This window comes from Mesobacillus subterraneus (assembly GCF_020524355.2).
GTDB lineage: Bacteria > Bacillota > Bacilli > Bacillales > Cytobacillaceae > Mesobacillus > Mesobacillus subterraneus_C.
Genome location: NZ_CP129019.1, coordinates 3,456,387 through 3,571,729, shown reverse-complemented (window position 1 = coordinate 3,571,729; position 115,343 = coordinate 3,456,387). Strand labels below are relative to the sequence as shown.

General features: G+C 43.0%; 114 protein-coding genes, 10 pseudogenes and 1 riboswitch (2 of these 125 cut by a window edge). Of the genes and pseudogenes, 85 read left to right on the top strand and 39 right to left on the bottom strand.

Annotation, left to right across the window (positions count from 1 at the left end):
* Both LC048_RS18630 and LC048_RS18625 read left to right on the top strand, forming a co-directional pair.
* A protein-coding gene (locus LC048_RS18630; protein ID WP_306048422.1) for an AbgT family transporter crosses the window boundary here: on the top strand, window positions 1–1,140 show its 3' portion. 390 nt of this gene lie to the left of the window's left edge; 1,140 of the gene's 1,530 nt are visible here — the last part of the coding sequence; its start codon lies beyond the left edge, outside the window; its stop codon occupies window positions 1,138–1,140.
* A 110-nt stretch (window positions 1,141–1,250) separates the two neighbouring features.
* Window positions 1,251–2,228: a bifunctional NUDIX hydrolase family protein/GNAT family N-acetyltransferase gene (locus LC048_RS18625; RefSeq protein WP_226607939.1), complete on the top strand. Its 978-nt coding sequence runs from the start codon at window positions 1,251–1,253 to the stop codon at window positions 2,226–2,228.
* 58 nt (window positions 2,229–2,286) lie between these two features.
* Here LC048_RS18625 and LC048_RS18620 read toward each other — a convergent pair whose 3' ends face one another.
* Window positions 2,287–3,243, bottom strand: a complete 957-nt coding sequence (locus tag LC048_RS18620; protein ID WP_226607942.1) for a calcium/sodium antiporter — start codon at window positions 3,241–3,243, stop codon at window positions 2,287–2,289.
* A 130-nt stretch (window positions 3,244–3,373) separates the two neighbouring features.
* Window positions 3,374–4,867 (bottom strand): peptide MFS transporter, encoded by a 1,494-nt coding sequence (locus tag LC048_RS18615; protein ID WP_226607945.1) that lies wholly within the window; start codon window positions 4,865–4,867, stop codon window positions 3,374–3,376.
* Between the two features lie 321 nt (window positions 4,868–5,188).
* Here LC048_RS18615 and LC048_RS18610 point away from each other — a divergent pair, with 321 nt between their 5' ends.
* Window positions 5,189–5,647 carry a DUF305 domain-containing protein gene (locus LC048_RS18610; RefSeq protein ID WP_306048418.1) on the top strand — a complete coding sequence of 153 codons (459 nt, stop codon included), beginning with the start codon at window positions 5,189–5,191 and terminating at the stop codon, window positions 5,645–5,647.
* Window positions 5,648–5,900: 253 nt separating this feature from the next.
* Here LC048_RS18610 and LC048_RS18605 read toward each other — a convergent pair whose 3' ends face one another.
* The 4 genes and pseudogenes from LC048_RS18605 to LC048_RS18590 all read right to left on the bottom strand — a co-directional run bounded on the left by LC048_RS18605 (window position 5,901) and on the right by LC048_RS18590 (window position 7,006).
* A complete protein-coding gene (locus LC048_RS18605; protein ID WP_226607949.1) occupies window positions 5,901–6,098 on the bottom strand; it encodes a hypothetical protein in 198 nt (65 codons plus the stop codon).
* A 2-nt stretch (window positions 6,099–6,100) separates the two neighbouring features.
* Window positions 6,101–6,241, bottom strand: a complete 141-nt coding sequence (locus tag LC048_RS18600; protein WP_306048416.1) for a hypothetical protein — start codon at window positions 6,239–6,241, stop codon at window positions 6,101–6,103.
* Between the two features lie 15 nt (window positions 6,242–6,256).
* Entirely contained in the window at window positions 6,257–6,463 is a 207-nt protein-coding gene (locus LC048_RS18595) for a hypothetical protein (protein ID WP_306048414.1), read from the bottom strand.
* 51 nt (window positions 6,464–6,514) lie between these two features.
* A pseudogene (locus tag LC048_RS18590) lies at window positions 6,515–7,006 on the bottom strand (hypothetical protein).
* Window positions 7,007–7,121: 115 nt separating this feature from the next.
* On the opposite strand from LC048_RS18590, the gene LC048_RS18585 reads away from it, so the two are divergent.
* Window positions 7,122–7,568 carry a DUF4385 domain-containing protein gene (locus LC048_RS18585; RefSeq protein WP_226602385.1) on the top strand — a complete coding sequence of 149 codons (447 nt, stop codon included), beginning with the start codon at window positions 7,122–7,124 and terminating at the stop codon, window positions 7,566–7,568.
* 36 nt (window positions 7,569–7,604) lie between these two features.
* Here the strand turns inward: LC048_RS18585 and LC048_RS18580 are convergent, their stop codons facing one another.
* Both LC048_RS18580 and LC048_RS18575 read right to left on the bottom strand, forming a co-directional pair.
* Window positions 7,605–9,260, bottom strand: coding sequence for a glycerol-3-phosphate dehydrogenase/oxidase (locus tag LC048_RS18580; RefSeq protein WP_226602386.1), 1,656 nt, complete (start codon window positions 9,258–9,260; stop codon window positions 7,605–7,607).
* A 142-nt stretch (window positions 9,261–9,402) separates the two neighbouring features.
* Entirely contained in the window at window positions 9,403–9,972 is a 570-nt protein-coding gene (locus tag LC048_RS18575) for a glycerol-3-phosphate responsive antiterminator (RefSeq protein WP_306050544.1), read from the bottom strand.
* A 167-nt stretch (window positions 9,973–10,139) separates the two neighbouring features.
* Here LC048_RS18575 and LC048_RS18570 point away from each other — a divergent pair, with 167 nt between their 5' ends.
* Both LC048_RS18570 and rnjA read left to right on the top strand, forming a co-directional pair.
* A complete protein-coding gene (locus LC048_RS18570) occupies window positions 10,140–11,060 on the top strand; it encodes a methyl-accepting chemotaxis protein (RefSeq protein ID WP_306048411.1) in 921 nt (306 codons plus the stop codon).
* 427 nt (window positions 11,061–11,487) lie between these two features.
* A complete protein-coding gene (gene rnjA, locus LC048_RS18565) occupies window positions 11,488–13,152 on the top strand; it encodes a ribonuclease J1 (protein ID WP_306048408.1) in 1,665 nt (554 codons plus the stop codon).
* Between the two features lie 1,022 nt (window positions 13,153–14,174).
* Here rnjA and LC048_RS18560 read toward each other — a convergent pair.
* Window positions 14,175–16,031 (bottom strand): LTA synthase family protein, encoded by a 1,857-nt coding sequence (locus tag LC048_RS18560; RefSeq protein WP_306048406.1) that lies wholly within the window; start codon window positions 16,029–16,031, stop codon window positions 14,175–14,177.
* A gap of 477 nt (window positions 16,032–16,508) precedes the next feature.
* Here LC048_RS18560 and LC048_RS18555 point away from each other — a divergent pair, with 477 nt between their 5' ends.
* The 3 genes from LC048_RS18555 (at window position 16,509) to LC048_RS18545 (ending at window position 18,685) form a co-directional block, all read left to right on the top strand.
* Entirely contained in the window at window positions 16,509–17,378 is an 870-nt protein-coding gene (locus LC048_RS18555; protein WP_306048404.1) for a cation diffusion facilitator family transporter, read from the top strand.
* Window positions 17,379–17,464: 86 nt separating this feature from the next.
* Window positions 17,465–17,656: a hypothetical protein gene (locus LC048_RS18550; protein ID WP_226602391.1), complete on the top strand. Its 192-nt coding sequence runs from the start codon at window positions 17,465–17,467 to the stop codon at window positions 17,654–17,656.
* Between the two features lie 162 nt (window positions 17,657–17,818).
* Window positions 17,819–18,685: a TRM11 family SAM-dependent methyltransferase gene (locus tag LC048_RS18545; protein ID WP_226602860.1), complete on the top strand. Its 867-nt coding sequence runs from the start codon at window positions 17,819–17,821 to the stop codon at window positions 18,683–18,685.
* Between the two features lie 139 nt (window positions 18,686–18,824).
* Here LC048_RS18545 and LC048_RS18540 read toward each other — a convergent pair whose 3' ends face one another.
* The gene (locus LC048_RS18540) at window positions 18,825–20,270 is read right to left on the bottom strand and encodes a DEAD/DEAH box helicase (protein ID WP_306048402.1); all 1,446 of its coding nucleotides are present in this window, start codon (window positions 20,268–20,270) and stop codon (window positions 18,825–18,827) included.
* Between the two features lie 408 nt (window positions 20,271–20,678).
* On the opposite strand from LC048_RS18540, the gene LC048_RS18535 reads away from it, so the two are divergent.
* Window positions 20,679–20,861, top strand: coding sequence for a DUF3896 family protein (locus LC048_RS18535; RefSeq protein ID WP_226602393.1), 183 nt, complete (start codon window positions 20,679–20,681; stop codon window positions 20,859–20,861).
* Window positions 20,862–20,893: 32 nt separating this feature from the next.
* Here LC048_RS18535 and LC048_RS18530 read toward each other — a convergent pair whose 3' ends face one another.
* Window positions 20,894–21,394 carry a hypothetical protein gene (locus LC048_RS18530; protein ID WP_226602394.1) on the bottom strand — a complete coding sequence of 167 codons (501 nt, stop codon included), beginning with the start codon at window positions 21,392–21,394 and terminating at the stop codon, window positions 20,894–20,896.
* Window positions 21,395–21,490: 96 nt separating this feature from the next.
* Between LC048_RS18530 and LC048_RS18525 the strand changes: the two genes are divergently transcribed.
* The 5 genes from LC048_RS18525 (at window position 21,491) to LC048_RS18505 (ending at window position 26,274) form a co-directional block, all read left to right on the top strand.
* Window positions 21,491–22,075 carry a vWA domain-containing protein gene (locus LC048_RS18525; RefSeq protein ID WP_226602397.1) on the top strand — a complete coding sequence of 195 codons (585 nt, stop codon included), beginning with the start codon at window positions 21,491–21,493 and terminating at the stop codon, window positions 22,073–22,075.
* A 25-nt stretch (window positions 22,076–22,100) separates the two neighbouring features.
* The gene (locus LC048_RS18520; protein ID WP_226602399.1) at window positions 22,101–22,748 is read left to right on the top strand and encodes a DUF4352 domain-containing protein; all 648 of its coding nucleotides are present in this window, start codon (window positions 22,101–22,103) and stop codon (window positions 22,746–22,748) included.
* A gap of 257 nt (window positions 22,749–23,005) precedes the next feature.
* Window positions 23,006–24,082: a hypothetical protein gene (locus LC048_RS18515; protein ID WP_226602401.1), complete on the top strand. Its 1,077-nt coding sequence runs from the start codon at window positions 23,006–23,008 to the stop codon at window positions 24,080–24,082.
* A gap of 121 nt (window positions 24,083–24,203) precedes the next feature.
* Window positions 24,204–24,890: a response regulator transcription factor gene (locus LC048_RS18510; protein WP_306048399.1), complete on the top strand. Its 687-nt coding sequence runs from the start codon at window positions 24,204–24,206 to the stop codon at window positions 24,888–24,890.
* Complete coding sequence (locus LC048_RS18505; RefSeq protein WP_226602405.1) at window positions 24,874–26,274, top strand: HAMP domain-containing sensor histidine kinase; 1,401 nt, start codon at window positions 24,874–24,876, stop codon at window positions 26,272–26,274. The genes LC048_RS18510 and LC048_RS18505 overlap by 17 nt, the downstream gene beginning before the upstream one ends.
* A gap of 31 nt (window positions 26,275–26,305) precedes the next feature.
* Here the strand turns inward: LC048_RS18505 and LC048_RS18500 are convergent, their stop codons facing one another.
* Entirely contained in the window at window positions 26,306–27,319 is a 1,014-nt protein-coding gene (locus tag LC048_RS18500; RefSeq protein WP_264188435.1) for a GIY-YIG nuclease family protein, read from the bottom strand.
* A gap of 295 nt (window positions 27,320–27,614) precedes the next feature.
* Between LC048_RS18500 and proC the strand changes: the two genes are divergently transcribed.
* Window positions 27,615–28,463: a pyrroline-5-carboxylate reductase gene (proC, locus tag LC048_RS18495; protein WP_226602408.1), complete on the top strand. Its 849-nt coding sequence runs from the start codon at window positions 27,615–27,617 to the stop codon at window positions 28,461–28,463.
* A 67-nt stretch (window positions 28,464–28,530) separates the two neighbouring features.
* On the opposite strand, the gene LC048_RS18490 is transcribed toward proC, so the two are convergent.
* On the bottom strand, window positions 28,531–29,007 hold the full coding sequence (locus LC048_RS18490) for a hypothetical protein (protein WP_226602409.1): 477 nt from the start codon (window positions 29,005–29,007) through the stop codon (window positions 28,531–28,533).
* A 74-nt stretch (window positions 29,008–29,081) separates the two neighbouring features.
* Here LC048_RS18490 and LC048_RS18485 point away from each other — a divergent pair.
* The 8 genes and pseudogenes from LC048_RS18485 to LC048_RS18450 form a co-directional block, all read left to right on the top strand.
* A pseudogene (locus tag LC048_RS18485) lies at window positions 29,082–29,305 on the top strand (multidrug ABC transporter ATP-binding protein); the annotation flags it as partial.
* Between the two features lie 68 nt (window positions 29,306–29,373).
* Window positions 29,374–29,589, top strand: coding sequence for a hypothetical protein (locus tag LC048_RS18480; protein ID WP_226602410.1), 216 nt, complete (start codon window positions 29,374–29,376; stop codon window positions 29,587–29,589).
* 448 nt (window positions 29,590–30,037) lie between these two features.
* Window positions 30,038–30,424: a GntR family transcriptional regulator gene (locus LC048_RS18475; protein WP_226602411.1), complete on the top strand. Its 387-nt coding sequence runs from the start codon at window positions 30,038–30,040 to the stop codon at window positions 30,422–30,424.
* Entirely contained in the window at window positions 30,421–31,323 is a 903-nt protein-coding gene (locus tag LC048_RS18470) for an ABC transporter ATP-binding protein (RefSeq protein WP_226602412.1), read from the top strand. The genes LC048_RS18475 and LC048_RS18470 overlap by 4 nt, the downstream gene beginning before the upstream one ends.
* A complete protein-coding gene (locus LC048_RS18465) occupies window positions 31,298–32,053 on the top strand; it encodes a hypothetical protein (protein ID WP_306048393.1) in 756 nt (251 codons plus the stop codon). Before LC048_RS18470 ends, LC048_RS18465 begins: the two co-directional genes overlap by 26 nt.
* Window positions 32,050–32,739, top strand: a complete 690-nt coding sequence (locus LC048_RS18460; protein WP_226602416.1) for a hypothetical protein — start codon at window positions 32,050–32,052, stop codon at window positions 32,737–32,739. The genes LC048_RS18465 and LC048_RS18460 overlap by 4 nt, the downstream gene beginning before the upstream one ends.
* A 369-nt stretch (window positions 32,740–33,108) precedes the next feature.
* Window positions 33,109–34,167: an aromatic acid exporter family protein gene (locus LC048_RS18455; protein WP_226602417.1), complete on the top strand. Its 1,059-nt coding sequence runs from the start codon at window positions 33,109–33,111 to the stop codon at window positions 34,165–34,167.
* 753 nt (window positions 34,168–34,920) lie between these two features.
* Window positions 34,921–36,519, top strand: a complete 1,599-nt coding sequence (locus LC048_RS18450) for an aspartate:alanine exchanger family transporter (RefSeq protein ID WP_226602419.1) — start codon at window positions 34,921–34,923, stop codon at window positions 36,517–36,519.
* Window positions 36,520–36,584: 65 nt separating this feature from the next.
* Here the strand turns inward: LC048_RS18450 and LC048_RS18445 are convergent, their stop codons facing one another.
* Genes LC048_RS18445 through LC048_RS18435 form a run of 3 tightly spaced genes read right to left on the bottom strand, consistent with a single transcriptional unit; the run spans window position 36,585 to window position 40,489 of the window.
* On the bottom strand, window positions 36,585–37,439 hold the full coding sequence (locus tag LC048_RS18445; protein ID WP_226602420.1) for an amidohydrolase family protein: 855 nt from the start codon (window positions 37,437–37,439) through the stop codon (window positions 36,585–36,587).
* 11 nt (window positions 37,440–37,450) lie between these two features.
* A complete protein-coding gene (locus tag LC048_RS18440; protein ID WP_306048390.1) occupies window positions 37,451–38,260 on the bottom strand; it encodes a hypothetical protein in 810 nt (269 codons plus the stop codon).
* Window positions 38,261–38,302: 42 nt separating this feature from the next.
* Window positions 38,303–40,489 (bottom strand): GNAT family N-acetyltransferase, encoded by a 2,187-nt coding sequence (locus tag LC048_RS18435; protein WP_306048389.1) that lies wholly within the window; start codon window positions 40,487–40,489, stop codon window positions 38,303–38,305.
* Between the two features lie 241 nt (window positions 40,490–40,730).
* On the opposite strand from LC048_RS18435, the gene LC048_RS18430 reads away from it, so the two are divergent.
* From LC048_RS18430 to LC048_RS18420, 4 genes and pseudogenes are all read left to right on the top strand, one after another.
* Window positions 40,731–41,234, top strand: coding sequence for a methylated-DNA--[protein]-cysteine S-methyltransferase (locus LC048_RS18430; protein ID WP_226602424.1), 504 nt, complete (start codon window positions 40,731–40,733; stop codon window positions 41,232–41,234).
* Between the two features lie 1,051 nt (window positions 41,235–42,285).
* A complete protein-coding gene (locus tag LC048_RS18425) occupies window positions 42,286–42,786 on the top strand; it encodes a flavodoxin domain-containing protein (RefSeq protein WP_306048387.1) in 501 nt (166 codons plus the stop codon).
* Window positions 42,692–43,084: a phosphatase PAP2 family protein gene (locus LC048_RS25165; protein ID WP_226602429.1), complete on the top strand. Its 393-nt coding sequence runs from the start codon at window positions 42,692–42,694 to the stop codon at window positions 43,082–43,084. Before LC048_RS18425 ends, LC048_RS25165 begins: the two co-directional genes overlap by 95 nt.
* A 132-nt stretch (window positions 43,085–43,216) precedes the next feature.
* Window positions 43,217–44,480 (top strand): annotated as a pseudogene (locus LC048_RS18420) (hemolysin family protein).
* A 229-nt stretch (window positions 44,481–44,709) separates the two neighbouring features.
* Here LC048_RS18420 and LC048_RS18415 read toward each other — a convergent pair.
* From LC048_RS18415 to LC048_RS18400, 4 genes are all read right to left on the bottom strand, one after another.
* Window positions 44,710–44,841 (bottom strand): hypothetical protein, encoded by a 132-nt coding sequence (locus tag LC048_RS18415; RefSeq protein WP_264188436.1) that lies wholly within the window; start codon window positions 44,839–44,841, stop codon window positions 44,710–44,712.
* Window positions 44,842–44,877: 36 nt separating this feature from the next.
* Window positions 44,878–45,741: a permease gene (locus LC048_RS18410; protein ID WP_226602431.1), complete on the bottom strand. Its 864-nt coding sequence runs from the start codon at window positions 45,739–45,741 to the stop codon at window positions 44,878–44,880.
* Window positions 45,742–45,760: 19 nt separating this feature from the next.
* Window positions 45,761–45,931: a hypothetical protein gene (locus tag LC048_RS18405; protein WP_226602432.1), complete on the bottom strand. Its 171-nt coding sequence runs from the start codon at window positions 45,929–45,931 to the stop codon at window positions 45,761–45,763.
* A 193-nt stretch (window positions 45,932–46,124) separates the two neighbouring features.
* The gene (locus LC048_RS18400) at window positions 46,125–46,436 is read right to left on the bottom strand and encodes an ArsR/SmtB family transcription factor (protein ID WP_226602861.1); all 312 of its coding nucleotides are present in this window, start codon (window positions 46,434–46,436) and stop codon (window positions 46,125–46,127) included.
* A gap of 253 nt (window positions 46,437–46,689) precedes the next feature.
* Between LC048_RS18400 and LC048_RS18395 the strand changes: the two genes are divergently transcribed.
* From LC048_RS18395 to LC048_RS18365, 7 genes are all read left to right on the top strand, one after another.
* Window positions 46,690–47,034 carry an ArsR/SmtB family transcription factor gene (locus LC048_RS18395; RefSeq protein WP_226602434.1) on the top strand — a complete coding sequence of 115 codons (345 nt, stop codon included), beginning with the start codon at window positions 46,690–46,692 and terminating at the stop codon, window positions 47,032–47,034.
* Between the two features lie 15 nt (window positions 47,035–47,049).
* Window positions 47,050–48,345, top strand: a complete 1,296-nt coding sequence (locus LC048_RS18390; protein WP_226602436.1) for an arsenic transporter — start codon at window positions 47,050–47,052, stop codon at window positions 48,343–48,345.
* 19 nt (window positions 48,346–48,364) lie between these two features.
* Window positions 48,365–48,784, top strand: a complete 420-nt coding sequence (gene arsC, locus LC048_RS18385; RefSeq protein WP_306048385.1) for an arsenate reductase (thioredoxin) — start codon at window positions 48,365–48,367, stop codon at window positions 48,782–48,784.
* Between the two features lie 359 nt (window positions 48,785–49,143).
* Entirely contained in the window at window positions 49,144–49,572 is a 429-nt protein-coding gene (locus LC048_RS18380; protein ID WP_226602441.1) for a protein-tyrosine phosphatase family protein, read from the top strand.
* 146 nt (window positions 49,573–49,718) lie between these two features.
* Entirely contained in the window at window positions 49,719–49,841 is a 123-nt protein-coding gene (locus LC048_RS18375; RefSeq protein WP_264188437.1) for a hypothetical protein, read from the top strand.
* Window positions 49,842–49,941: 100 nt separating this feature from the next.
* Window positions 49,942–50,292, top strand: a complete 351-nt coding sequence (locus LC048_RS18370) for a MerR family transcriptional regulator (RefSeq protein WP_226602443.1) — start codon at window positions 49,942–49,944, stop codon at window positions 50,290–50,292.
* Entirely contained in the window at window positions 50,285–50,746 is a 462-nt protein-coding gene (locus LC048_RS18365; protein WP_226602444.1) for an SRPBCC family protein, read from the top strand. Before LC048_RS18370 ends, LC048_RS18365 begins: the two co-directional genes overlap by 8 nt.
* A 37-nt stretch (window positions 50,747–50,783) precedes the next feature.
* Here the strand turns inward: LC048_RS18365 and LC048_RS18360 are convergent, their stop codons facing one another.
* Window positions 50,784–51,206, bottom strand: coding sequence for an Lrp/AsnC family transcriptional regulator (locus tag LC048_RS18360; RefSeq protein ID WP_226602446.1), 423 nt, complete (start codon window positions 51,204–51,206; stop codon window positions 50,784–50,786).
* Between the two features lie 191 nt (window positions 51,207–51,397).
* Here LC048_RS18360 and LC048_RS18355 point away from each other — a divergent pair.
* A pseudogene (locus LC048_RS18355) lies at window positions 51,398–51,971 on the top strand (cysteine hydrolase family protein).
* 191 nt (window positions 51,972–52,162) lie between these two features.
* Here the strand turns inward: LC048_RS18355 and LC048_RS18350 are convergent.
* Both LC048_RS18350 and LC048_RS18345 read right to left on the bottom strand, forming a co-directional pair.
* On the bottom strand, window positions 52,163–52,603 hold the full coding sequence (locus tag LC048_RS18350) for a hypothetical protein (protein ID WP_306048380.1): 441 nt from the start codon (window positions 52,601–52,603) through the stop codon (window positions 52,163–52,165).
* Between the two features lie 3 nt (window positions 52,604–52,606).
* Complete coding sequence (locus LC048_RS18345; RefSeq protein WP_226602452.1) at window positions 52,607–52,951, bottom strand: ASCH domain-containing protein; 345 nt, start codon at window positions 52,949–52,951, stop codon at window positions 52,607–52,609.
* Window positions 52,952–53,130: 179 nt separating this feature from the next.
* On the opposite strand from LC048_RS18345, the gene LC048_RS18340 reads away from it, so the two are divergent.
* From LC048_RS18340 to sdaAA, 5 genes are all read left to right on the top strand, one after another.
* Window positions 53,131–53,685, top strand: a complete 555-nt coding sequence (locus LC048_RS18340; protein ID WP_306048378.1) for a sigma-70 family RNA polymerase sigma factor — start codon at window positions 53,131–53,133, stop codon at window positions 53,683–53,685.
* The gene (locus LC048_RS18335; protein WP_226602455.1) at window positions 53,666–54,658 is read left to right on the top strand and encodes an anti-sigma factor; all 993 of its coding nucleotides are present in this window, start codon (window positions 53,666–53,668) and stop codon (window positions 54,656–54,658) included. Before LC048_RS18340 ends, LC048_RS18335 begins: the two co-directional genes overlap by 20 nt.
* Window positions 54,659–54,944: 286 nt before the next feature.
* Window positions 54,945–55,970 (top strand): GGDEF domain-containing protein, encoded by a 1,026-nt coding sequence (locus tag LC048_RS18330; RefSeq protein ID WP_306048376.1) that lies wholly within the window; start codon window positions 54,945–54,947, stop codon window positions 55,968–55,970.
* 151 nt (window positions 55,971–56,121) lie between these two features.
* Window positions 56,122–56,787, top strand: coding sequence for an L-serine ammonia-lyase, iron-sulfur-dependent subunit beta (gene sdaAB / locus LC048_RS18325; protein ID WP_306048374.1), 666 nt, complete (start codon window positions 56,122–56,124; stop codon window positions 56,785–56,787).
* 27 nt (window positions 56,788–56,814) lie between these two features.
* Window positions 56,815–57,717, top strand: coding sequence for an L-serine ammonia-lyase, iron-sulfur-dependent, subunit alpha (gene sdaAA / locus LC048_RS18320; protein ID WP_226602460.1), 903 nt, complete (start codon window positions 56,815–56,817; stop codon window positions 57,715–57,717).
* Between the two features lie 74 nt (window positions 57,718–57,791).
* Here the strand turns inward: sdaAA and LC048_RS18315 are convergent, their stop codons facing one another.
* A complete protein-coding gene (locus tag LC048_RS18315) occupies window positions 57,792–58,805 on the bottom strand; it encodes a PTS sugar transporter subunit IIC (protein WP_226602461.1) in 1,014 nt (337 codons plus the stop codon).
* 36 nt (window positions 58,806–58,841) lie between these two features.
* Window positions 58,842–59,816 (bottom strand): L-lactate dehydrogenase, encoded by a 975-nt coding sequence (locus tag LC048_RS18310; protein WP_226602462.1) that lies wholly within the window; start codon window positions 59,814–59,816, stop codon window positions 58,842–58,844.
* 361 nt (window positions 59,817–60,177) lie between these two features.
* On the opposite strand from LC048_RS18310, the gene LC048_RS18305 reads away from it, so the two are divergent.
* The 23 genes and pseudogenes from LC048_RS18305 (at window position 60,178) to LC048_RS18200 (ending at window position 80,965) form a co-directional block, all read left to right on the top strand.
* Window positions 60,178–60,987: a murein hydrolase activator EnvC family protein gene (locus LC048_RS18305; protein ID WP_306048371.1), complete on the top strand. Its 810-nt coding sequence runs from the start codon at window positions 60,178–60,180 to the stop codon at window positions 60,985–60,987.
* Between the two features lie 10 nt (window positions 60,988–60,997).
* On the top strand, window positions 60,998–61,333 hold the full coding sequence (locus LC048_RS18300; protein WP_371932075.1) for a M23 family metallopeptidase: 336 nt from the start codon (window positions 60,998–61,000) through the stop codon (window positions 61,331–61,333).
* A gap of 94 nt (window positions 61,334–61,427) precedes the next feature.
* Window positions 61,428–61,793, top strand: coding sequence for a MerR family transcriptional regulator (locus tag LC048_RS18295; protein WP_226602464.1), 366 nt, complete (start codon window positions 61,428–61,430; stop codon window positions 61,791–61,793).
* Window positions 61,790–63,466: an acyl-CoA dehydrogenase family protein gene (locus LC048_RS18290; RefSeq protein WP_226602465.1), complete on the top strand. Its 1,677-nt coding sequence runs from the start codon at window positions 61,790–61,792 to the stop codon at window positions 63,464–63,466. The genes LC048_RS18295 and LC048_RS18290 overlap by 4 nt, the downstream gene beginning before the upstream one ends.
* Window positions 63,467–63,854: 388 nt before the next feature.
* A complete protein-coding gene (locus tag LC048_RS18285) occupies window positions 63,855–64,787 on the top strand; it encodes a fibronectin type III domain-containing protein (RefSeq protein ID WP_306048368.1) in 933 nt (310 codons plus the stop codon).
* A 26-nt stretch (window positions 64,788–64,813) separates the two neighbouring features.
* Window positions 64,814–65,386 (top strand): signal peptidase I SipW, encoded by a 573-nt coding sequence (gene sipW, locus LC048_RS18280; RefSeq protein WP_306048366.1) that lies wholly within the window; start codon window positions 64,814–64,816, stop codon window positions 65,384–65,386.
* Between the two features lie 80 nt (window positions 65,387–65,466).
* On the top strand, window positions 65,467–66,267 hold the full coding sequence (locus tag LC048_RS18275; RefSeq protein ID WP_226602469.1) for a TasA family protein: 801 nt from the start codon (window positions 65,467–65,469) through the stop codon (window positions 66,265–66,267).
* Window positions 66,268–66,370: 103 nt separating this feature from the next.
* Window positions 66,371–67,087 (top strand): LPXTG cell wall anchor domain-containing protein, encoded by a 717-nt coding sequence (locus tag LC048_RS18270; RefSeq protein WP_226602470.1) that lies wholly within the window; start codon window positions 66,371–66,373, stop codon window positions 67,085–67,087.
* A 72-nt stretch (window positions 67,088–67,159) separates the two neighbouring features.
* Window positions 67,160–67,456 (top strand): DUF5658 family protein, encoded by a 297-nt coding sequence (locus tag LC048_RS18265; protein ID WP_226602472.1) that lies wholly within the window; start codon window positions 67,160–67,162, stop codon window positions 67,454–67,456.
* A 105-nt stretch (window positions 67,457–67,561) separates the two neighbouring features.
* Window positions 67,562–68,578, top strand: a pseudogene (locus LC048_RS18260) (SulP family inorganic anion transporter); the annotation flags it as partial.
* Window positions 68,552–69,103, top strand: coding sequence for an STAS domain-containing protein (locus LC048_RS25270; RefSeq protein WP_443137081.1), 552 nt, complete (start codon window positions 68,552–68,554; stop codon window positions 69,101–69,103). The pseudogene LC048_RS18260 and the gene LC048_RS25270, both read left to right, overlap by 27 nt.
* A 271-nt stretch (window positions 69,104–69,374) precedes the next feature.
* Window positions 69,375–71,135 carry a polysaccharide deacetylase family protein gene (locus tag LC048_RS18255; RefSeq protein ID WP_306048362.1) on the top strand — a complete coding sequence of 587 codons (1,761 nt, stop codon included), beginning with the start codon at window positions 69,375–69,377 and terminating at the stop codon, window positions 71,133–71,135.
* A pseudogene (locus tag LC048_RS18250) lies at window positions 71,128–72,385 on the top strand (glycosyltransferase family 2 protein). Before LC048_RS18255 ends, LC048_RS18250 begins: the two are co-directional and overlap by 8 nt.
* Before the next feature lie 21 nt (window positions 72,386–72,406).
* The gene (locus LC048_RS18245) at window positions 72,407–73,525 is read left to right on the top strand and encodes a glycosyl hydrolase family 8 (protein WP_226602479.1); all 1,119 of its coding nucleotides are present in this window, start codon (window positions 72,407–72,409) and stop codon (window positions 73,523–73,525) included.
* Window positions 73,526–73,789: 264 nt separating this feature from the next.
* On the top strand, window positions 73,790–74,815 hold the full coding sequence (locus LC048_RS18240) for an ABC transporter ATP-binding protein (protein WP_306048360.1): 1,026 nt from the start codon (window positions 73,790–73,792) through the stop codon (window positions 74,813–74,815).
* The gene (locus LC048_RS18235; RefSeq protein ID WP_226602481.1) at window positions 74,790–75,578 is read left to right on the top strand and encodes an ABC transporter permease; all 789 of its coding nucleotides are present in this window, start codon (window positions 74,790–74,792) and stop codon (window positions 75,576–75,578) included. Before LC048_RS18240 ends, LC048_RS18235 begins: the two co-directional genes overlap by 26 nt.
* An 11-nt stretch (window positions 75,579–75,589) precedes the next feature.
* Window positions 75,590–75,745 carry a hypothetical protein gene (locus tag LC048_RS18230; protein ID WP_306048358.1) on the top strand — a complete coding sequence of 52 codons (156 nt, stop codon included), beginning with the start codon at window positions 75,590–75,592 and terminating at the stop codon, window positions 75,743–75,745.
* Complete coding sequence (locus LC048_RS18225; RefSeq protein ID WP_306048356.1) at window positions 75,693–76,382, top strand: ABC transporter permease; 690 nt, start codon at window positions 75,693–75,695, stop codon at window positions 76,380–76,382. Before LC048_RS18230 ends, LC048_RS18225 begins: the two co-directional genes overlap by 53 nt.
* 114 nt (window positions 76,383–76,496) lie before the next feature.
* Complete coding sequence (locus LC048_RS18220) at window positions 76,497–76,853, top strand: SCP2 sterol-binding domain-containing protein (RefSeq protein WP_226602484.1); 357 nt, start codon at window positions 76,497–76,499, stop codon at window positions 76,851–76,853.
* A gap of 174 nt (window positions 76,854–77,027) precedes the next feature.
* A complete protein-coding gene (locus LC048_RS18215) occupies window positions 77,028–78,260 on the top strand; it encodes an ATP-binding protein (protein WP_226602485.1) in 1,233 nt (410 codons plus the stop codon).
* 203 nt (window positions 78,261–78,463) lie between these two features.
* On the top strand, window positions 78,464–79,654 hold the full coding sequence (locus tag LC048_RS18210) for an HD-GYP domain-containing protein (protein ID WP_226602487.1): 1,191 nt from the start codon (window positions 78,464–78,466) through the stop codon (window positions 79,652–79,654).
* 131 nt (window positions 79,655–79,785) lie between these two features.
* Window positions 79,786–80,424 carry a hypothetical protein gene (locus tag LC048_RS18205; RefSeq protein ID WP_306048353.1) on the top strand — a complete coding sequence of 213 codons (639 nt, stop codon included), beginning with the start codon at window positions 79,786–79,788 and terminating at the stop codon, window positions 80,422–80,424.
* A complete protein-coding gene (locus tag LC048_RS18200) occupies window positions 80,396–80,965 on the top strand; it encodes a hypothetical protein (RefSeq protein WP_306048351.1) in 570 nt (189 codons plus the stop codon). The genes LC048_RS18205 and LC048_RS18200 overlap by 29 nt, the downstream gene beginning before the upstream one ends.
* A 35-nt stretch (window positions 80,966–81,000) precedes the next feature.
* On the opposite strand, the gene LC048_RS18195 is transcribed toward LC048_RS18200, so the two are convergent.
* Complete coding sequence (locus LC048_RS18195) at window positions 81,001–82,053, bottom strand: M20 family metallopeptidase (protein ID WP_306048350.1); 1,053 nt, start codon at window positions 82,051–82,053, stop codon at window positions 81,001–81,003.
* A 411-nt stretch (window positions 82,054–82,464) separates the two neighbouring features.
* Between LC048_RS18195 and LC048_RS18190 the strand changes: the two are divergent.
* The 4 genes and pseudogenes from LC048_RS18190 to LC048_RS18175 all read left to right on the top strand — a co-directional run bounded on the left by LC048_RS18190 (window position 82,465) and on the right by LC048_RS18175 (window position 88,113).
* A pseudogene (locus LC048_RS18190) lies at window positions 82,465–84,853 on the top strand (immune inhibitor A domain-containing protein).
* Window positions 84,854–85,162: 309 nt separating this feature from the next.
* Complete coding sequence (locus tag LC048_RS18185; protein WP_226602499.1) at window positions 85,163–86,305, top strand: DEAD/DEAH box helicase; 1,143 nt, start codon at window positions 85,163–85,165, stop codon at window positions 86,303–86,305.
* 161 nt (window positions 86,306–86,466) lie between these two features.
* On the top strand, window positions 86,467–87,954 hold the full coding sequence (locus LC048_RS18180) for an amidase family protein (protein ID WP_226602501.1): 1,488 nt from the start codon (window positions 86,467–86,469) through the stop codon (window positions 87,952–87,954).
* A gap of 24 nt (window positions 87,955–87,978) precedes the next feature.
* Entirely contained in the window at window positions 87,979–88,113 is a 135-nt protein-coding gene (locus LC048_RS18175) for a hypothetical protein (protein WP_264188439.1), read from the top strand.
* 299 nt (window positions 88,114–88,412) lie between these two features.
* Here LC048_RS18175 and LC048_RS18170 read toward each other — a convergent pair whose 3' ends face one another.
* Window positions 88,413–89,279, bottom strand: a complete 867-nt coding sequence (locus tag LC048_RS18170) for a YitT family protein (protein ID WP_226602503.1) — start codon at window positions 89,277–89,279, stop codon at window positions 88,413–88,415.
* Between the two features lie 179 nt (window positions 89,280–89,458).
* On the opposite strand from LC048_RS18170, the gene LC048_RS18165 reads away from it, so the two are divergent.
* A complete protein-coding gene (locus LC048_RS18165; RefSeq protein WP_226602504.1) occupies window positions 89,459–90,523 on the top strand; it encodes a CBS domain-containing protein in 1,065 nt (354 codons plus the stop codon).
* A gap of 103 nt (window positions 90,524–90,626) precedes the next feature.
* Window positions 90,627–90,714, top strand: a riboswitch (SAM riboswitch).
* A gap of 437 nt (window positions 90,715–91,151) precedes the next feature.
* Here LC048_RS18165 and LC048_RS18160 read toward each other — a convergent pair.
* Window positions 91,152–91,325, bottom strand: coding sequence for a hypothetical protein (locus LC048_RS18160; protein WP_226602506.1), 174 nt, complete (start codon window positions 91,323–91,325; stop codon window positions 91,152–91,154).
* Window positions 91,326–91,678: 353 nt separating this feature from the next.
* Complete coding sequence (locus tag LC048_RS18155) at window positions 91,679–91,852, bottom strand: hypothetical protein (protein ID WP_226602506.1); 174 nt, start codon at window positions 91,850–91,852, stop codon at window positions 91,679–91,681.
* Window positions 91,853–91,957: 105 nt separating this feature from the next.
* Here LC048_RS18155 and LC048_RS18150 point away from each other — a divergent pair, with 105 nt between their 5' ends.
* From LC048_RS18150 to LC048_RS18140, 3 genes are all read left to right on the top strand, one after another.
* Entirely contained in the window at window positions 91,958–93,115 is a 1,158-nt protein-coding gene (locus LC048_RS18150; RefSeq protein ID WP_226602508.1) for a trans-sulfuration enzyme family protein, read from the top strand.
* A gap of 81 nt (window positions 93,116–93,196) precedes the next feature.
* Window positions 93,197–94,501, top strand: a complete 1,305-nt coding sequence (locus tag LC048_RS18145; RefSeq protein ID WP_226602510.1) for a methyl-accepting chemotaxis protein — start codon at window positions 93,197–93,199, stop codon at window positions 94,499–94,501.
* Between the two features lie 75 nt (window positions 94,502–94,576).
* Window positions 94,577–95,149 (top strand): YflT domain-containing protein, encoded by a 573-nt coding sequence (locus LC048_RS18140; RefSeq protein WP_226602512.1) that lies wholly within the window; start codon window positions 94,577–94,579, stop codon window positions 95,147–95,149.
* 57 nt (window positions 95,150–95,206) lie between these two features.
* Here the strand turns inward: LC048_RS18140 and LC048_RS18135 are convergent, their stop codons facing one another.
* Window positions 95,207–95,350 (bottom strand): hypothetical protein, encoded by a 144-nt coding sequence (locus LC048_RS18135; protein WP_226602514.1) that lies wholly within the window; start codon window positions 95,348–95,350, stop codon window positions 95,207–95,209.
* Between the two features lie 159 nt (window positions 95,351–95,509).
* On the opposite strand from LC048_RS18135, the gene safA reads away from it, so the two are divergent.
* From safA to LC048_RS18080, 11 genes and pseudogenes are all read left to right on the top strand, one after another.
* Window positions 95,510–96,079, top strand: coding sequence for a SafA/ExsA family spore coat assembly protein (gene safA / locus LC048_RS18130; RefSeq protein ID WP_102264970.1), 570 nt, complete (start codon window positions 95,510–95,512; stop codon window positions 96,077–96,079).
* A 671-nt stretch (window positions 96,080–96,750) separates the two neighbouring features.
* The gene (locus LC048_RS18125) at window positions 96,751–97,095 is read left to right on the top strand and encodes a lmo0954 family membrane protein (RefSeq protein ID WP_102261390.1); all 345 of its coding nucleotides are present in this window, start codon (window positions 96,751–96,753) and stop codon (window positions 97,093–97,095) included.
* A 22-nt stretch (window positions 97,096–97,117) separates the two neighbouring features.
* The gene (locus LC048_RS18120; RefSeq protein ID WP_226602515.1) at window positions 97,118–97,762 is read left to right on the top strand and encodes a PspA/IM30 family protein; all 645 of its coding nucleotides are present in this window, start codon (window positions 97,118–97,120) and stop codon (window positions 97,760–97,762) included.
* 137 nt (window positions 97,763–97,899) lie between these two features.
* Window positions 97,900–98,634, top strand: a complete 735-nt coding sequence (gene liaF / locus LC048_RS18115) for a cell wall-active antibiotics response protein LiaF (protein ID WP_226602517.1) — start codon at window positions 97,900–97,902, stop codon at window positions 98,632–98,634.
* Window positions 98,631–99,678: pseudogene (locus tag LC048_RS18110) on the top strand (sensor histidine kinase). Before liaF ends, LC048_RS18110 begins: the two are co-directional and overlap by 4 nt.
* A complete protein-coding gene (locus tag LC048_RS18105; RefSeq protein WP_226602520.1) occupies window positions 99,671–100,303 on the top strand; it encodes a response regulator transcription factor in 633 nt (210 codons plus the stop codon). Before LC048_RS18110 ends, LC048_RS18105 begins: the two are co-directional and overlap by 8 nt.
* A gap of 17 nt (window positions 100,304–100,320) precedes the next feature.
* Window positions 100,321–100,503 carry a hypothetical protein gene (locus LC048_RS18100; protein WP_226602522.1) on the top strand — a complete coding sequence of 61 codons (183 nt, stop codon included), beginning with the start codon at window positions 100,321–100,323 and terminating at the stop codon, window positions 100,501–100,503.
* Between the two features lie 596 nt (window positions 100,504–101,099).
* Entirely contained in the window at window positions 101,100–101,255 is a 156-nt protein-coding gene (locus tag LC048_RS18095; protein WP_306048343.1) for an RAxF-45 family protein, read from the top strand.
* A 164-nt stretch (window positions 101,256–101,419) separates the two neighbouring features.
* Window positions 101,420–103,321 carry a ribosomal protection-like ABC-F family protein gene (gene abc-f, locus LC048_RS18090; RefSeq protein WP_306048341.1) on the top strand — a complete coding sequence of 634 codons (1,902 nt, stop codon included), beginning with the start codon at window positions 101,420–101,422 and terminating at the stop codon, window positions 103,319–103,321.
* A gap of 671 nt (window positions 103,322–103,992) precedes the next feature.
* Window positions 103,993–105,324 carry a polysaccharide biosynthesis protein gene (locus LC048_RS18085; RefSeq protein WP_306048339.1) on the top strand — a complete coding sequence of 444 codons (1,332 nt, stop codon included), beginning with the start codon at window positions 103,993–103,995 and terminating at the stop codon, window positions 105,322–105,324.
* Window positions 105,325–105,437: 113 nt separating this feature from the next.
* Window positions 105,438–105,809: a DUF1284 domain-containing protein gene (locus tag LC048_RS18080; RefSeq protein ID WP_264188465.1), complete on the top strand. Its 372-nt coding sequence runs from the start codon at window positions 105,438–105,440 to the stop codon at window positions 105,807–105,809.
* 29 nt (window positions 105,810–105,838) lie between these two features.
* On the opposite strand, the gene LC048_RS18075 is transcribed toward LC048_RS18080, so the two are convergent.
* A complete protein-coding gene (locus LC048_RS18075; RefSeq protein WP_226602534.1) occupies window positions 105,839–106,498 on the bottom strand; it encodes a TrkA C-terminal domain-containing protein in 660 nt (219 codons plus the stop codon).
* Between the two features lie 92 nt (window positions 106,499–106,590).
* A pseudogene (locus tag LC048_RS25160) lies at window positions 106,591–106,710 on the bottom strand (hypothetical protein); the annotation flags it as partial.
* Window positions 106,711–107,025: 315 nt separating this feature from the next.
* Between LC048_RS25160 and LC048_RS18065 the strand changes: the two are divergent.
* The gene (locus LC048_RS18065; RefSeq protein ID WP_226602536.1) at window positions 107,026–107,964 is read left to right on the top strand and encodes a magnesium transporter CorA family protein; all 939 of its coding nucleotides are present in this window, start codon (window positions 107,026–107,028) and stop codon (window positions 107,962–107,964) included.
* Window positions 107,965–107,993: 29 nt separating this feature from the next.
* Here LC048_RS18065 and LC048_RS18060 read toward each other — a convergent pair whose 3' ends face one another.
* The 5 genes and pseudogenes from LC048_RS18060 to LC048_RS18040 form a co-directional block, all read right to left on the bottom strand.
* The gene (locus LC048_RS18060) at window positions 107,994–108,326 is read right to left on the bottom strand and encodes a DUF3243 domain-containing protein (protein WP_226602537.1); all 333 of its coding nucleotides are present in this window, start codon (window positions 108,324–108,326) and stop codon (window positions 107,994–107,996) included.
* 828 nt (window positions 108,327–109,154) lie between these two features.
* A pseudogene (locus tag LC048_RS18055) lies at window positions 109,155–109,792 on the bottom strand (Bax inhibitor-1/YccA family protein).
* 80 nt (window positions 109,793–109,872) lie between these two features.
* On the bottom strand, window positions 109,873–110,241 hold the full coding sequence (mscL, locus tag LC048_RS18050; RefSeq protein WP_226602540.1) for a large conductance mechanosensitive channel protein MscL: 369 nt from the start codon (window positions 110,239–110,241) through the stop codon (window positions 109,873–109,875).
* Window positions 110,242–110,675: 434 nt separating this feature from the next.
* Window positions 110,676–110,948 (bottom strand): acylphosphatase, encoded by a 273-nt coding sequence (locus LC048_RS18045; RefSeq protein ID WP_041964456.1) that lies wholly within the window; start codon window positions 110,946–110,948, stop codon window positions 110,676–110,678.
* Window positions 110,949–111,447: 499 nt separating this feature from the next.
* A complete protein-coding gene (locus tag LC048_RS18040; RefSeq protein WP_226602542.1) occupies window positions 111,448–112,680 on the bottom strand; it encodes an aminopeptidase in 1,233 nt (410 codons plus the stop codon).
* Window positions 112,681–112,879: 199 nt separating this feature from the next.
* Between LC048_RS18040 and LC048_RS18035 the strand changes: the two genes are divergently transcribed.
* Window positions 112,880–113,275, top strand: coding sequence for a hypothetical protein (locus LC048_RS18035; RefSeq protein ID WP_226602544.1), 396 nt, complete (start codon window positions 112,880–112,882; stop codon window positions 113,273–113,275).
* Between the two features lie 180 nt (window positions 113,276–113,455).
* Here LC048_RS18035 and LC048_RS18030 read toward each other — a convergent pair whose 3' ends face one another.
* Both LC048_RS18030 and LC048_RS18025 read right to left on the bottom strand, forming a co-directional pair.
* Window positions 113,456–114,724 carry an MDR family MFS transporter gene (locus LC048_RS18030; RefSeq protein ID WP_306048330.1) on the bottom strand — a complete coding sequence of 423 codons (1,269 nt, stop codon included), beginning with the start codon at window positions 114,722–114,724 and terminating at the stop codon, window positions 113,456–113,458.
* Window positions 114,725–114,848: 124 nt separating this feature from the next.
* A protein-coding gene (locus tag LC048_RS18025; protein ID WP_306048328.1) for a DNA topoisomerase III crosses the window boundary here: on the bottom strand, window positions 114,849–115,343 show its final stretch. Its footprint extends 1,599 nt past the window's final position; only the last 495 of its 2,094 coding nucleotides appear in the window; the start codon falls outside the window, past its right edge — the gene reads right to left on this strand; it ends in the stop codon at window positions 114,849–114,851.

Genomic DNA, 115,343 nt, shown 5'->3' with positions numbered 1-115,343 from the left:
TTCGGCGGCGTTATGTCCAGCATGGCAGCTGACGCTGGTTATGTTGTATTGACTCCACTTGGAGCGGTTTTGTTCGCAGGTCTTGGAAGACATCCGCTCGCTGGTTTGGCTGCAGCCTTTGCTGGTGTATCCGGCGGATTCAGTGCGAACTTGCTTCTGACTTCATTGGATCCGCTTTTGGGCGGATTGACGAAAGATGCTGCGGCTATTTTTGATCCGGCTTATGCTGAAAACATCAACTATGCAATGAACTATTATTTCATGGTTGTTTCTGTATTCTTGATCACAATTGTCGGAACATTGGTAACAGATAAAATCGTTGAACCACGACTTGGTACATTCAAAGGCGATGTGAAAGAAGAGGTTGAATATTTATCTGCGGTCGAGAAAAAAGGTCTTTGGGGAGCTTTGATTTCGATCATCATTACATCCATCGGAATTGCATTGCTTGTTATCCCTGAATGGGGACCACTTCGCGGCGGGGAAGAGAACATCATCAATGCTCCATTCTTCCACTCGCTCGTTCCCATCATCTTGATTCTTTTCTTTGTACCAGGCTTTGTATACGGCCGGATCACAAAATCGATCAAGGATGATAAGGATGTAGCGGATCAGCTTTCTGAGACTATAGCCACAATGGGTTCATACATCGTGCTTGCGTTCGTTGCCGCTCAATTCGTTGCTTACTTTAAGGAATCAAACCTTGGATTAGTTTTAGCTGTAAACGGAGCAGAACTGCTAGAAAGTACAGGCTTCAAAGGAATTCCGTTAATCCTGGCATTCATCGTGATTTCCGGATTCATCAATCTGTTCATCGGCAGTGCATCTGCTAAGTGGGCAATCATGGCGCCGGTATTTGTACCAATTATGATGCAAATCGGTTACACACCTGAGTTCACTCAGCTTGTATACCGAATCGCTGACTCAACGACAAATATCATTTCACCATTAATGCCTTACTTCGCCATCGTCATCGCATTTGCGCAAAAGTATGACAAGAAGGTTGGTATCGGTACACTGATCGCAACCATGCTCCCATACTCAATCGCCCTGACAATCGCATGGGTAGCAATGTTGATCATCTGGATGCTGTTAGGAATCGATATCGGACCTGGTTCATCCATTTTTATGCCTAAATAATATGAAAGAATCCGAGCTGAGTTGCTTGGGTTCTTTTTTTAGAATAATTTAACAAAATTTGCTACTTAACCTGTATAATAATAGAACCAATTTATAAGGAGGTGACTTCCGTGGAATTATGGGATGTTTACGATCAATACAGGCATTTGACTGAACGCATACATAAAAGAGGGGAAGATATGAAGGCAGGGGACTATCATCTTGTTGTCCATGTTTGGATTATCAATGACGATGGTCAGTTTCTGATCCAGAGAAGGCAGCCGTGGAAGATCGGTTTTCCGAACATGTGGGACTGCTCCGCAGCAGGTTCTGCAATAGTAGGGGATGACAGTGAACAAGCAGCCATCCGTGAGGCAAAAGAAGAGCTTGGAATCGACCTCGATATTAAAAAAGGCGAAAGAATATTCACTGTGAAATTCTCGCAGGGCTTTGACGATATCTGGCTTGTCAGGCAAAATGTCGCACTTGAGGACTTGCTGCTTCAGGAAGAGGAAGTCGCCGATGCAAAGTGGGCGAGTGAAGCGGAGATAAGGGAAATGGCAGAGACAGGTGAGTTCATCCCGTTTAACTACCTTGACCTTTTATTTGAAATCGCCACTTCGAGCATCACTCTCAAAAAAGCTTCAGTAGATGATGCTGAGGAATTGTTAGCTCTGCAAAAAGAAGTATTCATGCCTTTATATAAAAAGTACAAGGATCATGAAACAAGCCCGGTGACCCAATCGATGGAGAGATTCACGGCCAGGTTCGATCGGGGCGATTATTTTAAGATTCTTTTTGAAGCTGAACTTGCAGGAAGCGTCTTTGTCTATGAAAAGTCTCCTGGGTTGATGAGACTGCATATTATCAACATCCTGGAAAAATACCATAATAAAGGAATTGCCCAGGTCGTCATGAAACGGCTGGAACTTTTGTATCCGGAAGCAGAAGCATGGGAGCTCGATACGATTCAATCCGAGGAACGCAACTGCTATGTGTATGAAAAGATGGGCTATAAACAAACGGGAGAAGCTAAAGTCATTAACAAGGACATGAGAATCATCCGCTACAGTAAAGACACGAACTTATCCAAAATTGTGAGTATCTAGGTTGCCGTATTTCACTGCATGGAAAAGGCCTGCCAATTCAGTCAGGCCTTTTCGTTTTTTAATTCCGGAAAATAATATAAACCAAATACACGATGTAACCAGCGGCAAGTATCGCTCCCTCTATTTTTGAAATCCTGAATTTAGATCTTGAGAAAATTAATAGGACAGCTGTTAAAATAATCATTAAGGCGATATCGGTAAAAATTTTACCATTAACAGCGAGCGGCGAGATGGTGGCCGATGTCCCCAGGACAAAAAGGATGTTGAAAATATTGCTTCCGACAATATTGCCGAGGGCAATTTCGGTTTTCTTTTTCAGAGCGGCGGTAATGGATGTAATCAATTCAGGCAATGAGGTACCGACCGCCACAATCGTCAGACCTGCGAGAGTGTCACTCATTCCGAGTGTTAGTGCGATTTTCGTTGCATTATCAACGACCAGGTCACCACCAAAGATTATTGCAGCGAGGCCGGCAAGCGTAAAGAAAATATTCTTTCCCCAAGTTCCTCTGCTGGTAACTGTCGCCGCATCTGGTGCTGGTTCACGGTTATTCAAGGCAACCTCGATGATGTAATAAAGGAAAATCATAAAGAAGAGAAGCAGGATAATGCCTTCGCTTCTGCCAATTAAATCGATGTTTGCCATATCGAGTGCTATATCATTGGCGACTGCTGCCAGTGCTACACTTGCCAGCAGGGTGAACGGTATTTCTTTGCGGATTGTCATAGTTTCAACTGCAAGCGGATTAATCATAGCTGTGATGCCGACAACAAGCGTGATATTGAAAATATTGCTCCCGATGACGTTCCCAAGAGAAACCTCGCTGCTGCCTTCCATTGCGGCAATGATACTGACCGTCGCTTCCGGTGAGCTTGTACCGAAAGCGACAATCGTCAAACCAACCAACAGGGGAGGAACCCTGAGAAGTGTGGCAATTTTAGAAGAACCCTCGACAAAATAATCCGCTCCCTTTATGAGTAAGGCAAAGCCAATTGTTAATAGGATATAGGTCAACTTCATTCCCCCTTATTGCTTACTGTTAACAACATAGCAAAAAAATAATTCAAAAAGAAATATTTATCGGCAAAATAGCAAAAAAGACGGCCCTCCTATATGGAGTAACCGTCTTTTTACATTTTAATAATTACTTAATGCCTTTCATATATCCCTGAATCTTAGGTGACATGATGAAGAGGAGGATACCTAACACGATGGATGCTCCACCGATTGTACCGAAGTAAGCCATCTCTGTTTCAACAGAGTAGAACTTCACGATCTGTGCATTGATTGCTTGTGCTGCAGCACTTGCAAGGAACCAGAGGCTCATCGTTTGTGCAGAGAAAGCAGCCGGAGCAAGCTTAGTGGTAGCTGATAGTCCAACAGGAGAAATCAGCAATTCACCGAATACAACAATCAGGTAGCTAAGTACAAGCCATAAAGGACTAACTAGAGCATCTGAACCTGTGAAGTATCCAGGAATCAAAATAACAAGGAATGAAAGACCAGCGAACATCAATGAGAATGAGAATTTCTTAGGAATCGATGGCTGTCGATCGCCCATTTTTACCCATAATCCTGCAAAAATTGGTGCGAAGATGATGATGAATAATGGGTTAAGCGACTGGAACCATGCCGGTGAAATGGTGATTCCCGCGAACTCAAGCTGTGTACGCTTGTCCGCATAGTTAGCAAGGATAGTTGAACCTTGCTCCTGGATCGCCCAGAACATGACCGCTGCCAGGAATAATGGAATATAGGCAAGAATGCGTGAACGTTCCACTTCTGTTGTTTTAGGGCTGCGATACATGATGATAAAGTATGCAGTCGGAATTAAGATACCAAGAATTGTTACAAGGTTAATAAAGCTTTCGAATGTTAAAAGTCCAGCAGGAATTAATATAGCACTTAAAATACCGATTGCGACAATCGCTATAGCAACGATCATGAAAGTCTTTTTCTTTTCAGATGGTGAAAGCGGGTTTGGTACTGCTGTACCAGCAAGACCCAGATTCTTTTTCTTTGTAAGAACGAAAACAACTAGTCCTATGAACATACCGATTGCGGCAATTGCGAAGCCGTAATGGAAGTTGTAAGCCTTAGATACAGTTCCAACGATAAGTGGCGCCAGGAAAGCACCTGCGTTGATACCCATGTAGAAAATCGTGAAACCAGCGTCACGGCGAGCGTCATTTTCGCTGTACATTTCACCAACTACAGTAGAAACGTTTGGTTTCAATAAACCTGTTCCAATTACGATCAGGATCATCGACACGAAGAACATTGTGATGCTACCAGGAATCGCAAGAGCGATATGACCTAACATGATCAGGATTCCGCCGTAGAATACAGCTCGTGATGTACCGAAGATCCGGTCAGCGAGCCAACCACCGATGATACCTGACATGTAAACAAGTGATCCGTAAATGGACATGATGGAAAGCGCTAGAGTTTCATCAAGCCCCAAGCCGCCTTTTGATACTTCGTAATACATGTAGAATACTAGGATTGCTCTCATTCCATAGTAAGAAAAGCGCTCCCAAAACTCCGTGAAGAAAAGTGTGAAGAGACCTTTAGGATGTCCGAAGAATCCTGTTTGAGGTACACTATCCACAATTTTCTGCCTATTATGGTTTGACATGATTACCCCTCCCTGTTTTCTATTCTAGGATACTTTTTGAAGTGTGAATTGTCAAAAACAATATCAGGAAGGGATCTCCTGAACTATTGATATAAAAGGGTTTTTGATCATTTTCCTCGAAAAGAAAGTGTATTTAAAATTATTAGTATTATAGGAATTTGTTAAATAATCTGTTAAATTGGTAAAAATATCCCATAGAACATGAAAACTATTTACCCCCTTTAAGAAAAATACAAACCAGCATAGGGGACGAATATTAATTAGCTAGGAGGGTATTGTGATACTAATAGGATTTAACCAGGTCAAAATGGAGGGAAGACGATGAAAAATAATTATGGCAGATTTGGCTTGATGGTGCTGACATCGACCATCATCATGTTTATCCTGATGTATTTAAATGCATATAGCATTGATCATGTATACTTTAGCGAAACGAGACTATATATAGCCTTGATCATGGGCGGTGTAATGGCGATTGTTATGCTTTCGTTCATGCTCAAAATGTATACTAATAAAAAAGCCAACTTAGGAATTTATGCCGGCAGTGCTTTACTGATTGCGGTTTCCCTGTTCCTGGTCCGGAGCCAGACAACCGTTGATGATACATCATGGATGAAAGCAATGATTCCGCACCATTCAATTGCGATTTTAACAAGTGAGCGTGCTGAAATCGAGGATCCACGAGTGAAAAAACTTGCCGATGAAATCATCAAGGCACAGCGTAAAGAAATCAGCGAGATGAAGACACTGATCAAGGATCTTGAGGAGAAGGAAGATTGACAGGATCTGGCGAAAAGAACCTAATCGAAATCTCAGGTTAGGTTCTTTTTTTTTTGTCTAAAAAGGTGAACACGCAAGTCATGGCAGCAAGGGGCAGAGAGGACTTGCTTTTCCAGCTTGATGGGGAGTTAGAGCAATCTGAAATTTGGCAGGATGTGAGGAAGAATCCTTTATCGAATAGTTAATCAAACGTTTGATTGAAAGGAGTCAAACCGTTGATAATACTGAAAAAGAAAGTAAAGTAATTTTGTATTTAGATTAGTGTCCAGCTCCAGCGCCTAGCCCCTCGAGACGCATGTCTAGTTTCGCCTCCTAGAAACTCCGAAACTTCAACTCCGCCGGCAGAAGCAAAAAGCGCTTCTTTGTCGGAGTCTCCAGTTTCTCCGTTTCTGGACAGTCGGCTATACATTTCCATTTCGGTCCTGCCAGTGAAGTCAAAGAGCGACTTCACTGTCAGGCCCTCCAGCGCTTGTCGGGGCTGACCAAGGCGCTTGCGCTTTTCTTTGTCCAGCTCCAGCGCCTAGCCCCTCGAGTCGCTTGTCCTGCTGCGGCTCCTAACTCCTCGAGACGTTTCGGTCCTGCCAATGAAGTCAAAGAGCGACTTCACTGTCAGGCCCTCCAACGCTTGTCGGAGTTGGGCAGTCGCCTCCGCATTTCGAATTGTCTAGTTTCGCCTCCTAGAAACTCCGAAACTTCAACTCCGCCGGCAGAAGCAAAAAGCGCTTCTTTGTCGGAGTCTCCAGTTTCTGCGTTTCTGGACAGTCGGCTATACATTTCGATTTCGGTCCTGCCAATGAAGTCAAAGAGCGACTTCACTGTCAGGCCCTCCAGCGCTTGTCGGGGCTGACCAAGGCGCTTGCGCTTTTCTTAACATAATACAATAATCCTGTACGGCGTCGTTTGCGCCGGGATGCTGAAGGTAGATGGACCGTAGACCACAATCAGATTCCTGTCAGCAGGATTCTTTGTAAATCTTTAGCCATTTTCCAATAAAATCGGTATTCCAGGTGATAGATTAAGCTTGAGCATGCCATCACTGCTGATCAGCTGCCTGTTGAAAAAGTCGACCTTCACATTCTGGCCAGGTGTTTCTTTGACCATGACAAGGGCCCTGTATTGTGGGGGATAGATCAGCGGGACAGGTGCGTCGGCATCGAAATAGCCTGTTACCATGTCACCAACACCGACCATTGCCTGGTCCACAAAGTAGGTTTTGGGTTCAATCACAAAATTCACTTGTCTTCCCGCTCCATCGATGACGGACATCAGTCGATAGCACCCTTCATTTTCGCCAGAGGGTGTAACCGAAAAATCATTGATCATGGTGACTGTTCCGCTGAAAGGCTGGTACTTAACCATTCTTCTCACTCCACTCATTATATTCATGCCTATAGTCTATTCACTGGGCCCTTATATCGGTGCCCGTTATTTAGAGATAAAAAAGGGTAAACAATCTCCAAAAAGGAATGATAAAATGCCTTTCAACTATGACCTTGATTTTGATGCCATTGATTTTCGCCAAAAGCCAGAACTGTACCGGGTGGGCAGGGGAGAACAGGGAGTTCTGCTGGTTGAACCTTATAAAGGTGAAATCCTGCAACATTGGAGATTCAAAACACCGGACATCGCCAGAGAATCTTCTGAGAAAATTTATGAAATGTTCCTGGATTACAAGGCGAAAAGTGATTTTGTCGGCATGGATATGGCAAGGAAATTCCTGCAGATGGGCTACACACGCGCCCGCCGGTATACGAATTATAAGGGCGGACGGAAGTATGAGGAGGACGGCAAGGTGAAAGAGCGCCAGAATGATCCGGTGAAGGCTGAATCTGCCGCGATATTTATGGAGAAATGGAAGCAGGCTAGAACCGATCATGAGTATCTCAAGATGAAAAAGGAACACCAGAAGAAATATGGATGAAAAAAGTCCCCTGATATCCTGTCAGGGGACTTCGCTTTATTTTACAGGGGTGACCGCTTCAGTTAAGGCTCCTTCGAGCTCCAGTGTATAGGCTTCCGCTTGCTGTTCGTTCCAGCTGAATTGGTCGCGCATGAAGTTGATGACATTCTCTTTGAAGTTGTGTACAAGGTGGATGTCGAACAAAATTGCTCCTGTACGTCTGTTGAAGAAGTCGATTGGTGTTGCTGCCGCTTCATATTGGATAGCATAAATCAGCTTGGCGAACAATTCCAATGGCAAACCATGTTGATCTGCTTGATGCTTATGTGCAGATGCCAGTTGGAACACGATCGGAGCGTTTGATCCGTACTGGTAGGCAAGACGGCGAGCTTCTTCTGTGGTGAATCCAGCTTTCATACCTTGTTCCAGCTGCGTTTCAACAAAGGAATCTAGGTTAGTGGAGCCACCGACATTTCCGCCAGAAATAGGCAGATTCTTCGTCTGTGATGCCGGGAAGGTGCGTCCCTCTTCTTCAAAAAATTTTCCAGCAAGCAGATCGACAATCGTTTCCGCCATTTTGCGGTAGCCAGTCAACTTTCCGCCGGCGATGGTGATCAGGTTTGAATCGGACTCCCAGATTTCATCTTTCCTGGAGATTTCAGAAGGTGCCTTGCCATCCTCGTGGATTAGCGGTCTAATGCCTGCCCAGCTGGATTCTACATCTTTTTCGGTGACCTTCACATCCGGGAACATGTATTGAATCGCTTTAAGCAAGTAGCTTCTGTCTTCTTCCGTCATGCCAGGATTGATTGGGTCTTCATTGTAAAAAGTATCGGTCGTGCCGACATAGGTTTTCCCATCGCGCGGAATCGCGAATACCATCCTTCCGTCAGGCGTGTCGAAATAGATCGCCTGCTTGAGCGGGAAGCGTGATTGATCGATGACGATATGCACACCTTTTGAAAGTTTCAGGGTTTTTCCTTTTTTTGAATCATCCATTTCACGAATGTCATCAACCCACGGGCCAGTTGCATTGACAACTTTTTTGGCATGAACCTCGTATTCCTCGCCTGTTAAAAGATCCTGTACCACTACACCTGACACGATTCCATTTGTATATAATAGTTTTTTAACTTTGGAATAATTCAATGCGGTAGCACCTTTTTCAACCGCCAGCTTCATGACCTCAATCGTCAGTCGGGCGTCATCGGTACGGTATTCCACATAATGGCCGCCGCCCTTCAATCCGTCCTTTTTTACGAGTGGTTCCTTTGCCAGTGTTTCAGCCGCACTGAACATTTTTCGGCGTTCTGATCTTTTGACGCCTGCTAAAAAGTCATACACCCTCAGTCCGATGGAAGTACTGAAGCTGCCGAATGTTCCGCCTTTATGGAAGGGGAGGAGCATCCATTCCGGTGTCGTGACATGCGGGCCATTTTCATACACAATTGCACGTTCCTTGCCGACTTCCGCTACCATTTTTATTTCGAATTGCTTTAAATAGCGCAAGCCGCCGTGCACGAGCTTTGTCGAACGGCTTGAAGTGCCGGCCGAAAAATCCTGCATTTCCAATAGGGCAATGTTCATTCCTCTTGTTGCAGCATCCACAGCAATTCCGGCACCAGTAATTCCGCCGCCAATCACCAGAACATCAAATGCTTCTTTTTTCAATTTTACTACTATATTTTTACGGTTGAGATTTGAGAATTTCATACGATACGCCTCCTTGAATATGAAAAAAAGAGAGACCACAAACAACATTATCGCCCAAAAGCCGCAATGTTATCGTGGTCTCTCCATTTCTCCTACCCGATATATTAACTTGTAATCATTATATCACAGACACCTGGAATTTTCATGTGTCTGATTTCTGAAATTGATTAATTTCCCAAAGTTCCCTTTTGGAAGTAGTAATAGCAGAAGCCCCGGCATCGAGTGCATTTTTAACTTCCTCACGGGTTCGGATCAGGCCACCTGCAAAAATGGGGATTTGGACACGTTCCTTTACTTCCCTGATCATCCAAGGCATCGCTCCCGGTAAAACCTCAATATAATCTGGGCGTGTTTTTTCGATGAGTTTATAGCTTTTCTCGAGTGCATGGGAATCAATTAAAAATACTCTTTGCACTGCGAGCACTCCTTTTTGTTTCGCCTTTAAAATGACACTCGACTTCGTTGAAATCAGTCCATACGGTTTGTATTCCTGGCATAGATACTCGGTGGAATAGTCATCACTCTTCAGGCCTTGAATCATATCTACATGATAGATCATTTTCTTGCCATGCTGTTTGGTCATCGCATTAATATTTTTCAATTGAGAAATATGCACCTCCAGCATGACGCCAATTTCAAAAGGGCTTTCAAGAAATTGCTCAAACTCTTTCATGTTCGAAGATGCGGGCAAGATTTTTTGATCCAAAAGAATCCCATCCTTAAAATAGATTATCCATTATCTTAACATGAGATGTCCCGTGTTTCTATTGCGAAAGAGGCAATTCATGAGACCTAATGCATGCTCAAGTTTGTCGATATGCGTCAAGACTAGTACGATAGTAACAAAGATACATATCATATGAGGATGAGGAGCCAAACATGCAGAGTAGATTGGAAAAAAAGAGTAGCCAGGTTTTTGAGGAAGATGCGGTATTAGCAGCAATTGAAAGATCACTGGCGATGATCGAGTTCGACCCCACTGGAAAAGTCCTTTGGGCGAATGAAAACTTCGCCAGGACGATGGGATACCGAGTCGAAGAAATGCCGGGCAGAATGCATAAGCAATTCTGCACAACTGAATTTGCTGGGAGCAGAGAATACACGGAATTATGGAGAAATCTGCGCAGCGGCAAGAGCTTTCAGGAAAAAATCCTGCGGGTCACGAAACGAGGCCAACTGCTCTGGCTTGAGGCGACTTATACTCCTGTGTATGATTCTGCAGGTAAAGTCGCAGGTGTAGTGAAGGTGGTCACTGATATAACTGAGCGTGAATTGACTGCAACAAGACTTGCCGAGCAGCTACAGCAAATGTCTCAAGACCTTAGCGGACGAGCGGAAATGGGCATTACAAGAAGCGAAGAAGCAGCCACTGCAGCCATCAGACTAGCAGAGGAATCAAAAGAAAACCTCGAGATTCTAGAAACACTAAAATCCCAGGCCACATCAATCGGAAGCATCGTACAAACGATCCGCGAGATTGCCGCACAAACCAACCTGCTAGCCCTGAACGCAGCCATCGAAGCTGCAAGGGCTGGAGAACATGGAAGAGGCTTCAATGTTGTAGCGGGAGAAGTCAGGAAGCTTGCCACGCGTGTCCAAAATTCTATACAGGAAGTCAATGAACACATCGACGGAATAGCTGCTGAAATCAGCAAAATTAACAAAGCCACCCAGCGTTCGCAAACTGGCATCACTAACAACAAGACACTTAATGAACAAGCAGTTGCTGCTTTCAAAGAAATCGGCAGCGCTGCCCACGAATTGGACCAGCAGGCAAAGACGTTCAAGAATATATTGTAACCCCAACTAAGACACCGCGGTCAGTTGTAATGATCGAGGTGTTTTTTCTTGTTAATGGGAAGGAGTTAATCTGCATGCTTTACCCAAAAAAGAGTTTTATTGAAAAAAAAGAAAAAGCAGAGCATCTGCATTGCCCATACAGAAGTGAAAGGAGGTAGAATGGTGAAAGCAGAAGCTCTTCCTTACTGCAAAGAACAATAATGCCACGTAAGGCATAAAATCTCGCCCGTTATAGAAACTTTTTCCATATAATACTCGTCTCAATACTAAATGGGATAGCATTATTTGTTGAAAAGCTTAATTTATGGTATATTTTAAGAACTTCAACCCCCTATTTTCTCCAACCAATTTCTTCACTATTCTTTTTAGACTATGATTCCCCTGGGAATTAATAAATATATTTGCACAAAGAAACAGGAGTTGAACTATGGAAACGAAATTAAAAAAGGATCTTAAGATTTTCGCCTTGGGCGGTCTTGGTGAGATCGGAAAAAATACGTATGTAATTGAATATAAAAATGAAATGGTGTTAGTGGACTGCGGAATCAAGTTCCCGGATAATGAATTATTCGGAATTGATTATGTACTTGCGGATTACACTTATTTGAAGCAAAACCAGGACAAGCTGGTCGGGATTTTCGTGACGCATGGTCATGAGGATCATATCGGCGGTTTGCCATTTTTGCTGCAGGATGTAAAAGCGCCAATTTATGGCGGTGATTTCGCAGTTGAGCTTATCAAGTCAAAGCTGCAGGAGCACAAAATCAAAGGTGTGAAATTCCACCAAATCAACAATGATACAGTAGTCGAATTTCAGAATATCAAGGTGCGTTTTTTCAGGACGACACACAGCATCGCGGATTCTTTCGGTGTTGTTGTGACGACTCCGGAAGGAAATATTGTCCACACAGGTGATTTCAAATTTGACCTGACGCCAGTTGGCGCGGGCACTGATTTCCAGAAAATCGCCGAAATCAGCAGTGAGGGAGTGCTGTGTCTATTATCAGACAGCACGAACAGTGAAGTGCCAGGGTTCTCGGTATCGGAAAAACGTGTCGGTGAAGCAATCGAGGATATTTTCCAGACGGTGGACGGCCGCGTTATTTTCGCGACGTTTGCATCGAACATTGACAGAATCCAGCAGGTAGTGAAATCGTCACTAAAGTATAACCGGAAAATGGTCATCGTTGGCCGCAGTATGGAAAAGACGTTTGAAATTGGGCGCAGATTAGGGTACATTTCTGCACCTGATGATGCCTTCGTGAGCATCAATGAAATTGGGAAGATGCCTAGCAATGAAATGACAATCATCTGTACGGGAAGCCAGGGAGAACCGATGGCAGCACTTGCGAGAATCGCAAATGGTACGCACAGGCAAATTTCCGTTATTCCTGGAGATACGATTGTATTTTCTTCATCGCCAATCCCGGGCAACACAATCAGCGTAAACCGCGTGATTGATAAGCTGCATCGTATTGGCGCAGAAATCATCCATCATAAAATCAGCGAAGTCCATACTTCCGGACACGGTAAACAGGAAGAACAGAAGTTGATGATTAAGCTGCTTAATCCGAAATTCTTCATTCCGATTCATGGTGAATACCGTATGCTTGACATGCACGTAAAGTTGGCGGAACAATGTGGAATTCCTCGTGAAAACTGTTTTATTTTAGATAACGGCGATGTTTTGGAGCTGTCTGGAGATGGCGGACAGGTTGCCGGCAAAGTGCCTGCGCAGCCAGTATACGTCGATGGCAGCGGCATCGGCGATATTGGACATATCGTGTTAAAAGACAGAAGAGTCCTTTCCCAGGATGGGCTTGTAATTGTGACGATGATGATCAATCGCGAGAAGAAACAGCTTGTCAACAAGCCAACAGTGGTGACAAGAGGATTCGTTTACGTCAGGGAATCTGGCGATCTGATGAAGAATGTAGAAGAACTGATCAAGGATAAAATTGTAACAGAGCTGGCGGGCGGCACGAAGGACTGGTCGAGCCTCAAGAAGGCAGTCATCGACGTCGTTAATCCGTTCCTATACAGCCAGACGGGCAGAAGACCAATGATATTACCGATAATTATGGAAGTCTAATTCGAGAACGCTCCTTTATGGGGCGTTTTTTTAGTGCTGACAAGTCCGTTTTGTTGCTAAATCCTAAGTGATTTCTAATTCGGACAAAATAGGAGCGTCCGTAGGAGATAGTGTCCGAAGTGATACCAGGTTCAGACAAAACAAGAGCACGCGCGGGAGATATTGTCCGAAGTGATACCAGGTTCAGACAAAACAGGAGCGCGCGCGGGAGATAGTGTCCGAAGTGATACCAAGTTCGGACAAAACAAGAGCGCGCGCGGAAGATATTGTCCGAAGTGATACCAAGTTCGGTCAAAACAGGAGCGCGCGAGAGAGATATTGTCCGAAGAGATACCAGGTTTGGACAAAACAGGAGCGCGCGCGGGAGATAGTGTCCGAAGTGATACCAAGTTCGGACAAAACAAGAGCGCGCGCGGGAGATAGTGTCCGAAGAGATACCAAGTTCGGTCAAAACAGGAGCGCGCGCGGGAGATAGTGTCCGAAGTGATACCAAGTTCGGACAAAACAAAAGCGAGAGAGAGAGATAGTGTCCGAAGAGATACCAGGTTTGGACAAAACAGGAGCGCGCGCGAGAGATAGTGTCCGAACTGATACCAGGTTCAGACAAAACAAGAGCGCGCGCGGGAGATAGTGTCCGAAGTGATACCAGGTTCAGACAAAACAAGAGCACGAGCGGGAGATAGTGTCCGAAGTGATACCAGGTTCAGACAAAACAAGAGCACGCGCGGGAGATAGTGTCCGAAGTGATACCAGGTTCAGACAAAACAAGAGCACGCGCGAGAGATAGTGTCCGAACTGATACCAGGTTCAGACAAAACAGGAGCGTGCGCAGGAGACATTGTCCGAAGTGATACCAAGTTCGGACAAAACAGGAGCACGCGCGGGAGATAGTGTCCGAAGTAAAGCCCTGTTTGGGCAAAACAGCAGTCCCATCGTATAATTTTGTCCGAACTAAAGCCTTATTCGATTAACCCCCCAGCCAAGTAAAAAACCCCACTGGCTGATCAGTGGGGTTCTCAATATTACTCTTCATCTTTTCCATAAAAGCGAAGCAAATCTCCATATATAATCTGATCTGAGTAGCTTAGCTCGTTCTTGGCATGCTCGATGTAAGGTTCACAGCTTGCACCGTCTGTCGGTTCTCCTGTGGTCTTGTCGTAGCAGACACCTTTTGTATAAACTAAATCTTCGGTGATGAAGCTTCCATCTCTTAGGGCAACAAAGTTATCCTGTTTATCAGAGAACATGTCTGCTCCAAACTGAATATCCTGTTTTGTATCAATTCCAGCGAGATTCAACAATGTAGGGCGAAGGTCGATTTGACCAGTTACAGTTGAAAGGGTCTTGCCTTCGTGACCCGGAATGTGGATAATCATTGGCACGCGCTGCAACTGTGTTGAAACAAATGGCGTGATTTCCTTGCCAAGGTACTGTTCCATTGCCTTGTTATGGTTTTCGGAAATTCCATAATGGTCACCGTAAATTACTATGATTGAATCTTCGTAAAGTCCTTCTGCCTTCAAGTCCTCGATGAAAAGCTTGAAGGCTTCATCCGTATAGCGGACGGTTGGGAAGTAGCGGTTCAAGGTCCCGCTATTTGAATCAAACTCATCGATGAACTTGTCTTCCTCGTCCAGTTCAAACGGGAAGTGGTTTGTCAACGTAATGAACTTAGCGAAGAACGGCTTTGGCATTGCTTTTAAATGCTCAATTGACTGGTCAAAGAAATCCACGTCCTTCATGCCCCAGCCAACAGAATTTTCTTCGTTCACTTCATAATCCGGCAATGAGTAGAAACGGTCATAGCCGAAGTTATTATACATTACGTCACGATTCCAGAAGCTCTTGTTGTTCGCATGAAGCTTCGCTGTGTAATAAGAGTTTTCCTTCAGCCTCTCAGCAAGTGACATGTACTGATTCCCTGAATGGGTGAAGAATACAGCACCGCAGCCAAGAGGATATAAAGAGTTTTCTAATAGGAATTCAGAATCAGACGTTTTCCCCTGTGCAGTCTGATGGTAAAAATTATCAAAGTAATAGCTGTCTTTAATGAACTCATTCAAAAATGGCGTGATTTCCTGGCCGTTCACTTTCTGGCCAATGACAAAACTTTGAGTGGATTCCATTGACAGTACAATAATGTTCTTGCCCTTTGCTGCGCCGAACATTTCTTTGGAAGGTTCGGCGTATTGAGCACGAGTATAGTTCTCGATTTCAGTCAGCTGATTGCCATCTGCCATGGCTCTTTGTGCAGTTGTCTTGGTTTGCAGGTACGCATCGTAGATATGATGATTGTACGTACCGATATTCTTAACAAGGATTTCCCTGTCAAACGTACGAGTCAGCAATTCAGGACGCTCAGATTCTGAAAGTCCAAGATTGAAAAATGCCAGACCGATTGCACTGAAGTAGAAGGCAGCAGCGTAAACGCTTTTGTACTTTTTAAAAGAGACTTTAGGTGTCTTTACCATAGCTAAAGCCAGGATTAAAAGGAAATCGGCAAAATAGAAGAGGTCAGTCCAGCTGATCAATTCGCCAACACTGCTCTTTAAATCACCCATATTACTTGTCTGTGTCAACAGCGGAATTGTGATGAAATCACTGAATTCCTTATAGTAAACAACATTTGCGTAAAGAATAAAGGATATTATAAAGCTAGTCGCAACAACAAAGATTTTCTGCTTTCTTCCTGCCAGGAAAATCCCAAGTCCAAGAACAAACATAAGGAAGCTTAATGGATTTATGAACAGAATGAATTCCTGCATTTTATTCTCAATATCTATATCAAAATTAAATTTATAAACCGTGTAGGTTTTAAGCCATAATAGGACAATGGCAATCAAAACGAAACTTATGGACATTTTCTTATTAGTCCCCATGCAATCCCTCCTAGGAATCTATTGAAGCTTACATTTTACCATAAATGAAAATAGATTTGTAGTTGTACTGATAAACGCGTAATTTTCCGATATTAATTAGTACGTATTTAACCCTTGAAAAGTTTCTGGTAATTACTTCTATATATTTTTTTTAGAAGAAACATTTTCAATTTGATCCATGTCTAGCTTCTGCACCTAGCCCATGGAAAAGCACAAGCGCCTTGGTCAGCCTCGACCACCGCTGCCCGCCTAAAACGCCACATCGTGTGGCTGGCGGATTTGTACGTCCTGTGCCTCAGAGGGTCGACCGCTGAAGTTGTTCTTTGACTTCATCGGGCGGATCGAAGCGACTCGTTTTTGCCAAAGGAAACTTTTTTGCGGTCCTGTCAATTATATGGACAAAGGTAAAAAGGTTGCTATAGACTCAATCGCTCCTTGATTGTTAAAATGTTCTAGCAGTTGAATGGAGGCCAGTCCATGAATGAACAACGTTATTCCAATTTAAAACTAGGCGAACGCGGAGCGATAATCAGTATCCTCGCTTATATACTTCTTTCCGCCTTGAAACTTTCTGTAGGTTATATCAGCGATTCAGAAGCACTGAAGGCGGATGGTTTGAATAATACAACCGATATCTTTGCCTCATTGTCCGTCCTCATTGGGTTAAGGCTGTCGCAAAAACCTGCAGATGATGACCATCTTTATAGCCATTGGAAATCAGAAATGGTCGCGTCGATGGTCGCATCTTTCATCATTATCTTAGTTGGCTTTCAGGTTTTAACGAGTGCCTTCACATCATTTTTTGAAGGAAGTGCCGAAGCACCAGATCTTATTGCTGCCTGGACAGGTTTGTTTTCTGCGTTGATTATGTATTTCGTATATCGCTATAACCGAAACCTCGCACGCAAAATAAAAAGCCATTCGGTCATGGCCGCGGCTAAAGATAACCTGTCGGATTCATGGGTGAGTATCGGTACGGCCGTTGGCATCATCGGCTCCCAATTCGGTTTGCCGTGGCTTGACCCCGTGACCGCATTCATTGTTGGCGCACTGATTTTAAAAACAGGTTGGGACATCTTCCGTGAAGCATCCCACCAGCTGACAGACGGATTTGATGTCGACCTCATTAAAGAATATAACGAAACCATTTGTAATATTCCTGGTGTCAAGGGAATTAAAGATTTGAAGGCACGAAGCTACGGCAACAATATTGTCGTTGACTGTGTCATCACAGTGAAACCAACCCTCGACATCAGCACTGCCCATGATATCTCGACGAGGGTCGAAGATAAGCTCATGGAAGAATACGATATCTATGACGTACATGTACATGTAGAACCGGATTGATCAAGAAAAAGTTATGAACGACGATAGACTTGTTCATGCTATACTTAGCTGAACGATTAGATTTTGAAGGGTAAAGGTATAAAAAAATGAAATTTGTAAAATCGCAGATGAAACAGTTAATTAAGGATAACCCGGAACTGCAAACGCGTTTATCCAGTTTGATAAAAGAACATGATCTCGAGAAAAATTTTGCATTAAAAGCTTTGTATCACTCTGAAGTAGCAGAGGGAGGAAAGTATCAGATTGCATACCAATCACTTGACTTACCCAAAGGGTGAGTCAATTTTGTTTCCACAAGGCAAGTTATGAAATGCAATGGATAAAAGCTGTTTATTACAACGGAAGGATTGAACTTATTGGAATTCGCTAACTTTGAACCTAAGTCTTTTATCTATAATTACGCTTTCCCTGATGAAGAAAAAGAGTTGTGTAACTTGGAAATGCGCTCGTTTTTTGGGGAGGATGCAGAATCCAGCATCATGGAGAGTGCATTGAAAATCGATCCAAGCCGAAGCCCGTTTATGAGGGGGCGAATGGATGTCATCCTTGAAGGTGAGCAATTAGCGGACCTAATTGAGCAAGTGAAGAAGATCGAATTGTATGGCTCTTCTTTTAAAGTGATGTATGTAAAAGTAACAGGTCCTGACAAGGTAGATTTTAAAGAACGGCGCAGACTTGAACGGGAAGTGGGTTTGCATATTTCCGGAGAGCCGGAGCTGGTAAATCCAGATGTGCTGTTTGGGATCATGAATGCAAACGAGCGCTGGGTATTTGGTGAATACCACGGCAGTGAAGCGGTTTGGTTGAACCACCAGCAAAAACCGCATAGTTACTCTACTTCATTAAGCACGCGTGTCGCAAGAGCCGTCGCCAATATTGCCGTTCCTGATCCGGCTGGAGTGAAAGCGATCGATCCATGCTGCGGAATTGGTACGGTAGTGGTGGAAGCACTGTCGATGGGGGTGGACATCGTTGCCAGTGATATCAATCCGCTCATACTGCCTGGAACGAGGGAGAACATCGCGCATTTTGGCTATGCAACCCAAGTGACATTTAGGGACATTCGCAAGGTCACTGGGAGCTATGACGTGGCGATTATTGATATGCCGTACAATCTGTGCTCGGTCATCACACCCGAAGAGCAGCTCGAGATGCTTCAAAGCACCTACGAATTCGCTGATAAAGTAGTCATCGTCACGATTGAACCAATCGACTCTATCATTGGAAATGCCGGCTTTGAAATCGCCGATCGCTGTGTCGTGAAAAAGGGGAATTTCACACGCGAAGTGATTGTTTGTGAGAAATGATCAACGCTTTAAGAAAGAAAGGACGATTATGGCTGGCATAATCGTCCTTTCTTTTATTCAGCTGTAGATTACTGAATGAAGTTTCATAATCCAGCTTCAGCGCTTGGCGGGGCTGAACGAGGCGCTTGCGCTTTTTGTTCTACTTGATGGTCTTGCTCACTCTAAGCTTCTTTCCCTTGATTGTCGCATTTTCCATCGCTTGGATGACTAGCGAGCCTTTTCCGTTCAGGATATCGACATAGGACATCGTATCGTGGATGGTGATGATGCCGATATCGTCTGCGGTTACTCCAGGAATTTTTGCAATTGTTCCAACGAAGTCGACAGCGCGGATCTTTTTCTTTTTGCCGCCGCTAAAATGAAGCTTCATGATATCCTGGTTGATGCGGGCTGTCTTGTTGTTTTTCACGACACGGCGCCCGCTGATTTTTTCATCAAAAGCAGCCTGGTTTCTTGCAACGTCCTGCTTGCTCGGAGCTTCTGTCACAGGAATCTCAAAGCCAATGTATCGTTCGATTGCCCTGACGAATTTTCCTTCATAAGGTGTAGCAAGCATAATCGCTTTCCCTTTGTTTCCGGCGCGTCCCGTTCGGCCTGTCCGGTGCACATAGCCCTCTTTTTCCATCGGAACGTCATAGTTGATGACAAGTGAAACGTTATCGACGTCAATTCCTCTTGCTGCAACATCAGTTGCCACAAGGTAGCGGAAATTCCCCATCTTGAAGCCATCCATCACAGCAAAGCGGTCTTCTTGTTCCAATCCTCCATGAAGTCTTTCACAGGAATAATTGGCTTCCTCAAGCTGAGTAAACACGGTATCGACATTTTCCTTCGTCCTGCAAAAAATGATGCAGCTGTCAGGGTTTTCAGCAACCGTGATATCTTTTAAAAGGGAGATTTTATCCTCTTCTTTCACTTCGATCAGCATATGGTCAATTGTATTTGTCGTAATACCGGTAGAAGCGATTTCGATGTTAACTGGATCCTTCATATATTTATGGCAGAGATTTTCAACATCCTTGGGCAATGTCGCAGAAAACACCATAGTAACCCGATTTGGAGGAAGATCTTCTATAATGGATTCAACAGCATCAATAAAACCCATGTTCAGCATTTCATCTGCTTCATCGATAATCAGGTACTTGATTTCATCTAATACAAGTGTACCTCTTTCAATATGGTCGATGACGCGTCCAGGTGTACCGACGACGACATGCGTTTTTTGCTTCAATTCTTCTTTCTGCTTCGAGAAGGGCTCCTTACCATAAACGGCCATCGCCTTAATCCTTTTGAATCGGTCGATATTCGTGATATCTTCACGAACCTGAACAGCCAGCTCCCTAGTTGGAGTGAGAATCAACGCCTGTGGATTCTTTTCCTCCCATTCAACCATATCGCAAATGGGAATTCCGAAGGAGGCTGTCTTTCCGCTTCCTGTCTGGGATTTAACGACAAGGTCTTGCTTTTCCAATGCTAACGGAATGACTTCTTCCTGGACCTCTGTTGGAGATTCATATTTCAACACAGAAAGGGAGCGTTTAATTTCGTCGCTTAAGTTGTAATCGTCAAAACTTCTTTTACTCATGAAAAAACCTCTTTTTATTTTATTATTTTATAAGAAAGTATAAATTTTTTGCACCTAGACTAGTGTCTAGCTACAGCGCCTAGCCCCTCGAGACGCTTGTCGGGGCTGACCAAGGCGCTTGCGCTTTTCTTTATTATATAGGATTCTCGCAACGAATCATCATATGCATAAACTGAATAGTATCCATTATACTTGAATTGCAGAATTAAAAATACATGAGCTTCGCAAACATCAATTTGCTTCCCACAATTCGCAGGCATCTCTCCAAACCCTGAAAATCCAAACTTTAGACACATGAAATAGGGTTTTTTCACAAAATCACAATAATTCCAATGATACCCTAAAGGGTGTGAATAGTATAATGAGAGTATAAAGAAAGCGATTTCATTTTAGGGAAGGGTGTTGGAAATGAACTATCAGGAAGTAAAATCACAATTAGAAGCTTTGCAGATGCAATTGGCGAATAAGATGCAGACTCCAAACCTGTCTATAGATGAAAAAAATGAGCTTCAAAGAGCAATCGCAAACTACGATTATATTATCGAACTGACTTGCATGAACCATTTTGAGCGTGGAAAATCTATTCATTAAAACAAGCCAGGAGGTTAACCTCCTGGCTGTTTTTATAAGACCCCGCCCAATGGTTTTTGGCTGAAATAGTCGAGTGCATAATTGACTTGATCAATTTCATAGATCTGTCTTTCAATACAAAACTGAATCACAAGATCAGATGTTTCGCTGTCTGATAAAGAGTAGCCGGCAGAGCTTAACAGCTTGTCGGTTTCTTTTTTGGTCAATTCAAGCGCGAGCCCGAGTGCGATCACCGTATTCTTGCTTGGCCTGTATTGAGGGTTGGAGCGGATCTTTGAAAAATGCCTGCGGTCGATTCCCGCTTTTTTATAAATTACCGCGTCGGAAGAGGCACCCTTTTTATCGAAAAAATCAAACAGAACTTTTTGCAAAGTCGGCTTCCGTTTCTGCTCGATGAACATTTCAATCTCTAAAGGAGAAATACTCTCGAGGACAAAATCCTCAAGTGGTGCAGCAGACTTCTCATAAAGGATGATCGTCATATTTTGATCGATATACTTCTGTAAATCTGCCAATATCTTTTTATCCAGCATGAAGTCAGCCTCCCCAAAATGTCGCTTAACAGGCGACCAATATATGGATGAATCTAGATATGATTATATCAGATTCAACCTAGGAGGATGATAGGGATGAAAAACAATTTAACGGAAATCATTTTTTTGCTGGACCGGAGCGGCTCGATGGCAGGGCTCGAGAACGACACCGTTGGCGGCTTCAATGCTTTTGTGAAAAAACAGTCCGAACTTGACGGAGAAACAATCCTGACAACGGTGCTTTTTGATGATGAATATGAAGTGCTCTGGAATGGCATTGATGCAAGGGAGGCGAAGCTGACAGAAGATGAGTACTATGTCCGCGGGATGACTGCACTTTTGGATGCCGTTGGAAAGACGATACTTGATGTTGGCTACCGTCTGGCCAAAACAAAGGAGGACCGCCGGCCAGGCAAGGTTATATTCGTGATCACGACAGATGGCTTGGAGAACGCAAGCAGTGAGTTCACATATGGAAAAGTGAAGGAGCTGATTCAGCACCAGCAGGAAAAATACAGCTGGGAATTCATCTTCATGGGGGCGAATATCGATGTCGCCAAGGAAGCTGACAGCCTCGGAATCAATATTGAGAATTCTTTTAAATTCGAAGCCTCAGAAAAAGGCATTGAAAACATGTATGAGAAAGTGTCGGAATCCATTATGGAAAAAAGAATGAAGTAGGAGTTCAAATCCAGGAGGAATGATTATGACAAAAAAAAATTTAGGAAACTGCAAGACTTGCGGAAAAGAAATCGCCAAAGGTGTAAAGAAATGCCCTCACTGCGGGAAAGACCAGCGCAGATTTTTCATGCGGCATAAGATTTTAAGTTTCATTGCTGTATTAATCTTGTTTGGAATCATCAGTTCAGCACTTGGAGGCGGAGAAGAAGTAAGGACAGAAGGTGAATCAGCTGCAACAGCATCTGCACCGGCAGAAGAAGAAAAAGAATATAAAGTGGGCGAAGCTATTCCAGTGGACAAAGTGGAAATCACTGTTACAAAATTTGAAGAAAAAGATCAGGTTGGCAATGAATTCATCAACAAAGCAGTATCTGAGGGGGGTACCTTTGTCGCAATCCAGTACAAAATCAAGAACACCTCAAAGAAACCGGTTGGAATGTTTGATTACCCTGCTGTCCGCCTTGTGGATGAAGAGGGGACAGAATTCGATGCTGATATCGATGCTTCTTCCAACTATGCACTTGAGACAGATGTAGACAATGCCAAGATTGCAAGCGATTTAAACCCGGGAATCACTGTAACGGAAACGAAGGTATTTGAAGTAGCGAAGGAAAGTTTTGCTACAGGAAAATGGTTTATCAAAATTGACGATGAGAAAGTACTGTTGAAGTAACTGGTCGAACCCGGACAATTTCCGGGTTTTTTCGGATTTATTTTGATTTGACATTTTCCGGACATGTAGAACTCTCAACATTGGGAAAATAGGCTGTAAACTGGCTTTCCTGGCTAATTTGAGCTGAATTTATTTTTTTCATTATTTTTTCAATCTGACATTCTGCTGACATATTTGAGAGGTAAATTATGAGTATAAGGTTCATGTCCACACATCGAACCTGACAAATAGAAAGAGTCTACAGGAGGATGTCAGTTATGAAAAAGAAATCAGTTATTGGATTCACGATCGCAGGAGCGCTGTTGCTTGGTGGCTATGCTACTACATCTTTAGCGAATGACGACAGTACAACAAGCTCAGCAGCAACTACAGTCAAAGGCTTTTTCGATAAAGGTTTTGGTCATAGAGGATATTTTGGAGGCAACTCAGAAGCGCTGATCGAAAAAGCAAAGAATCTGGGAATCAGTACTTCAGGTAAAGACGCTCAAACCTTGATGGGTGAAATTCGCGAAGCTACTCTTAAAAAGGAAGCAAAAGAACTGGGAATCCAGACAGACGGCAAGGGTAACGCCACATTGGCTGAGGAAGTTCGATTGGCCAACCTGAAGGAAAGAGCGAAGGATTTGGGTATCTCCACCGATGGAAAGGATGCAGCAGCACTTCATGATGCGATCCGTTTAGCGAACCTAAAGGAAAAGGCAAAAGAACTTGGTATCTCAACAGACAACAAGGATGCTCAAACCCTAAGGGAAGAAATACGGACAGCGAACCTGAATAAAAAAGCCAAGGAGCTCGGTGTCTCCACTGATGGTAAAGACCTGCAGACATTGCAGCAGGAAGTTCATACTGCTTATATAAACCAAGAGGCTAAGAAGTATGGAATTATAGTAGATGGCAGGGATATCCGCGAAATTGCGCAAGAGGTACAGTCAGCCAAAGCAAAAGCAGATGCAAAAGAGTTGAACATCACGATTGATGGAAAAACAATCCGCGAAATCTCCCAGGAAGTACAGGAAAAGAAAGTCGTGAACCTGGCGAAGGAACTTGGAATATCGACTACAGATAAAGACACCAGGGATCTTATAGAAGAGATTAGAGACAAAGATGCTGACAAGCTTGATGAATTGCTTGAAGATGGATTCGGACGCCATGGTATGGGCTTTGGACATGGCGGAGGTTTCGGGAAGGACAATGGCTTTGGACATGGAGGAGGCTTTGGAAAAGGCAGTGGGTTTGGACATGGCGGCGACAAAAGAGGAATGGGTCAAGGTGGTTTCCGAGGTGAAGGCGGCCGTGGCGGCATGCATCAGAATGCGGGCGGAAACGGATTTTAATATATAAAAAGATCGTCATTATCCTCCGGTATCTCGCGGGGGATTTTTCTTGTAAAATAAGGATTAGAAATTCAAACGGAATGACGAGGTCCATAGCGTAGTAGTGATAGGAGAGGCGACAATGAAAACAATTCTAATCATAGAAGATGAACAAACAATCTCAAGAGTGCTGGCGGTCTACCTGAAGCATGAGGGCTATGAGGTCGTACAGGTCTTCGATGGAAAGGAAGGTCTCGATCTATTTACTCAGCACGAGCCGGACCTTATTCTGCTCGATGTCATGCTTCCGGAGATGGACGGATGGGATATTCTAAAGGAAATCCGAAAAGTCAGCTCTTGCCCGGTCATTATGCTGACTGCCCTTGGGGATATTGATTATCGTCTGAAAGGCCTGAACCAGGGAGCGGACGATTATATTTCCAAACCGTTCATTGGCGAAGAAGTAGTTGCTAGGATAAATGCGGTTCTGCGCCGTTCTGCCCACGTCCTCGAAACGGAAAACATGAAACAGTTCGGCAGCCTGAAAATCAATATGGATTCCCATGTTGTTACGGTTAGTGGCGAGAAAATCGTCTTAACGCCCAAGGATCTCAGTTTGCTGATTTTCCTGGCGGAGAGGCCAAACCGGACTTTTACAAGGGACGTTTTGATTGAGAGCGTCTGGGGGCTGGATTACGTTGGAAGTGACCGTGCGGTGGACCTGGCGGTTAAAAGGATCCGTCAATCACTGGCTGAGTGGCCAGCGTCACAGGGAGAGATCCGGACATTAAGAGGATTGGGGTATCAGTTCAGTGTTTACCAAAAATAGAAAGCACGTTTCATTGTTGAGATATTGGACAACCAGATATCTTCTAACCTTGATTGGCGGGCTGATTTTACTCGGTGCCGGTTCGGTATGGTGGATTAAGGAAACGACGCTGGAAAACCGGTTAAAGTTGATGGAGTACATGGCTGTTGAAACGGCGGACAGGGTCGGACAGTTAAATGATTTTGGCGGGTTTGACAAAAGGATGGAAGACCGGACAAGATTCTTCGAAATGGAAAATCAGCCACTCCTTTCCATTACCGACATGGAAGGAAACGTTCTGAATACAGGTCCGATGCATGGCGGGGGCGGTCCGCGTCATTTAACAAGAAAGGTTCCCGCAGAGATAGTTGCTAATGATGACAGAATTAAGAGATTCACAGAAAACGGAACAGATGTTTACGCTGTTAAGGCACCAATCACTATCAATCAGCTTCAGACCGGCTGGGTTATAGTGATGCAAAATGCTGGTGAATTGACGGACGTTGACCAGGAATACCGTTTGTTGTTCATATTACTGCTAGGACTTGGTTTACTTGGCTGGATTGTCATTTATCTTCTCACTAAAAGAATCCTGAAACCAATCCAGGATGTAGCGAGGGCAGCGGCACAGGTTCGAGAAGGAGACTATGACATCAAGCTCGACTCCGGACAAAAGGAACTAGAAATTTACGAACTCGTCACTTCTTTTAAGGAAATGACCAGCCGCCTGAACCAGCTGGAGCAAATGCGTGCTGAGCTGCTCGCAGGAGTCACCCATGACTTGAAAACTCCGGTAACCTCGATTAGCGGCCTCGTGCAAGCTGTGCGGGATGGAGTCGTAACGGGTGAGGAGCGCCAGGAATTTCTCGATATTACCCTGAAAGAGATCCAGAGATTGCAAACGATGATTTCAGACCTGCTGGAATTCAATTCACTGGCAGCCGGAGCGTTTACCATCCGGACAGAGGATTGTGATATGAATAAACTTGTTGAGGACATCGGAAGACAATGGCAGGTCACGCAAACCGAACCTGTTCATTTAGAGGTCAGCAAGCCTGGCGACACCGTACGGGCTCAAACGGATCCATTGCGTTTGCAGCAAATCCTGATTAACCTATTGAATAACTCTTACCAGGCTATCGGTCATCATGGCACTATAACTCTCATTCTTTCAGAAGGAAGGATTGACGTAAAAGACACCGGTCCGGGAATTCCGGAAGCTGAGCAGGCGTTGGTGTTTGAGCGTTTCTTCCGAGGTGAAAAGAAAAAACTGAAAGTCAGGGGCCTCGGCCTCGGCCTGCCTTTCAGCAAAATGCTCGCCCGGTCGCTCGGGGCAGAGTTGATATTGAAGGAGAGCAATTCAAACGGAACGACATTTTCGATTGTGTGGGTAAAAGAAACATAAGAGAAGGGCTGCATCTATCTTTGCAGCTCCTTTAATCGTTTAGTAAATCATCAATGGCAATATCCAGTTTTTTATCTTCACTTCCATCCAGCCATTCTTCTAGAATAACGATGTATCTGGCATTGCCTCCATTTAAATAACTATAGATGATTTGTGCTTCATCAAGTTCCTCTTTGCCGATGACGACGGATTTCCTTTTCTCGGTCTGTTGAAAAGAGTTCAAAATCATGTCCCTAATCTCCTCTGAAAACTGGCTGAACTTCTCTGGAAGGTATTCTTTACTGAAAATGACCTTATGCCCCTTGATCAGAAAAAGCTTCAAGGTCCGGTCATCGATCCTTTCAACCACGGCAATATTTTTATTTCCTTCCGTGAACTGAATCATATTCTCCTTATACAAAAGGATGGAGAATGACTTCATATAATTTCTGTATTTGGCTGCTTCTTCAAACTGATATTCTTCAGACGCATGATTCATTTTCTGCTCTAGTTCGTCGAGAATCTCATTATCAGAACCCTGGAGAAAAGAAATGAACATCTCCACGATTCTATTGTATTGCTCAATCCCCGCTCCTCCTAAACACAAACCATTGCACTTCCCCAGGGTATAGTTCAGGCAAGGAGACCCCTTGAGTGGTTGAAGGCAGTTAATTTTAAAATAATCCTTCAAGTTCTCAATAGCTTTCCTTACATAGATCATGCTGGTATAAGGTCCAAAATATATCATGCCGCGACCTTCAGATTTCTCAGAAGCGATTGAGATTTTTCGGTAAGGCCGGTCCATCTTAATGGCAATGTAAGAATAAGGAAGGTGGCTCTTCATTTTCTTGTTAAAAAGAGGCTTTAATTCTTTGATGAGCTTGCATTCAAGCAAGAATGCCTCGAATTCCGTATCAGTATGCAAGACGTAAAAATCATTTATGTTAGCGACCATCTTTTTGATTTTTTGCGGATGGGCTGCAGAGTTTTGAAAATATGTTTGGACTCGTTTCTTGAGGCTTTTCGCTTTCCCGACATAAATCACTGTACCTTGTTGATCTTTCATAAGGTATACACCAGGAGTCAAAGGAAGGTTTTTGACTTTTTCTTTTATATTCATGTCCGCTCCCTCAATATCTCTTATTTTTGAATCCTTATATATCTTCATATTTTAGCATAAGAGGGGATTAAGGCTCTTTAGAAGCATATAAAGGCGGTATTCTTTAAAATGTTTACGCTTTCATTCACTATCTCGCCCGTATGCTCCCGAATTGGCTTCATATCCTTGAATCTGATTCTGAAGATGTTACCATAGGTAACGTTGATAAAATGCGAACGGAAATTAAAAATTCATGAGGTGAATGCGGTTGTTAAAACATAAAAAAGTAGCGTTTTTAGGTGCAGGTTCAATGGCGGAAGCGATGATTTCAGGTGTGGTTAAGTCTGGAAAAATGCACGCGGACCATGTTTATGTTACGAACAAGAGCAATGCTGCAAAACTGGAGCGCATGAAATCCAGATATGGAATCAATGCAATGCCACAGGCTGAACTGCCATATGAAGATATTGATATGTATATTTTAGCGATGAAGCCAAAAGGAGCAGCGGGAGCTCTTGAAGCTTTGAAGGATAAATTAGTGCCTGGCCAGGTGGTTGTGTCCGTTCTGGCAGGTATTTCAACAGGTTTTATGGAAGATAATCTTAAAGATGGCCAGCAGGTTGTCCGCGTCATGCCGAACACATCAAGCATGATCCAGGAATCAGCCACTGCCATTTCACCAGGAATACACACAACGGATGAAAACATCGAGGATGTAAAAGAACTTTTAAGCAGCATGGGCAAAGTGTTCCTGATTGAAGAAGAGCAGATGGATATCTTCACAGGCCTTGCTGGAAGCGGCCCTGCTTATTTTTACTACTTGATGGAGCATATGGAGCGTGTCGGCACGGAAAACGGGATGGATGAAAAATTGGCCCGTGACATCATTGCTCAGACGATTCTTGGTGCAGCTAAAATGATCATCGAAAAAGATGAAACACCAGAGGTGCTTAGGAAAAATGTAACCTCTCCGAATGGAACGACAGCCTCAGGTTTGAATGCGTTAAGGAAGTACAACGGCGGAACGGCCATCTCACAGGCGGTCAACCATGCGGCAAACCGTTCTAAAGAAATGAATCGAGAACTCGAAGGCGTTCTCGTTCCTTCATAAGAAATCCGTAAAGCACCTTCTTGAACAAGAAAGAAAAAGCTCCCAGCTAAACGTAGCCGGGAGCTTGTTACATATACACACGGTATCCCCGCCATTTTTCGAATACATACTGAAATCCATACAATAAGTACGCTTTGTAGTGCAGGTAGAGGAAGAACTGTAAATTGTTCAATTTTTTCAGTCTTACAATTTTTACTTTCTTGAGTAAATTCATGACAATAAAAGCAAAGATTCCATCTGCGATAACATTTAGCGTTATGAATTTCTTGAAATTTCCATATGATGTTTTCAGCAGCCACATGGACAGCGGCATGTAAGGACCTACACTAAATGGAAGTTCATCACGAAGGAAAGACTTTCGTTTGTTGTAAAACTTCCACCAGTTCCGCTTGTGGCCATACATATGGTTGATGATTTCGAAAATGATGATAAAAACTCCCGCAACAGAGTAACGTTTAAAACTTCTTTTGCCAATGAACAATAACGATAGCCATGGAACAAAAATCATTACAAGATTGAAAAGGAAATGTCTCTTTGAAATCATCGAATGTCTCACCTCAACTACTTTCATCTCTTTCTATAAATTGCCTATAAATTAGTAAAATTAATCGGGAATAAAATAGCGAGACCGAAAGAATCAATCAAAAAATGCTTGCCGAACTGTCGAACAACCGGACAACACGATAGTGATTGCACATAGGCTGGCAACAATCAGAAGGGTCGACAGGATTGTCGTCGTGACCGAGGACGGGATTGCCGAAGAAGGCAGCCATGATGAGCTGATTCAACGAGGAGGCATTTTTACAAACCTGCATAAGGTGCAATTCGAAACATCTATTTAGGGTTGGTTTAATTTTCCTGTATTTGATATGATAAGAGTAAAATCATGATAGATTTGGAGTGAAGTTCCATGACAGGAACCCTAACGATCATAATGGTATTCTCGATTCCGCTTGTCGCAATCATCACTACCCATTATCAAAAAGTAGCCAAAATCAAACACAACATGATTAAAGACGAAATCGAGCTTGAGAGACTGAAACATGAAAATTACCTGCTTGAAACGGAAAAAATGAAGCTGGAACTGATGAAGATTGAAAGCCCTTTGGATAAAAAAGTTTTATAGAATTTGCCCTCTCGTGAAATGCGAGGGGTTTTTTTTATGTGGGAGAGTTCATCATTTTATCCAAATTTAGGATGAAGGTGCAATTATCTTACTAAACGGTGCAATTAATCTCTATGACCGTGCAATTACGCCGATCAACCGTGCAATTATCACACTTGAAGGTGCAATTATCGCATCAATAACCCGTAGGCCGTTCAAGTAGGAGGGGGAACGTCAACTAATTCCCTTAATTACCACCCTAAATGGATTAATAGCATTCATTTAACCAGCTTTTTGTTGGCGGAAGGATATTACCCATTTCTACCGGCTTCATTTATTCACCCAATTAAGTCCTCATCTGAAAAATTTCTTGGAATTGGTTAATTATCCCTTGTGATCTTGCATAATATGTTATATAGTACATTACAACAGTAATGCACTATATAGCCTGTTAAAAGGAGGTGCGGGATTGATCCTTAATTCAGATAGCATGAAGCCGATTTACGTCCAAATAGCTGAGTGGCTGGAGACGGAGATTCTCAGCGAGAGTATCAAAAAGGATGAAAAGGTTTTTTCACAATATCAGCTTGCGGAAATGCTGAACATCAATCCGGCGACAGCGGCAAAAGGGTTGAATATTTTAGCGGATGAAAACATTGTTTATAAAAAGCGCGGACTTGGGATGTTTGTATCGGAGGACGCGAAGAAGATTATCACGGGGAAACGGAGGAACCAGACATTGAAGTCATTGGTGACTGAGTTGGTGAAGGAGGCGGAGCACCTCCAGGTGACGGAAGAGGAATTGATTCAAATGATCCAGGAAGCCAAACGGGATATGAAGGGGGAATCGAGATGAGCGTGCTGGAATTCGAATATGTAACAAAAACATATGGGAAGAAAAAAGCTTTGGATAACCTTTCGTTTTCCCTCGGTGAAAATAAGATCACCGGTCTGATTGGCAGGAATGGGGCAGGGAAGACGACGATGCTGAAAATCGCCGCTGGTTTCATGCGCGAGAGTTCGGGTGAAGTCAAAGTGTTTGGAGAGCATCCATTCAATAACCTGAGCGTGTCTGCCAACATGATCATGATTGATAATGATATGAATTTGCCAGCCGCACTGAATCTCCAAGAATTATTGGAAACAGCGGGCGATTTTTATCATAACTGGGACATGAAATTGGCGCGGAATCTGTTTGATTATTTCGGACTGGATCCGAAGCAGCATCCTGATAGATTGTCAAAAGGAATGAAGAATACATTCAACGCGATTATTGGGCTGGCGGCACGATGCCCGCTGACTATTTTCGATGAACCAACAAATGGAATGGATGCCGGAGTCAGGAAGGATTTTTACCGTGCGCTTTTGAAGGATTATATCGCTAATCCCCGGACGATCATCATCTCCAGCCATCACCTGAACGAGGTCGAGGATATCCTCGAGGACATACTGCTCTTGAAGGACGGTAGTCAATTTTTGCATATGCCGATTGAAGAGCTGAGGGAGTATGCGGTAGTTGTCAGCGGAAAAGAAGAAGCGATGAAAAACTGGCTGCGCGGCCATGAGATCTTTCATAAAAGCAATACCGATTTCGGAAGAACATATGCGGTGATTCGCAATGACCTCTCTGATGACCAAATTGCTGCAGCTATGAAGCTCAGCCTGGAGTTCTCGACGATTTCAAACGAAGACCTCTGTCTGTACTTGACGAGCCAGGAGAAAGGCGGGATTGATGATGTATTTAACAAAGGTTAGCCTTTGGGATGTTGTGAAAAAGCAGCTTCGTTTTAAATTGAAATCGTACCGGGGAATGTTCACGTCGCTGATGATGCTGCAGATAATTGGGATTCTTTTTTCGCTTGGCGGTGAAGGAGGCGGTGGCGGAGGATCCGATACTTTCAGCTATGATGCGAACTATTATTCAGGCAATTTCATCCTTGCATTCATGATGATCTGGGACTTCATCTCAGCCATCGTCGTCACCACCCAGGCTTATCGATATGATGATTACTCTTTTGTGGCCAACAGGCTGAGCAGCCACTTATCGAATATCCTGTTCCTTGGATGGGCAAGTGTCATCGGCGGGGTTACGTTTGTGCTTGCAAGCCAATCGTTGAAGCTGGCATTTATATTCCAGAAGGACCGGGAATTCATTGAAAGCCAGCCCATGACAGTGCTGCAAATGGCAGAAGGCCTTGCTGCCACTATCTTGTATTTGTTCCTTTTCACAGCACTGGGCTACCTGGTTGGGATGCTGGTCCAAAAGAATAAGGCTTTTATGGTCATCATCCCTGCGCTCCTTTTCGGCAGTATGTTCATAAATGTCTTCCTGGCGAGCGAGTCTACCCTTGTGATTGATATTGGTCAAATTTTTGTGAAAGAAACGTCATTTCTCCTGTTTTTAGTAAAAGTGCTGCTTACATCCGCGCTTGCCTACGGAATAGCGGCCTGTTGGATTTCGAATAGCCTGGAGGTGAGGAAATGAGTCTAGTCTACTTGCTATTTTTCATCTTACTTTTAATGTTTAGTATCGGAAGTTTTTCAAACAGAGTTTTCGGTGCCAGATTCATGAGCGGCAGCGGCATCTCAAAGGTCTTTTCAGGATACTTGATAATCCTGCTGGTGGCAGGACTTCTATCAACCATGGTGCCTGTGGAGGGGACTTTAGAAGCTGAGTATTTGACTGACAAGGAATTAGCAGAAAACGATAGGTTGAATAGCGATATATATTCTATAGTCGAATCTGGAAGGATTGAAGAGGCGGAAGGACTGACAAAAAAAGAAAACTGGGATTTTCCGATTAAGGGTAAGCTTCTGGATATTGAGTTCATGGGTGAGAATGTGATGATTTTCATTGAGAAGGTGGATTCTCTTGAGGGGAAAGTAGAAGTCACTTATTACTCCACTTACTCCTATGTTCATAATATTGATATAACCGATCGCTTCAAATCACCAGATATAGAACTGACTGAGTCAACTTTAAAAGTCTTTCCGGCTGAACATGTGAATATAAAACTCGTAAAATTCACGAACGCATTTCCATTTAACCAATTCACCGAAGACGGAGAGCAATACAACGGCGGATATGGAATGATGCAGGGGTTGAATTTCCTTTATGTCACTGTCCCTGCTGATACCGAGGTTACTGGAGACGGGTATGTGATCAATTAAGTCAGGAGCCTCTCTTTATAGGGGCTCTTTTTCGTATATGGTTCCTATACGGTATAATGGGTGTATGTTCTAAGAAAAGCGCAAGCGCCTTGGTCAGCCCCGACAAGCGCTGGAGGGCCTGCCAGTGAAGTCGTTCTTTGACTTCATTGGCAGGACCGAAAACGAAATGCGAAGGCGACTGTCCAACTCCGACAAGCGCTGGAGGGCCTGACAGTGAAGTCGTTCTTTGACTTCATTGGCAGGACCGAAGCGTCTTGAGGAGTTAGGAGCCGCAGCTAGACAAGCGACTCGAGGGGCTAGGCGCTGGAGCTGGACACTAATCTAAATCAAAAATTTTATACTTTTCTTTTTAAAAATGAGGAATGCAAAATGGCTATACTAAAAAAATTCAATTTTGTCGGAGGTAGGGTTCTGAAAACGGGGATTGCTGTGTTTATTACAGCATTGATTTGCGACCTGTTAGGCTGGCCCCCGATGTTCGCCGTGATCACAGCGATTGTGACGATTGAACCTACCGCGGCAGATTCGATAAAAAAAGCATATGTACGATTCCCTGCATCGGCGATTGGCGCTGCTTTTTCCGTCGTTTTCAACTTTGCGTTCGGAGACAGCCCATTAACTTATATGCTCGTTGCTGTCGCGACAATAATAGCTTGCCACAGGCTGCATTTGCAGGACGGTGCGCTGGTGGCGGTGTTGACAGGCGTCGCGATGATTTCAACTGTCCAGGACCATTATCTATCCAACTTCTTTATTCGTCTTGGAACGACCTTGACCGGGCTGACAGTGTCTACCCTGGTGAATCTGCTTGTGATACGACCTGACTACTCAAAATCAATCAAGGCTAAAATCCGGCAATTAATTGTGGAGACAGGTGATTTAATAGAAGGCAGGGGAACAGAACTCACGAAGCATCAGCCATTACACCGGGAGACACGATCCGAGTTCTTGAAAATTCTGAAGGACATGGAAGCGATTGAAACACTATGCAAGTACCAAAAGAAAGAATGGAAGCTGCACCAATTCAACCGGAAGGATATGCGGAACATCCATTATGAATTCAAGAAACTCACGATTATGAGACAAGTCCATTATCATGTTGGAAATCTCGTTTCGCTACCCTCGATGCACCTGATGGATGAAAAAGCACAGGTGGTGGAGGAGATGGTGAAATCGATCAAATCCGCTTTTCACCATCCGGACTTTGAAATGGATGAATCACATAATGCCATCGTGAAAGAACTGCTCAGCTTATTGAGGCGCGAAGTAGATGAGCGGGAAGCAAAATCCCATCGGTTTTCCGAAGAAACGGTCATCTACTACGAACTCGTCTCGATCCACGATTTGCTGGAAGAATTGAACCAAATTCATAAATTCGAAATCCGGCATCAAAAGTTACTGGAAAAGTCATTGGATATAAGCTCCTGATAGGTGTTTTTTCATTGTTGATAAGAAAATTATAAAATTGTACAGGTGTGGAAACTACATGTAGTATTTTTAATCTAGCTCCAGCGCCTAGCCCCTCGAGTCGCTTCGGTCCGCTCAGCTGAAGTCAAAGAACGACTTCACCGGTCGGCCCTCCAGCGCTTGTCGGGGCTGAACGAGGCGCTTGCGCTTTTTGTTCCTGGATACTTCACTCGAACCCGATGCAACTTCGGACAGGTTTTGAGGAAAAGCCAGCAAATAGCTACAAAGATTTAGAAAAGAGCCAAACGGAAAGAGATTCAGCAACGGGTCTCTTTTTTTTATTGGTAAAAAAGAGCGATATTTTCCAATTCGCTATAAAAAAAAGAAAAATCGCTATAAAATAGAAATTTCCGCTATAAAAAAAGAAAAATCGCTATAAAATAGAGGATTTCGCTATAAAAATGGGAAAATCGCTATAAAAAAAATTTCTTTACTAAAAAGAAGTTGAACTCCATGGTATTTCTGCTGATAAGTTGTGATTTTCACTAAAAATAATGAAGAGTTTAACTGTTTGAGCGCTAAAATAACCGTTTACAGATCTCTTCTTTGAGGAAAACGCATAAAAAGTATCCATATCTTCAAAAAGAGAACGTTTTCATCAGCAAGATGTTGTTTTGTACTAAAATCGTCACTGTCGGGTTATGAATAGTTCTAACATCGTGCTATCCTAATTTGTATAGATTTTCACAATCGCAATTATTGGAGGAATCATCTGTGGAGGGAATTCCGGGTTTGCTGGAGGAACCGTTAATTTTACTATTTGTCATATTATTTCTTGGCTCCGCGCTGGGAGAAATTAAAATACGAGGGCTAAGCCTGGGAACGTCCGGGGTGCTTTTGGCGGCAATGGTGTTCGGTCATTTCGGCTATCAGGTGTCACCGGTCATCCAGCAGTTGGGCCTAGGGTTATTCATTGTGGCCGTCGGCTTGTCTGCCGGACCGCGCTTCTTCCGAATGATGAAGACGAGCGGGGTTGTCTTTGGCATCATCAGTTTGCTGATTGTCCTGGTCGCATCGGTTACGACGATTGTCGTTTCCAAGCTATTTAACCTGTCACCGGCATTAAGCATCGGGATCATGACGGGTGCGCTAACAAGTACACCTGGTCTGGCGGCTGCCCTTCAGGCAACAGGCGACCCGCTCGCGTCTGTCGGCTACGGTATTGCCTATCCATTCGGAGTACTGGCGGTTGTGCTGTTCGTGCAGCTCTTGCCTCGCGTACTCAAAGTGGATTTAGCGAAGGATCTGAAAAAGAAATCGGGACCTGTGCGTAATGATGAGTCGCCTGAAGTAATGACAATCGAAGTAACGAACCAAGCCATTAATAAAAGAACCTTAAAAGAACTGGAGTTCAATAAATACAATACGGTCGTCATCAGCCGGGTCATCCGCGGGGATAGGAATATCATTGCCTTGAATGATACGGTGATCCTGTTAGGGGACAGGCTAGTTGCTGTCGGATTACCGAGTGACTTGAAGAGACTGTGCCAGGATATCGGCAGGGAGGTCGAGAGTAATTTCAAGAATCAAGATAATGTAGAGCTTCGCAAGGTCACCGTCGATTCACTGGAACTGATTGGGAAGACGATCAGGGAACTTGAATTAAGGCGTACCTACGGTGTGACGGTCACGAGGATTGAACGCGGCGGTTTTGAATTCAACCAGAATGCGAAATGGCGGCTAGAGCGCGGTGATGTCCTGACGCTTGTGAGCAGTGAAGACCGTTTGGATGATGTAGAAAAGCTGTTTAGCAGAAAGAAACTGGCAGTTACGAATATCCATATCTTGTCTCTGAGCTTAGTGCTGCTACTCGGTGTGCTCGCGGGCATGATTCCTTTTCATTTTCCTAAGCTCGGCACGATTACATTCGGCGTTGCCGGCGGACCGTTGTTCATCGCTTTAATCATCGGTCACTTTGGTAAACTCGGTCCAATTCATGCGCGCTATTACCAGCCATCAAACCAGGTCATCCGCGATATCGGACTGGTCCTATTCCTTGCCGGAGCTGGTACGACAGCTGGAAAAGGCATTGTTCAGGTCATCCAGCAGGAAGGCTTCAATCTTGTCATCGGCGGCGCGATTATTACAATCCTGCCAGTAGTAGCAGGCTTTTTCATCGCAAGAAAGATTTTTCGACTCAGCATCATTCACTCATTAGGCGCATTGTGCGGCGGAATGACAAGTACACCAGGACTCGGAGCCACCAACCAGTTGATGGATTCCGAAGACCCGGCAATTGCATATGCAGCTGCTTATCCATTTGCGCTGATATCAGTTGCGGTAGCATCACAGATTTTGGTGTTCTTTTTATAGCAAAAAGAAGTCCCATTATCATCAGGATAATGGGACTTCTTCAGGTTCTTCTAATCATTTCGGCATTACTCCAAAAACGGTTTGATCTTTGGAAACACCTTCAGAGCAGTATTGTAAAAGACATCCTCATGGTGCTCGGGCGGAATCAGGTCTTTGATGAATTCGATATACGGACCAACTGGAATTAATGGCCAGTCTGTGCCGAACAGCAGCTTGTCGTAAGAATCGGCAAACTCAAGCGCATGGCGCAGGTGGTCAAGGAAACGGCCCTTGCTGCGCTTATCCAGCTCTTCCTTTGTGCCGACAATCAGTCCTGACAAATCGGCAAACACATTCGGGTTTTTATAGATAATTTCCGCTCCGGTCAATGTCCATGGGTCCCCAAAATGCGCCATCATAAAGTTCACATCACGATGGTTGACCGCGACCTCGTCAATTGCCATCGGGTGGGAATATTTTAAATAGCCACGCTCTGAATACGTATCTCCAGTGTGGAAGACGACTGGCAGTTGGTATTTCGCCGCCAGCTTGTAGACAGGTTCATACACTTCATCATAGGCATAAAAAGGATAGTAGCCAAGATAGATCTTGATTCCGACCGTCTTCGGATGTTGCAGTTCTTTTTCAAGGCGGGCAAGGGCTGCCTCATCCAGATCATATGGGTTGACCCCGGCGCAGCAAAAAATATTGGCCGGGAGTTCGGCCTCCATATCGAGCCCCATCGGCGTCCGGGCTTCATAATCAGGGAAGCCCATTTTATCGGTTTCCGTCAGGCCCATCCCGATTCCGAGCACCACATTAGCCTCCTTGAACTCCTTTAGGATTCCAGCTGTGGAATAGTCGACGAATGAAAGCTTCTCGGCCGTTTCATAAAAGGATTTAATTTTTGATAGGTGTATATGGGCATCGATGATTTTCATGTTTTCTCCTTTTAAAATTGAACTCTTCTCAGTTTTTTCAGCAAGTCGCCAGTCAGCCTGCGTTCATCAAACAGCATGAATAGCGGAGCGCTTTTTTCAAAATCGCCCTTGTGCCTTGAGACAATTTGCAACACTTCTTTATTTGTATATGCGTCTGTTGGATATGCATCGTTATTTGGAACCATGTAAAATTTATCATCACAGCTGTGGGAGCTAAAGTACGAATCTTCATCCAGCAGCAAACCAATTTCCTCGCTGCCTGCTTGGTACGCATGACCCTGCTGGCTGTCACTGACTGAAATCTGCACATCGGTCAGCTCGCTGCCAACGAACATGTCTGTGATCCAATTTTCATCAGCAAGATTCTTCCCGCCAGGATCCTTCACTTCTGCAAAAGAAGCGACAACAGGCACGCCTGGAAGTGTCAAGTAATATTGCGTATACTGGACATCTTTCCACTGCTTATGTTCCTTGAATTCGGTGGTGATCGCCAGACCAGTCCATTTGTTGCCTTCACTGTCCGTCAATTCGACCACTTCGGCATCGCTGTTTTCTTTTAACAAGGAGAAGGTATTGATTCCGTTCGGGACAGTCTTCATTCCGCCGGCCCATGGATTCCACCAGCTTTTTGCCGTCAGCTCTGGATAGGAGTTGGCGAGCCATTCACGGCCATTCACTTTCATTGAATAGATACCTGGATAGAAACCTGGATCTGACTTTAGTGTAATGACACCATTATCGACAATGAAGTTGCCATCTTCCATGCTGGTATTCACGCATCCTGAAGGAGAGATTAGCAACTCTTTGAATCTAGCTGACATTCCGTTGCCTGCGTAAGTGGCTTCAACAATGGACAGCGGCTTCTAGCCTGCAGTTAATAAATTGATAGAATAAGAGGTTTTCTCCATATCAGCGGTAACCGCGTGAAACTCATCTCCCATTGTTATTATTCCATCAAGAAAGCTATTTCGATGAGTTGTTAAAGTGAAAGCCATGTCAGTATCAGGCTGGATGATAAGTTTCTCAGCCTTGAACTTGAAATCGCTAATCGTTTCAGGCTTCTCTCGAGCTTGAACTTGCTCTGCATAGGCGATGAACTCCTCAACATTCTGGAAAGCTCCAAGTGAAAGGGTTATGGTTCCAGATACAGCTTTGGAACCAGGCAACAGCTTTCCAAATTGGTCCTCGATGATGAACTGCCAGCTTTCAGGGCCGGCATTGCTGCCCTCAGACCAAGTCAGTCCGATTGGGACGGAATGTCCTTCGGTAAAATACCAGTTTCCAGTGATTCTCTCAGAGTCCAGCTCACCAATTTCCATGATCCGGTTTTCGGAAAAATGCACAACCTCGCCGTCAAGCGGGAAGTAAACCTGCTCCATCTCATGATAGACGGGCTGACTGAAAGCCACATCAGGATGGACTTTCTCACCTTTATTTTCAACCTGAGCCCAAGTGTGGACGATGCCATCACCGAACAAACGATATGTTTGAGTTAAGTGCAGTCCTTCCATCTCGGCAGATTCCATACATATCTTCATATCAATCGATGAATCATGGATCTCCCAGGTGACCGAGGAAGGCTTTTTCTTGGTGAACTCGAGTGAATATGGTTTTCCAAGCTTCGGTGTCATAAAAGCAAAAGGCTGATTCTTTTTGTTGTTTCTGGCGGCAGACGTCAGCAGGTCCCGCTTTCGGACATTAATCTGACCAAGTCCGTTGAAAATATGCCAGAAATCCGTTGATTCTCCAACGAACTTTTCTCCAAGCCCTTTGAATGCAACCGAGATTTCCTGCTTGAAGAGGAGCTTTTGTTTATCATTTTTTGTTGCTGTAATCGTCAGCTCAGGTTTATAAAATCCATGCTGTTTTACCGTTAAAGGAACAGAAAGCGTCTTTCGTCCCCGGGCAGGAACTTCCACGGTGAAATTTTGCTTTGCTAACACGACCTGCTCATCATCAGGAAAGTGTAATTCATAAACAGCGGTTTCTCTTAAGTTATTGCTGATTTCAACATTAATAGCTGTTTCTTTTTCCAAGAAAGATAGATTGCCAGAGAAGCTGGCTTCTATTTTTGCCGGATTGATTGGGAAGATTCCAAGCTTCAACTCGCATTCAAGCCCATTGATCGAAACTGTCGCTTTAATGCTTGGATGCGTCCGCCAGTTGCTCGGTTCTTCACCTTTTTCTATAGTGAAGGTAGCAGATAGAGTAGTCTCATGATTTACCATTCGTTCCGTGTTGAAATCATACTTTACGCGTCCGTTGTCCGCGCCGGCTGCCTTGAAGGAAAGGGGAGCTTCGCCCTTGTTCACGACCGTAATCTCGAATTCCCGTTCTTCCTCCTGGATGACTTCATGGTCTGCCAATTTCATTTGCAGGATGAACTCGTCTGTTTCAATCAAGCTGATGCCGCGGCTTGTTCGTTCGAATTGCACCCGAGCTGATGTCTCTGCGTTCTGCCAGCTATATTCATAGAAAGTAAAGCCGTTTTCCTTGGTTCCGTCAGGTTTTACTTCTATCAATCTGGTGCTGTCTCCATACCAATCGATTTTTTCAAAGACAGGTTTTAAAAGCGGTGTGTTCACGACCTGCGGAATGAAATTCATCAAGTGGGTCGAGTCATCCCTGTCCTCCCAGAAAAATCCGCACTTTTTATAAAGGGGAACAGCTTTCGTATTCCCGGCCCAGGTGTACAAGTCAAGTCGAGGCCAACCTAGTTCCACCGTTTTTTCAAGCGCCTGAAGCAAGAGCTTCTTGCCAATTTTATAGCCGTGATAATCCGTACGAACGTTGAGAAGGGGGATATATAATGATCCCGTGTCCTCCTTATATTCAGACAATCCACAGTTCCCAACAACTTCCTCACCGTCGAGCGCAAGATAAAGTTCGATGTTGTCAGAGTTCGCTTCCTTCTTTTTTACCTGCTCCTCCGTCATGACACGGGTATCACCACCCCAGCCGTCACGACTCAGATTCCACATTTTGGCGACTCCAGCCGCCAATCCTTCATGATATTTTTCGATTTGAATAACCTTGTTCAATTGTGCCACGTCCATTCTCCTCCCTAACTATGGGCCATCTTCCTTTTTTGTTAAAATAAGCTTCTTTTTAGAATTGTCCATGATACTTAACCTCCTTTGATTTGATGGGAGTTTTTTGCACTCCATATTCATCTTATAGGGAAAATTTAATAGTGTAAAGAAGATTTAGAATTTAATGTTTTTTTGAATTGAACGATGGTTTTCTTTTTTAGTTATAATGAGGAAAAGACAGTGAGAAGGAGCGATAGTGGTGGAGCAAAAAATTAATTGGGACATCCTTCTTTTGGAGGGTAATGAAATTTATATATCGGCGACTGACGAAGGTTTATGCTATGTCGGATCTCCAGAGGAAGACTTCGAAAGCATGGTTAAACGGTATCCTGCTGCTATTTTTGAAAAGAATCCAGAAGCTTTGAAACCATACATCGAAGAATTGACTGAATACCTTGAAGGGAGGATCATCGAATTTTCCATGCCGGTCGATGTAAAAGGGACGCCATTCCAGAAAGCAATCTGGGCTGCACTTAAGGAAATCCCTTATGGGCAAACTTTTACATATTCAGATATAGCAGAAAAAATCGGCAAGCCTGCTGCAGTAAGAGCAGTTGGCACAGCGATTGGGGCAAATCCAGTCTTAATCACCGTCCCTTGCCACAGGGTCATCGGCAAAAACGGAGCGCTTACAGGATATAGAGGCGGGATCGCCATGAAAAAACATTTGTTGGAGTTGGAGAAAACACATTGTAGGAGCTAATGTGCCCGAAAAGGTTAGGGAATGACGATTACAGTAACAAGAAGAGCCAACATGTGCCCGAAAAGAAAGGGAGCCCGTGATTTCGGTAACAAGGAGAGCCAACATGTGCCCGAACCGGAAAGGGATTCACGATTTCGGTAACAAGGAGAGCCAACATGTGCCCGAACCGGAAAGGGATTCACGATTTCGGTAACAAGGAGAGCCAACATGTGGTCGAAAAGAAAGCAAGCCCGCGATTTCGGTAACAAGGAGAGCCAACATGTGCCCGAAAAGGAAGGAAGCCCGCGATTTCGGTAACAAGCAGGGTCAACTTGTGCCCGAAAAGAAAGGAAGCCCGCGATTACGGTAACAAGGAGAGCCAACATGTGCCCGAAAAGAAAGCAAGCCCGCGATTTCGGTAACAAGGAGAGCCAACATGTGCCCGAAAAGGAAGGAAGCTTGCGATTTCGGTAACAAGCAGGGTCAACTTGTGCCCGAAAAGAAAGGGAGCCCGTGATTTCGGTAACAAGGAGAGCCAACATGTGCCCGAACCGGAAAGGGATTCGCGATTTCGGTAACAAGGAGAACCAACATGTGCCCTAAAAGAAAGGGAGCCCGTGATTTCGGTAACAAGAAGAGCCAACATGTGCCGGAAAAGAAAGCAAGCCCGCGATTTCGGTAACAAGAAGAGCCAACAAGTGCCCGAACCGGAAAGGGATTCACGATTTCGGTTACAAGAAGAGCCAACTTGTGCCCGAAAAGGAAGGAAGCCCGTGATTTCGGTAACAAGCAGGGCCAACATGTGCCGGAAAAGAAAGCAAGCCCGCGATTTCGGTAACAAGAAGAGCCAACTTGTGCCCGAAAAGAAAGCAAGCCCGCGATTTCGGTAACAAGCAGGGACAACAATGCTGCGTATGAGTTATACGGGTTTTATCTTGTCATTTAATACTCGAATTGTAAGAATATTGCCATATATCTTTCACACTTTTTCTTCACCTAAAAGCTATAATGAACCCAAATGGACTATTGCACGGTGGTCTGGAATACCAGAGAGCATACTGGGGGCGATCTAATGAAGAGTTTGATTGTTTACTGCTCAACACATGGTACGACAGCAAAAGCGGCACATCTTTTACGAAAGCAGATTGATGGGGAAGTTATTGCGATCAATTTGGATAAGACGAAGCTTTATTCTGATTTGGAGCTGTTTGATTCGGTGATGATCGGCGGATCGATTCATGCCGGCAGCATCCAGGGTAAAATTAAGAAATTCATGAAGGAGCATGAGGACGTGCTGCAAAGGAAAAACCTCAGCCTGTTTCTATGCTGCATGAGGGAAGGGCAGGAAGCACACGCTCAGTTTGAAAATGCATTTCCGCACAACCTGAGGGAAGCGGCAATAGCGAAAGGATTATTCGGAGGTGAATTTATTTTTTCTAAGATGAATTTCTTCGAGAAAATCATTGCGAAAAGCGTCAGTGGATCGACGGAGGAAATCTCCCATCTTGACTTTGAATCGATCTGCGAATTTGCGGCAACTTTTAATAGAAACAATAAATATTTACCTGTCTAAAAATCGCGGGCTCCCTTGGCCTTCGATTTTTTCAATTTTTAATGGTGGAAATTATTGTATAAACAATTTTTTTTTCACAATGACTGTTATGTTCTGGCTGTATAAAAGAAAGCATACATATTTATGGATTCTGCTCGCAATACTGGTAGGTTTTTCGCGGATATGGGCTGGGGTGCATTATCCGGCAGAAATCGCTGTTGGAGCATTGCTTGGATCAGCTTTTGCTTATCTTGGGTTTGTGATGATGCCCAAAGTGAGGTTTGTGAGCAAGAATAATTTGGCAGGCAAGGAAATGTAAAAAATCTCTGATTATGAAACCTTCTCGCCGGGTAAACCGTACATACATAGGGGTAAGCAAGAGTATTTGATTTATACCCGTCAAAACAGTAAAATATATTCTGACAAATTTTTTTTCGGAGAGTGAATTTTTTTGGAAGTTCCCATAGGGTTAGTCATTTTATTAGGTGTTTTAATTCTTTTATCTGCCTTCTTTTCATCGGCAGAAACCGCTTTTTCCAGCGTCAATCGAATCAGGCTGCGGAATTATGTATCCGAAGGCCGCGCTGGAAGCAAGAATGCTTTGTATATTTCTGAAAATTTTGATGATGCGCTTTCTACGATTCTAGTAGGAAACAACATCGTCAATATCGCCGCAGCGAGTATCTCGTCAAAAGTAGCCGTCGACCTGTTCGGTGCCAGCACCGGGCTGATCGTAAGTACATTTGGCATGACGATTCTCATCCTGATTTTCGGTGAGATTTTACCGAAGTCAATGGCTAAGGAAAATGCAGAGGAGTATTCGTTAAAGATTTCTGCCATTTTATTGCTGCTGATTAAAATCCTGACTCCTGTCAACTTCGTGTTCAGTAAGTTGAAGGCGTCCGTATCGAAGATGTTCTCAAAGGGAGAAAATCAGCCATCCGTCACCGAAGAAGAAATCAAGGTGATGGTTGACATCAGTGAAGAAGAGGGAGTCATTAATAATGAGGAAAGGGAGCTCGTGCACCGTTCCCTGGAATTTAACGATGTTCTTGTCGGTGAAGTATTAACGCATCGAATGGATATGATTACAATCGAAGTAAACCAGTCACTCGAGGAGATCAAGCAGATTTTCATTGAGGAACGTTTTTCACGGGTTCCGGTTTATGAAGACAATATAGATAATATCATCGGCTTCTTGTCCGAACGTGAATTTTTTGCGGAAATGATCCAGAATAAAGAAGTAAATGTTCGTGAGATGCTGCGCCAGCCAATGTTCGTCGTGAAATCGATGAAAATCGCTACCCTGCTGCCTGAGCTGCAAAGGACGAAGAGCCATATAGCCATCGTCGTCGATGAATTCGGCGGAACGAGCGGGTTGATTACGCTTGAAGACATACTTGAAGAGCTTGTCGGCGAGATTTGGGATGAGCACGATGAAAAGGTCAATATCATGACGAAGATCGATGAAAGCACGTACGAGTTCGAAGCCCAGTATGACCTGGATGATTTTGCCGAATTGTTCAATGTTCCGATGCCAGAGACATCGTATCATAATCTTGGCGGCTGGATTTTCGAAACATTGGGAAAGCATCCCGGTTAACGGCGATAATTTTGTCTACGAAAACCTGCGGATCATTGTCAAGGAAGTAGAAAATCACCGTATTCGTAATATAAAAGTAGAAATCATGCCCGTTTTAGAGGTTGAGGAGTAAAAAAAAGGTGGGATCAGGCGATTTTAGTGCCTGATCCCACCTATTTGTATGTTTCAGCTTTTAATCATGAGCAAATTCTTGCTGGAAAAATTATTCTCTTAATGAAGAGCGATAATCGCGCGAAGATTATCTGTAATTGCACAGTAAAGTCAGGGAATAGTGCGGAAATGTATGTTAATTGCTCGAAAATACACGTTAATTGCACAATCTTCCACTTACTGTAAAAATCCTAACAACAACTAGCATCACCACCGCAGCAAGCTTCGTTTTTCTCTTCTGTTTTCTGGACTTCTTTGATCTCTACGCTGCAGCAATCAGACTTCGAGTTGCTGCCCATCAGGATTTTGATAAGGTTAGCCATTGATTTCACCTCCTTTAATCAAGAAAATTTGATTTATTAGACAAAGTAGAACACAAATCCAGAGACAGTGGACATCGTAACAACAGAGGCGATAAAGGCAATTACAAGCTGCTTCTTGAAGATTGATTTTAGCAGGATGACTTCAGGCAAGCTGGCACCAGCTGAGCTAATCATCATCGCCATCACGGGGCCAAGGGCCATTCCTTTTAAAATAAGCATTTGCGAAATCGGTATCATGCTCGAAAGTCGGATATATAATGGTATCCCTGCGATTGCAGCGACTGGAATTAGCCACCATGCATCGTGCCCGAACCATTTCGTTATGAACTCCGTTGGAACGAGTCCGTGGATGACTGCGCCAATCGCGGCACCAATCAGCAAGTAAGGGTAGACACTTTTCATCAGCGACCAGGTTTCGTCTAAAGCAAATCTCCAATTGAACTTTTGATTCTTTTCTTCATAGCCAGTCATGATGACGTTCTTTACATAACGCTGGAAACCGAGTCGATCCAGTGTAAAGCCGATGACAATCGAGAATACACTTGTGATGATTGTATAAATGATTGTTACTTTCCAGCCCATCACGACACCCATGATTGTTAAGATTGTTGGGTCGAGCACCGGAGAAGCGAAGAGGAAAACCATGACGATCGAAAACGGGATTTTCTTTTTTAGCATATTAACGACGACTGGAATCGTCGAGCAGGAGCAAAAAGGTGTGATAAACGCAAACAGGATGGCGGCAAAGCTGGCAAGCACTTTATTGCGTCCTGTCAGTTTCTTTTCGATTTTTTCGTAAGGAATGTATCCCTGAAGCAGGCTAATCAAGAAGGATATCCCGATAAAAAGCACGGTCAATTCAAAGGCAATCCATAAAAAGCTTTTTAGAAATTCAATCATCTTCCTCTACCTTCTTCCTTTAGCAATTAGCTGGAACTGCGCAGCATTTAGGCTGCGGATTTTGCGGTCGGGCAGGCGTCGGCGAGCGCTTCTTTTTCGGCTGTTTAAAAAACTTCCATGCGTGTCTGGCTTTCCTTTCCACTTCCAGCTGTTTCAATTGTGCCAACACTTGATAATCATGATAAAACATGTATATCCTCTCCTTAATCAAAATATGTTGATTTATTAATCAAAAAAAATTGATTTAATGATTGAAAAAAGAGACCTTGCTGGATCTGCTCTTTTACAATGGTTATTAGATTATGCAATCAATAATTAATCGTAGAAATCAAAAAGCCGATTTTTACTCTTGGTAGCAAAATCTAAACGTATTCGAAAAGAGCTTAACAACCATTGCTAGGTCGGAAAAGGCAGCAAAGCTCTGGAGACAAGAGGTGGTTGATTTCTTCGGTGTTTACTGTGTAGTAGCTCCAGGTTCCCTTTGTTTCTTTTTGAATCAGATTGGCTTCAAGCAAAATTTTCAAATGATACGATAATTTTGATTGAGGCATGTCAATCCGTTCACTTAGATCGCAAACGCAGCTGGAGTCTTGCTGGCAAAGAAGATTGAGGATGTGCAGGCGTTTTTGGTCGGCAAGGGCTTTGAATTTCTTTTCGTATTTTTCAAAAGTGCTTTGAAGCGGTGGTTCCTTAATGGCTTTGGAGTCATTGGTCAGGTCTGTTAAAGGAATGAATTTTTCCACTTTCAGCGCTCCTTAATCAAAAGTTCTTGATATACTGTATTATATTTCCTCCGGAACCATTTTGCAACTGCTAAATCAATTTTTTTTGATTTAAAAGAATAACGCAGATTAATGGAATATTAAAAGAATGTACATTTCCTAAATCACTCTTGAACATATAAGCAAATCATTATATGATAATACGGTAATTGGAGGTGGAGAGTCATTGATTAAGCAAAGTATTGAGATGGATCAGGCTGCTGGGGTGTTAAAGCTGCTTGGTGACAAGACCCGTTTGACGATGATGAGGATTCTCGCTGATCACGATTGCTGTGTCTGTGAGTTTGTAGCCATGTTCGATGCCAGCCAGCCGGCGATCAGCCAGCATATCCGCAAGCTGAAGGACGCAGGTTTGGTAAAAGAAAGCAGGAGGGGCCAGTGGATTTTTTACTCGCTGAACCAGCAATTTGAGCATTTCGAATTTGTTCAACTGCTCTTGGATGCACTTCCAAGCCAGGAAGAGAAATTAACAGAACTTGAGAAGCAGGGAAAACGAATTTCCTGTAATTAACGGAGGTGTGTGGATTTGTCATTACCGATTATAGCTTCATTAATTTTCCTCGTGACGCTGACATTGGTCATCTGGCAGCCTAAGGGTCTGGGAATTGGCTGGTCAGCAGTAGGGGGAGCAATACTAGCGTTAATCTTTGGTGTTGTAGACTTCCAGGACGTAATTGATGTTACCGGAATCGTCTGGAACGCAACACTCGCATTTATTGCCATTATTATCATTTCACTCATTTTAGATGAGATTGGATTTTTCGAATGGTCTGCCTTACATATGGCGAGGGCAGCAAAGGGTAACGGAGTCAAGATGTTCGTGTACGTCACCCTGCTTGGTGCAGCTGTTGCTGCATTGTTCGCGAACGACGGCGCTGCACTGATTTTGACGCCGATTGTTCTGGCGATGGTGCGCAACCTGAAATTTGAAGAAAAAATGGTGTTTCCATTTATCATGGCGAGCGGATTCATTGCCGATACGACTTCATTGCCGCTCGTTGTCAGCAACCTGGTGAATATCGTTTCTGCTGACTTCTTTGATATTGGATTCGTTGAATATGCATCCCGCATGATCGTGCCGAACTTCTTCTCATTGGGTGCCAGTATTTTGGTCCTGTATTTATTTTTCAAAAAGAGCATCCCGAAAAATTATGAGATGTCCAATCTGAAAAAGCCGGCTGAAGCAATCAAGGATATGAAGATGTTCCGGTTATCATGGATTGTCTTGGGAGTCTTGCTTGTCGGATACTTTGCAAGTGAATTCCTGAACATCCCGGTATCGTTCATTGCTGGGATAGTAGCTATCTTTTTCTTGATGATGGCAAGAAGAAGTCCTGCTGTCCATACGTCGACCGTCGTCAAAGGTGCACCATGGGCGATTGTGTTCTTCTCGATTGGTATGTATGTCGTGGTTTACGGACTGCGTAATGCTGGATTGACGAATATCCTGGCCGATGTCATTCAGGCAGCAGCTGATCAGGGTTTGTTTGTAGCAACGATCGGTATGGGCTTCATCGCGGCGATCTTATCGTCAGTTATGAATAATATGCCAACCGTCATGATTGATGCGCTGGCGATTGCGGATACTAACACAACAGGTGTCGTTCGCGAAGCGCTGATTTATGCGAATGTCATCGGATCCGACCTAGGTCCGAAAATCACCCCAATCGGTTCACTGGCAACATTGCTGTGGCTGCACGTCCTTTCACAGAAAGGTGTCAAGATTTCATGGGGCACTTATTTTAAAACCGGAATTATTTTAACCATTCCTACTCTGTTCATCACTTTGGTAGGTCTATATATTTGGTTACTCATTATTTAAACAAGGGAGCGAAACTACTATGTCAAAAAAAACAATCTACTTCTTATGTACTGGAAACTCTTGCAGAAGCCAAATGGCTGAAGGCTGGGCAAAAAAATACCTGGGTGATGAGTGGGAAGTGAAGAGTGCGGGTCTTGAAGCGCATGGACTGAACCCGAAGGCTGTTAAGGCAATGAATGAAGTTGGAATCGATATCACTGGACACACATCTGATGTCATCGATCCGGAAATCCTGAACAATTCAGAACTGGTTGTCACACTTTGCGGACATGCAGATGAGCACTGCCCGGTGACGCCTCCACATGTGAAACGTGAACATTGGGGCTTTGATGATCCAGCGAAAGCGGAAGGAACAGACGAAGAAAAATGGGACGTGTTCCAGCGCGTCCGCGACCAGATCAGTGACCGAATCAAGACGTTTGCTGAGACAGGGAAATAAGGCTGTTTTCGACCGATTAAGACGTTTGCTGAGACAGGAAAATAAGGCTGTTTTCGACCGATTAAGACGTTTGCTAAGACAGGAAAATAAGGCTGTTTTCGACCGATTAAGACGTTTGCTAAGACAGGAAAATAAGGCTATTTTCGACCGGTTAAGATGATTGCTGAGACAGGGAAATAAGGCTGTTTTCGACCGATTAAGACGTTTGCTAAGACAGGAAAATAAGGCTATTTTCGACCGATTAAGACGTTTGCTGAGACAAGAAAGTAAATCACTTTTCGCAAACTATGTGCTATTCCAACATAAAAACATGACCGCCAAGGGGAAACTCTTGGCCTTTTTAAAAGGAGGAGTTATGCATGAGCAAGAACTACCAGGCATTAATCCCAGGCAGGATTTTTATCGGCGCTGCAGATGCCATTCCTGATCTGCTTGAAAATGAAAAAATCGATATGGTATATGACCTTCGCGCCGAAAATAAGGAAGGTGAGTATGAGTATCCACGCACACACCTGCCAATGTATGATGACGACTCCCAGCAGGATGAGTCGGTAAAAAAAGCACTGGACGAGGTATCAGCTGCATACGAGTCAGGGAAAAACATTTACTTCCACTGTTCAACGGGCAGAACCAGAACAGGCACACTTGCCGCAGGGACTTTGCTGAAACTCGGCAAAGCTGAAAGTGTTGAAGAAGCGAAGGTAAAAGCAAGAGATGTTCGTGAAGTGTTGAACCTTGACTCTAAACTTATCACATCTCTAGAAAGAATCTTCCCCGGGAAAAAATGAAGATAACTGACAAAGCACGCGAACGTATATTGAAACTGTTGGAAGAAGAGCAGATTCCAGGTATACGTCTATATTTTGCCGGGATCAGTTGAAGGAGCTCCAAGATTGGACTGGCTCTGGATGAACCGGATGAAGATGACGAGATCATGCTCGTCGATGGTATCAAGGTCGCTGTTGACCCATCGATTGAATACGAAGTAAATAGTGTGACGATCGACTTTAACGACGTTGTTTTTCTTTTAACAAGAAGCAATAGAGATTCCTGTTAAGCAGCTGCTGAATTTAGTGGCTGTTTTTCTATATCAACTTAAATAAATTTGACTCTGTGGTGCGCTACATAGTTTAAGATGGTTGTATAAGGGGGCCGCAATGTACAAGGTAAGCGAATTTTCCAAAATGACGGGGCTCAGCAAGGAGACGCTCAGGTATTATGCGGAGATCAAACTGCTCGAGCCAGTATTCATCGACCCGATTAATAAGTACCGCTATTACGACAACGGATCCTATTTGGTGGCAAGATTATTGGTGCATCTGAGACGGTTTAATTTTACGATCCAGGAAATGTTGACCGTTGTGAACGATGAATCGTTTGAAAATCTTGAACAAATAGTATGGAAAAAGAGACAGGGACTAGTCTATCAGGTGCAGGAACTGAATGAACTCATTGAAGAAATGGATGATTTCTTCGAATTTGGGATGGAGGACGCAGAAGATGATTAAATGGTACGAAGAGCGGATCATTCCGGTCAATATCGAGACAATCTGGACATTATTTCAGCTGGAGAATATCCAGAGAATCATGCCAAATGTGGTAGAGAACAAGGTGATCGAAAAGAAAGAAGGAGTCGTCGGCTCGAAGTACGAGCAGAAATATAAAGAAGGTAAGCGAATCGAAACGTATATCGTTGAAGACCTCGAGTACGAAAACACTCCTGATAAAAAACACAATAAAATCGGATTCACACTGGCCAAAGCATTTCAGGTTGAAGCGGCGTTCACGCTGGTCAAGGTCGGGGAGGATGAAACCAGGTTTATTTATCAAGGGCAGAATACTGGGCTGAACTTCCTGGGCAAAACCTTGTTAAAGCTAGGTGGCGAGAAAAACAACAAAAAGGTCGTTACAGATTTTATGGATACAGTGGTAGAAGAAGCTTTGAAAGAAGCGAAGAAATGAATAGAAGGCTGCCATTAATAAGAAGGCAGCCTTACTTTTATGTAATATGTTTGAATTCTACAGGTGAAGACAAGTTGATCAAAGTTGAAGGATGTCCATATGCCATTGATTCATCGATGAACTCCTCAAGGTTTTCCACTGAACCTGCAAGGATTTTTACTAGGTAACTATATTGCCCAGCTAGTCTGTGGCATTCAACGACCATTGGATGCTCGATGCAGAATTCGCGGAACTCCTTACAGCGCTTGGAATCGAACAGGATAAAAGCCAGTACTTGCTTGTTCACTTTTTTGGGATTGAGAATCGCACGATATCCAAGAATCGTTCCATTTTCCTCGAGTCGTTTTACTCGCTCCTTCACCGCAGGGACGGATAACCCCACTCGCCTGCCTAGTTCAGTCATTGAAATCCTGCCGTCTTCCTGAAGATGGTGCAAAATATTTTTATCCACCTGGTCCATAATGACACCCCGTTTAATGTTTTTTAGCAAGATACTTACTGATTAGAAACCTGATTAATGTTTTTAAGGAAAGATGGCTTAAATGCAATAAATTTTAAAGGACATCAACTTAAATAACGTAGAAACTTTATGTAAATTATATCCTTTTATCATTAAAATTACCTTATAAATGATAAGGGGGGATGATGGATATGAGATTAACGAAAAAGGATCCGCTGATAGTTATTGATGTACAGAAGGCTTTTTTTAACCCGGCCTGGGGGAACAGGAACAATCTCAATGCGGAAGAAAACATTGATAAATTGATTCGGCATTGGCGGGAAATGGGGCGGCCGATTATCTTCGTGCAGCATATCTCTGAAAGTAAGAATTCCTTCTTTTTTTTGTGAAAAGATAGAAGACATTGAGTTCATGGACTTTATCCAGCCGCTGGAGGAGGAAATTGTAATCACTAAATCTGTGAACAGTGCTTTTATCGGGACTGATTTGCATCAAATCCTCGTGAATATGAAAAGTGAGCATATTGTGATTACGGGATTGACGACGAACCACTGTGTTGAAACGACAACACGCATGGCTGGAAATTACGGGTTTAATCCGGTTCTCATTACCGATGCAACAGCAACATTTGACCGGAAAGGGATAAATGGAGAAGTCTACGAAGCAGAATTGATCCATGCAATGACGATGGTCAACCTGAACGGGGAATTTGCGAAAATTATCGATACCGAATCTCTTTTAAATGAGGGTATTCTTGTAAAATGAAGAATCTTTGTACTTAAGTGGAAGTAATTTAGCGGAAATTTGTTAATATCATCAGATTCTTTATTTTATTGGCGAAAAATAAAATAATTCAACCACATTTTCGATTATTTCGACCACATTTTGATTTATTTCGACCAAGTCGGTCTTGCCATTAAAAAAGCCCGGGCACTGCCGCCCGGGCTTCCACTTCCTCACCACAAATTCGGCTTCACGACCATGAACCACAACATCGACATCAATAAAATGATGTAAGTCCAGATGGTGCGCTTCAATTTTGCGGAGAGTTCTATTTTATTCGCGCCTTCTTCGGCAAACTTACGAAGCGTTGGCGAAAATGCCCTTGCGAGGAAAAAGAGGGAAGCAAACAGCAGCGCCAGAGTCCCGACAATCCACGGCGTTTTCCATGTCCATGGACCGAGGATGACGAGCAGCACTCCTGTTCCAATCAGTACGTGGCCGGCGTGCTTTGACAGCCGCACGACTGACTTCAGCAAAGTCAAATAGGCATCCAGTTCTCTCCCCACTGCATCAGGCAGTTTTTTTACAATTGGCATCAAAATGAAGAATGGGACAATTGAAGCAATCACGCTTGCAACGTGAAGATAAATGATGATTCGGTAAAATAAATCCATTTCTTATTCTTCGACAGGGCTGAATTCATGCACCCATACGCGCATTTGCGGAAGCCAAGGCATTCCAGGGTGATACGATAGAATTGACTGCTTGTACTCCTCGATCGTTTCAAAGCCTTCACGGCGGGCATCCCCATCTGTCAACTCTCCAAGTGATTGGGAATAAACATGGTCCACGACGAATTTCTTTCCTTTTAACTCCATCACTTCGCCCACATCAGCATAACGGCCGTTGCGGCGAGTCGCGGTTTTCTTGCCTTCCAGTACCTTATTGACGTCGTCTTCCATTGTTACGAGACGCTCGATTTCACATGTTTTTGGCGGTAAAGCATTATTCTGTTCAGTCATTGAAAAAACTCCCTTCGTTTTGCTCCTATATAGTACCATACTTGGAAAAAAGAAAGCTAAGCCGTTCACTGTGAAAATAGTGTTTTGAAAACTTTTTTACAAAAATAATGATAAGGAGTGTAACATTTTATATAGATCATCGTTTTAGTTATGAGATTTTAAAAATGAGGGGCAGTAGTATGAATGACGGCAGAAGGAATGAACTCGACAATTTATATAGAAGGTACACGAAGCCCCTTTATTATTTTCTGTTGAAGCTTTCGGGCTCGCATCAGCTGGCCGAGGATTTGGTGCAGGAAACATTTGTCCGCGCAACGATTTCGCTTTCTTTTTACGAGAATGAGGATGTGAGGGCCCTGGCTTTTCAAGGTGGCCCGCGCAATGCCTATCTGGATGAATGGCGGAGGAGACAGCGGAGGAAGTGGGTCCCGTTTGCGGATTACTTGTTTGCAAAAGATGAGATGGCGAGTCCTTACGGGCTTCCGGAGGATGAAGCGATACAGGCAGAAACATCCGACGACCTGGAGCAGCTAATGACCTATTTGCCGGAGCAGTACCGGTCGATTCTCTATTTGCGCGAGGTCGAGATGTTCAGTTATCAGGAAATACAGGAAGCGCTCGACCTGACCGAGAACCAGGTGAAAGTGACATTACATAGGGCCTTGGCCCGGAAAAAGCTTGCGCAAATTGCGGAAAAACAAGGATGGAAGGACGATGAACATGGAATGGACTAAGGATAAAGAAAAGAAAATCCTATTAAAATACCGATTTACACTGACATTGAAGGTGATCAGGGTCATTCTTGCCACGCTGTTTTTCTTCTGGCTGTATATGTTGATTGTTACGATCAGTTATGACGCCTTGGGGCTTGACAAGAAACATATTTTTTACAGCAGGGTCGCGATGGACTGGACGCAGCCGAATATGCATGAGGACTTCGGCAGCATCGACTCAGCCGAAATCACACCTTTTTTTACACAAAAAATTTCTTATCCAGTCTACAAGATGATTGGGAAGGAACAGGAACTTGTCGGTACCAAAAAATTGGTCAAAGGAATCTTTCCAAAGAATGATACAGAATACCTCAAACCAAGAACTGAAAGGGAACACAATTTTTACCTGCCAGAACATCCGAAGACCGGAAACCAACTTGAAGCGAATGGGAGACCAGGAGTTTGGACGAAGCTGGATAAGGTTCACGAAGGCACGGTTGCCGAGCTATCCTTCTCGACAAAATCGTATATGACACCTGAGGAGATGCTGGAGTTTTTGAAGCCATATGATCTCGATGTGTTATGGATGCCGTTGTATACCGGTGAGCTGAAGGAGTTTGAAACAGGCTGGAGCGGCGGCGGTAATTCAATGTCTGTCAATCCATTTGGTTTCACGGGCGGGCGCGAAACTGGTGATGACTATAATTCCCAGAGCAAATACGGCCTTGAGGAAAAATTCACTGATTTAAACAAGAAATTGATGTTGCGGCAAATGAAAAATCTGCTCGAAAATGAATCAACCAGCTACCGGGAGAATTTCCTCAGACTCTACCATCTTGAAGAACGCTACGATTACCTGATGAAAGAAGGATTCCAGGTCTACGGTGCTGTCGTGACCGGTCCAGTAAAAGAATTGCTGAAGCTGAAAGAGAACGAGCAAATCCAGGGTGCCAACCTCGGGGATATGTCGTACTGGAACTGGTCTGAAGAATAAAGAATATCAGCATAAAATTTCATGAAGAAGCAGGGTCTTTTCTGGGACTTTTGCTTCTTCTTTTGCTATTGGAAATATACTAAAATAGAGTTTTCTAGTACAATGGAAGTATAGGGTGGGCCGCTGTTTCATGCAGTAATTGTCGCCTTTCCGTAGCTATTTATTTCAAATTCAAAATAATTACTTTCGAGGAAAGATCTTAAGCCTAAAGAGCTGCTGGACTAGGCAACGTTCTTACATAATAAGAAACGTTGCCAATTGAATGGCGGCTGGGGAGATGAGAACAGTGTTTCATAACTTTGAAACGATTGAGGAACTTAAACGAAGCGTATATATGTGGCTGCTCCCGATCATTACGGTTGCCCTGATCATCAATAGCTCTTTAAATGATAACAGCCTGTTCGATATAGTCGTTAATACAACACTGATTATCTGGTTTTCCATCAGCTGGGTTATAGCCTACACAAACAGTGGAATCCGACTAGCGGAATATGTCACTCTTTCTCTGGTGAGTATGTATCATGTCTCCACGATGTTTGATGTCGTTTCCAATGATCTCGCGGAACAAGGAGGTTCTTTGGGGGACTTCATTGTCTGGATGCCTCTCATCATCATGTTTTTCTTTTTGGTGCTTGGCACTAAAAGAGGACTGTACTATTCAATTTTCATATTCACCGTAACATTGGCAATCGGTGTGATATACAGCAGGCAGTTGACCTCTGAATCAATCGATTCACTCACGCAGTTCCATGCGGCGAATATCGTCTATATTCTGGTTCTTTATTACGCGCAAAATATGTTCCGCGCTTTTACAGAAAGAGATTTGCTCAAAAAGTACGCCTATCTCGACTCGCTGACCCGAGTGGTCAATCGGCACCAGATTGATGTCTGGCTTGAGGAAAGGCTCGATTCTGCGGAAAATGAAGGCAAACCGTTTTCCATCATCTTTTTCGATATTGATCATTTTAAAAAGGTCAATGATGTGTTTGGCCACAAGATCGGCGACTGTGTTCTGAAAGAGCTGTCTGCCATCATTTCCGGAAATCTACGTGACGGTGACCAGTTCGGACGCTGGGGCGGGGAGGAATTCATACTGATCACCAATAGTACCGGTGGACAAGCCTATGAAAAAGCAGAGCGTTTCCGGAAACTCGTCGAGAGCCACTGCTTTAAAGGAGCTGGCAGTTTGACAGCGAGCTTCGGGGTCACGGATTACCAGGCCGGAGACAATATTGATTCGTTGCTGAACCGTGCAGATGAAGGTTTGTACGTTTCGAAAAACTCTGGCAGGAATAAAGTCAGTGTGAAATAACCATCCTGATTGGTCGGGGTGGTTTTTACATTTCCATTAAATTATGCTTAAACTATATATATAATGTGGTAAGATAACTATGGTTAGGACTCTTTAAAAATGTTAATATATGAAATCGCTTTCAATAGATGAGTAAAAGGAGCAGTGCACCATGAAATATCGTTCTGCATTTGATATTATAGGTCCGGTGATGATCGGTCCATCGAGTTCGCATACTGCCGGTGCTGCAAGGATTGGCCGCATAGCGCGGACATTATTCGAGAAGCAGCCGACAAAGGCTGTCATCTCCCTGTACGGCTCTTTTGCAAAGACCTATAAAGGACATGGAACAGATTTGGCACTCGTTGCTGGAATCATGGATTTTGATACCTTTGATGAACGGATTCCCAATGCGTTGAAAATCGCAGAGGAATTAGGCCTTGAAGTTGAATTCATTGCAGAGGATGCTGTTATGGAGCATCCGAACACTGTGAAAATAAATTTATATGATGGGCAAGGCAAGGAACTCGAAATCGTCGGGATTTCCATAGGGGGCGGAACGGTTGAAATTACCGAAATCAATTCGTTCAAATTGAAACTCTCTGGCGGTAACCCAGCGATCCTGGTCGTCCATCATGACCGATTCGGGCTTATTTCAGCTGTGACATCTGTCTTATCAAAACATCAAATTAACATCAGCCATATGGAAGTCTCCCGAAAAGATAAAGGAGATACAGCCGTAATGGTCATTGAAATGGATAACAAAATCGAGAACGGAGTTTATGCCGAGTTAACGGCCCTTGATGGGGTTGACCAGGTCATCCGTCTCGTTGACTAAATATGAGTGACATCAGGAGGGCTAGCCATGTTTCGTAATGTTGCGGAGCTTGTTGAATTAGCTGAAAAAAATAACGTGAAAATCGCCGAAATCATGATTCGGCAGGAAGTAGAAGTTTCAGGCCGTTCCCGTGAGGAGATCATTGCCCAGATGGACAATAATCTGCAAGTCATGGAACGCGCTGTGGAAAGAGGTTTGGCTGGAGTTAAATCCCAGACCGGTCTGACCGGCGGGGATGCTGTCCTGTTGCAAAACTATATCGCTACCGGAAAATCCCTTGGTGGCAATTTATTATTAGATGCCGTCAGCAAGGCGGTTGCCACGAATGAAGTGAACGCGGCAATGGGCATCATCTGCGCGACGCCGACTGCCGGATCAGCAGGCGTCGTTCCGGGGACGCTTTTTGCAGTAAAAGAAAAGCTGAACCCAACACGCATGGAAATGATTGAGTATTTGTTTACGTCTGCTGCCTTCGGTTTCGTCGTAGCAAATAACGCATCGATTTCCGGCGCAGCAGGCGGTTGCCAGGCAGAAGTCGGCTCCGCTGCCGGAATGGCTGCAGCAGCAATCGTCGAAATGGCTGGCGGAACACCGCAGCAGTCATCAGATGCTTTCGCGATCACGCTGAAAAACATGCTTGGATTAGTCTGCGACCCGGTTGCAGGACTAGTCGAAGTTCCATGTGTAAAAAGAAACGCGATGGGTGCATCGAACGCAATCACTGCGGCCGATATGGCACTGGCAGGCATCACAAGCCGAATCCCATGCGACGAAGTCATCGGTGCGATGTATGCGATCGGCCAGACAATGCCATCGGCACTTCGGGAAACAGCAGAAGGCGGACTTGCGGCAACACCTACAGGCAAGCGCTTAGAGGAAGAGATCTTCGGTAAGCCGAAGGAAAAACTGGTAGATTATTTATTAAAATAAAGCAATAAACAAGAAACCCCGGACTTTTATTGACCGGGGTTTCTTGTATTATGGGAAGGTTTTTTCGAATAATATCAGTTTGGCAATCTCAAATCGTTCTCTTTAATTTTACCGAACTTCTTAAGCACCAGGTAAATACCATAAGAGATGGCTGCTGGTACAAGGATGTACGTAATCAGCATCGCTGGCAGAATGAAACCAAGATCATAAGTTGTCAGAAGTTGTAATGGTGCGACGAAAGAACTTAATCCCATACCCGCAATCTCTTTTCCAGCTTCAATTTTGAAGACAAGAGCGGACAAAGGTCCGACGATCGCACTTGCAATCAAAGTTGGCACCAGGATATAAGGGTTTTTTGTAATGTTCGGCAGTTGGACTTTAGGTGTGCACATACCCTGAGCAAGGATTCCGCCAAGCTGGTTTTCTTTCCAAGAGATGATGGAGAAGCCGATAAAATGTGCTGCACAGCCAGCCAAGGCCGCACCGCCTGCAATTCCGCTTAAATCAAGCGCCATAGCCAGAGCTACTGATGAAGCCGGAGAAATAAGGAACAAGCCCCAAACCATCGCTAGAATAATAGAAGATAGAAGCGGATTTCCCGCTGTAGATGCTTTGATGACGCCACCGACAGTGGTTAAAATAGGTGCAATTACTGTTGATAGCCAGAGTCCTGCAAATCCTGCTATTAAAATGGTTCCCAGTGGGATGACCATCATATCCAAAGGTGTTTTTCCGGTGATTCTTTTGCCCACAAAGGTAGCGATTGTTGCCGTTAACAAGGCACCAATTGGTTCACCAGCTTTAATCAGCACACCAGCCTCAGTGATAGACAAAGCGCCTGCTCCAACCGCTGCCGCAATCATGGCAGAAAAAATGACGAGAGCATTGGCTCCAAGCATAAGAGCCACACCGGCCCCAACCGCTGGTGCCATTAAACTGATTGCAATGGTACCGATTTGCACGAGTGAATCGATTTCAAAGCTTGTCCCAATATTTTTTATTAATAGTCCTATTCCCAGAGTGACGAAAATCCCCTGTGCGATTCCTGTTGAAGCTTTAAATATTCTTGGCATGACATAGTCTTTCATAATGATGCGCCTTCTTTCTTAGTAGTATGTTTATGCTTAAATGGTTGCTAATAACTTTTCTTCATAGCCAATGCTAGACATGTAGTCACGAAGCACAGCAGTTGAATTCCTGAATTTGCGCTGTTCCTCTTCTGTTAATCTGAGTTCGACGACTTCTTTGATTCCTTCCCTCGTAATAATGGCAGGAACACCAATGCAAAGTTCCGTTTCACCGTACTCTCCATCTAATACACAAGAGAGGGCAATGATTCGGTGGTCATCATTGAAAATGGATTTCGTGATAAAGGCAATCGCATTCCCAATGCCATAATAAGTTGTCCCTTTTCTCTTCAGGATTTCAAAGCCTACTTTTTTAACATCTTCAACAATTTGATCTAAATCGATATCGCCAAGCTGTGTTTTTCGCTCGTCTAAAATTTCTAAAAGAGGCTTGCCACCGACGGAGATATGAGACCATGCAGCGAATTGCGAATCACCGTGCTCACCCATTGTGTAACCGTAAATACTGCGCGGGTCAACATCGAGAATTTCAGATAAATAGGTTTTCAGTCTTGAAGAATCAAGGGAAGTACCCGTTCCAATTACACGGTTTCTTGGTAAGCCTGACAGCTTCCACACATGGTATGTGATGATATCAACTGGGTTTGAGGCGATCAGGAAGATGCCATTAAAACCGCTCGCCATGATCTGCGGAATCATATCCTCCATGATTTTAGCACCGATTCCCAGTGTATCGAGACGAGTCTGTCCTGGTTTCGGCGGTGGACCAGCCGTGATGACAACGATGTCAACATCACCCAAATCCTGATAAGTTCCAGCATGGACTTTCGTTCTTGTATTTGTAAAATCAATGCAATGAGATAGATCCAATGATTCACCGATTGCTCTTTCTTTATTTATATCAACCATGATTAATTCGTCACAGATTCCCTGGTTAAGGATGGAGTATGCTGCACTTGATCCAACCAATCCTGTTCCGATAATCGCCACTTTTCTAATATGCTGTTGCATGATGGTCAACTCCTTGGGGTTAGTAAGGTAATCTCATTATTTGTGAATAACTTCACATTGGTGTTGAAAAAAATAAGATCATCCTTTAATTATTTTTTTTCTAAGTTAGTTTTGTGATTTATTTCACATTCTTATTGTAAAACGAATATTATCACCGTACAACACTTGTAAACGTTATCAATATGTATAAAAAATGGCTAAAAAATGAATGAGTTGTGTACAAAAATTAAAAATTACGTTATATCAGAAAAATAATGACTCAGATCTAAAATATTCATAGAGAATACAAGAGTCGACAGGTTTAGTAGATAGAGGAAGGTATACTTGTTGATAGGAAGAGATTGAAAAGGGGCCCCTGAACGTGAAAAAAACTGGGAGTTTAATGCTTGCGATTGGGATTGTAATGATAGTGGGACAGCCTGCTGCAGCGAACGAACTATTAGAAATAAGGGACAAGCGATTGGATCTCAAGCAAGACGTTTTAGAAAAGGAAAGCCACATTGAAGCACTGGGTAAAGATGAACAAAGTTACCTTGCAGAGTTAAAGTCATTGGATGATGAAGTGGCTGAGGTTAACCAGAAAGTTCGTAATCTCAACAATGCCCTTAATGCCTCTGAAAAAACGATCGCTGAAATGAAAAAACAAATCAATAATCTAAGTGGCAGAATCTCACATCGTGAACAGCTTATCAAAGAACGCCTGCGAACCATGCAGTCCCAGAACGGATTGAGCATGTATGTGGATTTGATATTCGACTCCAAGAGCCTCTCACAACTTTTCGATACAGCGACTGTCATAAGCACAATCATTAAAGCTGACAAAGACTTGTTGGCGAAACATCATGCTGATCAGCAAGCATTGAAGAACCAAGAACAAGATTTGCAGAGGAAAAAAATTTCATTAGAAAATGACCACCAGGAAATGCAATCGTTAAAAGATGAGCTGCAAAAAAAAACCGATGAAAAGCAAGAATTGCTTGATTCAATTCAGAAAGAGAAACAGACTAACAAATCCGAGCTCATGGACATGTATGAAATCTATGTCAATCTCGCATCCCAGGAGATTGCGATTTTAAAAGAAAACCAGAGAGTAGAGTATCATTCCGACAAACCTGAGAATGTGTTTATCATGCCAGCCGAAGGCGAACTGACTTCAGGTTACGGGGCCTAGATGGGGCCGGCTGCATGCCGGGATAGATATCGCTGACGAATCCCCGGATGCCGTCGTTGTTGCTGCTGCTTCTGGAACCGTCATCCGCTCTTATTATTCTGCTACATATGGAAATTGCGTCTTGATCACACACAAAATCAACGACAAGACATTCACCACCCTTTATGCCCACTTGGAAAAAAGTACAGTCACAACCGGGCAGTCCATCAGTAAAGGCGAGGTACTCGGCTACATGGGCAACACAGGTGACAGCAGGGGCAAACATCTCCACTTTGAAATCCATGAAGGCAAGTGGAACTATGAAAAATCAAACAGCGTCAATCCGCTGCAATATGTGAAAAAATAAGCCAGGTTTCCTTTGGGAATCTGGCTTGCTCTTTACGTTAACGTCAATGGTATAATTAATTTACTGATTATTCTGTTTAAAAGAGGTTTTGTGAATGTATTCGATTTCTGATTTGGCCGAGGAGTTTGGAGTTACAACAAGGACGATTCGCTACTATGAAGAGCTTGGTTTATTAAAACCATCCCGTACAGAAGGCGGTCGACGCATTTATTCTGGCAGCGACTTAGCAAGGCTAAAACTCGTTCTTCGCGGAAAAAGGTTCGGTTTTTCGCTCGAGGAGATTAAGGAAATGGTTTTGCTATTCGATGAGGATCGCACTGGAGAAAAGCAGCTGAAGCGAACAATCAAGTATGGGGAAGAGAAGCTCGTTGAAGTGAATGAAAGAATAGCCGAACTAGTTGAAATCAAAGAAGAAATCGAAAGACTGATGACTGAATTTAAAGGGAGGCTAAATGAATGAATTTTTACCAGGAAGAACCGCAGTTTCGTGGATTGTTGAAGGGGTTATTGGATGAAGAATTTTTTGCGTACGCAGAAAGGGAACTGCACGACTTTGGAGAAAAATGCGCCAACGAAATCGACCAGCGAGCCAGGTTCACCGACCGCGAAGGACAGCCAAAGCTGATTAAATTCGATGCCTATGGCGAGGATATCTCCGAAGTATGGGTGAATGACGGATACAGGAAAACAGTCGAGGACTCTTATAATACCGGGATTGTTGGTTATGTTCATAAGGATATTCCCGAATTGGGGCGTCGCGGGAATTATATCTATTCTTACGCACAGGGTTATCTGCTGTCTCAAACCGAGGCCGGCTTTTACTGTCCCGTCACTCTGACAATGGCCACCGCTTATTTATTGGACCAGTACGCATCTCCAGAAGTAAAAGGAAAATTCCTGCCTCATGTTATATCAACAGGAGAAACAACATTATACGAAGGCGCAACCTTCCTGACCGAACGCCAGGGTGGATCCGACGTCGGCGCAAATGTGGTGAAGGCAGTTCAGACGAAGGAGGGCTACCAACTTTTTGGTGAAAAATACTTCGCCTCTAATGCAGGAATGTGCGGAGTTGCGATGGTTTTAGCAAGAAAAGAAGGAACACCATCCGGCACAAAAGGCCTGACTTTGTTCGCCGTTCCGTGGCGCAAAGAAGACGGAAAACTGAACGGCATCAAGATTCGTAGATTAAAAGACAAACTGGGTGTAAAGGCAGTCCCATCCGCCGAAGTCGAGTTCGACGGAGCAGAAGCATTTGTCGTAGGAGATCCAGCAAAAGGCTTCTATTACATGATGGAAGCACTGAACCTCTCCCGCGTCTGCAACACCGTCGCCTCACTCGGCATCATGCGCCGAGCCTACCGCGAAGCAAGGGAATACGCACTGAAGAGGGACGCCTTCGGCAAGAAACTCGCCGATTTTCCAATGATCAAAGACTCATTGGTTAAAATGGCTGTAAAACTAGAAGTCGAAACCCGAACCGTGTTTAAGTATCTTCCACTGTTCGAAAAAGTCATGAGGAATGAACCAGGAGTAAGCGAAAAAGATATCGTATTGAATCGACTCTACATTGCCCTACTCAAAAAAGAAACTGCAGAACAAGCTGTCCACTTTGCACACGAAGCCATCGAAATGCACGGTGGGAATGGATATATCGAAGACTTTGTCACCCCGAGGTTATTGAGGGATGCGCAGGTGTTGACCGTGTGGGAAGGGACAGCCAATATCCTCGGACTTGAAGTATTGCGGTTGATGGAGAAGTTTAATGCTGGGGAATTATTTTTGGAGGAGATGAATGAGCGAATTGCTGGGATGGAGGGAGAGAATGTTAACCAAGTGCGCGGGGGAATAGAACAGCTCGAGAAACTGCTAGAGTCACTGCAGACAGCATCTCATGATCATAAGACATTTCACTCAAAGCGGGCAGCGGAATTGATGGTGAAAGTCTTTGAGAGTGTGAATGCGTTGGAATATGCCGCAGGTGGAGATGAGCGGGCAGAGAAGGTTATGGAAATTTATATAGAAGAAAGTTGGAAATCTGGACATGAATTCATCGATCAGTTAAAGACAGTGAATTATTTTCATGAAATTGTTAACGAATCCTTACCACAAGAAAAATCCTTGGTAAAATAACCATACCAAAGCGTCTCCTAATGAAGGAGGCGTTTTCTATATTAATTTTCGTTCTATATATATAACGAAATGTTCTTTTTAAATTACAAAATAGTAAGAAAACTAGAGATATAAAGAGATAACGAAAGAATAATGTGCGTTATTAAGAAAAAATAGCCGGATTTGAAGTTTTTCAAAACTAGTTTGTTGGAATATACTCTCAATATAAAGTTCGTTAAAAAGAACAAAAAGTTCTCTAAGGAAGTTGATAAAAGTGAGGAAGATAATCACCAACTTCGTTCTCAATATAATACATACGATCAGTATCACAAAACATATGTCTGGTTGGGAGGGAAGAACAATTCGATACGGCAGATTGAGAAAGTTTAAGAAAAAAGGTAGAGGGCTCTTGATTGCAGCCAAGATTGTAGCCCTATGGTATTTATTGATTCTTTCAGGTTCTTACCTTTCAGCAGATACCGGAGCTTATTTTAACGATGTAGAAACAATCAGCGAAAAGATAGGCGCTGCAGAGAACTATTGTGCAGATCCAGATTGGGCAAAAGAGCATCATCAGTACTGTAAAGATAATGCAGGTTTAGGTAATGGCTGTGAAGCTGGAGATGACTGTGATTCTGAAAAGGGAGAGGATGAAGATAATCCTGGTCACAATCGCGAATCTTGCGGTGATCATACCAGTGCCCCTTGTTCAGAAGGCAGCAAGATAACCAATATAAAAATTTCCCAGACCAGCAACACTATCACATTAACTTGGACTAATCCTAATGACAATAAATTTAAGTCTATTAAGATATACAGAGATCAAGAGCCTGCTCCAATTTCAGAAAATATCACAAATGGTCAGTTTGAAGATGCAGGGTTATCACCGAATACGAAATATACTTATTACATTGTAGAAGTGAATAAAAAGGGTGAAAATCTCGGAACGGCTATTTTTGAAGCTACTACAAGTTCTGTAGAGGAAACTGAAAAGCCAAAATCTGAAGAGAAATCAACAGAACCAGAAGAAGATATAAATGTTCCAGAAGAGGAAACAAAAAAAACGGAAGAAGACAAACAGCCCCCGGATGAAGTAACGAATGCACAGGCGTCAGAAATTGGGAACAGCGGTAAAGTTGAGTTTTATTGGGTAACACCAGCAAATCAAGATTTTAGCCATATAAGAATTTACAGAGATAACGAGTTAATTGCAGACAATCTAAAGACAAATATGTACACAGAACAGGTTACTGATAAGAACCACATATATAAAGTAACAACTGTAGATACTTCCGGAAATGAATCACCAGGATTACCTATCGAAGTTACTTGGCATAAATAACAGTCAAAGATGAAAGGTTGATATCTATGAATGCTAAAAAAGTCCTCAATATATTTAGTAGTCTTGTAACGACCATATTGTTCCTGCTGCTGATCTTCATGGTTTTTGTTGTCATATCATCCAAAGCATCCGGTGGAGAGCCACAGTTTTTGGGCTATCAGTTGAAAACAGTATTATCAGGATCAATGGAACCAACCTTTAAAACAGGTTCAATTATAGCAGTTAAACCAGTTGAGGATCCAACAGCCTTAAAGAAGGGTGATGTTATCACCTATATGCAGCAAGATGGGAATCTAGTAACTCATAGAGTTACAGATGTAATTAAACAAACAGATCAAGTGATGTACCAAACGAAAGGTGATAACAACGAAGATTTCGATTCTCAACTAGTACTATCTCAAAATGTTGTAGCTAAATATACTGATGTCACAATTCCTTACTTTGGATATTTTATAGATTTCGCTAAGTCAAGTAAGGGTATAGCCATCATGCTGATTCTTCCAGGTATCCTGCTGTTAGGTTACTCAGGAATCACAATTTGGTCAGCGCTAAAAGAGATTGATGCAAAAACTTCTAATAGTGAAGAAAAGACAGCTTAATTTGGTTGCAATCCCTAAAGGGATTCAATATATAAAATTACATACCTCTTAAACGAGGAAAAAATGAGGAGGAAATACTAATGTCAGTAAAAAAGAAATTAGGATTAGGCGTAGCATCAGCAGCACTAGGATTATCACTAGTAGGTGGAGGAACTTGGGCAGCATTCAATGATACAGCAACAATTAACAATCACTTTGCTGCTGGGACGTTAAATCTTCAGGTAGGAAAAAGTCATAATAAGCCTATCAACTTTGACTTATCGAATCTGAAGCCTGGTGATAACATTCAACGTATTTTCACATTAGACAATGTTGGTACTCTTGCTATTAAAGAAGTTCTAATGAGTGGACGTGCAGCTAACTTCAATGGAAATGGCGATTCTAGTCGAGATGATTTCTTAGCTCAGTTTGAAGTAGACTTCATGAAAGTGGATTCTGAAACAACCCAATGGCAACCAAGACAAGATGTAGTTACAGGAGACTTCACATTAGCTGATCTTGTGAATGGTGATGTAACAGATATTGCTCCGGCCCATGTGAAAGATGGGAAGATTAACTTGGCATCAATTGCTGGGGGTACTGATGGAAGAATTGGTATTCCTGTAGATCCAGACGATAAGGATGATGTTTTCATTCAAATTACATTTAAGAATAATCTAACTAAAAAAGCCAATGGTGAATATGTACAAAATAAATTTATGAACGATTCTGTAAACGTATACTTTGATTTGGAAGCAACTCAGTGGGATGGAGTACATGTTGATACAAACCATGGCAATGGTGAAGTAAATAACGGTGTTCAAAACTCTGCTGATGGATCAACTATGCCAAATCCAAGAACTAAAGGAACACCTGTACATTCAACTGATGTAGAGGACTGATAAATCCAGTATAGATATACAGAGGCAAGGTAGAAACTACCTTGCCTTTACTAAAAGTCTTTTCTGAATACCTATAAAAAATGATCTATAGGTGAGGTTAGAAATGGGTTATAGAAAGAGTCTTTTAAAGAACTTGGGAATATTAATATTTATCGGTTTCTTTCTTGTTTTCTTATTAACAAATGTAAGTGCGGAAGAAAAAGAACTCGACATCAACACCATTCCAAATGGCTATTTATTTAATGTCTCAAACATCAAACCCGGTGACTGGATGCCACGTGATCTAGTCATCAAAAACGATGGCAAACAAGACTTCAAATACACTGCCCAGGTTGTTGAAACGAAGTCTTACAAGGGTCTGTTCGAGGAACTTTTGCTACTTGTCAAAAAAGAAAACTATGTTCTCTTCGACGGCAAGCTAAAGGATTTCAAAGGACTAAGTCCCAGGGTTCTATCCAGTGGGACGCAAGAGACTTTATTTTTCCAGGTTACCATGCCTTATGAGCTGGGGAATGAGTTCCAGGGTTCTGCTGCTGAGGCTGAGATTATTTTTTATGCTGAGGGGCTTACTAATACTCGACCGAGCTGTGAAGAAGATCCATCCCAAGAAGGATGTGAGGAGCCGCCTGGAGTAACTCCAGACGACCCAAATACACAAACGCCTGATGTAAAAGATGTAGTTGTAATTCCTAAGGATGTTAACCGTCTTCCAAATACAGGTACAAATAATTACAATTTACTTCTTGTTGGCGGAGTCCTGTTGGGTGGAGGAAGTGTTCTCCTTTTCCTCAATCGCAGACGAAGCCGCCGAGACCACTGATTAAAGCCTGGAGTAGATGCTTCATGGCCTTAATATTTTTCGAGGCAAGATCAAGAACTTGAGGTGAATTCAGTGACGGGTCTCTTTTATTATCTGATAATAATTAATTTCTTTGATGCTGTTGTCACCTGGATTGGGCTTAGATTTGAATTGATCTCCGAAATGAACCCACTCATGGCTGCGGTTTATGAGCTTAATCCTTTATTGTTTTTTATCACCAAGTTGACCCTCTCGATCATCCTTCTATTATTCATCCTGCTTAAGAAAGTTCCTGGTTCCTCCTTGGTTAAAAGTGTAGCAGTATTTGCCGCTGCATCATATACGGCTGTTTTCTTCATGCATGGCTACTGGCTTGTCCAAGTTTTTTGATCATGTTCTTCAAACTTTCACCTCTTCATACCTAACGATATTCAAAAATCTTTTTTCAAGGCGTATAATTTTCTTATAACCACATAAGAAAGAAGGCGCATTCACATGTTTCAAACCCTGAAGCGTGAGCTTTTAGCCGGGATTACGGTTTCGGTTGTGGCGCTGCCGCTTGCGTTGGCTTTTGGGATGCAGGCGACGGGTAATTCGGATGGGGCCATCATTGGTTTGTATGGTGCCATCATCACTGGTTTTTTTGCGGCTTTGTTTGGCGGGACGAAGGGGCAGGTGACGGGTCCGACTGGGCCAATCACGATTATCTTTACTGGGATTGTAGCGGCCCAGGGGCTGGAGTATGCGTTTATTGCCGCGTTTATGGGCGGTATATTTCAGATTGTTTTTGGACTACTTAAAGCAGGCAATTATTTAAAGTTCATTCCGTTGCCGGTCGTCAGCGGCTTTATGAATGGAATTGCCATCATCATTATCATGGGGCAGCTGCAGTATGTGACGGGCAGCTTTTTAGTCGTGGTGTTGACGATTGTTTTTATGCTGGTAGCGATGAAATGGATCAAGGTCATACCGCCCAGCTTGATGGCGCTAATCTTAGGTACACTGGCAGTAATCCTGCTGGAAAAAGTGGTTCCTGCCGTTCATTTTACACTGCCATTTATAAACGACTTCATTTTCTTTGACACGGCAGAGAGAATTGGCGAGATTCCAAAAGGCTTGCCACAACTTCACATGCCAATTGCTGACTTGGGCGTCATCATCCAATTGATTCCGGCAGCGTTAAGTATCGCCGTTCTTGGATCGATTGACTCATTGCTAACTTCAGTTGTCATGGACAATATGACAGGTACTAAGCATAAGAGCAATAAGGAGTTAATTGGCCAGGGGATTGGTAATACTTTTGCAGGTTTGTTTGGTGCAATGCCTGGGGCGGGTGCGACTGTTCGTTCTGTTGTCAACTTGCGAAGCGGCGGGCAGACTGTGTTATCGGCAATGGTGCACAGCGTTGCCCTATTGTTGTTCATGCTTGTTTTTAGCCCGCTAGCAGAAGAAATTCCACTCGCAGTCCTTGCAGGGATTTTGATTATGACGGGTATCACAATGTTCGATTATAACAGTTTGAAAATCCTCAAAGATGAGCCTCGTACCGATGCAGCAGTCATGCTGGTGACGATGGTTTTAACAGTTGCCATTGACCTGATGGTTGCGGTTGGTGTCGGAATCGTGATGAGTGCGCTGATTTTTATGAAACGAATGAGTGAAGAAGGCGTTAAAATTTATTATAAAATGGAACATGACCTAAAGGTATATACCCTGGAGGGTCCACTTTATTTTGGTGTGACCGAACTGATCGCCAAAACGATTATTTCGGATGGCAGTCCAGAAATCGTTATTGATTTAGAAAAAGTTACTGTTGTAGATGCTTCAGGTGCCTTGCTTTTGCTCCAACTGAGAGATCAATTGGACGAACGAGGACAAAAGCTTTATCTCGTCGGAAATGATTTGGATCTTGGAGGCATTCTAAGGAAGATGAATATATTTCAAAAGTTTGGTCCTGCTGGTCATTATGAAACTCTGGAAGATATTCTGGAGTACAAAAGCAACAAGGAAATCAATGCAAAACTACTAGCTACTTAAGTGTTTTAAATAATAAGATTAGTAGCTTCTAAAAATATAAGAAATCATATAAAACTTCTGCATCCTTTTTGCAGGAGTTTTTTTGTTCTTAAAATTGCACATGTTATTCTTTTTAAAGAACGAGATAATGTGAGTTAGGAAGCAATTTAAAGGAAATATGAGGAAATCAATTAAAAACTCTAGAATTTCGCCAGTTATCCACATTGTGTTCTTAATAATATTTATATATGTTCTTTTTATAGAACAAAATATATTAGAGGAGTGCAATCTTATGTGGATTTATCAGTTTTGGCTTAATAACAGGATGAAAACAATCGCCCTAGTTCTTCTCATTAGCTCTGCATTAACTGTCTCTGTTAAGGCTGAATCTGATGGTGACCCTCGCGAAGATAATAAAACAGTAATTATCTATTCAACTGAATCTGGACAGATTACTGAAAATCAAAGGCTTTTGGATATGCTAGTTAGTCATTTTTCAAGCAATCTGATAATGAAAAATGCAAAGGACTTAACAGAAACTGATTTAAATAAAGCATCAACATTAATTTATTATGGAGAAACGGCGGATGTGCTCCCAGATTCTTTAGCAGAATCGATTGACAGCTTTCCTGGGACTGTCATGGCAATTAGCCATAATAAGGAGCAGCTTGGCAAGAGATTTGGATTCTTTAAGCAGCATCAACCAGCGGCTATTAATCAATTAGTTCTGGTCAAAGGAAATAAAATTAGAAAAATGGAGGATATGCGGGTAATCACAGCCATCACTCATAATGCGAGCACCGAGGTGTTGGTAAAAGGAATGGGAAGGGGTAAAACCTATCCATTATTCATTAGAAACGAAAATAATTATTTTTTTTCCTCTGATCGCATTGATTCATTATTTTCCGTTTATCTTGGCGAGGTTCTGCATGATGTTTTCAATGCTGATCATGAAAGAGAAAATCCAGCATATTTAAGATTAGAGGATATCCATCCATTAACTGATCCATATGTGTTAAAAGAAATAGCTGTCATCCTTAAAAAGAAAAACATTCCTTACATTGTGTCGGTAATACCTGTTTATCGTGACCCGGAGACAGGTGAGGAATCCAGATTTACAGATTATCCAGAAGTATTGGATGCTTTGAAATTTATGCAGAAAAATGGCGGAAGCATCATCGTGCATGGCTACACTCATCAATATAAGGATGATGAAACGGGTGAAGGTTTTGAGTTTTGGGATGTGGATGCCAATATGCCAATCACCGTACCAGCAAACGAGACACCTATCGTAAAAAAAAGATCCGATTTTGACAGCGAAAAAGCCTACTTGGAACACCTCGGAAAACAAAAGGCGTTTGAAACGGACTATATTAAATCCAAAGTTAACAGTGCCATACAGGAAATGGTGGGGTTAGGATTATATCCGTTAGCATTTGAGGCTCCTCATTACACAATGTCGCAAAGTGGTTATGAAATTTTAGCTGACCACTTTTCAACTTATATTGGTCAACTTCAGCTGGGAGACAGGGATTGGAGAATCATGGCTGCTTCACCTTATGTATCCTATCCAAGCTTTTTACATGGTATGAAACTGTTGCCTGAAACAATTGGTTATGTGGAACCAGATAATCCCCATGCAATCGAAGAGATGATCGAGGCAGCGAAAGATCAGCTGATTGTCAGGGATGGGTATGTTGCTGGGTTTTATCATCCATATTTGGGAGTAGAACGTTTCAAAGATTTAATGGAACAACTAGAAAAAATTCCAAACCTTTCTTGGATTGATTTAGCAAAAATGAACAATTATGTAGGAGTCGATAATATTTCCCTCACAGCAGGTGTCGATAATGATGTAGAGCTATCGATCAATTATTTCGGCCTTTTGAAAAGTTCGCCCAATTACTATAAACCTCATGTGAAATCAGCTGTTAATTCTACTTTGTGGATGATTGTCGCGGCCGCAGGCCTGATGGTTATGATGTTTACCTATTATGCAATCAGGCTGAATATCAGGAGAGCCAGAAATGGAGGAGGGGAATTTGATGAGTAACTTATTATTTTATTTTTCACTCTTTCTAATCTGGTTCATGTTGATTTATCATATGTTTTTAATGAAGGGAGGACACTCCCACTTTATGAGATACAGAAAAACAGCAAAAGAATGGGAGGGGAACCTTTATATACTTCCTAAAGTCAGCGTATTAATACCAGCACATAATGAAGAGGTTGTGATAGAAAACACAATTAAAGCCATGCTGAAGCTTAAATACCCGAAAGAAAAACTAGAAGTAATCGTTATTAATGATAATTCATCAGATAGAACAGGTGAAATCGCTGATTCATACGCAAGAGAGAATTCATTTTTAAAGGTTGTTCACACGAAGCCTCCATATGCGGGGAAAGGGAAGTCAGGTGCCTTAAACCAAGGTCTGGAAAATTCTACAGGAGAAGTGATTGTCGTCTATGATGCGGACAACACGCCAGAACCCAATTCAGTCCACTACCTTGTAATGGGATTGCAAAATGACCCTAAAGCAGGTGCCACAGTAGGTAAATTCCGTGTTATCAATGCAACCAAAAACATTCTGACAAGGTTCATAAATATTGAAACAATCACATTTCAATGGCTGGCTCAGGGCGGCCGCTGGTTTTGGTTTAAACTCGCTACAATCCCAGGTACGAACTTTGCCATCAGACGCTCGATTTTGGAGAAGCTTGGCGGATGGGATGAAAAAGCGTTGTCCGAGGATACTGAATTAAGCTTTCGGGTATACAACCTGGGTTATTATATCCGTTTTTTTCCCCGCTGCGATCACTTGGGAGCAGGAGCCAGAAACATGGAGGGTCTGGTGGAAACAAAGAACGAGATGGGCTCGCGGCAATCAATATGTCATTTCAAAATATCTCTTTGATTTATCGAAAGTGAAAAACAAAAAAGTTCTTCTTGATTTGTGTTATTTTCTGTTTACTTATTTTTTGTTCCTGTTCGGGGTGCTTGTTTCTGACATCATCTTTGTTCTGAACTTCTTCACAGATGTTCAACTCTCTGCAGGCGGTGCATCTACAGCGCTGTTCATCCTTGCTTTTCTTCTCTATCTCTCAGAAGTATCCCTTGCATTAAGCATCGAAAAGGGTCAACTGACGTTAAAAAACTTCTTTGTGATTATCCTAATGTATTTTACTTACTCTCAAATCTGGCTGCTTCTAGTCATTTCCTCTTTATTTTTAGAAAGCAAGCGGATGCTATTTAAACAAGAGGTTAAATGGTATAAGACGCAACGATATAAACAATCTGCTTAATGGATAAAGAAGTGAATTGATATGAAACCATTAAAAAAGAGAATCAATCCATTGAATATAACAGTGATTGTATTGGGATTTTTATTTTTTACAGGATGGGGTGTTTCGATGTTTCATGCAGAAAAATCCAATCATCCTACAGAAGATTTTATAAACAGATTGATGACAAATGACAATCATACATTGGCCACATATCTACAGGAAGGTTCAACCGAAGATGTGGATTTGGTAAGTGGTCGAGAAGCGCTTTCGGAAACATTGGGGATTATGATGCAATATGCACTTGAAAAGAATGATCCCTTGTTATTCAAGAAGCAATATTATCTGTTAATCAGGTATTTTATGAACGATAAAGGGTTCATATATTGGAAATTAGATAAGAATGGCATTTCAAATGTATCAACAAATGCAACAGTTGACGACTTAAGGATTATTGATTCATTAATTCAAGCGTACGAAATGTGGGGGACTAAAACTTATTTAAGAACCAGCAGACTTATATCAGGATATATCGAAGCCCACGCAATCAAAGATAATCGAATAGTCGATTATTATGACAATGAATTGGACGCGAAAAGTGACACAGTGACCTTGTCATTTATTGATACAAAAGCATTGCTTTCTATGAGCAAATATAACTTTTTAGATCAAAACATCAATCAGCAAATGATACGTATCCTTGCCAAGGCACCTTCCAAAAACGGGTTTTACGCAAAGTCCTTTAACATTGATGAATATATGTACTTATTTGATGAAGAGGTGAATATGATTGATCAGGTGCTGGTTGCCCTTAACCGCACTAGACTCGGTATGGAGGAACATACGTATATCCATTTTCTTGAAAAAGAATTTGCAAAGCATGGGAAACTGTTTGGGAAGTATAACCGGAAGCTTGCTGAGCCGTCTGTTGTATACGAGTCGCCTGCACTCTATGCGCTCGTCATTTTATTTTTACTGGAGAACGGTGAATCAGAGTTTGCTGTTAAATTGTATGACAGGTTGATCCAATTTAAAGTAGACAATCCCTGGAGCAAGCACTACGGCGGTTATTCCATTCATGATCAAAATACACATATTTTTGATAATCTGCTCCCTATGATAGCTGAAAGGAAGTTAAGAAACCAAGGTTTAATCGACTAAAAAAAGAACATAGAAAAATGTATTGCCAAAATTTTCTTTCAAAGGTACAATATGAAAGTATTCAAATAACCTAAGGAGGCAGTCGAAATGATTGATCGTAATCAAGCATCTAAATCAATTTCATATGTTTTACCTTCGGCCTGCCTATATTGTGTGTAGTAGCGCTTATTTTTGTCATCTTAAATAATAGCTAAACCACGGACTGGGATGTCTGTGGTTTTTTTGTGCCTAAAAATCGAATGTATGTTCTTGGAGAGTGATAGTATGATTACAGTTAAAAACTTAAAAAAGGAATATAAATTGGTGAAGCGGGACCCTGGTCTTAAGGGAGCCATTAAGTCACTTTTTAAACGGAAATATGAGACGAAGCATGCGGTGAAGGGGATTAATTTTACGATTGAACAGGGTGAGACGGTTGGCTATATTGGCGCGAATGGTGCCGGTAAGTCGACGACGATCAAGATGCTGACTGGGATCCTGACACCTACTTCAGGGAAGGTGACGGTAAATGGATTGGTACCATATGAAAATCGCCAGAAAAACGCGGTGAACATTGGAGCGGTCTTTGGACAGCGAACACAGCTGTTCTGGGATATCCCGGTTCGTGAATCTTATAATCTTTTAAAACATATTTACGAGATTCCTGAGCGGGAGTATCAGGAGACGGTCGAGATGTTCACAGAAGTCTTGAACCTTGAGCCGCTTCTCGGTATTCCTGTCAGACAGCTTTCGCTTGGGCAGAAAATGCGCTGTGAGCTGGCGGCGGTCTTCCTTCACAGACCTAAGGTTGTTTACTTGGATGAGCCCACGATCGGTCTTGATATTGCGGTAAAAGTAAAGATTCGTAAGTTTATTAAAGAAATGAATCAGCGCTGGGGCACAACAGTGCTGCTGACTACACATGACATGCAGGATATTGAGGAGATATGCGACAGGATCATCATCATTGATGGCGGTGCAATTCTGTACGATGGAGGACTTGAGCAAATTAAAAAGCAATTCGGGCAAAAGCGCGTGATCCATTTCGAACTGGCAGATAAAGAAAGATTCGTATTGCCAGCTTCACTCAATGGATCCGTAGATATTTTACCGAACGAGGAAGAAACGAAGGTCAGCTTGTCGTTTGACCATGAAGCGGTTAAAAGCTCGTTCGTCATCTCGGAAATGATGGGCATGTATGAAATTGGCGATTTGAATATAGCGGACCCAAAGATTGAGACGATTGTAGAGGAGCTGTACAACAAGCAGGAACAGGGGGGAGAGCATGAGGAAATATTGGCAAATAGCTAAAGGGCGGATGCAGGAGAATACTGCCTATTCAGCGTGGTACTGGGCTGGTACCGTTTCTTCGGTGATACGGTTATTGATTATTTACTTCTTTTGGCAGGCGGTTTATGCGAACCAGACCACCATTCAGAACATCAATCTTGAAACAATGCTGACGTATATTGTCATTGCGATGCTGCTGCAGGGATTTGTCGGCGGTGTCGGCAATGAGCTTGCGGAGAATATCAAGGACGGACAGGTCGCGATAGAGCTAATGCGTCCTTACGATATGATTTTTAAAATGTTTGCGGTGGATATTGGCGGGAAAATTCTGTATTTGATACAGGGAACAATACCAATGGTGTTGATAGCTTACTTTTTTATGGATATAAGCTTCCCAAAATCACCCGAGACCATATTGCTTTTCGTAGTAAGTGCGCTCGTGGGAATCTGGATCGGTACATTCTTCGATTTCCTTGTTGGTGTGCTTGCGTTCTGGACGGTCAATGTCTGGGGAGTGAGGGTATTGAAAGAATCGTTGATTACATTTTTCTCAGGCGCACTCGTGCCTATTACGCTATTTCCTGATTGGCTTAGAACGGTCACCGAATTCCTGCCGTTCCAGGCGATGGTCTATCTGCCGGTTTCGATTTATTCTGGCCTCATCAGCGGGACGGACGCTTATATGGCACTTGGAGTTCAGCTATTCTGGCTGGTGTCATTATATGTTTTGGTAAGAGTAATCTGGTCGCAAGCCATTAAACAGATTACGATTTTCGGAGGTTAGGAGGCGATTGTATGCGTCGTTATACGAGATTATATTGGGAGTTTGCGAAGAGCCATATGAAGGTGATGATGGAATACCGGATTGACTTTTTGATTGGTGTCGCTTCCGTCATGCTTGAGCAATTCGCTTCGATCTTTTTTTGTAAAAGTGGTGTTCGACCACATTGAGCAGATCAATGGCTGGTCGTTTTACGAGATATTGTTTATCTATGGTATCGCGGCTACAGGCCGTTCGATCCATCAGATTTTCTTTGATAATTTATGGACGCTTGGCTGGCAGTATATCCGGCCAGGAAAGCTCGACCGTTTGCTGATTAGGCCGGTCAATCCATTGTTTCATGTCGTGGCGGACCGGCTGCATCAGGATGGGTTCGGCCAACTGATTATTGGTCTGATCATATTAGGAACAGCAATTCCACAGCTTGATTTAGTTTGGGGAGCGGTGGAAATTGCGATGCTGGTCATCATGATCATTTCATCCGGATTAATTTTCGTGGCGATCAACTTATTTTTCGCGACATTCAGTTTCTGGATGATCGACAGTCTTCCGATAGTATGGGCTGTCTTCAACCTGAGCGATTTTGCCAGATATCCGCTGACAATCTATCATAAGGGAATTCGAATGTTCCTGACATGGATCATTCCTTATGGTTTCACGGCATTCTATCCGGCAGCGTATTTTATCGATAAGCCCGGCTACAAGGAATTCGCTCTTTGGACTCCTGTGGCTGCGATTGTCTGCTGTGCTTTAGCTTATGCCTTTTGGAACAGAGGTCTGAAAGCATTCGCAAGTACAGGAAGTTAAGTTAAAAGTAACTAGAAATATAGGGAATTATCAGATAATATGTTCCTATTAGATTGCCTATTAGGACAATGGTCGGGTATGATGGAAATAAATAGGTGGATAGGGGTGTCGAAGATGTTGGAAAATCAATCGGTCAGAGAAGTATGGCAGGAAATCGAAAGAGTCATGAAAGAAAGGCCTGAGCCGATTCAAGGCATGAATACGGTCTATCAATATGAAATCACAGGTGATGACACCGGAACATTCCAGTTGTTGATCACAAATGGCACTGCCAAAGTTGTTGAAGGAACAGAGACAACACCAGATTGCACTTTGAAGCTTTCAGACAAAAACTTCAAGAAAATGATTATGGGTAAACTCAACGGCACTGCCGCATTTATGACAGGAAAGCTTAAAATCCAGGGCAGCATGGGACTCGCACTCAAGCTCGAAGGAATCCTCAACGAATACAATCTAAGCGAAACTGCATAGAGAAATGGATCAGGCATATCATTGCCTGGTCCATTTTGCATTCCATAAAAATTTCCTTTCCAACCATAAAAAATATTTATTGAAAAATTATTGAGCAATGAGACAAAAAGTAACAAGATGTGACACATCCTGATATAATAAGGCTATCAAGTTTAAAAATTAAGGGAGATTCGTATGGATCCACTCAAAAAAAATTCGGTTTTAATATATGAAGAAGTAAAAGCAGTTAAGTTCTTTTTGTGGGCTTTTTATATCATATTATTTGCCTATGATCTGGCCTATTATTTTTTTATACCACAGTATGGTGGTGAGGGAGCTGTAGTTGGTTTCCCTGATGGTAGCATGGGTTTTGTAATGCACTTCCTTCTCCTCTTATTGCTCCCTGTAGCTATATATTTTATAAAAAAAGGCACACCAGAAAAAATTAAGTACATGTATATTTTTAGTTTCATGTTGCTCGATTTTATTAATAATGCCTTGATCTTTTGGGGAAATGATAAGGAATTTACTGGCGGACATATTCTTGAGGTGTATTTTATTTTATTCTCGCCTATCTTTGTAGATAAGCGTTTCTTCATGGTGGCTTCGATTGGGTTATTTCTAAAATATCTTCTCGACGGATTCTTGTTCCACTCAAACAATGTAATTTTCCCGATTGCTCTTATTATTTTTATCTCATCAATAACCTGGGTGTTGTTATCTAGATTTCAATCATATATAACCGCGATAACGGCTATCCATGAAGACTTAAGGCAAAAGGAAAAATTAGCTGTTATTGGTCAAATGGCCACGGCAATTGCCCATGAGATTAGAAACCCTTTATCGTCACTAAAAGGCTTCACACAGCTTCAGCAGGAGAAAGACAAAGAGGATGATCACTATTACCCTATTATGTTAAGTGAAATCGATAGAATCAATTCTATCGTAACGAACCTCTTAATATTAGGTAGGCCTAATACGGCCGAAAAAAACACTAGAAACCTGAGGAACATCATTGAGTATGTTCTCGTCGTTATTGAAACGCATGCCGATAGAATGAATATTAATATCGACATGGATTTAATTGATGCACCTGGTTTACTTTGTGATGAGAATCAACTAAAGCAGGTATTCATTAATTTAATCAAGAATGCGATGGAATCAATGCCAGATGGAGGAACAGTAAAAGTTACATCTGAAAGTGAGGATGGATTTGCGATTGTTTCCATACGCGATGAAGGCTGTGGTATTGATCCAGCTAAATTACAGAAGCTAGGTGAACCATTTTATACAACCAAGGAAAATGGTAATGGCTTAGGTTTGATGGTTACTAAAAAAATTATTGAAGAGCATGGCGGTAGATTAATTATTGAGAGTGAACTTGATAACGGAACTACAGTGACGGTAACGTTACCTATTTATGAGTAAAGCTAAAATATAGAAATAAACCAAAAGGACTATTCTTAGAATAGTCCTTTTGGTTTATAATAGGGAAAGGTGTCGATTATTGGCGAAAATAAATAGATATAAAGACCTGTATTTTATAGATTTACCTTTAATCTATTAAAATTCATCTCTTTTAGGCGATAAGAATGTAAACGAAAGAATCAGAGATTCGCGGGGTATAATTTATGTATAGACAAAAAAATGATCCAACTCTTATTAATGAGGAACAACGAGCAGTTAAATGGTTTCTAGCACTTTTTTATTTTATATATGCTTTTTATGAAATCTTTTATCATACAATCTATAAGAATATCGATTTAACTCTTCCTAGAGAAATTAATATTTGGATGTACATATGTCTTGGTTTATTGTTGCCCATTTCATTTTATTTAATGAAAAGAGATAAATTATATTTAGTAAAATATTTCTTTGTAATTGGATATATCATAATCTCTATAATCAACGAATCATTAATATTTTCACGGGATAGTCTTGAATACCAAAGTGGAAATGCAGTAGAGATATTACTAGTTTTGTTCTCACCTTTTTTTGTAAATACTCGATTTTTCTGGGTTGTAACGACTGGGCTTGTTACTAAATATATATTCTTTGGAGTAATGTTACAATCCATTCAAGCTTTGTTGCCAGTGACTTTGATAATTGTTCTAAGTGGGATAGCTTACATTTTACTTAGAAGGTTCCAAAGTTATGTAAATGCTATCAAAAAATCATACGACTATCAGCTCGAGGGGATTGTCAAAGGTGTAATTGCAACCATTGAACTAAAAGACCCTTATACAAGAGGTCATAGTGAAAGGGTCGCTTATTACGCAAATTCTTTAGCCCGAGAAACGGGAATGTTTACTTACGAAGAATTAAATTCATTTAACTATGCCTGTTTATTGCACGACATTGGAAAGGTAAATATTCCAGATTCTATTCTTATGAAACCAGGTAAACTAAATAAGGAAGAGTTTGAGATTATCAAAACTCATCCTCGAGTTGGGGCAAAAGCAATAGAAAAAGTAAGTGGGCTAGGGAAAAACATAGAAATAGTAAAATATCATCATGAGAGATGGGATGGTAAAGGCTATCCGGATCAATTGAAAGGGAATGAAATTCCGTATATAGCTAGAATTGTATCGATTGCAGATGCTTTTGATGCTATGACTTCATCTAGGTCCTATCGCGCTGCCTTGCCAGTAGAGGAAGCTTATAAACGGATTATTGAGGGAAAGGGAACTCAATTTGATCCCGAACTTGTTGAGCAATTTAAAAAGATTTTTTCGGAGTGGATCATCTTTCATGAAAATTATGAATGGGCAAATACTCCTCCTTCTCAAGAGTTTTCAATAAGAAAGGAGGTGACATCATGAAAATTCGAAAGTTGAAAAAAATCAAAACTACCTGCTGGTGGTGCTTGATCAGACCGTAATTAATATTAGGGAGGGGATGTATGTGGTAAACACTACATCCCTTATTATTACTTAAATTAAGGTGTGGTTTTATGAATATAACACATGAGACTCACGTGTTATTACATTCCCTGAATATTAGCAAAGACACATCTCACTATATTGTTGAGGATGTAGCCAACGCTGAATTTTACGAAATGCCGGAAGCTTGCATTGTTGCAATCGAGTCTATCAACAATGGAATACCGCTAGGAGAAATTGAAAAGTCCTTAATTATTAAGTATCCCAAAGAAGATATTGATCTTGTAGATTTTGTAGACCAACTCTTGAAACTGGGATTGGTAAGTGAGATTGATGGTGAAGTAATTCCTAGGAACCCTGCAACCAAATTGCACTCTGGCTTCACCTGGATTCCACAAATTCTTGGCAGCTTCTTCTTCAACTCCATCAGTTCAAAGTTGTACTTCCTTCTCCTATTAGCAAGCGTAGGTTTGATCCTGATTAAACCAGACTTATTCCCGCGCTATTCGGACCTATTTGTGTTTGACCTGATGTTCCAAAATGTCCTGGCCTTAATTGTAATTAGCTTCTTCCTTGTAATCCTGCACGAATTTGGGCATGTGCTTGCGGTCCGGTCTGAAGGTTTGCCGGCGAAGATAGAAGTAGGGAATCGTCTTTTTTTTTGTCGTGTTGGAGACGGATATGTCACAGGTTTGGAAACTGCCTGCTGAAAAGCGGAATAAGCTATTCCTTGCTGGGATGTATTTTGATATCGTTATTTTGTGCTTGGCTTTGGGATCTCAGATCTTTATGACCGAAAATAGCCTGACAATGGGTGTATTGAAATTGGTCGTACTGAACACATTTATCCGCCTCATCTTTCAGGCTGCGGTGTTCATGAAAACGGATCTATACTATGTCCTAGAAAACAAAACAGGCTGCTACAATCTAATGGAAAACGGTCGAAACTTCCTATCGAAGTGGCTGCCATTTCTAAGAGTGCCTGAAACAGAAACATTCGCGGGAGAAGAGAAAATTGTTCGCAGATATGCAGTTTTTTACCTTGCAGGCATCCTGCTCACATTTGCCATAACCGCTTACTACTACATTCCTCAAATGATGTTCGCTGTGAATGAAATCATGCTGCCGGGATTTTTGGAGCCGATCACGAGCATTCGTCTATGGGATTCGGTTGTTTTTTTGCTGCAAATTGTTTTGGTTTTAGGATTATTGATCTATTCTTGGTCAAAGAAATATCGTTTAAGCAGTTAAAAAGACAGCCGGGTGGCTGTCTTTTCGTTTAGGCTTTAATAGGTTTTAACGTAATCTATTAGGATATCTTTATACTTTTCAATCGATTCCAGCTCGACAAATTCGTCATCTCCATGCCAGTTTCCGCCGCTTGGCCCGAACTCGACTGCTGGGATTCCGTGTGATGCGAAATACTGGGTATCTGCTGCACCGTGCTGGCAGAAGATCACGGCTTCACCAGCAATATGTTTTTCCAACACTGGTTTCAGCTGTGCGATGAATGGATCATCCTGTTTTGTCGCCACAGGAATTCCCTTCAGCCCGACGGTAACCCTGCCATCTGAAATTCCTTCAATTTGCTTCACAATCGAATCGGGGTCTTGTCCAGGTAGATAGCGAATATCAATGGACATGACACAATGATCAGGTACCTTGTTAAAAACTTCACCACCCGAGATGATGGCAAGATTAATTGATGGTGCTTGATAAAACTCTGAACTTTCTTTAGTAAAAGGCAAGTCAAGTAGTTTCTCGTAAACTCGATAGGCTTTAACAATCGCATTGTCACCCTCCCAAGGACGGCTGCCATGGGCGGACTTTCCGCTGACCTCGACCTCGAGCCTCAAAACACCTTTTGCTTGCAGAGCTATCCCGAGCTGTGTTGGTTCAGAGGAGATGACAAAATCTCCACGATATTCATTTTCCACAAGATAGCCAGTACAATTTTTGCCGCCGATCTCTTCGTCGGAAACAATCTGCAGCTGGATTTTCACCCCGAGTTTTTGATGCTGCAATTCTTTCATCGCGGCCATCATCGCAGCAACGCCGGCTTTCATATCAGCCGCACCCCGTGCGTAGATTCGGCCATTCTTTTCAACGGGCACGAACTGCTCCTTTTTACCGCTGACAACATCTACATGGCCGTTGAAAACAATTGTTTTATCTCCTTCACCAATTTCGCAGACCAGCATTTTATATCCATTGTTTTCAATCAAATTTGGCTGTAATTCATGCTCAATAAGCCATTGTTTGCAAAACTCTACCGCCTGATTGGCACCATCCTTCGTGGAGCTGTCAATCAGAATCAATTCCTTCAGTAATTCCTTCATTTTTCAAACACTCCTTGAAAAAGGTTCTACAATACATTACCACGTGGAGTTGAGTTCAATCGTTAATGTAAATAGTACCAATTTACTTAGAGTAAATCCTTAATTATTTTTGATAAATCTTTTATTTATTACTAGTCCATTAGAATCAAATTTAGAAACCCGAAGAAATTTTCCCAATGAAAAACTTTACTAAAATAGTTTAAATTACACTAATATATGAGATGAAAACAGGATGAATGATACAGTTTTATTTGGAGATTTAGTGTTTCATGAGAAAAACAGCTAGTTTTATAGATAAATATTACTATATTTTAAAAATTTACAATATTTAAAAACCTTGCTACAATTCATAACAGATACTTCAGAAAATATGAAAAATCGAAACTTGTAAAATAGCAGGGGGTTATCTTTTTGAAGAAGAAAAGTTCGTTGAAGGTTCTTTCTAGCGTGGCGGCAAGTGCTGTTTTCGCTTCTACTTTATTTGCGGGTTCGTTTGCAGGTTCAACTGCAGCTCCTAAGAGTGTGGAGGCTGCGACAGCTCCTGTTTCTGCACCGATAGACTTGAACATTGTTGACCAGGATCGTCTGGCAAAGGCTTTGCAGGAGAGAGGTCTGATCGCGAAAGGCGCTTCACAGGAAGAAGTCAACAAGGCGGTAACTGAATATATCAAGAAGAAGCAGGGAGAAAAAGCTGGCAAGACGGACAAGCATGCTGCTGAGCATGAAATGGCAAAGAAGTCCAAGGACTTTTTGACCAAGCAAAAGGACAAGCTGACTAAGCAGCTTGAAAAGGGACATGACAATTTTAAAAAGGGCAAGCCGACAGGATACGCGAAAGTAGATTCTGCTAAACAGGCTCCATACAATGGCGAAGTCAGAGAGGATAAGGTTCTTGTTCTCTTAGCGGAATTCGCAGACTTCAAGCACAATAATATAGAGCAAGAAGAAGGCTATATGTATTCAGACGACTTCAGCCGCGAGCATTATGAAAAAATGCTGTTCGGTGACGAAGAGTTCACATTATTCAATGGTGAAAAGGTTCAAACGTTCAAGCAATATTATGAAGAGCAGTCTGGCGGCAGCTATACTGTCGATGGACATGTAACTGACTGGGTAACGGTACCTGGGAACGCAGCAGACTACGGCGATGATAATCCGAATGGCGGTCATGATAACCTGAATCCAAAAGGTCCTCGTGACTTTGTAAAGGACGCTTTGAATGCAGCAGTTGCAGGCGGACTTGATCTTTCTGAATTTGACCAGTTCGATCTATATGACCTAGATGGCGACGGAAACCAGAACGAGCCAGACGGACTAGTTGACCACTTGATGGTCTTGCACGCTGGTGTCGGCCAGGAAGCTGGCGGCGGCAAGCTTGGTGACGATGCAATCTGGTCACATCGTTGGGTATTGAATGGGGTTTATCCTGTAGCCAATACAACTGCAAAAGTAAACTACTGGGGCGGAAAAATGGCTGCTTACGACTACACAATCGAGCCTGAAGATGGAGCGGTTGGCGTATTTGCACACGAATTCGGTCATGACTTAGGGCTTCCTGATGAGTATGACACTCAGTACACTGGACAAGGTGAACCTGTTGCTTCATGGTCAATCATGAGCGGCGGCAGCTGGAATGGTAAGGTTGCTGGAACAGAACCAGTGAGCTTCTCGCCACAGAACAAAGAATACTTCCAAAAAATCATGGGTGGCAACTGGGCGAATATTACGGAAGTGGACTACGCTGATATCGATAAAAAGGGATTGACTTCTTATATTGATCAAAGTGTGACTAAGTCAAAGAATCCAGGTATTGTTAAGGTAAACCTGCCGGCTAAGGAAGTTCAAGGAATTCTTCCTGCATTCGGTAAGAAGTACTACTACAGCACAAAAGGTGATGATCTTCATACATCTCTTGCAACACCAGAGTTTGATTTAACAAATGCTACTAATGCGGTATTCGATTTCAAGACATTATATGATGTTGAATTTGAATACGATTACCTTTATGTAACTGCTGTGACTTCAGATGGTGAAGAAGTTGAACTGGATGTAGTTGGTGATGATGATACTGACGGCGACGCTCGTGCAGAATCAACAAAAGGCGAGTGGGTTGATAAGTCTTATGACTTAAGTCAATTTGCTGGCAAGAAAGTTACTCTACACTTTGACTATGTTACAGATGGCGGACTTGCACTTGATGGTTTCGCGATGGATAACCTTAAGCTGACTGTTGATGGAACGGTAGTGTTCTCTGATGATGCAGAAGGCGAAGCAAAAGTTTCAATGGATGGATTTGTTGCTTCAAATGGTTATGACAAAAAAAGACCACTACTACTACCTTGAGTGGAGAAACTACGCTGGCTCTGACAAAGGCTTGATTGCCGGCCGCGGCGTTAAATACAACACAGGTATGGTTGTTTGGTACGGTGACGACAGCTTCACTGATAACTGGGTAGGTGTTCACCCAGGTGAAGGCTTCATCGGTGTTGTTGACTCTCACCCAGAAGCAATCGTAGGTAACTTGAATGGCAAGGATTCTGTAAAGAGCAGCACACGTTACCAAATCTCTGACGCAGCATTCTCACTTGATAAAGCACCTGAATGGTATGTAGATTCTCCTTCACGCGGAATCTTTGACTACGAAGGACTTCCAGGTGTGACAACGTTTGATGATTCTAAAACGTATATCAACAACTTAATCCCTGATGCAGGCAAAAAGTTGCCTAACTACGGATTGAAGTTCCAGGTCATCGGCGAAGCGAAAGATAACTCTGCTGGAGCAGTTTGGATCCATAAATAAAGTTATTAACACCGGGTGATTTTCGCCCGGTGTTTTTATTTAATTGGTAAAAATCCATGCTTTTTTACAGTTCGGCAATAAAGTAGTGAACAACGCCAATAAAAATAAAAAATCGCCAATATATTAAAATTTTCTCCAATAAATCTGTGAACAACCCCAATAAAAAATAAAAATCGCCAATAAAATGGAGCCAATCAAAAAACAAGATACAATAAAAGGTGCAAAACGCTAATTTTCTAGGGAATACTGGACTTATAATCGTGTTTTAGCTAGTATCAATACTAGAATGTTTAACTTAAGGAGAAAATCATGTCAGAAACTCAACCAATTATCGCGCAACTACAACCGTTCCTGCAGCAGGCCTGGGAAAAGGCCGGATTCGAGACGATGACTTCTGTCCAGACGACGGCGATTCCATTAATAATAGAAGGAAAAGATGTCGTCGGGGAATCACCGACCGGTACTGGTAAAACTTTAGCGTACCTGCTTCCCGTTTTAAATAAAATCGATCCTAAAATGCAGAATACACAGGCAGTCATTCTTGCTTCGTCACAGGAACTTGTCATGCAGATTCTGTCCGAAATCCAGAAGTGGGGAGAAGGCAGCGGGATCAAATCGGCAAGCCTGATCGGCGGTGCCAATCTCAAGCGTCAGCTTGACAAGCTGAAAAAAAGCCCGCATATCATCGTCGGAACACCAGGTCGGACGAATGAATTGATCAAGCAGAAGAAACTGAAAATGCATAAAGTCCAGACTGTCGTCCTTGATGAAGGCGACCAGCTTCTTACCCCGGAACATAATGAAACGGTAAAAAGCATTATTAAATCGACACTTGCAGATCAAAGGCAGCTGCTGCTCTTTTCCGCAACTCTTCCAGAGACTGTTGAAAAATCGATCAAGAGATTAGCGAACGATCCTGAGATCATCAATGTAAAAAAAGACGAAACAATCGACGCTGCAAAAGTAGAGCATATTTACTTTCGCAGTGAGCAGCGTGACAAGATTAAAACCCTGGAGAAGATTGCCCGCTTGAATGGAACGAAGTCACTTGTTTTTATTAAGGACATTCCTAACCTGATCATCGCTGCTGATAAACTGAAGTTCAAGGACATCCATGTCGGCCAGCTGCACAGTGAGCTCAACAAGCAGGATCGTCAGAGGTATTTGAAAAAGTTCCGTGACGGCAACAGCGAAATGCTGCTTGTGACTGAAGTTGCAGCTCGGGGATTGGATATTAAAGGTGTCACTCATGTTGTCCACTATGACTTGCCAAGGGAGCAGGATCAATATATCCACCGCTCCGGACGTACAGGCCGTTTTGGCGCGGAGGGAACCGTCATTTCGATCGTCAACGAACGTGAAGAGCGTGATTTGAAAAGATTCTGCAAGGCACTTAATTTAACGCCAGTGCCGAAAGAATTTTACGGTGGTAAAATTGTTGACCCAGAATAATCATCATGAAAGCTATAGGAACTTTTCCTATAGCTTTTTTACTGCATTTAAAGGTTTTTCTGGATAAAAATCAGAATATATATTCCGTAGATTATTTTTAAAGGCTCTTTTAAAGCAGTTGAAATGAACAACTGAAATGCTTTTGAAAGGAATTGTTGAACTTGAAAAATCCACGTTTAAATACATTGATGACGGAGTGGCTGCCAGAAGCGACGATTGAGCAGATACAGGAAAAAATGGACAATGGCGAGCTGTCTTCTCATGATCTTGTCCTGATGTACCAGGCCCGCATCGCCGCCTTTGATCAAACAATCAATTCTGTGCTTGAACTGAATCCTGATGCATTGCAAATCGCGGCTGCACTGGATGCTGAACGAAAACAGAAAGGTGTAGGAGGCCCTCTGCACGGCATTCCGGTCCTGGTGAAAGATAATATTGATACAAAGGACAAATTGCATACTAGTGCTGGTTCGCTGGCACTGAAGGATTCGTTTGCTCAGAAGGATTCTTTTGTTGCTGCAAAGCTTAGGGAAGCTGGGGCGGTCATTCTTGGGAAAACGAATATGACCGAGTGGGCTAATTTCATGGCAAATGGCATGAAGAGCGGCTACAGCTCCCGTGGTGGTCAGGTACTGAATCCTTATGGTACCGGGAAATTCGATGTCGGCGGCTCCAGTGCTGGTTCCGGTGCAGCAATTGCCGCTAATTTCGCTGCAGTAGCGGTCGGAACAGAAACTGATGGCTCAATTTTGAACCCAGCTTCGCAAAATTCATTGGTAGGCATCAAGCCGACAGTCGGCCTTGTCAGCCGGAGCGGCATCATCCCGATTGCCCACTCACAGGATACAGCCGGTCCAATGGCTAGAACGGTCAAGGATGCGGTTTACCTTTTAGAAGCGATAGCAGGCCAGGATCCTCAAGACCCGGCAACCATGATGAGTTTGCCAAAATTTAACCATGAAACCCTATTTGATGTGCAGGGGCTAAAAGGATCGAAAATTGCTGTTGTCAAGGAAGAGTATATTGGAAAATGGACTCAGGAACAGGAGCAAATTTTTCAAAAAGCGGTTGAAAAACTGGAAGAGCTTGGCGCCGAGATAGTTGAAGCTACAATTCCAGCGTCAAAAGCAACTTGGGGATACAAGGTTCTAAGCTATGAATTCAAAGCAGATTTAAATGCTTATCTGAACGGGCTTGCACCGAGTGTTCCAGTCAGGACGCTTGCTGACGTGATTGCTTTCAATGAAGAGCACGGTGAGAAAATGCTGAAATACGGCCAGGAAGTGCTGCAGGAATCCGAAGCGACAAGCGGAACATTGACGGAGGCTGAATACCTCGAAGAACTAGAGTATAACCTTTACATGGCTAGGGAGCAGGGAATTGACTATGCTGTGAAGGAATATGGTGCAGATGCGGTGCTTTTCCCGATGGATGGCTCGACAATTGGCTCGAAGGCAGGGTACCCGTCTGTAACCGTCCCGGCAGCTTATACAAAAACTGGAGAGCCAGTCGGTATCACTTTCACCGGTACTGCCTTCAGCGAACCATTGCTGATCAGACTTGCTTATGCATACGAGCAGGCAACCAAGGTGCGCCAGGCGCCTGAACTTGGAATAAACGCCGGGAGAAAAATCCATACTACTTCATGAATCCATCAAAAGGAGCGAGGTAGAATGGGTAAACAAAAGCTCGGCAACGGGAACGCCCAGCGCAACAACAACAAGAAAAAAGGCAACAACACACCTGAGGAACTAGTCGAATTCACAACCGGCCAGACAGAAAAGAAATTCAACAACCCGATTGATTAAACAACAGCAAAGTGCCCCGGCGATTTCTTCGCCAGGGCACTTTTTACATTAAAAACGGTAATTAAATCGAGCAAATTAAATTAAATATAGGTGAAATCGAAATTATCACCAGGCACTAGAAGGAAAACAAGCATAGATTGAGCAAACTCAAAAGATTATTGGCGAACAATTAAATAATTCGATTACATTTGAAGTTAATTCGACCACATGTCGAAATATATTGGCGGATTTTTGATTTTTCCGACCACATTCAAGGATTATTCGACCAAATGCTAATTCACCCGGTTTCTACCTGCACATCAATGCCCGCCACTCTTATCAAAATTGCTTCCCGAAACGTCGGCGACATTCTCAATCGCGACCAACGCGTTTGGATCGATTTCATCGACAACGGAGCGGAGGGTAGATAATTCGATACGGCTGACGATGGTGTAGATGATTTTCTTCGGTTCATTTGAGAAAACACCCTGACCCTGGATATAGGTCATGCCGCGTCCTAATTGCTTGAGCAGTGCTTCGGCGATTTCTTCAGGGACGTCGGAAATAATCGTAACTGATTTGAGCTCTTCCATCCCTTCGACGACGACGTCAATCATCTTGAAGGCGATGAAATAGGTGATGATTGAGTACATGGCCGTCTCCCAGCTGAACACGAGCAATGCTGCAAGAACGAAGATGAACAAGTTCATGACCATGACAATCTGTCCTACAGAGACTGTCCGCTTTTTGCTGACTAGGATCGCGATAATTTCGGTTCCGTCCAATGCACCGCCTGCCCTGATGACCAAACCAACACCAGTTCCAAGGATAACCGCACCGATGATCGTTGCTAAAAATAAATCATCTGTCACAGGTTCAAAGTGGTGTAAATAAGCTGTTGCCCCTGATAAAATAATGACTCCATATAAGGTGTGAAGCGTGAATTTCAAGCCCATCCTCTTGTATCCTATATAAAGGAAAGGCAAGTTGAACAAAATCAGGTAAATACTCATCGAGATGTTTGTCAGTTCCGCTGCGATAATCGAAAGCCCGATGACTCCACCGTCAAGGATTGCATTAGGAACAAGGAACATATCTAGCCCAAAAGCCGCGATAATTGCCCCGATTGTTATTGTCACCATTTGTGTGATTTCTTTGACTACTCTTTTTTTCTTCGTTGCTGCCACTGAATATCCAACCCTTTTCTATTAAAAATAACTTCTGTGAATTAGTAATGTATGTACTATACTTATTGTATCAAACTTAAAGTTTATCTGGTATTTTTACATTAAATATCGATGATTAGTAAAACCGGTAATTGGGGTAAGGAGAAGGGTAAGTTATTTGAAATTACGGAGGGGCTATTTTGACTAACGATACTCATGTTAAACATAGATCAAATAATCAGCAGTCAGGATCAAAGAAACAGAAAAATCATCAGACTGGCAACAAGAAAAGCAAGTCTTATATGAGAACGAATCCTAAGCTGCAGGAGATTGAGGAAAACAGATTGAAGCGGGTTGATGACAATCATCAAAAGAAAAACAACGATAAAGGAAGCGAAAATTCTAAGCAATCCAATCAATCTAGTAATGAAAAAGGGAACACTTCTTCAAATCAATCCAAAAAAGAATACGGGAACAATCGTAAGAATGAAGGGGATAAGAAACCATCAACTTCCGATTCTGGCGCTAATAATTCAGAAGAACATGAAGTAAATCATAAAGAGCAGTCTGGAAAGTTCGAAACAGCTTTTAACAGGATTCATAAAGAGTTGAAGGAAATGGTGAAGGGGACCGACAGCGATGCGTTTGTCGAACTGCTGTACTCGGGTTACAAAAACCATTCATTAGTGCGGAAATATAAAAGCGAGCTGCATCAGTTTGCGAAGCTTAGGAATGCGATTGTCCATGAGCGGGTGAATGCTGATTTTTATATTGCTGAACCGCATATCGAGGTGGTCGAACGGATTGAGGAAATTGCGAGGGAATTCGAAAAGCCGCAGACAGCGTTATCGATTGCGACCAGCCCGGTGTTTTACTATTATGAGGATGCCTATCTTAAAGATGTTCTAAAGGTAATCAATAAGTTTGATTTTACAAGATTCCCTGTCTATGACAAGGATGATAAGTATGTTGCCTTGCTGACTTCAAAGGAGATCATCCAGTGGATGGCGAAGCATTTTACCGACAGTGTGGTTCATTTCGAGGATGTCCGTGTCCAAGAGCTGTTGACGAATGGGAAAAATTACTTTGTGATCTTTGTTGATGAGGATGCATCTTTGTATCATATTGAAGAATTGTTTGAACGCTACCATACTAGAGGTAAGAAGCTGCAGGCGGTCATTATCACGGAAACGGGAGATCGCCATGGAAAGCCAATCGGAGTCATCACGCCTTGGGACCTGCTGGACAGTGATCTTGAAGATTGACATCCATGAACTTGGACAGTTAACTCACGTTTAGATCATTGACGTAATTGAGCCGAAATTGATATACTGCAACTATTAAAGACTATTTTCTAACCCGTAATAACTCTTATCCAGAGCGGCGGAGGGACAGGCCCTTTGAAGCCCGGCAACCTTCATTTATGATGAAAGGTGCTAATTCCTGAAGATAAGTGAGGCTGATTGATTTGTAACCTCTCCTTATTTGGAGAGGTTTTTTAATGAATGAAAGTATAAAATTTTTCGACTTAGATTCGTGTCCAGCTCCAGCGCCTAGCCCCTCGAGTCGCTTCGGTCCTGCCAATGAAGTCAAAGAACGACTTCACTGTCAGGCCCTCCAGCGCTTGTCGGGGCTGATCAAGGCGCTTGCGCTTTTCTTAGTGTTCAGCTCCAGCGCCTAGCCCCTCGAGTCGCTTCGGTCCTGCCAATGAAGTCAAAGAACGACTTCACTGTCAGTCCCTCCAGCGCCTAGCCCCTCGAGTCGCTTCGGTCCTGCCAATGAAGTCAAAGAACGACTTCACTGTCAGTCCCTCCAGCGCTTGTCGGGGCTGATCAAGGCGCTTGCGCTTTTCTTAGTGTCCAGCTCCAGCACTTAGCCCCTCGAGTTGCATGTCTAGCTGCGGCTCCTAACTGCTCGAGTCGCTTGTCTAGTGTCGCCTCCTAGAAACTCCGAAACTTCAACTCCGCCGGCAGAAGCAAAAAGCGCTTCTTTGTCGGAGTCTCCAGTTTCTCCGTTTCTGGACAGTCGGCTATACATTTCCATTTCGATCCGCTCAGGTGAAGTCAAAGAACGACTTCACTGGTCGGCCCTCCAGCGCTTGTCGGGGCTGATCAAGGCGCTTGCGCTTTTCTTAGTGTTCAGCTCCAGCGCCTAGCCCCTCGAGTCGCTTCGGTCCTGCCAATGAAGTCAAAGAACGACTTCACTGTCAGTCCCTCCAGCGCTTGTCGGGGCTGATCAAGGCGCTTGCGCTTTTCTTAGTGTCCAGCTCCAGCGCCTAGCCCCTCGAGTCGCTTCGGTCCTGCCAATGAAGTCAAAGAACGACTTCACTGTCAGGCCCTCCAGCGCTTGTCGGGGCTGATCAAGGCGCTTGCGCTTTTCTTAGTGTCCAGCTCCAGCGCCTAGCCCCTCGAGTTGCATGTCTAGCTGCGGCTCCTAACTGCTCGAGTCGCTTGTCTAGTGTCGCCTCCTAGAAACTCCGAAACTTCAACTCCGCCGGCAGAAGCAAAAAGCGCTTCTTTGTCGGAGTCTCCAGTTTCTCCGTTTCTGGACAGTCGGCTATACATTTCCATTTCGATCCGCTCAGGTGAAGTCAAAGAACGACTTCACTGGTCGGCCCTCCAGCGCTTGTCGGGGCTGACCAAGGCGCTTGTGCTTTTCTTACGATTGTTAATATCAAATTCTAAAAGCAGGTGAAAAAAATGGCAAAGAGATTTGAAACTGAAGTACTTCATTCAATACATACGAAGCAAAAGGGAATCAAAAGCAAAGCGACACCAATTTATCAGACGTCAGCGTTTACGTTTAATGATCTTGACGAGCTTGAGGGATTTTATCAGGGAGAAGGAAGCTATCTGTATTCTAGGGTAGGGAACCCTAATACCGATGAACTTGGTCAATCTGTAGCGGCACTTGAATACGCGGAAGACGGGGTAGCTGCTTCCTCTGGTTTGGCCGCTATTTTAGCGGGAGTTTTGGCTGTAGCGAGGAACGGAGATCATATCGTTGCAGCCGATGATGTATATGGCGGGAGCTTCCATATGCTGAAAGCTGAGCTTGAACGCTTTGGGATCGAAACGACGTTTGTATCTTTTTCTGACCTGGACAAAGTTAAACAGGCAATCAAACAGAATACGAAGCTTCTTTACACGGAGTCCATCACCAATCCGCTCCTCCGTGTTGAAAAACTAGAGGAAGTCATTTCACTGGCTAAAAATAGAAATCTCACTGTTTTGGTTGACAACACATTCGCTACTCCGCTCCATGTCCGTCCGTTTTTACTCGGAGCCGACCTGGTCGTCCACAGCGCAACGAAATACATCGGAGGTCACAGTGATGTCACTTCAGGTGTTGTTGTTGGCAAAAAGGAACTAATTGCAGAAGCGCGTGCTCGAATTGTTAATCTTGGGGCGAACCTCAGTCCGTTTGAGGCCTGGCTGACATGCAGGGGATTGAAGACTCTGGCGTTAAGAATGAAGGCTCAATCGGAAAATGCAAGGTTGCTGGCTGACAGTCTTAGTGACAATCAAAATGTCGCAAAAGTATATTATCCATTCGCTGAGGGTGAAAAAGGATTTGGTGCGATCGTGACGATTGAACTGGCAGAACACGTGGATACCGATTTATTTTTCAAATCGCTTGGCTGGGTAAAAATCGTGCCAACACTTGCGGGAGTCGAAACGACAGTTTCCCATCCGCTGAAAACCTCCCACCGCGCACTGCCTCCACAGGCGCAGGCAGAGCTTGGCATTACATATCGCTTAGTGAGGATTTCAGTTGGAATCGAAAACAGCCAGGATATTATTGAACAATTTAAGGCAGCGCTGGTTCTATCTGGAGAAAAATTTAATCATAGATAACAAAAAATTCACTTTCTTTGATATCATATGAATATCAAAGATTACATACTCTACAGGGTTTGTTGAGGGAGTGAAAAAGAGATGCAAGGGTTTAATCATCTCTCGTTGAAAACAAAGGTTTTTGCCTTTTTTGGATTGTTGTTCTTTGTTTATGCTGTATCAACGATTTATAATTTCTACTTATTGAATCAATTCAAAGGAAATTCCGACCCTTCCGATTTAGTGACGAAAAGCATTTACTCAACCTCAATCGCGGGAACACTTATTTCAATTGGCTGCCTTATTTTTATCATGATTTTATTCAAAAGAGTCATCCGGCCTATCGATCGTCTTACAGAGGCTACTCAAAAAATTGTACAGGGTGACTTATCGGTACATCTGGATAACGAGACTAATGATGAAATCGGAAAGCTGACAGTCCATTTTGACTCAATGATCAGCCAGTTACGGGTACTTGTAGAGCAATGCCAAAGTAATACACAGTTGTTGCATGACTCTGCCAAACAGCTCTATGACAGTTCACAAGGTCATGAAAAAGAAAGTGAGGTCATCAATTCATCTATCCGGAAAATCTCGGCAGGTGCCCAACAGCAGCAAGGACATTCTGTCTTATTAATTGATATTGTTGATAGCATGGTGAATAGGATCCATGAAATTGCTGACCTGGCAAACCGTATCGAATTAATGTCTACTAACAATGCAAGACAAAGTGAAGAAGGTATGAGCCTGATCAGTGAAACGAGTAATCAGGTGGGTTACATGGAACAAATTTCGAGTCAGGCAGCTGAGGATGCTGGGCAGTTGGCAATGAAAACAAATGAAATCGACAAGATTGTTAATTTGATTTCCGGGATTGCCAATCAAACGAATCTGCTAGCATTGAATGCAGCGATTGAGGCGGCGCGTGCCGGGGACCAAGGGAAAGGGTTTGCTGTAGTGGCTGGGGAAGTGCGCCAATTGGCAGAACAATCACTAACAGCTTCAAAACAGATTCAGGAAATCATTGAAGATGTCCGTGCGGAAATTAATAAAATGGTGGAAGTCATGGCTGGTGGGAGCCTGGAAGTCCAAAAGGGAAGCCGTTTATTTGGGAATGTTCAGTCCCAATATCGTGATATGAGGGAAGGGATCTTGTCTATTCAAAATGAGATCGGACGGATTACTCACTCTGCGGACGATTTGAATCTACAGACTAATAAGCTTTCATCCATGAATAATGAAACAATAGGAATTTTAGAAATCAATAGTGCTGGAATAGCTGAAATGGCAGCAGGGTTTGAAAAACAAGGCGAGACTGTCAGGGAAATTACGGCTACTGCAGAGAATTTGACTGAAGTCTCCTCCGTTTTGAAAAAGACGGTATCTGTTTATCACAACAGACAATAATGTTCGACATGAGGTTTACGTCTCCTGTATGCGGGTATTTTTATAAGGACTACTCGTCTAAAGGAGGCTTTTATTATGTTTGAACATGAAAAACATCTTGTTGGAGTATATGATAATGAGCAAGACGCAATCCAGGCTGTTGAGGACCTGAAAAGACAGGGATACTCAACCGATGATATTTCTGTTATCAGTAAGAACGAAGATGAGGTTCACGATGTCAACGAAGCTACCGGTACTAAGACTGAGGAAGGTCTTGCTGCAGGTGCGGCAACAGGCGGCGTATTAGGCGGCCTTACTGGATTATTGGCAGGCATCGGAGCACTGGCGATTCCTGGCATTGGACCAATTGTAGCTGCAGGCCCAATCGCTGCGACACTTACCGGCGCGGCAGTAGGCGCAGGTGCAGGCGGGTTAACTGGGGCATTGATCGGAATGGGTATTCCTGAAGATGAAGCTGACCGCTATGAAGGCTATGTAAAAGAAGGAAAGATTCTCGTTGTTGTCGAACGCGACGAAAACAGAGTTGGCTTGAATGACGATGCTACAACTGCTAGGTTAGACGGCACAAGAACTAACGACCCAGTTGATGCACCGCTTACTTCGGACAACCCTGCCAACACACGTTTTGATAACACCCGCGACTTTTAAAAAAATGTCATAAAAAGGGCTGCCATTCAATTGGCAGCCTTTTGGCATTTTTAAATGTTACTCATCTTTCTTCGTATCCAATAGATCAATATGGCTTGCATCCTTCAGGTTAAAAGCCGTTGAGATAAAATACAATAAAAAACCGCCAACTAAACCGAGACAAATGACAAAACCGATGGTCATCACCCAAAGATAGCCCATAATTCGCATTCCTCCCTTGATAAAACTATATGCACAGTTTTCGTGATGTTTTCACGCAAAAAATAATAAAGTATAATTTCTTGAAATAATCTCATCCTATCAGTTGAGGAGGAGTGTATTGTGTTCAAAAAAATAATCTTAGCCTTATTATTGATCGTAATGGCAATCCCGACGGTTTCGTTTGCCCAACAGGTCCACACGGTACGGTCTGGTGACACTCTATGGAAAATATCAGTCAGGTACCAGGTTGGCCTTTCGGAAATCATCGCCGCCAACCCACAGTTTAAAAATCCGAACTTGATTTATCCTGGCCAGAGGGTGAATATCCCTACTATAAGAGCAACAAAGAGCATAGAAAGCCAGGTAATCCAGCTGACAAATCAAGAGCGTGCCAAGAATGGCCTGAAACCGCTCGCTGCTGACTGGCAGCTTTCCAGGGTTGCACGATATAAATCTGCTGATATGAGAGACAAAAATTATTTCTCCCATACAAGTCCGACCTATGGCAGCCCGTTCACGATGATGAAAAACTTTGGTATCAATTACAGAAGCGCCGGTGAAAATATCGCTGCCGGGCAAAGGACACCAAGTGAAGTAGTCCAATCATGGATGAACAGTCCTGGCCACCGCAAAAATATCCTTAGCCCTACATACACCCATATCGGTGTTGGACATGCAACTGGCGGATCGTATGGACACTATTGGACACAAATGTTTATCGCAAAATAAATAATATCTCGTATGGAAATAACCCAGTGAATAGCCACTGGGTTATTTTTTTTATTGTTTACCAGGAAATTATAAAATTATTTAGTGTGGAAAACTACATGTTTTTTTAAATCCAGCTCCCGCGCCTAGCCCCTCGAGTCGCTTGTCTAGCTGCGGCTCCTAACTCCTCGAGACGCTTCGGTCCTGCCAATGAAGTCAAAGACCGACTTCAATGTCAGGCCCTTCAGCGCTAGTCGGAGTTGAGCAGTCGCCTTCGCTTTTCGAATTGTCTAGTGTCGCCTCCTAGAAACTCCGAAACTTCAACTCCGGCGGCAGAAGCAAAAAGCGCTTCTTTGTCGGAGTCTCCAGTTTTCTGCGTTTCTGAACAGTCGGCTATACATTTCAGTTTCGGTCCGCTCAGGTGAAGTCAAAGAACGACTTCACCGGTCAGCCCTCCAGCGCTTGTCGGGGCTGAACGAGGCGCTTGCGCTTTTTGTTCTTGTGCCGGTATATCAGATTATTGGCCAATATCGCAGAAAAAAAGAATTCTAATGCCCTCAAAGAACAGACACTACCTATAGTCCTGCGCTTCCCTAAGCCTCAGGTCCTACCGCAAAATCAAGCTCAGGCACGTTATTGAATTTTTGCGAGAAAGGTAAGATGTAATCATAAGAGATAAGGAGGAATTGAACATGAAAAAATTTGGTTTACTTGTTGCCGGCTTCATAGCAGCCATGGTGCTGATTTCTAACCTTGGTCCACTCGTCGGACTTGGGGTCAGCTTGCTGGTGCTCTACTTCGTCGTCAAGCAATTTTTAAAGACTGACTCGACTGCCGCAAAAATTGGCTGGGGAATCGTCGGCTTCATCATCTTGATGGCAACTGCTTCTAACGTACCAGCAATCCTCGGGATCGCAGCTGCTTATGTCCTGTACCTAGTATATAAAAACTGGGACAAAAAAGAAGAAGCAATCCGCGAAGAAAGCGATCCTTTCGTCAACTTCGAAAAGCAATGGGCAGAGTTGAAAAATAACTAATTCTAAAAGGAGAGATTTTCAAATGGCAAATCTATTAACAAGAATTAAAAACACGGTAATGGCAGATCTTCACGAGGCACTTGACCAGAAGGAAAAGAAAAATCCGATCGCGCTGTTGAATCAGTATCTTCGTGAATGTGAAAACGAAACAGAAAAGGTCAGAAAGCTTCTTGAGCGTCAGGGACAATTGAAGGCACAGTTTGCACGCGAGCATCAGCAAGCGCTTGAAATGGCTGAAAAGAGAAAATACCAATCCGAGGTCGCAATGAGAGCTGGAGAATCCAACCTTCAGGAGTTTGCACAGCAGGAGCAGAACCAATATGAAGAGCGAGCTGCCAGGTTGAAAGAAGCAATGGATAACGCTGTCAAACAACAGCTTGAGCTTGAGCGGAAGTATGAAGAGATGAATCATAAGCTAAAAGATATGCACATCCGCCGCCTTGAAATGATGGGACGTGAAAATGTGACGCGCGCCAATTACAGGATGGACCAGGTGATCGATAACCATTCAAATTCCGACAAAGCCTATTCAAGATTTGCAGAGATGGAAACCTACCTTGACCATCTAGAGGAGAAAGTAAATAGCACTTACAACCGCAATACAATTGACAGCAGGATTGCCCAGCTGGAAAAAGAGTTTAAAAGTAAAGAATCACATACTATTTAATAGGCAAAACATGGTATTCTATAGAGGCGCAGGCACCTGCGCCTTTTGAGTATCACCTCGAAAGGACTTCATATTACCAATCCTCTATCATGTGTATTCCATTTTTAAAATAAATCTAGAGGAAGGGAGGAACCAGCATGTTGAACAACATGAAGAATGATTATGTAAGCTGGATTGTTATTACAGGACTTATTTTGCTTTTGCTCGAAGTTTCATTTTTTAACGAAGGACTGATTTTCTCCCTTCTTGCGAGCGGAGCGATGGTTTATTTCGGTCGCTCTTTAATGCCTAAGAAATCTGGAAAGCTATTGTTCTGGGTAGGTTTGTTCTTTTTCCTGAGCAGTGTTTTCAGCATGATGACGTTCAGGTTTTTCTTATTGGCGGTGCTGATCTATCTTGCCTATCAATTTGCACAGTCGAAAAAGAAGCCAGAAGTGATCACGCCAGTTTTACAGGAGCCTGAAAAAGAAGTCAGGAAGGAAATGCTGATTGAAAAGCCTCCTCTTTTTAAAAATCGTCTGTTTGGCCATCAGGAAACGCCGTCTCATGTATATGAATGGAACGATGTCAATATCCAGACCGGGATTGGCGACAGTGTGCTTGACCTGAGCCTGACGGTGCTGCCAAAGGGAGAAACAGTTATTTTTATCCGTAATATCATTGGCAATGTAAAAGTGTATGTGCCATATGATTTAGAGGTCACCCTCCGGCATTCGTCAGTCATTGGGTCTGCTGAAGTATTTGAGCATGAGGAAGGAAGGGTGCTGAACCAGAGTCTGTATTTACAGACACCAGGCTATGACGAAGCAGAACAAAAGGTTAAGATTTTCACCTTGATGCTTGTTGGTAATATCGAGGTGAAACGGATATGACGACAGCTATGCGCCAAATCTTATGGGGCTTGACCCTCGGGATTATTTTATTCATAGCGGTGACTGTGTCTTTTGTGTTTGTTTTTCCCGTGGCGAAGCTTTCTGATCTGTGGAACCGTGAGCTGATGGATATTCCTTTCATTATTTTCACCTTCAGCATTAGTGTCGTGTTGGGCGTTGCTTTCGGTATGTTGTCAGGAACCTACTGGAGGAAACAATTCGGTACGGTTGACAACTGGCTATTTCAGCTGGAGGAAGGACAGGAGCCTGAGATTGAACAGAATCAGGCATACGCGGAAATTTCATCGATTTCGAAAAGAGTCGGCAAGCTGCATAAGCAAATCTCTGAAAAAGCAATGTTGTCACAGAGACTTGCGACTGAAAAAGCAGAGGAGCAAGAGTCGCGGATTCAGGAAATCATTTCGCAGGAGCGCAACAGGCTTGCCCAGGGAATTGCATGATTCGGTCAGCCAGCAGCTTTTTGCGGCATCGATGCTGATGTCCGCAATCAATGAAACAAAGGGTCCGTCAGAGGAACGAGAAGCGAAGCAATTGAAAATGGTTGAGGAAATGATTCATCAGTCGCAGCTCGAAATGAGAGCGTTGCTTTTGCATTTGCGGCCGGTTGCCTTGAAAGGGAAATGCCTGCAGGAAGGAATCGAGGAGCTGTTAATCGAATTAAGACAAAAAGTCACCATGAATATCAAGTGGAAGGTCGAGCCGTTTCCGTTGGATAAAGGAGTCGAAGACCACTTATTCCGCATCCTTCAGGAGTCTGTTTCGAATACGCTTCGCCATGCAAAAGCAGAAGAGCTCGAAGTATTGTTGATCAAGCGTGATGATAAAGTGATTATGCGCGTGGTTGATGATGGTATTGGTTTTAGCGTAGAAGAAACAAAAGCAGGATCATATGGCCTCCAGAATATGCATGAACGTGCCGGGGAAATCGGCGGTACATTGAAGATTGTCAGTGTAGAAAATAAAGGGACCAGACTTGAGGTCAAGGTTCCAATATTAGTGGTGGCGGGTGAGAAGAATGATTAAAGTTGTGTTTGTAGATGACCACGAAATGGTGCGGATTGGAGTTTCTTCTTATTTATCAGCTCAGCCGGATATTGAGGTGATCGGGGAAGCGGATAATGGGAAGACAGGAGTCGAGATGACGCTTGAACTGCGTCCGGATATCATCCTCATGGATCTGGTCATGAAGGAAATGGACGGAATCGAGGCGACAAAACAGATCATCGAACAATGGCCTGAAGCAAGAATTATCATTGTGACCAGTTTCCTTGATGATGAAAAAGTGTATCCTGCGCTCGAAGCCGGTGCGACGAGCTATATGCTGAAAACATCGAAAGCCAGTGAAATCGCTAATGCGGTAAGAGTTACATACTCAGGGCAGCCGGTGCTCGAGCCAGAAGTAACGGGCAAGATGATGATGAAAATGCGTCAGAAAAACAATGTTGAACTGCACGAAGAGCTGACAGAGCGCGAGATGGAAGTCTTAAAGCTGATTGCCGAAGGAAAAACAAACCAAGAAATCGCAGATGAGCTATTCATCGCATTGAAAACCGTGAAGACGCATGTCAGCAATATTTTAAGCAAGCTGCAGGTGCAAGATCGCACCCAGGCTGTCATTTATGCATTCAGACATTCAATCGTAAAATAACACAGGGGGGACTCTTTATGGAGCCATTATTAGGTTTGTTCGGTCTTTTTGGGGTATTGTTGTCAATCGGAGTGCCAATCGTTCTAATTGTGCTTTTTGTCATGCTGGTAATGAGCACGAAAAGACAGGAAGCAACGTTGAATGAAATCCTCGCAGAGCTGAGAAAGAAAGATTCGTCTCAGGATTATTTGAATCGATAAAACAATTCTCAAGATTATTTGAGTCGATAAAACAATTCTCAAGATTATTTGAGTCAATAAAACAAGTCTCAGGTTCATTTAATCGATAAAACAAAAAGAGGCCAGGCCCAGGCGGCCCCTATTAAATCTTAATTTGCTTTCTTATCGATTACATCTAACTTCATAAGCATTTCGCTTAACGCAATGGATATGACTTCCCGTTCTTCAAACTCATTTGGATAATGGGAAGCGCTATTTATATAGTTATGCTTTTCAGCTAACTTTTCCTTTATCTTTTTTGCACATCCAGAGCTGGTAATCAGAAAGTTCCAGTTGTCTAAGCATTTCCACCCACTCCTTCGTTAGTTATCCATTACCCGCAGTCCAAGCTTGCTTAAACGCTTTATCTAAAAGATATTCATAATGGGAAAAATTGAGAAAATACCAGGGTGATGGAACTGAACCAGAATTAATAATATGTTTGATTAACTTGAATCAGTGACTGAATGATAAAAAAATGAAATTCTTCATTCCATGAACGTTTCAGGAAAAACTTGCTAAATTAAATAGGTAATTGTAAAATGAAATTAATTATTATTGAACGGAGGTGAAAAGAGATGATCAAGGCTGTTTTTGTACGCGGATTTTGGAATGAATTCCTTTATTTTTGTCGTGCAAAATTTGCTGTTGCAGCTGTCAACGGGATACGTATGCCCTTTTTTAACAGTTCAATATCAAATACAAACGGTAGGATCATCTCTTTTCCCGCTTAATTGCAAGCTTCGGTGAATGGGGAGGGCTCTTTTGCCCTCCTTTTGTATTCACTTTGATTGCTGGAGCCAGGAGCAGAGCCATCTGCCCCTGGCTTTTTTTCGTTTATAAAACAAACCGGGGTGCATTTGGTGAAAAGGGGGATCGTTAATAGGAGGAAAAAATAATGATAGCATGCAGCATTAACCATATCAGCAAAATGTACGGAGGCAATCTGATTTTTGAGGATTTGTCTTTTGAAATAAATGAAAAAGATACGGTTGGTCTGGTTGGACCAAACGGTTGCGGCAAGACAACTTTGATGAGACTGATTGCCGGCATGGAAGAGGCGGATCAAGGAAAGATCCACTGGAAAAAAGGATTGAAAATCGGCTACCTTGCTCAGATTCCAGTATATGAGGATGAGATGACCGCCAGGCGAGTCCTGGAAACGGCGTTTGACAAGTTGCTGGCTGTTCAGGAGGAAATGAAGCAGCTTGAAACCGAGATGGCAGAAGCAGGGGAGGATTCGCTAAAGCTGGAAAGGCTGCTGGCGAAATATGGAGTTCTACAGGAAAAGTTCAGTCTCGGAGGCGGTTATGAAATGGAAGCGAATATTGACCGCATTGCTAACGGCTTAAAGATTGAGGGCTTGCTTAATTCGAATTTTAACAGCCTTAGCGGCGGTGAGAAAACGAAAGTAGGTTTGGGATTGAGTCTGCTTAGGAATCCAGATTTGCTGCTTCTCGATGAGCCGACAAACCATCTTGATATTATGGCTGCTGAGTGGCTGGCTGAATTTTTGAAAGAATACGATGGGACTGTTGTGATCATCTCGCATGACCGTTATTTTCTTGATGAAACAGCAACGAAAATTCTCGACCTGGAGGATGGAGAGATTGACCTCTATCATGCTAATTACAGTGGATTCATTCAAGAAAAGGAAGCGAAATTACTGCGTGAATTCCAGGCGTTTGAAGAGCAGCAACGCAAAATCAAGAAAATGAAAGAGGCAATCAAGCGTCTGCGTGACTGGGCAAATAGAGCGACCCCGCCAAGTGCGGCCCTCCATAAAAGGGCAACGAACATGGAGAGAGCGCTGGCCAGGATGGAGAAGCTGGACCGGTCGATTTTAAACAGGAAGAAAATGAATTTCGAGCTGGATACAGGAGCGCGGAGCGGAAAGGACGTGCTCGTCTTCAAAGATGTCATGAAATCATTTGGAGATAGGGAACTTTTCTCAAAGATCAATTTTCAGCTTCACTATCAGGACCGTGCGGCGATTGTCGGTGAAAATGGATCAGGCAAGACGACTTTGCTGAAGTTCATTCAGGATGATCTTGCCCCTGACCAGGGTGAAGTCCGAAAAGGCAGCAATGTCAAAATCGGCTACCTGTCACAGCATATGGAGCTTTCCAGTCAGGAAGGCACCGTGCTTGATGCATTCCGGAACGAGGTAGTAATGAATGAGGGAGAGGCCCGTAATGTGCTCGCGGGATTTTTGTTCTATGGTCCGGATGTTTTTAAGAAAGTATCCCAGCTGAGCGGCGGGGAACGGATGAGACTGCGCCTGGCCCAGTTGATGCACCAGGACCTCAATTTCCTGATTCTTGATGAACCAACCAATCATCTGGATATTGATTCACGAGAAGTACTGGAAGAAGCGCTGGCAGGGTTCGAGGGTACGCTGCTCGCCGTTTCCCATGACCGTTATTTCTTGAATAAGCTTTTTGATAAGGTTTACTGGCTGGAAGGCGGAGAGTTGACGGAAATAGAAGGCAATTATGACCGCGCGAGAGTGAAAATGGCTGAGAAGCGGAAACATTGGGAGGATGCGGCTACATCTTCAGTTACAGCGCAAACTGCTAGGACTGTCATTCGGCGAGAAAAAGTCAAATCACCAGTTGTTGAGATCGATGAGGAAGCTCTGTTAGAAGAAATAGAGACTCATGAAAAATCGATTGCCACACTTGAACAGCAAATGGCGAAAATGACCGACCTCACAGTGCTCCAGGAGCTCCACACTGAAAAAGAAGTTTTAGAGTCAAAGCGATACCAGCTGTATTCCAGACTTGAAGAAATATATTAACTACAAGATGAAGAACTGCTTTTGGGCAGTTCTTCCTTTATTTTACTGGGAAAAACACGTCGGATTTTCCAATTCGCTATAAAAACGAGAAATTCGCTATAAAAATGAGAAAATCGCTATAAAAACGAGAAATTCGCTATAAAAATGAGAAAATCGCTATAAAAACGAAAAAATCGCTATAAAAAGGTAATGCCGCTATACAATCACTAGAATATCGCAATAAAAAGATAATCCCGCTGTACAATCTCTAGAATAACACGATAAAAAGGTTAATCCCGCTGTACAATCACTAGAATAACGCGATAAAAAGGTTAATCCCGCTGTACAATCTCTAGAATAATGCGATAAAAAGGTTAATCCCGCTGTACAATCTCAAGAATATCGCAATAAAAAGGGTAATCCCGCTGTACATTTACTAGAAAAACGCAATAAAAAGATAATCCCGCTATACAATCTCAAGAATATCGCAATAAAAAGGGTAATCCCGCTAAACATTCACTAGAATATCGTGATAAATATGAAAATACCGCTCTATAAAGTAATTCCAGCAACTGAAACTCCGCAAATGGTGAAAAAGCCAAACACATATACTCAAAATTTCCCCTTTCATATTGTCCGAACTTGTCTCATATGTTTATAGGAGTAAATGAGACGGGATTGGGAGAGAAGCTATGAATACATTTTTAAAAGGGATGACTATCCTCGTGATTGCTACTTTTCTTGGAGAAGTGGTGGAGTTCCTTGTCAATATGATCCTGGCAAGGGAACTCGGGGAAAGCGGGATGGGGCATTACATGACCATATTGCCGACGATTTTCCTGATCATGATGCTCGCGAACTTTGAGCTGCCAGTGTCGATTTCCAAGATGATTGCGGAGAAAGATGAGTCTTACCACCGGAGCATGATCAAGCATGCCATTAGGCTTGCGGTGGTATTCACGACGGTTCTACTGATTGCGGCTGCCATTATGCTTCCCATCATTCCGGTATTCAAGGATTATCACCCCCTGCTGAAATGGGTTGTGCTGTCACTCATTCCGGTGATGACGATCACCGCTATTGCCAGGGGATTTTTCATGGGAAAACAGGATATGGGCAAAATCGCGATATCCCATTTTGTGAGGAGAGCGGTCCAGCTCATCCTGCTTTCAGCTCTTTTTCAGTTTTTTGAGTTTGGAAGCGAAACGGCTCTTCTTGTTGCGTTTTGCACACTGGCGGGCAGCGAACTTGTCGTCTTTCTTTATCTATTACACTACTTCATTATGTCTTATCAGAAGATTAAAAGTGTACCAGGTAAGCATGTAAGCGGGCGAGAAGTGAGAAAGAGTCTTGTGGAGGTTTCCGTGCCGACGACCGGGCTGAGGATTTTTCATTCCCTGACGCATGCTGTTCAGCCTTTTCTGATAAAATTTGCGATTGTCAGCGCAGGATTTTCAGCTGAAGTGGCAACGGAACAATTCGGGATGATGGCGGGAATCGCAATGACGATTGGATTTTTCCCGGCATTTATCGCTCATTCGTTTCTCATCATACTAATTCCGACTGTATCGAAGGACTATGCTGAAAGAGAATTTTTCAAGCTGCAGAAGCTGCTTCAGCAGGTGATGCTGCTGACCCTGCTGTATGGCTTGCCATCTGTAACAGCTTTTTACTTTCTGGCTGAGACATTGACCAATACCTTCTTTCATTCTGCTCAGGCAGCAGTCTTTTTGCAGCTGTTGGCGCCATACTTCCTGTTCCACTACTTCACCATCCCGATGCAGGCTTATCTGATTGGTCTCGGATTGGTGAAGGACGCTTTTATTCACTCTGTCTATGCTACGATTGTGACCTTTTCTCTTATTTACCTCGTCGGCTCAAAACTAGAATGGGGGATGGAGGGGGTCATCGTCGGCATGAATACTGGCAGTATGGTCATCCTGCTGCTGCATTATTTGACGATTTGTAAAAAAATTGGCAGTACTTGGGTGGCTAAGAGTACAATCAAAGATTCGAGATTTTAAAAGGAAAATAAGGATTCGTGCAGAATTAGTTTAACAGCATAATTTTCAGGAGTGATGAAGTGGATAAAGTATTGCGTGGGCATCATCTTCTCTGTGTGCATGGATTCAGAGGGATGGGCTACAGCCCGGAATTTGTGAAGAAGATGGAAAGTATCGTAACTGATATACGGGACACTGAACAGGATTTTTACATAAAGGTGGTCGCGGCGTTCGATGACGCATGTATGTCCTGTCCGCATAGGGGCCTTGAGATTTGTGAGGCAAGTGAGGGTTCGAATGAACATGTTCTGTCGATGGATGGAAATGTCATTCGTCATCTTGGACTGGTGCCTGGGGAACGTTACCTAAAATCTGAGCTTGTCCAGTGGACGGCGGAAAAGGTTAGACCAGATGACCTTGATGTGCTTTGCAAAAACTGTTCATGGCTGCAATACGGAGTTTGTAAAGACGGAATTGCTGAACTACGTGAAAATAAAAATGCCTGACTCGTAATGGTTGATATCACTCCATCGTGTCAGGCATTTTCAAATAGAACTTTTATTCTTGGGTTATTACCATATAAAAATAATGTGTCCCCAGGCTCCAATTTGGTATCATGGGCTTTTTTTCTGATATTGATTTCGCCTCTTTTGATGAACAGGAGCATAACATCATCCGTTTTTTTTACTATTTCATTAAATGTCCTATCAGCAAATGGGGAATCCTCTTTAATAGCGATTTCCCGAACTTCATCATCTTCGTCCATCAATAGAACGTCACTGATTGGCAAATCTGCTAACTCATAATTCTCCTTCAATTTACTTTTCATCTTTTTACTCATCATTCTTTGCACGACTGGCGCTTTTAACACAAATAAGAGTGCTACAAGTCCGCCTGCAATATAGGCGATTTCCATTGTGTAAAAATTATCCGTCAGCAAATTGCTGATTGCGGAAATGATGACTGCCAGAGAGAAGGCCCCAAACAGAATCAAAAAAGCACCCAATCTTCTCCTGACCGGATGGTCGATGATCAACTCGGATTCACCCGTGGTAAAACCGGTGCCGGTTAGCATCGAAATGACCTGGAATCGAGCGATTTTTCTGTCCAATCCAGTAGCAACAAAAATCGATGTATTAATCTCAATTACAGTAAAAACAATGAACAGATAAATAAAAATGAAGAGAATTCCCACTGGACCACCATCCCCCCTCGCACTATCTAGTATTGATCGACGAGGTATGAATTAAACAAAAATAGACCGGGGAAATTGTTCCCCGGACATGTTTACCGCTGCTGTTCTTGAAGGTTCTCGTTGTAGTAATTGACTCCGTACATAGCGCCTTCGCTGACCATCTTGTTATCTTCAACGTCCATCGGGTCAGGGTTTCCAGCTTTTTGTACAGGAATTACATCAGTCTTCGATGCCATGACTTTTTCTTTTACCTGTGTGGCCATCTCGGTAAGTTTTGCCTTGTTTTCTGGCTTCATCGCCATCCATAATGCCGCGGCTCCTACACTTAACATCACTGCATTTTTGGTTTTAGTTTGCATCGTTTTTCCCTCCTATTTTTAATTGAACCTTTACTATTGTCTATATTCTCATTTACCCGCTATCCAAATATCAGAAACATTTTTAAAATGGAAACTCTGCCAATCGTTTCAAAACTCCTTTTTAAGGGAAGAGTATTACTTGATTATATAAAGAAAGGTCTGAGACCATTGCGCCATACATTTAATGATAATAAATGGATGTGGTTTGATTATGAGAATGGGGATCAGCAGGAGTTAAGAGAGCTGGTTTCGGATAACACGGAATATGGAAATTGGTTGAAAAATATGAATGACAGAAATACAAACCTGCTTGAGCTCGACACCCAAACAAGGGGACAGGAATGTATTTGGGGTTCCCTGATTTATCAACAGGATATTGAGGATAAGAGCGAGAAAAATATTTTCCACTTTTGGATCAGCAGGGACTTATTCGTATTGGTTAATTTCGACTTTACAGTACTTAATTCAAATCCAGTCGCAGTCTACAAACAAATGGACCAGGCAGAAAATGCAGTGGAAGGCTTTTTTATCATATTGGGGGAAATTCTTGCGACCTATCTTCAAAAGATTGATGGATATGAAGAAAGGCTTCATGATCTTTTATGGGAAATGAAAGAACATAACAATCGTGAAATTCTTGAAAAAATATACGAAAATCGCCACGAATTATTGGTTTGGAAAAACATGGTCGTCCCGATTGTCGAATTAAGATTCATTGCAGAAGAAGCCTATGGCGGTGAGATGCATGAAAAAACTGAGTTCAACAGGGTTGTTACCCGTGTCGAGCGGATTAGGACATTGCTTGATGAATATCAGCATGCAATCGACACGATGGTCAATCTTGAAGAAGTAGTATCTACGCATCGGGGAAATGAGATCATGAAAACTCTGACTGTCATGACGATTCTATTTACGCCTGTCACAGCGTGGGGAGCGGTTTGGGGAATGAATTTCAAGGTCATGCCTGAACTCGAGTGGAAATTTGGCTATGCGTTCGCGGGAGTTTTAATTTTTGCCTCTACCGTCGGTATTTATTATTACTTGAAAAAGAAAGGCTGGATGGGAGATATTTTGAGAGTTAAAAAGAAGAATAGATTCTTTGGATAAGATAAAAAAAATCGCCCTCGGGCGATTTTTTATTCTGCCAATTTTACGAGCATATGTGCAAGATAGTGCTGCTCTTCTTTTGTGCCAACCTTCCAAAGCTCCTGCAGCAGCTGCTCCTCTTTGTTTCGCGGAGTTACTTTATCAGCGAGATAATCTGCTACCTTTTCAGCGGTTTTGGCAAGCTGCTCTTCATTCATACCAGCAGTTTTACCAAGCTTGATCCTTTTGCTTAAATAAGTCCTGAACTCATTGAAATCACCCAGAATCTCATCAGCCTGCTGAGTATCCATCCGTTCAAGGGTCTTATCAACCTTGCTAGTATCGACTTCTCCATCTTTATGAATCATATGGTCTTTATCCATGTTGAAAACCTCCTTGTAAAAGATATATAGTAAATACCCTTGTCCCGGAAACTTGTAAACCTTGAGGAGCACATCCAGATTATAAGTTTCATGCAAAAACTCGTGAAGTGTGATACTCAAAGACTCTTTTCGTTTGTGATAAATGGTTTTTACCAATCTCGATAGGAGTCAAAGTAGAGATATTCCCAAAGTAGAATTTTTCCTGGATTGCAAGTTACTATTAATAAGAAAAGAGCTTAATCAAAAAAAGGTGCGGGCCGCTTGGCCTGCACCTTTTTTGAGTCCGACATACGGACGATGGGAGGAGTAATTCTGTTGTTGCTATTCAATTTACGCTCTTGGGTAAATCGATATTAAATGTATCGATTTAAGACCAGCGTGCCTTGAGACAGCATCGCGAATCTTCCTCCGCTTGCATAGCCAATGACGTATTCCGAAGTCGCCGTAAAGTTCTTCAACTTAACCAGTCCCTTCCTTACTAATATTGGCCTTGCTCATATCCTGCGGACTAACTTAGAGGAGTGCTCTGCTCAAGCTATTCAAAAACAATGGTGTTAGTCGATGTTAAGTCCATCGATTCAAGACCAGCGTTCCTTGAGACAGCAACGCAAATCTTCCTCCGTTTGCATAGCCAATGACGTATTCTGAAGTCGCCGTAAAGTTCTTCAACTTAACCAGTCCCTTCTAATTTTGTATTGGTACCTTGCACTATATATATACCCGTGTGAAATAACGGAAAACTCAATAAACTTAATAAAAATCTGGTATTACAGCTAAATATTGGAATAACCAAAAAGGCAGCCACTGAGGACTGCCTTTTGAATAGCATTAATCGTTGCTCGATAGAATCCCAAAGAATCGCAGGATATATAGGAAAAGATTGATGAAATCCAGATATAGATTAAGAGCCATCAATGGCACTTCTTCTGGACTCACACCATAGTGTTTCATCCTGTTAAAATCAAACAACACATATCCACTGAAAACAAGTATTCCAATGAACGAATAGGCCATCATTCCGGTTGAACTGAGCGGCCAAATCCAGTTGAAAATACTAACAGCAATCAACGCCAGCAATGCTGCCATCAGCATGCCGCCAAGGAAGCTGAGGTCCCGCTTCGTTTTAGTCGCATAAATAGCGAGACCAGTGAACACAACAGTAGTGGCCCCCCGAGCGCATTGATCACAACATTGGCTCCAGATACCGCGATGTAGTGGGCAATGACCGGATACATCGTCATTCCAGAGATGAACGTAAACGCATAAAGAAATGCATAAGAGATTGCTTTCTTTTTTCGTAAAAAGAACACGCCAATCAGCATCGCAAGCTCAATGATGACGAGCGGGAGAAACAGCGCTGGCGGAACGAAGACTCCGGCCATTGTGCCAATGAAGGCGATTAGCAGGGAAAACGCAAAAGTTCTCATTACCGATGGCATCGTGGAGTTATCTGAATAAGCGTACATTAACAGGTCACCTCATAAGTTTATTTGATTATGTATACGGGTGACAGGTACCGTCGGTTTCATCCAGCAAGTAAAAATTTTTAACGATGTTTTTTTTCCTTCAAAAGATCACGGATTTCCACTAGAAGCGCTTCTTTGGCATCCGGTTTAGGTGCTGCAGGTTTGGCTTCTTCTTTTTTACGATAACGATTAATGATTCTAATGAAGAAAAATATAGCTAGCGCCGTAAGGAAGAAATCCATGACAGACTGTAAGAATGCCCCGTATCTTATCCCGTTATATGTCAGTTCTGAAAAAGTAGCTCCAAAAGTAGCGAATCCTATAATAGGCATGATGATGTCATCGACAAGCGAAGAAACGATCTTTCCGAACGCAGCCCCGATGATGACCCCGACAGCCAGGTCGAGCACATTCCCTTTAAAGGCGAATTTCTTGAATTCATTCCACATTCTATTGTACCCCCTAAAATTTATATCTCTTATATTCTGCGAGATTGTGAGGTAAAAAGCAATAGGGCCTGTTGTTTGCTGGTCTTGAAATCCCTCACCCATTGTGACCAGCTGTTCATTCACCCTAAGCCCATCATCACAGACGACTTTGCTCACCTTGTATTGGGGATTTCATTGGCGATGATCGCCAGCCGATTGCTCGAAAATGCACGTGCATACGTGCGAGAGTCTTTCTGAAGAGGTAGCGAGGTAGTGGAGGGAATAGTAGTGATAGTGACCCAGCCGGTCGATGATCTGCTAGATGAAGTGACAGAGCCTGTGGTCGAGCCTGTAAGCTCAAGAATCGAAGGGGGGACAAAATAATGAACCAGATGGATCGATCAAAGAGATTTACTCTTTACACAACAAAGGCAGAGGATGATTCCTCTGCCTGTTTAATATTTTATTGCAAATGACTTATAAGTTTCGGTTTTCTCGGTTTCGTTCACTTCAATGTGATCAACAGTAGAGAAAGGATTGCCTCTGCGTACTTCATCAGTGAACTTTTCAAGATCGGCCCTGGAACCTGAAGCTAGAATTTCAACGCCGCCCTCCTGAAGATTCTTCACCCAGCCAGTAATCCCAAACTGAATCGCCTTCATTTGAGTATAATACCGATACCCCACACCCTGAACCTCTCCCGTCACAATAATTTGTAATTGGATCAAGACGTCGCCCCCAGATAAACAAATAGGTTAACAATATATCTAATGTTTTATGTAATGATTGCTTGATAACTTCATTATAGCACAGTGGTTTGGGGTGCATAAGTGAAAAGAGTGTTTATCTTTTGTTTAAATAAACCGGTGGTGCGGTAATGAGCAGAAAGGACATAGATAGGCCAGGATAGGAGTCTGCATGCTTGCAGACCCGACAGGAAATTAAGACAGGTTTAGGTGCAGAAGCAGAAAAGCTGTCAAGAAAACGAAGGAATTAAGACAAGTTTGGGTATAAAAGCAGAAAAGCTGCCAAGAATAGAAAGGAATTAAGACAGGTCTGAGGGCAGAAGCAGAAAAGCTGTCAAGAAAACGAAGGAATTAAGACAAGTTTCAGGAGAACTAAAGAAAAGCTGTCAGAAGCAAGTCTCACTTCTTGCAGTGAAATCCCTATACCACGTAAAAAACAGCCGAACAATTTGTCCGGCTGTTTGCTTATACATATTCAATCTTACAGCGCCCAGTCTCCATTGCGGAACACTGGCTCTGCATTTCCATCAGCAGTGATGCCGTCGATGTCCATTTTATCGGAACCGATCATGAAGTCGACGTGAGTGATGCTTTCGTTCAGGCCGTTTTCTTCCAATTCTTCTGAAGACATCGTTTTGCCGCCTTCTACGCAGAAAGCATAAGCACTGCCGATCGCAAAGTGGTTTGACGCGTTTTCATCAAATAATGTGTTGAAGAACAGCACATTTGATTGTGAGATTGGCGAGTTGAATGGCACAAGTGCTACTTCACCAAGATAGTGTGAGCCTTCATCAGTTGCCACAAGCTGCTTAAGGATTTCTTCGCCTTCTTCAGCTTCGACGCCGACGATCTTTCCATTTTCAAAAGTGAGCTTGAAGTTGTCGATGATGTTTCCGCCGTAGCTAAGTGGCTTTGTGCTTGATACATAGCCGTTCACACCAGTTTTCAACGGTACAGAGAAAACTTCTTCAGTAGGCATGTTAGCCATGAATTCATTGCCTTGCTCGTTCACGCTGCCAGCTCCAACCCAGATATGCTTTTCTGGAAGCTCAACTGTCAGGTCTGTACCTGGAGCTTTATAATGAAGCTTCGTGTATCGCTTGCCGTTCAGGTAATCAACTTTTTCATGAAGGGAAGCGTCATGATTTTTCCATGCTGCAACCGGATCTTCAGTATCCACACGGACTGCCTTGAAGATGGCATCCCAAAGCTTCTGAACAGCTGTTTCAGCGGTGTCCTCAGGAAACACCATTTTTGCCCATCCTTCAGAAGGAACGGCAATGACCGTCCAGCTGACTTTATCAGATTGTATGTATTTACGATATTTTGAAAGTGCCGTTCCAGCCGCTTTCTGGAAGTTTGCAATACGATCAGACTTTACGCCTTTTAACAGATCAGGACTTGAAGAAACGATGGACATGAATGCTGCACCATTTTCCGCAAGCTCTTCGACTTCACGCGCACGCCATTCAGGATACTCATTAAAAGCCTCATCAGGTGCAAGGTCATATTTTGTTCTGTTAACAATGTCATCATTCCAGTTCACAACGACATTTTTAGCGCCGGCTTCGTATGCCTTTTTCACCGCCACACGGACAAACTCAGCGGAATCAAGCATTGTATTGATGACCAGTGTCTGGTCCTTCTGGATGTTAACGCCAACCTTGACAGCAAGGTCTGCGTATTTTTCTAAATTCGTTCTGAAATCACTCATCTATTTCGCCCCTTTTCTGAATGTTCTTTTATATTGTAACGATTTTAGAGAAAAAAAGAAACTTAAGACATTCGACTTAACTAGACAAGGGGGAGGTAATGACCTGTCTAAAATTGCTAGCCTATTAAACTAGCCTCATAATAGCAGCTTAGGGTAAAATAGAGCGGTATTCAAAAGGGGGATAGGAGGATTTTTTTACATGAAATTTGATGTTGTCTTGTTGCGGCTATCCGCAATTTACGCATTCGCTGGTGCATTCATGGGCTCTCATATGGCAGGTGCCGGTGACTATGCCATCCGACCGGTCCATGCGCATATATTGGTGGTTGGCTGGCTGAGTCTGTTTGCATTCTCGAGTTACTACCGTTCCTACGAAGTGCCTAAAACTTCAAAACTAGCATTATTCCATGTCTGGACTGCAATCATTGGTAGCTTCGGCTTAACCCTTGGCATGTGGCTATATAACGTGAAGCCATTCCCGCTGCCAGAAACATTCACAATGGTGTTTTATATAGTAGGAGGATCGACTTTGCTGTTGAGCTTCCTGCTATTTGTGTTTATGACATTCAAATATAGCGATGCGAAGGTAAAATAATAGAGAAAATCCATGCAGAGTCAGTTTCTGCATGGATTTTTTGTCCGAAGGGATAAGTTTTTCTAATATATGGAACACTTTTAGCATCCTATCAGCGTTCTTTCTTTAGTATATTGGCGAAAATAGAAATATATCGACCAACTTCAAATTTTTATACTTTTATCCCGAACTGCCAACTTCTTAAATCCCTGCTGCCTTCTTATTCTCATACATCTTGAACATAACCCAGAACAGCACCGCGCTTAAAACGGCGAGGATGCTGAGGATGGTGAACGTCCAGCCGTACCCGATCCAGACAGTCAGAGGGATGCTGATTGGTGCAATCGTCCTGCCAATTGTATATCGCAATGAAGCGGCCGCGAAATATTGGCAGCGCATTTGTTCAGGTGCCAGGTTGGAAATGAAGGTTTGCTGCAAGCCTGCAGTCATCAGTTCAGCTAATGTGAATACCGCCATCGCTGCAATCAGTCCCCAAATCCAATTTGTCGCACCAAACATTAAAATCGCCACTGCATAAATTAGCGAGGACAGAACAAACACATTCCGTTCGCGGAAACGAGTCACCCATCGTGTTACAACGACAGTAAAGAGGGCAACAAGCAAACCATTTTCAGATAGAATCAAGCCAAAAGCCTGCTCACCATTTACGGTGAATACCTTGCTGCCGAGTTCAAGCACGGTTTGATTATACACTGTATCCTTTGTGTAAACAGGGAATAACAGATCTAGTTGCATGAACGTTTGGGCCGCTAAAATCCCTGCTATGATGAAGAGGAGGAAAATCTTATCCTGGACGATGACCTTGTAATCAGAAATTTGATCCTTCAGGAAGTCATACCATTTCCCATTTTCCGCCCGAACCTGCCTGGCTGAAGCAGGTAACGTTTCACGCGTCCATTTTGCAAGGACAAGCGCAAGCAGGATGGAAATGACTGCTACAGCAATCATCAATTCAAACCGGTATTTCACATAAAAAATGGCTCCGAGAATTGGGCCGACGACGACGGCGATATTGATCTGTGTATAAAAAATCGCGAATACGCTGCTGCGGTCTTTTTCCGGGACCACGTCCGCAACCATTGCCTGGCTGGCTGGCCAGTAAATGGAGCCGAACATCCCGACGAGCGTAAAGCAGATGAAGCCGAGCATCGGTGAGGTGAACCATGGTGAAACCGCGTAGGCAAAAACAAGGAAGGCAATTCCCTGGCCAAAAGCTGAGATAACCATCATCCGCTTACGCCCGAACCGGTCGGCGGTATATCCGCCCATCAAATTGGCGAATACCGAAAAGACCTGTGATAAGACGAGCAGGAAACCAGCGTTGCCCTTACCGAAACTTTCAGCAAAATATATCGTCAAAAACGGAAAAAACATCCAAAATGTTATATTCATTAAAGCCTCGCCGAACAGGCGAATCTTCAAGTTGCGATCCCAATCCCTTATTCTCATGATGTTGCTCCTTTTATTTCTAAAATACAACCAACGAATATCATACTACTTCAAAGGAATTTTTTACAAGCAGCATCATCGCAAATAAAAAAGCGGCAACAATGCCGCTTTTGTCACAACTAGCTTAATCCTTATCCTCCATCGCAGCTTTCAACAAGTCTCCGAGACTGGTGCCGAAGTTTTCCTGGGATGGCGAGTATTTTTCCTTCAGCTTGCGCTCTTCGCGTTTGGATACGCCTTTTTTCTTATCCTCGGCCTTTTCGACGACATTGCAGCGTCTGCACTGGAAGTAGGCGCCTGCCTTTCCATTGTGGATTTCCATCCTTTTATGACACTGAGGGCAGCGTCTTTGCGAAAGCTTTGGGTCCTTATGCTTGCGGAAATTGCATTCTGGGCTTGAGCAGACGAGGATGCGTCCATCCTTTGTCTTGCGTTCCTTCATGAACTCACCGCACTCAGGGCATTTTGAGCCTGTGAGGTTATGGGCGCGATATGTTTTGTCGCTCGTCTTGATTTCAGATACAAGGCGGGCCGTCTGTTCACGGATCCGTTTCTTGAAAGCCTTCGGATCCCCCTTGCCGCGGGCGATCTCTTCTAGTTCTTTTTCCCATTTTGCCGT

Excerpts from the sequence above, each read along its gene's own strand:
- LC048_RS18615 (WP_226607945.1), bottom strand. The coding sequence starts at position 4,867 with ATGTCAAACCATAATAGGCAGAAAATTGTGGATAGTGTACCTCAAACA.
- LC048_RS18610 (WP_306048418.1), top strand. The coding sequence starts at position 5,189 with ATGAAAAATAATTATGGCAGATTTGGCTTGATGGTGCTGACATCGACC.
- LC048_RS18585 (WP_226602385.1), top strand. The coding sequence starts at position 7,122 with ATGCCTTTCAACTATGACCTTGATTTTGATGCCATTGATTTTCGCCAA.
- LC048_RS18580 (WP_226602386.1), bottom strand. The coding sequence starts at position 9,260 with ATGAAATTCTCAAATCTCAACCGTAAAAATATAGTAGTAAAATTGAAA.
- LC048_RS18570 (WP_306048411.1), top strand. The coding sequence starts at position 10,140 with ATGCAGAGTAGATTGGAAAAAAAGAGTAGCCAGGTTTTTGAGGAAGAT.
- rnjA (WP_306048408.1), top strand. The coding sequence starts at position 11,488 with ATGGAAACGAAATTAAAAAAGGATCTTAAGATTTTCGCCTTGGGCGGT.
- LC048_RS18560 (WP_306048406.1), bottom strand. The coding sequence starts at position 16,031 with ATGGGGACTAATAAGAAAATGTCCATAAGTTTCGTTTTGATTGCCATT.
- LC048_RS18555 (WP_306048404.1), top strand. The coding sequence starts at position 16,509 with ATGAATGAACAACGTTATTCCAATTTAAAACTAGGCGAACGCGGAGCG.
- LC048_RS18550 (WP_226602391.1), top strand. The coding sequence starts at position 17,465 with ATGAAATTTGTAAAATCGCAGATGAAACAGTTAATTAAGGATAACCCG.
- LC048_RS18545 (WP_226602860.1), top strand. The coding sequence starts at position 17,819 with ATGCGCTCGTTTTTTGGGGAGGATGCAGAATCCAGCATCATGGAGAGT.
- LC048_RS18540 (WP_306048402.1), bottom strand. The coding sequence starts at position 20,270 with ATGAGTAAAAGAAGTTTTGACGATTACAACTTAAGCGACGAAATTAAA.
- LC048_RS18535 (WP_226602393.1), top strand. The coding sequence starts at position 20,679 with ATGAACTATCAGGAAGTAAAATCACAATTAGAAGCTTTGCAGATGCAA.
- LC048_RS18530 (WP_226602394.1), bottom strand. The coding sequence starts at position 21,394 with ATGCTGGATAAAAAGATATTGGCAGATTTACAGAAGTATATCGATCAA.
- LC048_RS18525 (WP_226602397.1), top strand. The coding sequence starts at position 21,491 with ATGAAAAACAATTTAACGGAAATCATTTTTTTGCTGGACCGGAGCGGC.
- LC048_RS18520 (WP_226602399.1), top strand. The coding sequence starts at position 22,101 with ATGACAAAAAAAAATTTAGGAAACTGCAAGACTTGCGGAAAAGAAATC.
- LC048_RS18515 (WP_226602401.1), top strand. The coding sequence starts at position 23,006 with ATGAAAAAGAAATCAGTTATTGGATTCACGATCGCAGGAGCGCTGTTG.
- LC048_RS18510 (WP_306048399.1), top strand. The coding sequence starts at position 24,204 with ATGAAAACAATTCTAATCATAGAAGATGAACAAACAATCTCAAGAGTG.
- LC048_RS18500 (WP_264188435.1), bottom strand. The coding sequence starts at position 27,319 with ATGAAAGATCAACAAGGTACAGTGATTTATGTCGGGAAAGCGAAAAGC.
- proC (WP_226602408.1), top strand. The coding sequence starts at position 27,615 with ATGCGGTTGTTAAAACATAAAAAAGTAGCGTTTTTAGGTGCAGGTTCA.
- LC048_RS18490 (WP_226602409.1), bottom strand. The coding sequence starts at position 29,007 with ATGATTTCAAAGAGACATTTCCTTTTCAATCTTGTAATGATTTTTGTT.
- LC048_RS18480 (WP_226602410.1), top strand. The coding sequence starts at position 29,374 with ATGACAGGAACCCTAACGATCATAATGGTATTCTCGATTCCGCTTGTC.
- LC048_RS18470 (WP_226602412.1), top strand. The coding sequence starts at position 30,421 with ATGAGCGTGCTGGAATTCGAATATGTAACAAAAACATATGGGAAGAAA.
- LC048_RS18460 (WP_226602416.1), top strand. The coding sequence starts at position 32,050 with ATGAGTCTAGTCTACTTGCTATTTTTCATCTTACTTTTAATGTTTAGT.
- LC048_RS18455 (WP_226602417.1), top strand. The coding sequence starts at position 33,109 with ATGGCTATACTAAAAAAATTCAATTTTGTCGGAGGTAGGGTTCTGAAA.
- LC048_RS18445 (WP_226602420.1), bottom strand. The coding sequence starts at position 37,439 with ATGAAAATCATCGATGCCCATATACACCTATCAAAAATTAAATCCTTT.
- LC048_RS18440 (WP_306048390.1), bottom strand. The coding sequence starts at position 38,260 with ATGTCAGCTAGATTCAAAGAGTTGCTAATCTCTCCTTCAGGATGCGTG.
- LC048_RS18425 (WP_306048387.1), top strand. The coding sequence starts at position 42,286 with ATGAAGAGTTTGATTGTTTACTGCTCAACACATGGTACGACAGCAAAA.
- LC048_RS18415 (WP_264188436.1), bottom strand. The coding sequence starts at position 44,841 with ATGGCTAACCTTATCAAAATCCTGATGGGCAGCAACTCGAAGTCTGAT.
- LC048_RS18410 (WP_226602431.1), bottom strand. The coding sequence starts at position 45,741 with ATGATTGAATTTCTAAAAAGCTTTTTATGGATTGCCTTTGAATTGACC.
- LC048_RS18405 (WP_226602432.1), bottom strand. The coding sequence starts at position 45,931 with ATGTTTTATCATGATTATCAAGTGTTGGCACAATTGAAACAGCTGGAA.
- arsC (WP_306048385.1), top strand. The coding sequence starts at position 48,365 with ATGTCAAAAAAAACAATCTACTTCTTATGTACTGGAAACTCTTGCAGA.
- LC048_RS18380 (WP_226602441.1), top strand. The coding sequence starts at position 49,144 with ATGAGCAAGAACTACCAGGCATTAATCCCAGGCAGGATTTTTATCGGC.
- LC048_RS18375 (WP_264188437.1), top strand. The coding sequence starts at position 49,719 with ATGCTCGTCGATGGTATCAAGGTCGCTGTTGACCCATCGATTGAATAC.
- LC048_RS18370 (WP_226602443.1), top strand. The coding sequence starts at position 49,942 with ATGTACAAGGTAAGCGAATTTTCCAAAATGACGGGGCTCAGCAAGGAG.
- LC048_RS18365 (WP_226602444.1), top strand. The coding sequence starts at position 50,285 with ATGATTAAATGGTACGAAGAGCGGATCATTCCGGTCAATATCGAGACA.
- LC048_RS18360 (WP_226602446.1), bottom strand. The coding sequence starts at position 51,206 with ATGGACCAGGTGGATAAAAATATTTTGCACCATCTTCAGGAAGACGGC.
- LC048_RS18350 (WP_306048380.1), bottom strand. The coding sequence starts at position 52,603 with ATGGATTTATTTTACCGAATCATCATTTATCTTCACGTTGCAAGCGTG.
- LC048_RS18345 (WP_226602452.1), bottom strand. The coding sequence starts at position 52,951 with ATGACTGAACAGAATAATGCTTTACCGCCAAAAACATGTGAAATCGAG.
- LC048_RS18340 (WP_306048378.1), top strand. The coding sequence starts at position 53,131 with ATGAATGACGGCAGAAGGAATGAACTCGACAATTTATATAGAAGGTAC.
- LC048_RS18335 (WP_226602455.1), top strand. The coding sequence starts at position 53,666 with ATGAACATGGAATGGACTAAGGATAAAGAAAAGAAAATCCTATTAAAA.
- sdaAB (WP_306048374.1), top strand. The coding sequence starts at position 56,122 with ATGAAATATCGTTCTGCATTTGATATTATAGGTCCGGTGATGATCGGT.
- sdaAA (WP_226602460.1), top strand. The coding sequence starts at position 56,815 with ATGTTTCGTAATGTTGCGGAGCTTGTTGAATTAGCTGAAAAAAATAAC.
- LC048_RS18315 (WP_226602461.1), bottom strand. The coding sequence starts at position 58,805 with ATGAAAGACTATGTCATGCCAAGAATATTTAAAGCTTCAACAGGAATC.
- LC048_RS18310 (WP_226602462.1), bottom strand. The coding sequence starts at position 59,816 with ATGCAACAGCATATTAGAAAAGTGGCGATTATCGGAACAGGATTGGTT.
- LC048_RS18295 (WP_226602464.1), top strand. The coding sequence starts at position 61,428 with ATGTATTCGATTTCTGATTTGGCCGAGGAGTTTGGAGTTACAACAAGG.
- LC048_RS18290 (WP_226602465.1), top strand. The coding sequence starts at position 61,790 with ATGAATTTTTACCAGGAAGAACCGCAGTTTCGTGGATTGTTGAAGGGG.
- sipW (WP_306048366.1), top strand. The coding sequence starts at position 64,814 with ATGAATGCTAAAAAAGTCCTCAATATATTTAGTAGTCTTGTAACGACC.
- LC048_RS18275 (WP_226602469.1), top strand. The coding sequence starts at position 65,467 with ATGTCAGTAAAAAAGAAATTAGGATTAGGCGTAGCATCAGCAGCACTA.
- LC048_RS18270 (WP_226602470.1), top strand. The coding sequence starts at position 66,371 with ATGGGTTATAGAAAGAGTCTTTTAAAGAACTTGGGAATATTAATATTT.
- LC048_RS25270 (WP_443137081.1), top strand. The coding sequence starts at position 68,552 with ATGACGGGTATCACAATGTTCGATTATAACAGTTTGAAAATCCTCAAA.
- LC048_RS18255 (WP_306048362.1), top strand. The coding sequence starts at position 69,375 with ATGTGGATTTATCAGTTTTGGCTTAATAACAGGATGAAAACAATCGCC.
- LC048_RS18245 (WP_226602479.1), top strand. The coding sequence starts at position 72,407 with ATGAAACCATTAAAAAAGAGAATCAATCCATTGAATATAACAGTGATT.
- LC048_RS18240 (WP_306048360.1), top strand. The coding sequence starts at position 73,790 with ATGATTACAGTTAAAAACTTAAAAAAGGAATATAAATTGGTGAAGCGG.
- LC048_RS18235 (WP_226602481.1), top strand. The coding sequence starts at position 74,790 with ATGAGGAAATATTGGCAAATAGCTAAAGGGCGGATGCAGGAGAATACT.
- LC048_RS18230 (WP_306048358.1), top strand. The coding sequence starts at position 75,590 with ATGCGTCGTTATACGAGATTATATTGGGAGTTTGCGAAGAGCCATATG.
- LC048_RS18220 (WP_226602484.1), top strand. The coding sequence starts at position 76,497 with ATGTTGGAAAATCAATCGGTCAGAGAAGTATGGCAGGAAATCGAAAGA.
- LC048_RS18215 (WP_226602485.1), top strand. The coding sequence starts at position 77,028 with ATGGATCCACTCAAAAAAAATTCGGTTTTAATATATGAAGAAGTAAAA.
- LC048_RS18210 (WP_226602487.1), top strand. The coding sequence starts at position 78,464 with ATGTATAGACAAAAAAATGATCCAACTCTTATTAATGAGGAACAACGA.
- LC048_RS18205 (WP_306048353.1), top strand. The coding sequence starts at position 79,786 with ATGAATATAACACATGAGACTCACGTGTTATTACATTCCCTGAATATT.
- LC048_RS18200 (WP_306048351.1), top strand. The coding sequence starts at position 80,396 with ATGTCACAGGTTTGGAAACTGCCTGCTGAAAAGCGGAATAAGCTATTC.
- LC048_RS18195 (WP_306048350.1), bottom strand. The coding sequence starts at position 82,053 with ATGAAGGAATTACTGAAGGAATTGATTCTGATTGACAGCTCCACGAAG.
- LC048_RS18185 (WP_226602499.1), top strand. The coding sequence starts at position 85,163 with ATGTCAGAAACTCAACCAATTATCGCGCAACTACAACCGTTCCTGCAG.
- LC048_RS18175 (WP_264188439.1), top strand. The coding sequence starts at position 87,979 with ATGGGTAAACAAAAGCTCGGCAACGGGAACGCCCAGCGCAACAACAAC.
- LC048_RS18150 (WP_226602508.1), top strand. The coding sequence starts at position 91,958 with ATGGCAAAGAGATTTGAAACTGAAGTACTTCATTCAATACATACGAAG.
- LC048_RS18145 (WP_226602510.1), top strand. The coding sequence starts at position 93,197 with ATGCAAGGGTTTAATCATCTCTCGTTGAAAACAAAGGTTTTTGCCTTT.
- LC048_RS18140 (WP_226602512.1), top strand. The coding sequence starts at position 94,577 with ATGTTTGAACATGAAAAACATCTTGTTGGAGTATATGATAATGAGCAA.
- LC048_RS18135 (WP_226602514.1), bottom strand. The coding sequence starts at position 95,350 with ATGGGCTATCTTTGGGTGATGACCATCGGTTTTGTCATTTGTCTCGGT.
- safA (WP_102264970.1), top strand. The coding sequence starts at position 95,510 with ATGGCAATCCCGACGGTTTCGTTTGCCCAACAGGTCCACACGGTACGG.
- LC048_RS18125 (WP_102261390.1), top strand. The coding sequence starts at position 96,751 with ATGAAAAAATTTGGTTTACTTGTTGCCGGCTTCATAGCAGCCATGGTG.
- LC048_RS18120 (WP_226602515.1), top strand. The coding sequence starts at position 97,118 with ATGGCAAATCTATTAACAAGAATTAAAAACACGGTAATGGCAGATCTT.
- liaF (WP_226602517.1), top strand. The coding sequence starts at position 97,900 with ATGTTGAACAACATGAAGAATGATTATGTAAGCTGGATTGTTATTACA.
- LC048_RS18105 (WP_226602520.1), top strand. The coding sequence starts at position 99,671 with ATGATTAAAGTTGTGTTTGTAGATGACCACGAAATGGTGCGGATTGGA.
- LC048_RS18100 (WP_226602522.1), top strand. The coding sequence starts at position 100,321 with ATGGAGCCATTATTAGGTTTGTTCGGTCTTTTTGGGGTATTGTTGTCA.
- LC048_RS18095 (WP_306048343.1), top strand. The coding sequence starts at position 101,100 with ATGATCAAGGCTGTTTTTGTACGCGGATTTTGGAATGAATTCCTTTAT.
- abc-f (WP_306048341.1), top strand. The coding sequence starts at position 101,420 with ATGATAGCATGCAGCATTAACCATATCAGCAAAATGTACGGAGGCAAT.
- LC048_RS18085 (WP_306048339.1), top strand. The coding sequence starts at position 103,993 with ATGAATACATTTTTAAAAGGGATGACTATCCTCGTGATTGCTACTTTT.
- LC048_RS18080 (WP_264188465.1), top strand. The coding sequence starts at position 105,438 with ATGGGCTACAGCCCGGAATTTGTGAAGAAGATGGAAAGTATCGTAACT.
- LC048_RS18060 (WP_226602537.1), bottom strand. The coding sequence starts at position 108,326 with ATGGATAAAGACCATATGATTCATAAAGATGGAGAAGTCGATACTAGC.
- mscL (WP_226602540.1), bottom strand. The coding sequence starts at position 110,241 with ATGTGGAATGAATTCAAGAAATTCGCCTTTAAAGGGAATGTGCTCGAC.
- LC048_RS18040 (WP_226602542.1), bottom strand. The coding sequence starts at position 112,680 with ATGAGTGATTTCAGAACGAATTTAGAAAAATACGCAGACCTTGCTGTC.
- LC048_RS18035 (WP_226602544.1), top strand. The coding sequence starts at position 112,880 with ATGAAATTTGATGTTGTCTTGTTGCGGCTATCCGCAATTTACGCATTC.
- LC048_RS18030 (WP_306048330.1), bottom strand. The coding sequence starts at position 114,724 with ATGAGAATAAGGGATTGGGATCGCAACTTGAAGATTCGCCTGTTCGGC.